Origin of the sequence: Micromonospora sp. MH99 (assembly GCF_021442385.1) — a bacterium.
Classification (GTDB): domain Bacteria; phylum Actinomycetota; class Actinomycetes; order Mycobacteriales; family Micromonosporaceae; genus Micromonospora.
Map to the genome: position 1 here is coordinate 1 of NZ_MUZA01000022.1, position 93,718 is coordinate 93,718.

A 93,718-nucleotide genomic window follows, 5' to 3' on the forward strand; every position below is an offset into this window, starting at 1 on the left:
CCGCGGCCTCGACCACCGCGCCGCCACCCGGCTGCACCACCACGTGGTCGGCCAGCGCCGCGCCGCCGCCCGGCGCGGTCCGTGGGACGGACGCCAGGTCCGGCAGCCGTACGCCCCGCAGCACCTCGCCCGTGCCGCCGTCGTCACCGACCCGGGCGCAGATCGCCGCGTCGTCGGAGCTGGCGAGCCGGGGCGGCACGGGCGGCGGCGCGGTCGGGCCGCTCGGGGCAAGATCGGGCAGCGTGGGCAGGGCGGCGAACCGGCCCAGCGTCATCGGTTCAGACTCCCCCTGCCCGGTGCGGGCCAGCAGCAGCCCGGCCTGCAACTCGGTGATCCCGGCCAGCCCGTCGTCGAGCGCCACCGCGTACTGCCGGCCGCCGCCGGAGTTGCGCACCAGGTAGACCTGACCGATCGTGGCGCCCGGCACGCGGGTGGAGGGTCGGCCCTCGCCGGGCAGCGCCAGCGGGGCCAGATCCACGCCTGCGGGAAGCGCGTTGAGCAGGGCGGGCGCGACCGGCACCGCGCGCGTCCGGGTGGTCGCCAGCGCGGCCAGCACCCGGTTGGGATCGCGGACCAGATACCGGCGCTGGTGCCACACGAGGTGCAGGCCGCCGTCGGGATGGCGCAGCAGCAGCGCGTCGTCGCCCAGCGGCCGACCGCCGTCGGGGTCGGTGCCGATCAGCAGCGCGGAGCGGGGGTCCTCGCCGTCGTCCGTCGAACAGACCGTCCACGCCGAGGTCGCCAGCCGGCCGGGGGCGGGCAGCGAGTCCGGTGCGTCGGCGATGCCCAGGGGCAGGCCGCGCGGCACGTCGTCGATCGAGCGTCGGGAGACCAGCACGGTCTTCGACCGATCCGCGCCGACGATCAGCAACGCCGACGCGTAGTTGAGCACCGGGTGCAGCTTCTGCTCCCGATAGACGAACCGGGCGCCGGACTCCTTCTCCACGATCACCGCGCCGGGGTCGCGCCAGCCCTTGCCACCGCCGGCGAACAGGCCGTAGAGCGCCGAACCCCCGAGCCCGATCGCCGCGACGAGGACGCTGGCCAGGCCCGCGCCCGCCAGCCGCCGAAACGGTGACTGGGCGGGGTCGGTCTCCCGCATCACCAGTGCGGCGACCGCCCGCTGGACGCTGAACTGGTAGGAGTGCAGCTGATCCTGCCGCGACGGCATGAGGTCCCTTCCGCTGGTTCGACCGGGCCACAGGATATGCGCTGCGTCGATGTCCCGTGGACCCTGCGTGGCCGGCCCGGCCCCGACCGGTACCATCCGGGGACGAATCCGGCGGCGAGAGGGCACCCGTGGGCGCGCGTTTCGAGGAGCTGGCCTGGCGGGAGACCCCGATCGGCGCGATCAGCCTGCGGCGGCGCCGCGATCCGGCGCTGCAGGTCGAGGTGTACGAGGTCAAGCTCGACGACGAGTACCTGATGTCCAGCCTCTTCCCCGTCGCCGAGATCGAGCTGGCCCGGCTGGGCCTGGCCGAACTCACCGGCGACGCCCTCGACGTGGTGGTCGGCGGCCTCGGGTTGGGCTACACCGCGTGCACCGCGCTGGCCGACCCGCGGGTGCGTGCACTGCTCGTGGTGGAGGCCATCGAGGACGTCATCGACTGGCACCGGCGAGGGCTGCTGCCGTTCGCGGCCGGTCTCGCCGAGGACCCCCGGACGCGGTTCGCGCGAGCCGACTTCTTCGCCGCGGTGGCCGGCGACGACGGGTTCGACGCCGAGGAACCCGGGCGTCTCTTCGACGCGGTTCTGCTCGACGTCGACCACTCGCCGCGCAACGTCCTGCACCCGAGCCACGCCCCCTTCTACACGCCGGACGGGCTGCGCCGACTCGCCGCGCTGCTGCGCCCGGAGGGCGTCTTCGCGCTGTGGTCGGACGACCCGCCGGACGACGAGTTCATCGCGGCGCTCACGGAGGTGTTCGCGACCGCGCGGGCGCATGTCGTACCGTTCGCCAACCCGCTGACCGGCGGCCAGTCCGCCAACACGGTCTACGTCGCCCACCGCTGAATCCCGCCCGCCGCTCACCGGTCAGCGCGCCTGTCACGGACGACCACCGGTCACGATCACGCTCGCCCGGCGCGGTGTCGCGCAGCGCGTCCACGGCGGGCTGGCGTTTCAGGTCGACGGGATCGGGAAGATCGGCCCCGGGGTCGCCGCATCTCGCGCCGCGGCCGGGTTACTGGAGGTCGCGATGCGTGCCCTGCTCTGGGTCGTCGGTGTGGTCGCCGGCGTGCTGATTCTGCTCGGGCTGCTCCTCGAGGCGGTCCGCTGGCTGATCATCATCGGCCTGATCGCGCTGGTGATCGTGATCATCCTGGGCGTGGTCAAGGGACGGCAGGCCATGCACCACCAGACCCGCCGACGGTGACGCCGGCGCGGCTCAGAACCAGTCCGCGCGCATGTCGAGCGTGGTCCGGTCGAGGCTGTCCAGCAGGTCGAACTGCGGGCCCGTCCGGGGCAGCTCGGCCGTGAAGAAGTAGCGGGCGGCCTGCCGCTTGCCGGCGTGGAAGGCGTCGCCGTCGTTGTGGACCGGCAGCGCCAGCACCTGCTCCAGCCACATCCAGGCGATCACCACGTGCCCGACCGCCTCCAGGTAGACGCTGGCGTTGGCCAGAGCCAGCACCGGGTCACCGCCGGACCAGAGCCGCCGGGTGACCGCGGCGATCCGGTCCACCGCGCCGGCCAGCCGGTCGGCCAGCTCGGCCGCCTCTCCCCCGGCCCGGCGGCCCCGGCTGACGGTGTCGCCGATGGTCTCGGTCAGCAGGAGCAGACCCGCGCCGTCGCGCATGGTCATCTTGCGCCCCAACAGGTCCAGCGCCTGGATGCCGTGGGTGCCCTCGTGGATCGGGTTGAGCCGGTTGTCCCGGTAGTGCTGCTCGATGTCGTGATCGCGCGTGTAGCCGGCGCCGCCGAGCACCTGGATCGCCAGGTCGTTGGCGGCCAGGCACCACTGCGAGGGCCAGCTCTTGGTGATCGGGGTGAGCACGTCCAGCAGCAGGTGCGACCGCTCGCGGTCGGTCTGCTGCGGGGCGGTCTGCTCCTCGTCGAGCAGCCGGGCGCAGTAGAGCACCAGGGCCAGGGCACCCTCGACGTAGCTCTTCTGCGCCAGCAGCATCCGCCGTACGTCCGGGTGGTCGATGATCGGCACCTGCGGGGCCGCCGGGTCCTTCGCGTCGACCGGCCGGCCCTGCGGCCGCTCGCGGGCGTACGCCAGGCTCTTGAGATAGCCGGTGTAGCCCAGCGCCATGGCACCGGCGCCGACACCGATCCGGGCCCCGTTCATCATGTGGAACATCTGGGCGAGCCCCTGGTGCGGCATGCCGACCAGGTGGCCGACGGCGCCGGGGCGACCGGCCGGGGTGTGGCCGCCGTCGCCGAAGCTGAGCAGGGTGTTGGTGGTCCCCCGGAAGCCCATCTTGTGGTTGAGCCCGGCGAGCACCACGTCGTTGCGGTCGCCGAGCGACCCGTCCGGCGCGACGAGCACCTTGGGCACGATGAACAGCGAGATGCCCTTCACCCCGGGTGGCCCGCCGGGAATCCGCGCCAGCACCAGGTGGACAATGTTCTCGGCCAGCTCATGGTCACCGCCGGAGATCCACATCTTGGTGCCGTAGAGCCGGTACGTCCCGTCCGGCTGCGGCTCGGCCCGGGTGGTGATGTCGGCCAGCGAGCTGCCCGCGTGCGGCTCGGACAGGCACATGGTGCCGAAGAACCGGCCTTCCAGCATGGGTCGGACGTACGTGTCGACCTGCTCGGCGCTGCCGTGCGCCAACAACAGCTTCGCGTTGCCCAGGGTCAGCATCGGGTACGCCGAGGTGGCCACGTTGGCCGCCTGGAACCAGGCGAAGCAGGCGGCGGCGACGGCCTGCGGCAGTTGCAGACCGCCGACCGAGGCGTCCAGCCCGGCGGTGAGCAGACCCGTCTCGGCGAAGCTGTCCAACGCGGCGCGCACCTGCGGGATCAGCCGCACCCGCTGCCCGTCGAACGTCGGTTCGGCAAGGTCGGCGGCCCGATTGTGCGGGGCGAACTGCTCGGTGGCCACCCGCTCGGCGAGGTCCAGCGCGTCGTCGAAGGTCTCCCGGGAGTGCTCGGCGTAGCGAGGGCGCTCGACGAGCTGCGACACCCGCAACCAGTCGTGCAGCAGGAAGTCCAGGTCACGGCGGGACAGCAGGGTGGACGGCACGGAACTCCTCGGCGGGCTCGGGTCTGTCGGGCGGGGGCGGCGGCCCGGCGTCGCCCCCGACCCATCCTGACCGATCCGCCGGGAGCACACCACCGCCGCCGGCGGGCGTCATTGTCGTACCCGTCGGCTAGCGTCCCTGCCCGTGACCGCACCCGGAGACGTCGACCCCGAGGTTCTCGACCGGCTACGCCCAATCTGTCGCGGGTTGCCGGAGACCTACGAGGAGCCGGCCTGGGTGGGCACACGTTGGCGGATCCGCCGGCGCACCTTCGCCCACGTGCTCACCGTCGACCCCGACCGTCAGGGGGCGCACGCGCGCGCCGCCACGCTCGGCCGGCCGGCCTGCCTGTTGGTCTTCCGATCACCGCTCGACGAGATCGCCGGTCTCCTGAGCGTCGGGCACCCCTTCTACAAGCCGGACTGGAGCCCGAACGTGCTGGGCATGATCCTGGACGCGGACACCGACTGGGACGAGGTGGGCGAGCTGCTCACCGAGAGCTACCGCGTGCAGGCGCCCAAACGGCTCGCCGCACTTGTCGACGGGCCCGGCTGAACGCGCCCGCCGCCCGCCGTGCCGGCGTGTGGCCGGCAGCGCACCGGCGTCCGCCGTCTCGGCGTTTCGCCGGGGCCGGCACGGGGATACCGCGCCAACGGTGGCGGGTCATCGACGGGAATCGGCGACGCCGCCCGTCGCGTGAGGAGCGGCAGATGTCCAGGCTTGGCACCGAGGAGGACCTTCGGTTGACGCCAGTGCTCGTCGAGGACCGGGTGTGCACAGGTGTGACCACCCTGCGGGGGCGGGTCTTCCTGAGCTACCCGGCGGCGGACCGGCCGGGCGTGCAGGTGGCGGAGGCGCTGCCGGACGGCGGCCGCAACCCGTACCCGGACGCCGCGTGGAACGAGCCGGACCAACCGCCGGACGGAACGTTCGTGCACGTCAACGGGTTGCGGGCGGGCCCGGACGGCCGACTGTGGATCGTCGATTCGGGGTCCGGGCAGCTCGGCGGTGAGCAGGTGCCCGGCGGCGCGCGGCTGATCGCCGTCGACGTGGCCAGCGACCGGGTGGATCGGGTCTACCACCTCGACGACGCGGTGCGCCCGCACAGCTACGTCGACGACGTCCGGTTTCACGGCGACACCGCTTACCTCACCGACGCCGGCATGCCCGGCCTCATCGTGCTGGACCTCGATTCGGGTCGGTGCCGACGGGTGTTGGACGGGCACCCGAGCACGGTGGGCGGGCCCGTGGTCGCCGACGGTCGGGCGCTGCGCGATCCCAGCGGCGCCGAGGTGTGCCTGAACGCCGACCAGCTGGAGGTGTCGCCGGACGGTCGGTGGCTGTACTACCAGCCGGCCTCGGGTGGGATGTCCCGGATCGGCACCCGCTGGCTGGACGACCCGACGCTGTCCGCGGAGGAGTTGGCCCGGCGGGTGGAGCCCTGGTGGGACACGCCCAGCACCGGCGGGACGGCCATCGACGCGCTCGGCACCATCTACGTCAGCGATGTGGAACGACGTCGCGTGCTCGCCCTGGCGCCGGACCGCAGCGTCCGTACGCTCGTCGCCGACCCGCGTCTGGCCTGGGTGGACGCGATGTGGCTCGACGCCGAGGGTCACCTCTGGCTGCCGGCGGCCCAACTGCACCTGACCGCCGGCCTCAATGGCGGGCACGCGGCCGTCGACTATCCGGTCCGGATCTACCGGATGCCTGTCGACGCCGGTCCGCCCCCGATCGACCACGCCTGACGGCGTTATTCCTGAAAAGCGGTCGGTGCGGATCATGTCGTGTCGCCGTCACGGACCTCAACCATCCATTGTGTACGGCAGCTGGTGCGGGCCGGCGACGGACCACCTGCCGGTCGAGACTCCCTACCCGCTGCCGACGCAGATCGCCGCTCGCCTCGGCGCGACCTGCGGTGGGTGGGAGTCCTCGATATCCTGCCTCGCATGCATCGAAGCCGTGTGTACGCCCTGCTGATCGACGCGCCCGAGGCGGAGGCCGCGCGGGCGGCGGAGTTCTGGTCGGCGGCGCTCGGCGTCGACACCCGGACCCATCCGGCCGAGCCGCAGTTCGTCGGCCTGCACGAGGCGTTGCCGGGCCTGGTCACCGCCGTCCAGGCCGTCGACGACGCGCCGCGCTACCACCTCGACATCGAGACCGACGACGTGGCGGCGGAGACCGCTCGACTTGTCGGTCTGGGGGCCACCGAGGTGTCGCAGTGGTTGGAGTGTCGGATTCTGCGGGCACCCGGCGGGCACCTGCTCTGTGTGCTGCCGGTCGAGAGCCCACCCGAGGTGTTCGACGCCCAGTCCCGAACCTGGTCGTGACGCGCCGGGCTGTCGGAGGGCGGCGCTAGGGTTCCGGCCATGGCGGATGTGGTGTTGGTGGCGGGCGCGTGGCTGGGATCGTGGGCGTGGGACGAGGTGGTGCCGGGGCTGCGGGCCGCCGGCCACCAGACCTGTCCCCTGACCCTCTCCGGTCTCGCCGAGAGGCGGGGCGTGCCCGCCGGGCAGCAGACCCACGTGCAGGACATCGTCGGCGAGATCGAGCGACGCGACCTGCGCGACGTGGTGCTGGTCGGGCACAGCTACTCGGGCATCCCGGTCGGTCAGGCCGCCGGGCGGATCGGCGACCGGTTGACCCGGGTGGTCTACGTCGACGCGGAGGTGCCGGTCGACGGCCTGTCGTTCGCGTCCGGCTGGTGGCAGGGTCAGGCGGCGTTCGAGTCGGTGCTCGCCGACAACGGCGGCGACTGGGCGCCACTCGACGTGGCCGAGTTCGACGGTCAGGGGCTCACCGACGAGCAGATCGCGCGACTGGTCAAGGGCTGCACCCCGCACCCGGGTGCCACGCTTACCGAGCCGGCCGTGCTGGCGCGTCCGCTGGGCGAGCTGCCGACGACGTACGTCAAGTGCCTGCTCGACGGGCCGGAGCCCAACGACACCGTGTCCGCGCTGCTGACCAGCGAGCAGTGGCGGCTGGTCACCATGGCGACGGGCCACTGGCCGATGTTCTCGCAGCCCGACGAGCTGGCCCGGTTGCTGGTGGAGCAGATCGGCTGACTCTCCGCATGCGCCGGCCCGGCGGGTCAGGTCACGGCGTCGTCGAGGGTCCTGATGTGGCGCACCGGGGACGCGAGCAGCCACAGCACGGCGAGCATGCCGCCCACTCCGGCGACGACCAGGGTCGGCCGCAGCCCGATGGTGGTGCCCAGCGCGCCGCCGACCAGCGCGCCGAGCGGCCGGATGCCGTAGTTGACGGCGCTGTACGCGCCGGCCCGACGACCGCGCGCGTCGTCGGGTGTGACGGCGGTGAGCAGGGCGTTGAGGTTGACGTCCATCAGCATCACGCCGACGCTGGACACCAGCTCGATGGCCGCCAGCATGGCCACCTTCGCCCAGGTCGGGCCGGCGACCAACGCCGTCAGCGCGAGCGGCGCGGGGAAGACCACCGCGCCGATCATCGCGGTGCGGCCCAGCCCGATGGCCCGCGAGACGCGGGGCGCCAGGGCCGCGCCGGCGAGTCCGCCGAGCGCGCCGATGCCGAACGCGACGCCGATCGCGCCGGCCGACAGGCCGAGTTCACGGTTGGCGTAGAGCACCAGCAGCGCCGTGGCGATGAAGGTGAAGAAGTTGACGGTGCTGGTGCAGCCGAGCGCGGCGCGCAGCACCGGGTGGCGCAGCACCAGCGCGAAGCCCTCGCGGACCAGGCCGAGCGTGGACGTCCGCCGTGGCGGCGGTGGCGGCTCGGTGACCGGGATGCGCCGCAGCAGCAGCGCGGAGGCCAGGAAGGACACCGCGTCGACGAGGATCGCCACCGGCGCGCTGAGCGCCTGGACGAGTCCACCGCCGACGGCCGGGCCGGCGATGAACGAGAGGGACCGGCTCACGCTGAGTTTGCTGTTCGCGTCCACGTACGCCGACCGCGGCACCAGGGCGACGAAGAACGCCTGCTGTCCCAGGGCGAACAGCACCGCCCCGGCGCCGGTGAGCAGCGCCACCAGGTACAGCTGGGTGAGGGTGACCGCCCCGAACAGGTAGGCCGCGGGCAGGCTGAGCAGAACGGCCGCGCGCAGCAGGTCCGCGATGATCAGGAGTCGACGCTTGTGGGTGCGCTGGTCCACCCACGCGCCGAGGAACAGGCCCAGCAGGTTGGGCAGCCAGATCAGCGCGGTGAGGACGCTGACCTGCACGGGCGTCGCGGCGAGCAGGGAGACGGCGATCAGCGGCAGGGCCAGCTCGCTGACCCGGTCGCCGAACGCGGTGATCGTCTGGCCGATCCAGAAGGTGCGGAACCGCCGGTCGCGGCCCAGCGCCGGTGCGGGTGGGGCGTCGAGCGCCGTCATGACGTGGACGAATCGTCGCTGGCCTCGGGCAGCAGGTAGCGCAGCATCCGGACGAGCTGGGCGCCGTCCGGCGTCGTCTCGTCGTCCTTGCGCCGCACGTACGGGGCGAGCAGCTCCTCGATCGCCTCTTCCAGGTGCCGCAGCTCGTCGGGTGTGGCGACGAAGCTGGTGTCGGCCACCCCGGCCAGCCCGCGCCACTCGGCGTCCAGTCGGGGTTCGTCGTGCAGCAGCCACTGCTGGGGCGCGTCGGCGTAGCGGGCGAACATCTCGCCGCGCAGCTGTCGGGCCGCGGCCTCCCCCTCGGCGTCGTCGGGCAGCGTGAAGCGGAAGCCCCGGGCGGCCGCCTGCCACCAGCGCTCCCGCTTGCTGGTGGCGCCGTCGGCGTCGGTGACCAGGCCGAACGTCGCGAGGTGGCGCAGGTGCCAGCTGACCACCGACGGCGTGGCGCCGACGTGCGGCGACAGGCCCGTGGCCGTGGCCGGGCCGTGACGCTGGAGCCGGTCGAGGATGGCCAGCCGGACGGGGTGCGCCAGCGCCCGCAGCGCCTGCGGCTCGGTGATCTCGAAATCCCCGTACGGATTCTTGAGAGACATGTTTCGAAAGTAGTCTCTCAGATCCTGCGGAGCAACCCCCGGAGACCGCCGGCGATGATCGCGCTGACGGTGCCGCCGCTCACATCACCCCCAGCCGGGCCAACGGCTCGACGAGTTCCCGCTCCTCGTAGCTCAGGTGCGACAGCAGGGCGTCGGTCAGCAGGTTCACCGCGGCGCGCAGCTCGGCCAGCCCGTCCAGCGCCCCGACGTACGCGACAAGCGCCTTGTCGACACCCTCCAGCACGTCGTGGATGACGTGGTGCTCCTGCTCCAGCCGGTCGACCACCGGGCGCAGCCGTGGGTCGGCCTGTCGCAGCCGCGGAAAGAGGGCCTGGTCCTCGATGGTGTGGTGGGTGGTGACGATGCGGCAGTAGGACTCGCAGTACGCGCCCAGCGTCCACCGGTTCTGCCGCATGGTCATCGTGTTGATCTGCGAGCGCGCCGCGCCGGCGTCGATCTCGCCCGCGGCGACCTGCTCGATCAGGTCGTGGATCTGGGCCAGCTCGCCGCGCAGGCCATCGTGCACCTGCACCAGGTGCTGGCCGGTGGCCTGCTCGTGTGCGGTGTAGGTGCGCGTCGGGTCGGGCGCGGGCCCGGTGGGGCGGGCGGACTCGTCCCAGACCTGCCGGTCGCTGAGCCGCCGGCCGTCGTCCGGGGTCGGCACCACAGCGAAGGCTCCGGCGGTCACCCGCGCGCGGGTCGGCCGCGCGGAGGGCGCGACGAGCGCCGCCGGCTCCGCGGCCACGACCGGCTCGGCGGGAGTACGCGTCGACGTGGCGCCACTGTCGCGTTCGGCCGCGACCAGTTCGCGCACGGCGGGGGCCACCTCGCCGGCGAACCGGCGCAGGTCGTCGGGGTCGTCGCTGGCGAGGATGAACGTGCCGACGCCGTCGCCCAGCGCCAACTCGACCAGCTCCCGCACCCACTGCTCGGCGGGCCCGTGCAGCGGGCCGCCCCCGGCCGACGAGAAGGTGCCGGAGATGTTCAGCAGCCGGCGGACGTCGCGGGGCGAGCGGCCCGCCTCCTGCGCGGCATCGTCGATGATCTTGTTGCCTCTGGCCAGGTCACCGGGCTGGAGGTAATCCAGTGACGGCAGCCAGCCGTCGGCCCGGCGACCGGTGAGCGCGAGCATGCGCGGCTTGTACGCCCCGAGCCAGATCGGCACCGCGTGGGCCGGGGCCGGGCCGCGCTTGGCCCCGACCACCCGGTGGAACTCGCCGTCGACCCGCACGCCACCGCGCGCCGGAGCGTCCCACATCTGCCGGATGACGTCGATGCCCTCCTCCAGCGCCCGTACGCCCTGCCCGGGGGCCAGCCGCCGGCCGCCCATCGCCTCGATGGCGTCCCAGAACGCCCCCGCGCCGAGACCCAGCGCGACCCGACCCCCGCTGAGCAGGTCGAGGCTGGCGACGCTGCGGGCGAGCACGGCGGGCGGGCGCAGCGGCAGGTTGGTGACGTTCGCCGACAGGTGTACGCGGTCCGTGCGCGCCGCGACGAAGCTCAGCAGCGTCCAGGTGTCCAGAAATCGCGGCTGGTACGGATGGTCCTGGAAGGTGACCAGATCCAGCCCGACCTGCTCGGCCAGGACCGCGAGCCCGACCGTGCGGTCCGGATCGTCGTTGCCGGGCGTGGTGAACGATCCGAAGACCAGGTCGTGGCCGTAGTCGCTCATCGTGCGAGCCTCCCGTCGTCCGCGACGCGTCGGACGATGCGTCGTGGCCTCAACCTTATGCCAGACAGAACATCTGCTGCCAACAAGGTTTGTGATCCTGCGCTATTGTCGGGGCATGACGGGTGCCAGCGATCGGCCGGACCGGCCCGATCCCCTCGACGACGATCTGGGCTGGATGCTGGGAATCGTGTTCCGGGGCTACATCCGGGCAGCCGAGCACACCCTTACCGATTTCCCCGGCGGCCCGCGCGGTTATCAGGTGCTCACCGCCGCGGCCACCGGGCCGGCCCGCAACCAGGGCGCAATCGCCGAGGAGCTGGGCATCGACCGGACGGTGCTGACGTACCTGATCGACGACCTCGAACGCCCGGGGTTCGTCGCCCGGCGGGCGGACCCGGCCGACCGGCGCAGCCGGCTGGTGGACGTCACCGACGCCGGGCGGGCGGCGTGGGAGCAGCGCCGCGAGGCGCTGCGGCAGGTCGAGGCGCACCTGCTGGGGGCGCTCACGCCCACCGAGTCGGCGACCCTGCGCGCGCTGCTACAACGGGTCGCCTGCTCGACGCAGGCGATCGACCCGCTGCGCGACCTCTGCCAGGCGGTCGCCGAGGTACGGCCCGAGCCCACCGCGCCGACGCCGAGCCGGCCGGACGCACCGCCCGAGCGCGGTCGATCGCGCGCTGCCCGAGCACGCGGCGACGCCTGACCGGGCCGTGATTCGCGCCGGTCGCGACGGCGCGGGCCCGCCGGCCCTCCCCGACCATCGTGCGTCGAGGAGTGCCGGCGGGCCCACCGTGTCGCGGCAGCGTCGCCGGGGGCGACGGGTCAGCGCACGTGCACGAACACCGGGTTCGAGTAGAACCACAGGTCGTCCCACGGGCTCTCCAGCCCGTCGGCGAGCGGCTCGGCCTCGTCGGTGCTGGTGCCGCGCACCCGCGCGTAGGTGTCGGCCTCGACGTTGCGCAGGGTGTGCCGGATGACGTAGTCCGCACCCTGGCGACGCCAGTCGCGCGGGCCGAACCGGGCCACCACCTTCGTGGTGGGGTTGGTGTCGGCGTCAAGGTTGGCGCTCGGCCCGGTGATCTGGCCGACGATCAGGTCGACCCGACGGACCTCGGGACGGTCCCCGTTGCCGTTCACACCGTCCAGCGGGCGGAACGTGATCTCGATCTCGACATCGGTACGGCTGCGGCGGCTGACCGTGATGGTCTCGCCGACCTCCGCCGTCTGCCCCTGGGACCTGGCGGTCACGTCGAGGCTGCGGATCAGGTCACCCGTGGTCACCCAGATCCGGCCGTTGCGCAGGCCGTCCATGATGTCGCCGTAGTCCTGACGGGCGTACACGTAGGTCTTGCTGTACTCGCCCGGCCAGAAGTCCGAGCCGCCGCGCGTCCAGTGCACGTGCGAGTCCGACGTCGCGGTGATCCACCAGCGCCGGCCCTCACCGAGCAGCGAGTCCCAGAGCCCGCCGACCCGCGCGGTCATCTGGTCGAAGCCACCGTAGGTGGGGTGGTTGCCGTACCCGCCCCGCGCCCCGCCGTTGAGCGGGCCGGCCTGGTGACCGGGTGCGCCCTCGAAGCCGATGTAGACGTCGGGCGCGGCGTTGTTGCCGTTGCGGAACTCCCGCGGGGTGTCCTGACCGTAGACACCGAGGCCCGGCGCCGAACGGGACGCGTGGTGGGCGATCACCAGCGGCTTGTGCGGCATGCCCCGGGCAACCTTGAGGAACTCCACCATCTTGGCCTCGGTGTCGCGGGCCGGGTCGGTGGGGAACGCGTCGTACTTGGCGAACCGGCTCTCCAGCTCGAAGAGCTGCTTCGCCTCGTCGTCGTGGCGCGGGATCATCAGCGTGTGGTGATCCAGCGAGGGCGCGTCGAACTCCATGCCCCAGAACTGGAGCACCTCGGGGACCAGCTTGCGCGAGCGCAACAGGTCGGGGTACGCCTGCTCGATGTTCACCTTGGAGTGCGTCGGTCCACCGTGGTCGGTGCACATCGCCCAGGTCAGGCCGAAGTTCTTGGCCATGATCGCGTTGGTGACGATCGGGTAGACCGCGTCCGCGCCCTTGTGGAAGACGATCGGGCTCTTCGTCGTGTCGAACTCGCCGCTGTACTCGGAGTGCACGTGGTGGTCACCCGCGCGCCAGGACCGGCTCTTGGCGTTGCCCCGGTCGCTCGTGTCGTCGCCGGGACGGCGCTCCTCGTCGGCCCACGCCGCGCCCGCGCCCACCAGCGGGCTGGCGGCGGCCAGCGTCGCGCCGACACCCGCGTACTTGACCAGCTTGCGCCGCGACAACTGCGCGCGCTCGACCTCTTCGGCTTGCTTGTCTCTCACGTGAGAGCCTCTCCTCGATCAAGCGAATGCTCTTTCGATCAAGAAGCCTTGAAGAGGTTGGTGAACACCCGCCGTACGGCGGACGGGTGGACGATGAACACCCTGGCCGAGCCCGTTGAAGGGCGCGGCCGGGTGCGGCAGCGGGTCACGCGCCGACAGCGGGGCGTACGCAGCAGCGGGGCGCGGGTCAGATCCGGGCGCGTGGCAGCCAGCCCAGGAAGCGGAGTCGTGCTCGGGGCAGGGGCAGCGTCGGCAGATCCTGGGCGGCGGCCACGAGGCACGACCCGAGGTAGACGGCGAGCGCGGCACGCGCCCCGCCGAACTCGGCGAGCAGTTGACTCTGCTTGGTGGCGCAGGGCCATTCGCGGCCACATCCGGTGCAGGTCCAGCTCGGCGGACTGGGCAGGTGCTCGGGCAGCTTGGACCGTCGGTACCGGCCGACCACACTGTTGTCCGCACGTACGTCGCGTCGCCGGGGCTCGGGGCCCCCGTTGCGTCGCGCGGGTGGGCGGGGGGCGGGCAGATAGCGCCGGACGGTGCCCAGGAGCGCCCCGACGCGGACCAGGGCGTCCGGCCCCACCTGGTGGGCCAGCAGCGCCGTGAGCAGGTAGTGCCCCAACAGGTCGAAGGAGTCACGATTGAGCCGCAGGTCGCGGCACAGGTCGACGAACTCGGGCGTGGCCAGCGGCACCCGGTCGTCGAGCGCGCGGCGCAGCACCGTCCGCAGCGCGACGCCGAGGCTCGCCAGCGCGTCTCCCTCACCCAGTCCGAGGCTGTCCTCGTCGGCCACCCGCGCCAGCGCTTCGCCCACCGCCAGCCGAACGACGCGGTCCGGATCGTTACTGTCCAACGCCTCACCTCCGCCTGCTGGCCGGATCTCCGGCAGTGGTCCGGACGCCGCGACGTCCGGAGATCATGAACAAGATTTCGCTGTGGCCGCCGGAGCGACTAGGACAGCAGGCGCAGGATCACCTCGCGCCATAGCCGAAAAACGAAGTCGACTCGCCAAAACGTCGGATCACCAGCGGTACATTGTCGACTGCCGTATGGTGGAATTCCCATCAATGGATATGTGAGTTGTTGGGATTCCTTAACGTTCGGCCCACCTCGACAACGCTCGACCGGTCGCCACCCGTTCCTCCTTCAACACCCGATGTCCACTGGGATCCTCCTCTGATCACCCGATCGCCGGTGACCCCGAGGAGACCGCGCCACCGCCGAACCACCGGTCAGCAACGTGCCGACCATCGGCCCGTGCGCCCAGACACGTCCTGACCACACCGCCGGCCCTGGTCCTCACCCGGCGGTTCCCTCCCGGACGGAGACAGCGGATGACGTCACCAGTGCAGACCCGAGGATTCGACAGCCGCGACCCGGCGGCCATCCACCGATTCCTGGCCAGCACGTACACCCCGGACCTGCGGATCCGGGCCGGCGAGGCCGGATACCACCTCGTGCACCGGCGCGTGGACGCCGGGCCGTTCGCCCTCGCCAGGACCGGGCAGAGCGCTCATCTCGACGTCCAGGTGGGCGACATGGACGGGCTGGTCGTCTGCCGCACCCGCACGGCAATGGTCAGCCGCGCCTGCGGGGGTTCGGCCCACCGGTTCGGCCCCGGCGACGCCTTTCTGGTCACCCGTCCCGGTCAGCCGCTGCACCTGCGGTGGGAACCCGGCGAGGTGGAACTCTGCGTCCTGGACCTCGGTGTGTTGACACAGGTGGCGACCGCCGCCACGGCCCGAAGACCCGGCCAGATCCGCTTCACCGACCTCGGCGGCGTCACCGCGCCGCTCGCCCGGCAGTGGCACCGAACCACCAGTTACGTCATCGACGTCGTGGCGGGCATCCCGAGCGGCAGCGCCCAGCCGTTGGTGATCGGCAACGCCGCGCGGATGCTCGCCGCGGCGGCGCTCGCGATCTTCCCCAACACGGCGTTCACGGACGAGACCACCGAGGACCGCCGCGACGCCAGCACCGCCACCCTGCGCCGCGCCGTCGCCTTCATGGAGGAGAACGCCGACCGGGACATCAGCGCCGCCGACATCGCCGGCGCCGCCGCCGTCTCGCAGCGCGCGGTGCAACTCGCCTTCCGCCGCCATCTCGGCACCACCCCGATGGCGTACCTGCGCCGGATCCGGCTCGACCGGGCCCACCACGACCTGGTCCGGGCCGACCCCCGCCGGGAGACCGTGTCGGCCATCGCGAGTCGCTGGGGGTTCGCCAACCACAGCAGGTTCACCGCCCGGTACCACGCCAGCTACGGCGTGCCGCCCCGCGAGACGCTCCGCGCCTGAGGCGGCCCCTGGCGCCACAGTTGCCGCACGACGAGTTGATCGCGCTGCGTCGCCGGGCCGGCCCACCCTCGCGAGCTGTCCCGCCGAGATGACCACGATCTGCGTTCCGGACACCAACCAGAACGGCGACCGTTCAGCGCAGGGCCCGGGCGAGGCGGCGAACGGCCTCGTCCATCAGCTCGGGCGCCGCGGCGGCGTAGGTGAGGCGCAGGTGCGGCGCCGAGGGTTCGGCGGCGTACCAGGGACGACCCGGAAAGACGATGACGCCCTCGGCGGCAGCGGCGGCGGCCAGCGCCACGTCGTCGGCGCCGCCGCGCAGGCGGACCCAGAGGTGCAGACCACCGCGCGGGATCGACTGCGGACACAGGTCGGGAAGGTGCCGCCGCAGCGCGGCGACCAACGCCGCCCGCCGGGTCCCGAGCGCCGTGGCCAGAGCCCGTCGGTGCCGCGGCCACGCCGGGGAGGTGAGGAACTCCAGCGCCGCCTGTTGCAGGGGGCCGGCGACGTAGAAGTCGTCGAGCAGCCGGGCCGCGCGCAGCCGGGCGCCGGCTGGTCCGCGTGCGCCGATCGCCGCGACGCGCAACCCGGGCGCTGTGGACTTGGTCAACGAGCGCAGGTAGATGACGTGCCCGTCGGGGTCGTCGGCGGCCAGCGGCGGTGGGGCCGGACCGTCGATGGTGAGGTCGCGGGCGTAGTCGTCCTCGATCAGGAACGCTCCGGCGTCGCGTACCGCGTCGGCGACCTGCGCCCGGCGGTGAGCCGCCAGTGTCGCGCCGTGCGGGTTGGCGTGCAGCGGCTGGCAGTAGAAGAGCCGCGCGCCGGTGCGGGCGAACGCGGCGGCGAGGTGGTCGGGACGGACCCCGTCGGCGTCCGCCGGCACGGGCACCACCCGGAGTCCGGCGGCCCGGGCCACGGCCAGCGCGCCCAGATAGGTCGGGGACTCGACGAGCACGGCGTCGCCGGGGGCGGTGAGCGCCCGCAACGCCGACGACAGCGCGGCCTGCCCACCGGGGCAGATCACCATGTCCTCGGCCCGCAGCCCGGACCCGGCCTCACGGGCGAACCAGGCGCGCAGGTCCTCGCGCCCCTCGACCGGTCCACGCTGCCAGGTCGCGGGCTGGCGGGCGGCGCGGGTGAGGGCGGCACCCAACGCGGCGGCGGGTTGAAGTTCCGAGTCCAGATAGCCGCCGGACAACGCAATCGCGCCGGCGCGCGGTAGCGCCAGCAGCGCCTGCATCTCGTCCTCACCGGACGGGCGGGGGCCGAGTGCGACGGTCTGCCAGGACAGGTCGGGCACGCGTCGCTCGTCCGGCGGGGCGGCCACGAAGGTGCCCCTGCCGGGCCGCGCCTCGATGAGCCCGTCGGCCACCAACCGCCGGATCGCCTCGGCGACGGTGACCGGAGAGGCCTGGTGTCGGGCGGTCAGCTCGCGTACGGAGGGCAGGCGGGCGCCGGGGCCGGCGGCAGCCGCCAGCCCGCGTAGATCTTGGATAACGCGATCGGCTGCGTTACCGTTCTCCATGAGAGACAACAGTAGCGCTACTGTCGCCGGCGCGGTAACAGCGGGCCGGGCCGGCGGCCTCACCCTCGGCGCGCTGGGTGTGCTCGGGTTCAGCCTCTCGCTGCCCGCGACCCGCGTCGCCGTCCAGCAGAACCTCGACCCCTGGTTCGTCGCGTTCGGCCGGGCGGTCGGCGCGGGGCTGCTGGCCTGGGCGTACCTGCGTCTCACCGGCGCACCCCGGCCCTCGCGCGGTCAGTGGCGGCGGCTGGCGGTGGTCGCCCTCGGCGTCGTCGTGGGCTTTCCGTTGTTCACCTCGCTGGCGCTTCGCACCCAGACCTCCGCGCACGGCGCGGTAGTCATCGCCGCGCTGCCCGCGATGACGGCCGTGTTCGCGGTGCTGCGTGCCGGTGAACGCCCGCCGCCGCTGTTCTGGGTCGCCAGCATCGGCGGCCTGCTGGCGGTGCTGGCCTTTCTCGGCGCCGGTGGCGAGGTGACCGGCACGCTCGCCCTGCCCGACCTGTTCCTGCTCACCGCGGTCGTGCTCTGCGGCCTGGGTTACGCCGAGGGTGGCGCGCTCGCCCGCGAGCTGGGTGGCGCGCGGACGATCTGCTGGGCGTTGCTGCTCGCGCTGCCCGTCACCGTGCCCGTCACTCTCGTCGCCGCTGTGGCCGACCGGCCGCACGCCGACGCCCTCGGCTGGTCGGCGTTCGGCTACCTCACAGTCGTCTCGATGTTTCTGGGCTTCTTCGCCTGGTACGCGGGTCTGGCCCGGGGCGGCATCGCGCAGGTCGGTCAGGTCCAGCTCGCGCAGCCGGTGCTCACGCTGGGGTGGTCGGCACTCCTGCTCGGCGAGAGCGTCACCCCCGCCTCGGTAGCGGCGGCGGTGGTGGTGCTGGTGTGCGTCGTCTTGGTCCAACGCACCCGGCGATCGGAGCTCGCCGCACGACGGGCACGACCGGGCCCGGTCTAGCCCTGGTCGCGCTCGCGGGCGGCCTGCACCTCGGGCACCGAGGCCTCCAGGAGGTCCGCGAGGCCGCGCAACTGATCGGCGACCCGGGCGCCGAGCGGGGTCAGCGAGTATTCGACGCGCGGCGGGATCGCGGTGAGCACCTCGCGGGTGAGCATGCCGTCGCGTTCAAGAGTCTGCAGGGTCTGGGAGAGCATCCGCTCGCTGACCCCGTCGATGCGCCGCCGCAGCGCGTTGAACCGGTAACTGCCCTCACCGAGCGCGAGGAGGGCGAGCGAGGCCCATTTCGAGGTGACGCTCTCGAAGGCGGCGCGGGACGTGCAGCCGCGCGCGAAGACATCGCTGACGAGTTCCTGGGTAGGCCCCGCCGGGTCCCGGGCCGGCATGCCGCTCATCTCACCAGCTTACCCGACGCTTACCCGAGAGCTTGTGCTATAGATTCGTAAGTGCTTACGTTTCGTCACCGTCTATCGGAGGTCCCCATGCCCACGTATGCCGTCACCGGCGCCACCGGCCGGCTGGGCCGCCTGGTGATCGAGCACCTGCTCGGCGCCGGCGTGCCCGCCACCGAGATCGCCGCGATCGTCCGCAACCCGCAGAAGGCCGCCGACCTGGCCGGGCGCGGGGTCGAGATCCGCCGGGCCGACTACGACGACCCGTCGACGCTGCCCGGCGCCGTGGCCGGCGCGCGCCGCCTGCTGCTCATCTCCGGCAACGCCCCCGGGCAGCGGACCGCCCAGCACACCGCGGTCATCGAGGCCGCCAAACTCGCCGGGGTCGGGCGCGTGGTCTACACCAGCATCCTGAAGGCCGACACGACCACGAACCCGCTCGCGCCGGAGCACAAGGCCACCGAGGAGGTCCTGGCCGCATCGGGCCTGCCGTACACCGTGCTGCGCAACGGCTGGTACACCGAGAACTACACCGACCAGCTGCCGCAGTACCTGCAGAGCGGCACCATCCTCGGCGCCACCGGTGGCAGCAAGGTCTCCGCCGCGACCCGGGCCGACTACGCGGCCGCCGCCGTGGCGGCGCTGACCCGGGACGAGGAGGGCAACGCCGTCTACGAGCTGGGCGGCACCGCGTTCACCTTCGACGAGCTCGCCGACGCCGTCACCGAGGTGACCGGCACCACCGTCGTGCACCGCGACCTGTCGGCCGCCGAGCTGGCGTCGGCGCTGGAGAACGTCGGGCTCGACGCCGGCACCGCCGGCTTCGTCGCCGCCCTCGACCACTCGATCGCCATCGGCGAGCTGGCCACCGACAGCGACGACCTCAGCCGGTTGATCGGCCGGCCGAGCACCCCGCTGCGCGACGCCATCCGGGCCGCGCGGGCCTGAGGGGACCCGGATCCGCGGGCGGGCGACGGGCGTACGGCCCCGTCGCCCGCCCGGCGCACGGCCGGCGAAGCGGGACCGGTCGGGGCCACCTCGGGACCGCCCCACCTTCCTTGATCTTGGCTAGGGTGGTGACATGCCTCCGCGCCGCCCCCACGACGACCGGAGGGGGGCCCACACGACGGCTCCTACGCGCGCCGACCGATCGGCAGCCGAATGAGCGGCTCGCCGGCGCCGGCGCAGCGACGCCCACCGTCCACACCAGGACGTGCCCGGCCCGCGCTGACCGATGTCTGCGCGCGGGTCGCCCGGTCCCGGCCCTTCGAGATCGGCATCGTCGTCGTCATCCTCGCCAACGGGATCGTCCTCGGGCTGGAGACGTACGACGGTCTGGTCCCCGCGACCCCGGCGCTGCACGCCCTGGAGGCGATCTTCCGCGCGGTCTTCGTCGTCGAGATCGGCATCCGGCTGGCGGCCTACGGGCGACGTCCGCAGGACTTCTTCCGGTACGGCTGGAACGTCTTCGACTTCGTCGTGATCGCGGCCATCTTCGTTCCGGGCCTGCACGGCGACTCGGCGCTGCTGCGCGTGGTGCGGGTCGCCCGGATGGTCCGGCTGGTGCGGTTCTCGCCGGGCCTGCGGACCATCGTGTCCGCGCTGTGGCGCAGCCTGCCCGGCGTCGGCGGGTTCCTCGCCCTGGCCGTGGTGACGCTCTACGTGTACGGGATGGCCGGCTGGCTGATCTTCGGCGACAGGTACCCGGACGAGTACGGCGACATCGGCCGCTCGCTGCTGACGTTGTTCGTGCTGCTCTCGCTGGAGACACTGCCGGACCTCATCGAGCAGGGCCTGGCCATCTCGCCGTGGACGCTGCTCTACTACGTCAGCTACGTGGTGATCACCGTCAACCTGCTGCTCAACATCCTCATCGCGGTCATCGTCAACTCGATGGAGGAGGCCCGCCGCCTGGAGATGACCGAGCGGTTGGCCCCCGGCTACGACGAGGACGGCGACGGCGTACCCGACGAGGTGGACCGCATCGCGCTCACCCAGCGGCTGGACGACCTGCGGGCGGTCATCGCCGAGTTGGAACGGGAGTTGCGGATCGACCGGGAGGACGCGCACGGCCGACCGCACCGGGAGGACGTCCGCTCCAAACGGTGATCCGACGTTGACACTCGGTGGCAACGGGATCGGCTAGTCTCGATGCTCGTCCCAGGGGCCGACTGAAGGGGCATCTCCATGACGGCCAGCGTCGACAATGTCCAGTCCCGCACCGACGTCCTGACCACACTCGGCACCGTGATCGACGACGTGATCCGCCCACGGGCGGAGGCCGTCGACCGGGACGGCGCCTTCCCCCGCGAGGGCGTCGACGCCCTCGCCGCGGCGGGCCTGCTCGGCCTGGCCTGCTCGCCCGAGGTCGGTGGCGGCGGCCAGGGCATGCGCGCTGTCGCCGACGTCATCGAACGGCTGGCCGCCGAGTGCGGGTCCACCGCGATGGTGGTGCTGATGCACTACGCGGCGACCGCCGTCATCGAGGCGCACGGCCCGCACGAGGTGCGCACAGCCATCGCCGACGGGCGTCACCTGACCACGTTGGCGTTCTCCGAGTTCGGTTCCCGCAGCCACTTCTGGTCGCCCACCGGCTCGGCGACGGCGTCCGGCGACGACGCGGTGCGACTCGACGCCCGCAAGAGTTGGGTCACCTCGGCGGGCGAGGCCGAGAGCTACGTCTGGTCGAGTCTCCCGCTGGCGTCGGGGGCCGGGCCGATGACGCTGTGGCTCGTGCCCGCCGACAGCGCCGGGCTCCGCGTCGCCGGTGACTTCGACGGGCTGGGCCTTCGCGGCAACGGCTCCCGGCCGATGACGGCCGAGGGCGTGGTGGTCCCCGCCGACGCGATGCTGGGCACCGACGGCACCGGCCTGGACACCGCGCTCGGCGCCGTACTCCCCTGGTTCCTGGTGCTCAACTCGGCGTTCTGTCTCGGCCTCGCCGACAGCGCGGTCGCCGAGGCGGCCCGGCACCTCACCGGCACCACGCTCACGCACACCGGCGCGGCGCTTCGGGACGCGCCCGTGGCCCGACGCGACTTCGCCCAGTTGAAGATCCGCACGGACGCCCTGCGCGCCTTCCTCGGTGACACCCTCACCGCGGTGGAGACCGGCCGCGACGACGCGACGCTGCGCGTGTTGCAGGTCAAGGCCCTGGCGGGCGAGACGGTCGCGGACGTCACCGACGGCGCGATGCGGCTCTGCGGTGGCAGCGCCTTTCGCAAGGAGCTGGGCCTGGAGCGCCGGTTCCGCGACTCGCGGGCCGCCCGGGTGATGGCACCGACCACTGACGCTCTGCACGACTTCGTGGGCCGCGTCGCCACCGGCCTGCCGCTGCTCGACGAGGCCAACCGCTGATGGCGGCGCCGTCGGTACTGATGGGCGCGGTCGCGTACGACCCCAAGGTCGTCACCATCTGGGAGGGCTTTCGCGGCTGGTTGCGCGATCACGGCCTGGATTTCGACTTCGTTCTCTACTCGCACTACGAGCGACAGGTCGAGGACCTCGTCGCCGGCCGCATCGACGCGGCCTGGAACTCCCCGCTCGCGTGGCTGCGCGCCGAGCGGTTGGCAACGGCCCGGGGCGGCTCCGTGCAGGCGCTCACGATGCGCGACACCGACCGGGACCTCACCTCGGTCGTGGTGGTGCGCGCCGATTCGCCGGTACACCGGGTCGAGGATCTCCCCGGGAGGGTGGTGGCCACCGGCGCGGTGGACAGTCCGCAGGCCACGCTGATCCCGCTCGGTCACCTCGCCGCGGCCGGAGTCCGTGTCGACGTGCGCCGGTTCGACGTCGGCGTCGGGCTGCACGGTGACCACGTCGGAGGCGAACGTGACGCCGCCCGCGCCCTCGCGGCCGGGGAGGTCGACGCCGCCTGCATGATCGACGCCAACCACCTGATGTTCGTCCAGGAGGGCACGCTGCCATCCGAGGGCACCCGGATCGTCGCGCAGACCGGTCGGTACGACCACTGCAACATGACGGTGCGCGAGCCGGCGTCCGACGGGGTCCAGCTCTTCGGCACCCTGCTGCGCGGCATGTCGTACGCCGATCCGCAGGTCCGCCCGCTGCTGGACCTGGAGGGCCTTACGGCCTGGCAGGACGGCCGTACGACGGGGTACGACGCCCTCGCCGAGGCGGTCGACGCGAGTGGGTTCTACGCCGCCGACGGGCGGGTGACCGCCGCGGACTACCGGCCGTGACCGCCGACGTCGAGATCGACCTGGGCGGCCTCGGCTTCGGCAGTGGCGCGCACCTGTTGGTGCAGCGCGCCCTGGCCGGGTTGCCGCCCGGTGCCCGTGTGGCGGTCTCCGGCACCGATGCGGCGTTGGGCGTGCACCTGCCGGCGTGGTGCCGCAACCGGGGTCACCGGGTCGAATGGCCCGATCCGGCGGACCGGAGTCGCCTGGTGGCGGTGGTCGTCCGGGGCGCCGCCGACGACGACCGCTGGTTCGGCGCGGAGCGGGCCGGGCCTGCCCTGCCGTCGGCGCTGAGCAGTCGTCCACCGCCCCGCTGGGGCCTCGGTGCCCGTGGCGCGCTGCTGGAGGCCGGCGGACCCGAGGCCCGCTTCGACCTGGACGACCGCGATCTGGTGTGGGCCGACATCGCCCCCGCGCTGTACGCGCAGGCCGCCGCACGGCAGTGGGACCCGCAGACGGCGGTGCCGTGGGACGACACGTTCGCGCTGCCGCCGGATGTCGAGGCCGCGGTGGTGCAGATCATGACCTACCTGGTCGAGAACGAGCAGGCGGCTCTCGTCGTACCGGCCCGGTTCATCGGTCGCATCCACCCGCACTTTCGGGAGGTGATGCAGTTCCTCGCGGTGCAGGTGGCCGACGAGGCCCGGCACATGGAGGTCTTCAGCCGGCGGGCGCTGCTGCGCGGCGCGGAGTTGGGCACGTCCTCGGCGGGTGGCCGGCAGTCGCTGTTCACACTCGTCGCCGAGTCCGATTTCGCCCTCGCGTCGTTCCTGCTCTCGGTGCTCGGTGAGGGCAGCTTCGTCGACCTGCTGGGGTTCCTGGTGCGGCACGCTCCCGATCCGGTGACCCGCCGGATCTGCTGGTTGGCGATGCAGGACGAGCGCCGGCACGTGGTGTTCGGCATGGCCCACCTGGAGCACCAGGCGACTGTCGACCCACTGCTGCGGGACCGACTCCGTGCCGCGATCCACCGTCGTCACGACGCGTTGGCCGACACCGCGGGCCTGAACGCGGACGTCTTCGACGCGCTGGTGGTGCTCGCGGCGGGCGGGTGGGACCCCGATGACGTGGCCGCCGGCTTCGACCACGTCCGTGCTCTGCAACAGGCGATGGACCAGGGCCGCCAGCGCCGCCTCGTCCGGCTGGGCTTCCGGCCGGACGAGGCGGCCGCGCTCTCCGCCCTGCACACCCGCAACTTCATGTAGACCCCGGCGCACGGCACCGGGCGTACCGTGGAACCGCCATGGACACCGAATCCCGCGCGCTCCGGGCGGATCTCCTGCGGCGACGCGACGAAACCGTTGCGGAGGCCGTCGCGCTGGAGGGCGACCTGCGGAGCCTGTTCGAGGCGTCCCGGTCGTCGAACGCCGACGACGAGCACGACCCCGAGGGCAGCACCATCGCGTTCGAACGGGCACAGCTCAGCGCCGTCCTGGACGCGACACGTCGACGCCTGGCCGAACTGGACGAGGCGGTGAGCCGCGTCGACGACGGCAGCTACGGCATCTGCGAACGATGCCGGCGCCCGATTCCCGCCGAGCGGCTCGCCGCCCGCCCGTCGGCGCGTACCTGCGTGGCCTGCGCCAGCCGACGGTGACGGCGCCCACGGGCCCGGGGGCCGGCGGACGCCGCCGCCACGGGGACGTCAGCTGGCGCAGCAGCCGCCGGCCTGGCCCTCGACGGGCGCGGTGTCGACGGCGACGAGGCTGAGCAGCCCGCCGGAGACGCCGGTGGCCAGCCCGCGTCGGGCCGGCTCGACGACCGGCGTCGGGCCGCAGCAGCTGTCGCCGCTGACCGAGTCGGCGGCGTTGCTGTTGCACACGCCGGTCTCGGGCAGGTCGAGCTGGACGTCCCGGGCGGCGGCCCAGTCTCCGGCCAGGGCGGCGACTACCGAGCGGACCTGCTCATAGCCGGTGGCCATGAGGAACGTCGGCGCCCGACCGTAGGACTTCATGCCGACGGCGTGGTAGCCGACCTCCGGGTGGGTGAGCTCGTCGATGCCGTGCGGAGGCACGGTGCCGCAGGAGTGCTCGTTCGGGTCGATCAGTGGGGCGAGCGCGCGGGTCGCGCCCAGCACCGGGTCGAGGTCCAGCCGCAGTTCGGCGGTGATCGAGTGGTCCGGGCGGAACCCGGTGGCCGCGACGACACGGTCCACGAGCACCGACTCCTCGCCGCCGTCGGCGTGCCGGACGACCACCCGGACGCGTCCGTCGGCAGGTGTGAGGGCGTGCACCCAGAAGCCGGTGAGCAGCCGGACCCGGCCCGCGTCGACGTGCTGCCGCAGCCGTGCGCCGAGAGCGCCACGCGCCGGTAGGGCGTCGGCGTCCCCGCCACCGTACGTGCGCGCGGGCGAGGTGGTGCGGATCGCCCAGGTCACCTCGGTGCCGGGCTCGGTGGCGGCCAGTTCCGCCAGGGACAGCAGGGTGTTCGCGGCGGAGTGACCGGCGCCCACGACGAGCGTGTGCCGGCCGGCGAAGCGGTCCCGGTCGGCGCCGAGCACGTCGGGCAGGGCGTGTTCGAGGTACGCGGCGGCGTCGGCCTCCCCCCGGGCGGGCAGGCCGGACGCGCCGAGGACGTTCGGGGTGTCCCAGGTGCCGGAGGCGTCGAGCACGGCGCGGGCCAGCAGCTCCTCTCCGTCGGCGAGGCGGACCAGGAACGGCGTGGTGTCGCGGCCGGCAGTGCGCAGCCGATCGAGGCCGAGGCGGCTGATCGCCTGCACCCGGGCGCCGTAGCGGACGTGCGGCTTGAGCTGGGGCAGCTCCGCGAGCGGCTGGAGGTACGCGCGGACCATCTCGGCGCCGGTCGGCAGGGCCTCCGGGTCGGGGGCGATCCAGCCGGCGTCGTCGAGGATCCGGCGCGCGGCCGGGTCGATGTTGTAGCGCCAGGGCGAGAAGACCCGGACGTGACCCCATCGGGCGACGGCGGCGCCGGGGGTGTCGCCGGCTTCCAGGACGACGAAGGGCAGGCCGCGTTCGTGCAGGTGGGCGGCGGCGGCGAGGCCGGTCGGGCCGGCGCCGACGACCACGACGGGAAGGCTGTCCAGAGCGTTCATCGGGTGACTCCTTGTCAGGTGATGGTGGGGCTGCGGCGTTCCAGCAGGACCACGTCGCGCCAGCGGTCGTGGTGGCGGCCGATCCGCTCCCGGACGCCGATGACGCGGAACCCGGCCCGACGGTGCAGGGCCAGGCTGCCGGCGTTCTCCGGGAAGATGCCGGACTGGATGGTCCAGATGCCGGCGGCCTCGGTCGAGGTGATCAGCGCGTCGAGCAACAGCCGGCCGACCCCGCGCCCCTGGGCGGCCGGGTCGACGTAGACGGAGTGCTCGACCACGCCGGCGTAGACCGGGCGGCTCGATGTCGGTGTGACCGCGACCCAGCCGAGGAGGGCGTCACCGTCGTCCACGGCCACGAAGCGGTGCGCGGTCAGCCGGGTGGCGTCGAACGCCGGCCAGGTCGGCGCGGTGGTCTCGAAGCTGGCGTCACCGCCGTCGAGGCCTGCCTGGTAGATCGTCAGGACGCGGTCGGCGTCGCTGGCGGTCATCGGGCGCGTGGTCGGGTCGGCCATCGGCGTGCTCCGTTCCGGCTCGGACGATGAGAGACTGTCTCGACGTCTGTCGAATCAGACAGTTGCACGCTGATTAGATGTCTGTCAACCTAGACGAATGTCGAAACAAGCGGCCGTGGACGGATTGTGCTGTCCGCCCCTGTCCGAACGACGTGTGCCGGCCGAGACCGCCGCCACGCTCGCCCCCGCGTTCAAGGCCCTCGGCGACCCGGTCCGCCTGCAGCTGCTGTCGATGATCGCCTCCGCCGAGGGCGGCGAGATCTGCGTCTGCGACCTGACCCCCGCGTTCGACCTGACCGGCCCGACCATCTCGCACCACCTGAGGACGCTGCGCGAGGCCGGGCTCGTCGACGCCGACCGTCGCGGCACCTGGGTCTACTACCGCGCCCGGCCGGCGATCCTGCACCAACTCGCCGCGCTGCTCACCGTCGTCCCGACCGGGGCAGACCCCGCTCCCGCCGCCCGGTCGGAGTGCTCGTGAGCACCGTCACCCGCCAGAGCGACCCGGCCACGAGCGCCGTCGTCGGTCGCCTCTCCCGGCTCGACCGGTTCCTGCCGGTCTGGATCGGGCTGGCCATGGTCGTCGGGCTGCTGCTCGGCCGTCTGATCCCCGGGCTCGACGACGCGCTGGACGCGGTGGCGGTCGGCGGGATCTCCCTGCCGATCGCGATCGGCCTGCTGGTCATGATGTATCCGGTGCTGGCGAAGGTCCGCTACGACCGGCTCGGCACCGTGACCGGCGACCGCCGCCTGCTGATCTCGTCGCTGGTCCTCAACTGGCTGGTCGGCCCGGCCGTGATGTTCGCCCTGGCCTGGGTGTTCCTGGCCGACCAGCCCGCGTACCGCACCGGTCTGATCATCGTCGGCCTGGCCCGCTGCATCGCCATGGTCATCATCTGGAACGACCTCGCGTGCGGCGACCGCGAGGCCGCGGCGGTCCTGGTCGCGCTCAACTCCGTCTTCCAGGTCGTCGCCTTCGGCCTGCTCGGCTGGTTCTACCTGTCGGTGCTGCCCGGGTGGCTCGGGTTGCAGGGCGCGGAGTTGCGCGTCTCGGCCTGGGAGATCGCCCGCAACGTGCTCATCTTCCTCGGCATCCCACTGCTGGCCGGCTACCTCAGCCGCCGCCTCGGCGAGCGCGCCAGGGGCCGCGAGTGGTACGAGTCCCGCCTCCTGCCCCGCATCGGCCCCGCAGCCCTGTACGGGCTGCTGTTCACCATCGTGGTCCTGTTCGCCCTGCAGGGCGACGCCATCATCGGCCGGCCGTTCGACGTCGCCCGCATCGCCCTGCCGCTGCTGGTGTACTTCGCGCTGATGTGGGCCGGCTCGTACGCCCTCGGCCGGGCGCTCCGCCTCGGCTACCCGCGCACGACCACCCTCGCGTTCACCGCTGCCGGCAACAACTTCGAACTCGCCATCGCCGTCGCGATCGGCACCTTCGGCGTGGCCTCCGGTCAGGCGCTCGCCGGGGTCGTCGGACCGCTGATCGAGGTGCCCGTGCTGGTCGGCCTCGTCCACGTCTCGCTCTGGGCTCGCCGCCGCTTCTTCACCCCACCCCTTGACCGAGAGGCGTCCCGATGAGCGACAAACCGAGCGTCCTGTTCGTCTGCGTCCACAACGCCGGTCGCTCCCAGATGGCCGCCGGCTGGCTGCGCCACCTCGCCGGCGACGCCGTCGAGGTCCGCTCGGCCGGCTCCGCCCCGGCCGAGACGATCAACCCCGCCGCCGTCCAGGCCATGCGCGAGGTCGGCATCGACATCACCGACCAGACCCCCACCCTCCTGGAGTACGCCACCGCGGAGTCCTCCGACGTCATCGTGACGATGGGCTGCGGCGACGCCTGCCCGGTCTTTCCGGGCCGGCGCTACGAGGACTGGAAGCTCGACGACCCGGCCGGCAAGGGCGTCGACGCCGTCCGCCCGATCCGCGACGACATCCGGGTCCGGGTGGAGCGACTCGTCGCCGAGCTGACCGCCCCCGCCTGAGCACGGACGAGGCCGACACGCGGCACGGCGGGCCAGTGCCACGACGCGACCCACCGACGGCTTCCGGCGTCCACATAGATGTGATGTATCGCCTCAGCGGCACCGGTGCGACCTCGGGCAGCCGACGTCGATCATCGCGGTGAACATCTAATCTTCATCGTGCCCCGCCGATGTTCGCGGCACCACCCGGCTCCGGCCGGGGCGGTGCCGCGCGAACCGGTCCGCAGCGCGGCGGAGCAGGTCGACCGGCTTGCGGGAGGGTCGGCAAGCAGCGCCGGTGCAACCCGACACCCGTCGCAACCCCGACGCGTCCGTTCGTCCGACGGGCCGGGCGGACGCCCGGACGGACGAGGAACGGACGCGGTCACCGGAGGCCGCCCACGAGCATAAAACATTAGATCTATATCGCCACAGGTCGATCGATGTCGTTGACGCACCCGATCGAGCCTCCGTATACTCCAAATGATCATCAGATCTTTAGCCTAGTCGGGCGAGGAGCGCATGCCGCAGATCACTGGCGTCACCGTCGAGGACGTCCGCTTCCCCACCTCGCTGACCGCTGACGGGTCCGACGCCATGAACAAGGACGGCGACTACTCGGCGGCCTACGTCATCCTGCACACCGACGGCGTCGACAGCGCCGGCGTGCCGCTGGCCGGTCACGGCCTCACCTTCACCATCGGCCGGGGCAACGACATCGTCGTCGCGGCGGCGGTGCACCAGGCCCACCGCCTGGTGGGCATGGACGTGACGACGATGGCCGCCGACATGGGGGCCGTCTACCGCCTGCTCACCTCCGACTCCCAGCTGCGTTGGCTCGGGCCGGAGAAGGGCGTCATCCACCTGTCGTTGGCGGCAGTGCTGAACGCGGCCTGGGATCTGGCCGCGCGATTCGCGGACAAACCGCTGTGGCGGCTGCTCACCGACATGTCCCCCGAGCAACTCGTCGACATCGCCGACCTGCGCTACCTGTCCGACGCGCTGACCCGGGACGAGGCGCTGGCCATCCTGCGCGCCAAGCAGGGCACGAAGGCCGACCGCCTGGCCGAGCTGGGGCGCACCGGCTACCCGGCCTACACCACCTCGGCGGGATGGCTCGGCTACGGCGACGACAAGCTGCGCCGGCTGTGCCAGGAGGCAGTCGACTCCGGCTACGGGTACGTCAAGCTCAAGGTCGGCGCCGACCTCGAGGACGACATCCGGCGGTGCCGGATCGCCCGGGAGATCCTCGGCCCGCACCGCAACCTGATGATCGACGCCAACCAGGTGTGGGACGTCGACCAGGCCATCGAGTGGGTCAAGGCACTCGCCCAGTTCTCCCCACTGTGGATCGAGGAGCCGACCAGCCCGGACGACATCCTGGGCCACGCGGCCGTCCGCCGTGCCGTCGCACCCGTCGGCGTCGCCACCGGCGAGCACTGCCACAACCGGGTGATGTTCAAGCAGCTGTTCCAGGCCGAGGCCATCGACTTCTGCCAGTTGGACACCGGCCGGCTGGCCAGCATCAACGAGATCGTCGCCGTGCTGCTGCTCGCCGCGAAGTTCGACGTCCCGGTGTGCCCGCACGCCGGCGGCGTCGGGCTCTGCGAGATGGTGCAACACGTGTCGGTGCTCGACTACGTCGCGATCTCGGGGGATCTCACCGGCCGGGTGACCGAGTTCGTCGACCACCTGCACGAGCACTTCACCGACCCGTGTGTCGTCCGGGACACCGGTTGGGGCAGCGGTTACGTTCTGCCCAGCACGCCCGGCTACTCCACCCGGATGCACCCCGAGTCGATCGCGCGGTACCGGTTCCCCGACGGCCTCTACTGGGCCACGGCAGACCCGGCTACGGTGTCATCTCCGGAGCCGTACGTCATCGCGGGTGGGACGGCCACCCCCGCCGGCCGCTAGGAGGTGTCATGTCCCGCACCGACGAAGTGGTGAACGGCATCAAGCGGATGATCCTCGAAGGGACGTTCAAGCCCGGGGATCGGCTGCCCATCGAGAAGGATCTCGCCGAGTCCCTCGGCGTCTCGCGGGGATCGCTGCGCGAGGGGATGTCGGCGCTGTCGATCCTCGGCATCGTCAACATCCGCCAGGGCGACGGCACGTACGTCACCAACCTCGACGCGCCGCAGCTGCTCGCCCCGATGGGCTTCGTCGTCGACTTCCAGGGCCAGGGCGACGGGCGGCACATCCACACCGTCCGCCGCCTGCTGGAGTGCGAGGCCGCCCGGTTGGCGGCGACCAGGATCACCGACGAGGCCCTCGCCCAGGCCGGGGAACTGCTCGACGAGGCGGCCCGGATCGCCGGTCGGTCGCCGCAGGACCACGAGCGGATCATGGAAATCGACATCGCGTTCCACCGGATCATCGCCGCGCACGCCGACAATCCGGTGCTCATCGGCCTGATCGAGGCGTTCGCCGGGCGCACCCTCCGCGGGCGACTCTGGCGGAGCCTGCACGAGGAGGGCGCGGACCGGCGTACCCACGACGAGCACGTGGCGATCCTGAAGGCCCTGCGGGCGCGCGACCCGGAGCGGGCCCGCACCCGGATGGCCAACCACCTGATCGGTGTGGAGGAATCGCTACAGGGGTTGCCCGACGAGAGCGAGACGGGCGTCGACGCGCAGGCGCAGTGATCGCCCGCCCGCTCCGCGCGCCAAGGGAACCGGTGCCGGTCCCCCGCGCCCGGTCACGGGCGGGCGACCGCCGTCACCGCTCGTCCCGCTCCGCGCCGGTGCTGCCGGTCATCGCCGCGACCAGGTCGTCGGTGGTGACCTCGTCGGCACGCAGTCGGGCCGCCCGTCGGCCCAGGCGCAGCACCTCCACCCGGTCGGCGATCTCGAGCACCTGTGGCATGTTGTGGCTGACCAGCACCACGGACATGCCAGCGTCACGGGCCCGGCGGACGACGTCGAGCACCCGCCCGGTCTGCACGACGCCCAGCGCCGCGGTCGGCTCGTCGAGGATGACCACGTTCGTCGCCCAGATGATCGCCCGCGCCACCGCCACGCACTGCCGCTGCCCACCGGACAGCATCGCGATCGGCGTGGTGACCCGCGGAATCCGCACGCCCAACTCGGCGAGCGCCGCGGCGGCACCCTGCCGCATGGCGCGCTTGTCGAGCAGCCCCAGCCGGCCCAGCGGCCCCGAGCGCAGGATCTCCCGCCCGAGGTAGAGGTTGGCGGCGACGCTGAGATCGTCGGCGACCGCGAGATCCTGGTAGACGGTCTCCACCCCCGCGCGCCGGGCGTCCACCGGCGTCGCGAAGTGGACGGGACGACCACCCACCCGGATCTCACCCTCGTCGGGAGGGTGCACACCGGACAGCGTCTTGATCAGCGTGCTCTTTCCGGCGCCGTTGTCGCCGATGAGGGCGACGACCTCGCCCTTGCCGACGGTGAAGTCCGCGCCGCGCAGCGCCTCGACGTGGCCGAACCGCTTGACGATGCCACGGGCTTCGAGGACCGGCGGTTCGCCGGCGGCCGGCTGGTCGGTCCCGACGGTGGTGGTTGGGGCGGCGTCCATCACTGCACCGGAGGGTTGGCGCAGCTGGGCTCGAGCACCGCCTTGATCTCCGCCGAGTCGATGTTCTTCTTGGTGACGAACGTGACGCCGGTGTCCGCCGACGCCAGCGGCGCCTTGTCCCGAAGGTGCTTGACCATCTTGTCGACGCCGAAGTAGCCCATCTTGAACGGGTTCTGCACGACCAGCGCCGAGATCTGGCCGTTGCGCAGTCCGGCGATCTCGTCGGGAGCGGCGTCCCACCCGATGATGACCACCTTGCCGGACTTACCGGCCGCCTGGATGGCCTGCGCGGCGCCGAGGACGCTCGGCTCGTTGGCCGCGAAGATGCCGGCGAGGTTGGGGTTGGCGGTGAGGATGTTCTCGGTCACCCGCCGCGCCTCGTTGACGTCACTGCGGCTGGGCTGCTGCCCGACCAGCTTGAGGTTGGGGAACTGCGCGAGGCCGGCCTTGAAGCCGTCGACCCGCTCGGTGTTGGTCTGCGAGCCGGGTTGGAACTCCACGAGCGCCACGTCGTGGTTGCCGGGGCCCAGTTCGGTGGCGAGCAGCTTGGCCGCCTCGACGGCCGACGCCTTGTTGTCGGTGGCGAAGAGCGGCACGCCCGACGGCTGCGGGCTGGTCCCCGAGTCGATCATCGCGACCGGAATGTCGGCGCCGAGCGCCTGGTCGGTGGCCGGCGCCAACGCGCGGGAGTCGGTGGCCGCGTAGACGATGCCGTCGACCTTCTTGGTGACGAAGTTCTGGATCAGGTTGACCTGACCCTCGACGTCCGTCTCGGTGGTCACCCCGTCCCACTGGACCGTGACGTCACCGGCGCGCTGCGCGGCGCACTCGGCACCCGCCTTCACCGTGTTCCAGTAGTCGGCCCCGACAGCCTTCGGCACGACGGCGAGCTTCAGCGGCCCGGCCGCGTCCTTGGTCGCGCCGTCGCCTCCGTCGCGGACCTCGACTCCGCCGCAGGCGCTGAGCAGAGCGGTCGCCGCGGCGACGGCGACGATGACCTGTGCGCGCAGAAGACGCCCTCGTGGCCGTCGGCTGGTGGTGGTGTGTGACATGGTGTGCGTCCTTCCTCTGTCGAACTCCGGGAACGGCATGTCAGCCCCGTGACTCCAGCCGCCGACGGCGATACTGGTCGAAGTAGACGGCGGCCCAGATGATCAGGCCGACGATCACCTGCTGGTAGTGGATGCTGATGTCGAGCAGGACGGCGCCGTTGCGGACCAGGGCGATGAGGAAGGCGCCGATGATGGTCCCGACGATCCGGCCCTGCCCCCCGAACAGGCTGGCGCCGCCGATGACCGCGGCCGCGATGACGTCGAGTTCCAACGAGATGCCGTAGTTCGGCTGGCCGGAGTTGACCCTCGAGGCGGCGATCATGCCGCCCAGACCGACCAGCACACCCGCCAGGACGTACACGTAGGTCAGGTGGCGGCCCACCCCGATGCCCGAGCGACGGGCGGCCTCCAGGTTGGATCCCATGGCGTAGGTGTACTGCCCGAAGCGGGTCTGCGAGAGCAGGAACGCGACCCCTACGGCGACCACCGCGGTGATCACCACGGCGAACGGGATACCGATGATCTCGCCGTTGCCGAGCAGCTGGAACGACCGGGGCAGACCGTAGACGCCGACCGCGCCGGTCATGATGAACACCAGGCCACGGCCGACCGACATCGTCCCCAGCGTCGCGATGAACGGGGGTATCCGGGCGACGGTCACCAGCAGGCCGTTGAGCAGCCCGGCCAGGGCACCGACACCGATCGCGACAGCCGTCGCCGCCAGGAGCGGGAAACCCAGGTCACGGACGACCATCGCTCCCGCCACGCCGGCGAGCGCGGCGACCGACCCGACCGACAGGTCGATGCCCCGGGTGATGATGACCATCGTCTGCGCGGTGGCGATGATGGCGATCACCGCGGTCTGCGCGCCGATGTTGAAAAGGTTGTCGGCCGTCAGGAAGTAGGGACTGGCGAAGCTCAACGCGATGAACAGGACGACGAGCGCGGTGGCCGCCGTGAACTCACTGAGCGCGTGGGAGATGCGCTCCCGCAACCAGTCGTTGAGCGCGCCGCCCTGGGGCTCCGCGGTCGCCTCGGCCGCACTCATCGCAGGCCCCGGCTCTCGTCCACTGTGTCACCGGCTCGACTCACGTCCCCGCCGGTGATCGACGCATTCCTTTCCAACCGGACCTCCCCAGGACGTCACACACGGGCCACTCCCCGCAGCACCTGCGCGATAGATCGGATGTTTCCTGCGATCAGGCGTTACCTTGCCATGGTCACGCTCATGTTGCCAAGGTCTTACCGCCATGTTGTGGCATCGTTATGGACGTTTCGCGCACCATACGTCGGACCAAAAAAGCGTTGCCTGCGAAGGGCTGCGGCACAGGTCCTGCCGACCACCGTCGCATCAGGCCACTGTTAGCGATAACGCCTGACCGCCGCCGGGTGAGCGTCATCGCCGCAGAGTCGCGCTGCCCGACCACCGCTCACCTTGAGCATGTTATCGATAACATGCTATGTTCCGCCAAGGAGTCGAGGGCACGTCCCTCCCACTCGGAGTTGCCGACACCTCGAAGGGCATCGGGTCCCGCGACCCGGTCGACGGTCGGTGACCTGTCCGAGCCACACCTGTTCGGCGTACGCCGTGTTCCCGCGTCCGCACGCGGTCGTTCCGTCATGACGTCCGTCCGCAGGCATCGCCGTCGGCGACCTGTCGCACCGTCCCGGGCTCGCCCGCATCCGCCCCGCGCGTTTCCCACGGGCGGCCCACCACCGGTCTGGCAGCGACCCCTCGACTCCGGCCGCCACCACCTCGAAAGGCAGGACCATGGACAAGATCCCCGACGAACGCGCACCGCGACCCCGGTTCCGGGGCCGTCGGGTGCTGATGCCACTCGCGGCCACCCTCGCGGCGGTCGCCGCGACGGTGGCGGTGACCTCGGCCGCCAACGCCGGCACGACTCTGGGCGCTTCGGCGGCCGAGAAGGGCCGTTACTACGGCGCGGCGGTGCCCGCCTTCAAGCTGTCCGACAGCCAGTTCGCCACCATCGTGAACCGGGAGTTCAACCAGCTCACTCCCGAGAACGAGATGAAGTGGGACGCCACCGAGCCGCAGCAGGGCCGGTTCAGCTACAGCGGCGGGGACCAGATCGTCGCCCACGCCCAGTCGCACGGCATGATCGTCCGCGGTCACACGCTGCTGTGGTACCAGCAGCAGCCGGGTTGGGCGCAGAGCCTGTCCGGCACCGCGCTGCGCAACGCCGCGATCAACCACGTCACCCAGGTCGCCACCCACTACCGGGGCAAGATCTACGCCTGGGACGTGGTGAACGAGGCGTTCGCCGACGGCGGCAGCGGCGGGCGACGGGACTCCAACCTGCAACGCACCGGCAACGACTGGATCGAGGCGGCCTTCCGCGCCGCCCGCGCCGCCGACCCGGGCGCGAAGCTCTGCTACAACGACTACAACACCGACGGCATCAACGCGAAGTCCACCGGCATCTACAACATGGTGCGCGACTTCAAGTCCCGCGGCGTACCGATCGACTGCGTCGGCTTCCAGTCCCACCTGGGCACCTCGGTGCCCAGTGACTACCAGGCCAACCTCCAGCGCTTCGCCGACCTCGGCGTCGACGTGCAGATCACCGAGCTGGACATCACCCAGGGCTCCAACCAGGCCAACGCCTACGCCCAGGTGACGCGGGCATGCCTGGCCATTTCCCGCTGCACGGGCATCACCGTGTGGGGTGTCCGGGACAGCGACTCGTGGCGCGGCAACGACAACCCACTGCTGTTCGACCGCTCGGGCAACAAGAAGGCGGCGTACACGTCCGTCCTCAACGCCCTGAACTCCGGAACGCCCATTCCGACCACTCCGCCGCCCACCACTCCGCCGCCGACCACGCCGCCGCCCACGACCCCGCCGCCCACCACTCCGCCGCCGACCGGTGACGGATGCTCGGCCTCGGTGTCGCTGAACTCCTGGAACGGCGGCTTCGTCGCCACCGTCAAGGTCACCGCCGGATCGTCGGCGCTGCGGGGTTGGACGGTCCGGGTCACGCTGCCCTCGGGCACCGCCGTCACCAACACCTGGAGCGCGCAGGCCAGCGGCTCGTCGGGCACTGTGGACTTCCGCAACGTCGACTACAACGGCCAGGTCGGCGCGGGAGCCAGCACCGAGTTCGGCTTCCAGGGCACTGGCGCCAGCCCGTCCGGCACCCCCACCTGCACCGCGAGCTGATCCGTCCTCGCTCAGCTCACCACCCCCGGCACCCCCGGGGCGTCGCGGACCTGCCGCGCGCCCCGGGGGTGCCGTCCGTTCCGGCCATCGATCATGTCGACGTCGTCGTCCACCTGGTATTGACACCCGTCCAGGGCGGCACCATGCTCTGCTAAATCAGTTTAGCGGCGGCCCGCTCCGGTCCTTCCTCTCGTCGGTACGGCGCCTGCGGGCGGGTGCGCCGTCGGGAAGGGAGTCACATGAGACTGCGCAGAGGGCTGATACCACTCTTCGCCACCCTCGTTCTGACCGCCGCCTCGGGCACGGCGTACGGAAGCCCGAGCGGCGGTCCGGGTGGCGGGGACGCCATCCGCAGCATCACCCCGATCACGACCGTCCAGACGTACGGCCAGAAGGTCTCCGCGGTGGCGATCGAGTACGGCGCGACGGTCAACCCCCGCACCCTCGACAACTCCACTTTCACGGTCGCCGACACGATCTACAACTTCCGCTTCAATCCGATCGAGGACCTGCCGAAGCTCGCCGACCGGACCGTCACGCACACCTACACCAACGACGTGCCGTCCACCCGGGGCGACCATCGGTCGGCCCCCGGCAGGTACGTCATCGTCGAGCTGGACCCGGACGACCCGGGCGGGTGGACGGTCATCGTCTCCAAGTGCCCGACGTTCCTGTGCACCGTGAAGGTCAACCCCGACCTGCCGACCCGTGTGGTCCAACGCCGTGACGTGCACGGCCAGCCCGGTCGCGGGGCCGGCAAGGGGCCGGTGCTCGCCCGGGCGACGCCGCGCGAGTCCCGTCCGGTCACCGAGAAGCCGGTCAACCAACTGGTCGACGAGTTCACCTACGGCTCCTTCCTCAGCGGCGGAATGGTGCTGCCGTACCACTACCACCTGCCGAGGAACTACCAGCCGGGCCGCCGGTACCCGCTGATGGTCGTCCTGCCCGGTCACGGCATGGGCTGGGACGGCGACAACCTCGGCGTCCAGCTCGCCGCCGACATCCCGGCGACCGCGTGGCTGCAACCCAGCTGGACGGGCAGCACCGAGGACGTGATCGTCCTGGCGCCGCAGCACCAGCGGGTGGGTGGGGCCGCCGAGGCCGACCTGCTGGTCAAGCTGCTCGACACGTTCGTCCGCGACGTCGCCGTGGACACCCGCCGGGTGTACGCGACAACTGTGTCGTACGGCTCTCAACTGCTGTGGGAGGCGTTCGCCAAGCGGCCGGACCTGTTCGCCGGCGGTCTGGTGACCGGCGGGTTCCCGTTCAGCGCCACGCAGGCGACCGCCATCGCCGCGGCCGAGGTGCCGCTCTGGATCACCCACGGCGAGCACGACCACCTGCTCAACGTCACCGGCGCGCGGAACTCCTCGGCGCTGCTGCGACAGGCGTACGTGGCCCGGGGCAAGAGCCCGGAGCAGGCGGAAGCGCTGGTGCGCTACACCGAGTACGCCGACGCGGCGTTCTCGTTGCCGGACTACCACGCGGCGTTCGGTCCGACCTACTCCGACAGCGGCATCCTGCGCTGGCTGCTCGGCCAGAGCAAGCCGGCCACGGCGGGCGACTGATCGCCGCGACGCACGGAGTGCGTGCTCCCCGGCCGGCGACCCGCCGCCGGGGAGCACGCGGTGTCGCCATCCTGCTCGGCTGAACCCGGGCTCACACCCGAGCCCGCTGGGCCACCCTGGCGACCAGCGCCTCCGCGACGTCACGCACCTTGCGGTTGGTGTCCTGGGAGATCTTCGACAGCAACGCGAACGCCTCGTCCGGCGTGCACCGCCGCTCCCCCATGATGATCCCCTTGGCCTGCTCGATCACCGCGCGACTGCGCATCGCCTCCCGCAACTGCTCCGCGAGGGTGGCGGCGCTGTCGTACAGGTGGGCGTTGGCCAGCGCCACCGCCGCGTACGCGGCGAAGTGTTCCGCGACCGCGATCGCCGGTGGATCGAAGGCGTGCGCCGTGCCGCCGTAGACGTTGAGCGCCCCCACCACCGACTCCTGGATCGGCAGCCCGATCGACAACGAGCTGCCCACGCCGACGTCATGCGCCCGCTGCGCCCACTGCGGCCAGCGCTGCTCGACGGCCATGTCCGGCAGGGAGATGGTGCCGCCGCTGGCCGAGGCGTCCAGGCACGGGCCCCGATTCTGCTCGTACTGCCGCTCGTCCAGCTCGCGGGCCAGATCGCCGGTGGACGCGGCGGTCCAACCCCTGCGACCCCGGACCAGGGTGACCGAGACCTCCGTGGCGCCGGGGACACTCCGGTTGGCCAGCGTGGCCACCCGGAGCAGCATGTCGTCGAGGCTGATCTCGTCGAGTCTGATCCGGCTCAACTCGGCAAGCGCCTGCGCGGGGTCCACCGTCGGCTCGGTCATCGCCGATGTCCGTGTCGGCCGGCACCTGCCGGCAGGTGGGAGTCGCGCACAGTCGGTCACCCCGTCGGATAGTGGCAGCATCTCGCTGCCGTCGACGTCCTGCCTACCCCCTGCGGCGCCGACTCACACCGGGGCCTGCCGGCTCAGCCGTCGAGGCAGGAGCGGACGGCAGCGGTGAGCCGGTTGGCGCGCTCGTCGCCCGCGCCGTACATCTGGTTGACCACGTAACCGAAGCCCACCTCGTGGCGCGCGTCGGCGAAGGCGAGGTTTCCGCCGGCGCCGTCGTGGCCGAAGCTGCGCTCCCCCAGCAGCGGCCGCGCCGGCGGTGAGTGCAGGAGGAAGCCGCTGCCCCAGCGCTGGCCGGTGTCGGGCGGGCCGTGTCGCTGCTGACCCCGGGAGTGGACGACCACGGCGTCGTCCACCGACGCCCCGGTGAGCAGGGGGCCATCCCCGAGGTCGGACACGCAGGCCGCGTAGACCCGCGCCAGACCGTCCGCGGTGCTCACCGCGCCCGCACCCGGGACCCCGGCGGCCTGGATGGCGGGGTCGTTGAAGCTGACCAGACCGTCGGCGTCGGCGGGGAAGGCGAACGCGCCACCCATGGTGATGCCCCGCTCGGCGACCGGGTCGACGAAGGGATCGGCGTCCGGCGGTGGCGCCAGATTCCAGGCGACGGTGTCGCGCTCGCTGGCGGGGAGCCCGAGCCAGGTCCGCAGTCCCAGCGGCCGGGCGAGGGTGTCGTGGAAGTACGCGCCGGGCAACTGGCCGGTGACCCGGTGGATGACCTCGCCGATGAGCCAGCCGTAGGTCATCGAGTGGTAGCTGTGCGCGGTGCCCGGCTGCCACAGCGGCGTCTGCGCCTCGATCGCCGCGATGACCGGATCCCAGGCGAGCACCTCGTCGAGGGCCAGGGGTCGGTCCAGCGCCGGCAGACCGGCCTGGTGCGTGAGCAGCGAGCGTACGGGGATGTCCGCCTTGCCGTGCTGGCCGAACTCGGGCCAGTAGCGCGTCACGGGCGCGTCGAGGTCCAGCCGCCCCTGCTGCACCAGCAGGTACGCGCAGATCGCCAGGAGCCCCTTGGTGCAGGAGAAGACGACGGCCGGTGTGTGCGCCGTCCAGGGCGCTCCGGTGCGGGCGTCGGCCAGCCCGCCGTACAGGTCGACGACCTTGCGGCCCCGCACGTAGAGGGTGACCGCGGCGCCGACCTCGCCCCGGGAGGTGAAGTTGTCGCGGAACGTGTCGGCGACGCGCCCGTAGCGGTCGTCGACGTCGCCGTGGATCTGCGGCTGCGTGGCCACTGCCTATCCCTTCAGTGAGCCCTGGATCAGGGCCTTGATGAACTGTCGCTGGAAGATCAGGAACACGATGAGGGTAGGGGTGAGGATCAGCAGCGAACCAGCGCACAGCAGCACCAGGTCGGTGCCCCACTGGCCCTGGAACGCGCCGAGCGCCCCGGCCATCGTGCGTTTGGTGGCGTCGTCGACGAGGACGATCGCGAGCAGGAACTGGTTCCACGTCCACAGGAACATCAGGATCGTCAGCGACGCGATGGCCGGGCGGGCCAGCGGCACCTGGACCCGCCAGAACAGCTGCCAGGTGCTGCTGCCGTCCACCCGGGCGGCCTCGGACAGCTCGACCGGCACGTTGGTGAAGTGGGCACGCATCCAGAACACCGCGAACGGCATGTAGAGGCCGATCAGCGGCAGGATGATGGCCCACCGGGTGTTGAGCAGCCCGAAGTCCTGCATCTGGTAGTAGAGCGGGGTGACCACGGCCTCGAACGGCAGGGTGAGGCCGAGCAGCAGCAGGCCGAAGACGAGCCGGCCGCCGGGCACCCGCAGTTGACCGAGCCCGAAGCCGGCCATGGTGGCGATGAGCACCGACACGGGTACGACGCCGGCCACGATGAGCAGGCTGGAGCGCAGCAGCGCGCCCATGTTGGCGGCGGTGAACGCGTCGGCGAAGTTGCCCCACTGCGGGTCGGACGGCCAGGCCAGCCCGTCGGGCACGGTGCCGCGCGGTTGCAGGGCGGCCGAGAGCATGCTCACGAACGGCAGCAGGGTGACGAGGATCAGGGCGATCAGGAAGACCCGCCCGGTCACCTGCTCACGTCGGCTCAGGTTCACGGTTTCTCCCCCCGGGTCAGTCGCTGGATCGGCAGCACGAACGCCAGCACGAGCAGCATGAGCACGACGGCGAGCGCCGAGGCCAGTCCGACCTGACGCTGCGAGAAGGCGAGGCGGTAGATCTCCAGACCCGGAACTGTGGTCTGCAGACCCGGGCCTCCGCTGGTGGAGATGTAGACGATGTCGAAGCTCGCCAGAGCGGCGATGATCGTGACGGTGAGGCAGACCCCGATCTCCTGGCGCAGGCTGGGCAGGGTGACCGCGAGGAACTCGCGGACCGGCCCCGCGCCGTCCAGCCGGGCGGCCTCGTAGAGCGCCGGATCGATCTTGCTCATGCCGGTGACCAGCAGGATCGTGCAGAGACCGAGCAGTACCCAGGCGCCGATCACCCCGACAGCGGGCAGCGCCGTGTCGAAGTCGCCGAGCCACGCGCGGGCGAGGCCACCCAGCCCGAGCGCGCGCAACACCTGGTTGACCAGCCCGTTGGTCGACAGCAGCCAACTCCACGCGATGCCGGCCGCGACGAGTGGGATGACCTGCGGCAGGAACAGGATCGTCCGGACGACGGTCCCGAACGCGCCGGTGGTGATCCGGCGGACCATGCTCGCCACCAGCAGCCCGAGCGCGACCGGGATGAGGCTGAAGAAGACGATCAGGATGATCGCGTTGGAGATGATCTTCAAAAGGTCGCTGTCGGTGAACACCGTGACGTAGTTGTCCAGGCCCGCCCAGCGGGCGACGCCGATTCCGTTCCAGTCGTAGAACGAGTACTGGACGGTCAGGGCGAGAGGGCGCAGGACGAAGACCGCGTACATGAGCAGGGCGGGCAGGACGTACAACCAGCCGGTCCCGGCCGCGCGGGCCCACCGGCGTCGGTGGGCCCGCGTGGACGTGGAACGGGCGGGACGGCCCGTGGACGACACCTGGTCGTCCCGCCCGGTTGGTGCGCTGCCGAGGGCAGACGTCATCGGGACAGTTCCTTCGCGTACTCGGCCTGGACCGCCTTCACGTATCCCTCGGGCGTCTGCTGGCCGGCGACCAGCTTCTGCATCTCCGGCGTGATGGCGGCGGCGAAGATGCCACCTGTCGCGTTGGCGGTGAAGTCCACCGCGCCGTTCTCGGCCCCGAGCTGCTGCGCCGCCTTGAGGGTCTCGGCCAGCACCGTATTCGGGGCCGCGGCCGGCACCGGGAGGTCGCTCGGACCACCCGGGCTGGAACCGCCGACAGTCACGGCGATCTCCCGCGCCTTGGCGTTTGTGTGGACCCAGTTCAGGAAGTACGCGGCGGTGTCCGGGTTCTTGGCCTTCGCCGAGACGCCGAAGGTGTTGGGGGCGGACATCGCAACGTGCTTGCCACCGGCGGTCTCGGCGGGGAACAGGAAGAAGCCCACATTGCCGGGCATCGCCTTGTCGAGGTTGGCCGACTCCCAGTCGCCGTTGAACATGAACAGACCGTTGCCCTTCTGGAACTGCCCCACCATGCCCGCGTAGTCCAGGGCGTTGGCGTCCTTCGGGAAGTAGCCGGCCTGGGCCCACTTCTGGATGGTCTGGGTGGCCTTCAACGCGGCCGGGGTGTCGAAGGTGGCCCCCGGCTTCTGGAAGATCCAGTCGGCGACCTGGGCCGGGTCGCCGAACTGGTTCTGCAGCGCCTGGTGCGGGAAGTTGATGCCCGCGGTGTTCTTGTTGAACTGCATGATCGGCTGGACCCCGCCGGCCTTCGCCTTCGCCAGCAGCTGTTCGAACTCGGCGACGGTGGCCGGCGGCTGGGTCATGCCGACCTGGCTGGCCAGCTTCTTGTTGTAGAAGACACCGGTGACGCTGTAGCCGAGCCCCATGCCGTAGAGCGAGCCGGTGCCCCGGGTGTTGTCGCCGACGCGCAGCTGCATGAGCTGCGAGGCCGGGAACTTGTCCCAGCCGTACGCGCTGACGTACGGGTCGAGGTTCTCGAGCAGGTCGTCCTTCACCAGGTCGACCATCGTGGGGAGCCGGATGATGTCCGGCGCGTTGTCCGAGGCCATGACGCGCGGCGCGTTCTCCACGATCACGGTGAACTGGTCCTCGCGGATGGCGAACGTGACGTTCGGGTGCTGCTTGGTGAACTCGTCGGCGAGCGCCTTGGCCAGCGGGAAGCCGGTCTCCGCGTACATCTCCAGCTTGACCGGCGCGGTGCCCAGGTCGGTCTTGACGGCGGCGTCGGGCCCGGCGGTCGACGACCGGTCAGCGCCCGGAGCGCTGCACGCCGTCGCGGCGAGCCCGATCACCAGCAGCGGCGCGAGGACGAGCGCTCTGCGTCGTGGAATTTTCGTCAGCAATTCTTCCATTTTATGACTCCTAGATTCCTCCGCGCGTCCCGCGACCCAGGGCCGCGCGACGGCTCCACCGGACCACCGTGATCGGGTGGACCGCCCCTACAGGTACGTCGTGGCGGGTCGCCCGGCCCCGGCAGACGTCGGCCACAGTTGACCCTCGGCACGGCGGCCGACGTCGTCTCCAGACGCGCCAAAAGTGGTCGCTAAACTGATTTAGCAGAGCATGCGCGTGACACGGGAGGCTGTCAAGGACAACCTGGCAACGGTCCGGAAACATCGACGTCACACCACGCTCGACCCGACCGGGGCCAGCCTCCGCGCGCCGACGCATCATGATGGGCAGGAGCGGGGCCCGTGGCACCGCGCCTGATTCGGAGGACTGATGGGCCGCAACAGAGCAACCCTGGCCGACGTCGCGCGGCGAGCCGGGCTGTCCAAGACCGCCGCGTCGATGGTGCTCAACGGCCGGGAGGGCACGCGGCTCTCGGCCGAGGCACACCAGCGCGTGTTCGCCGCCGCCGAGGAACTGGGCTACCGACCCAACCTCGCGGCGCGCAGCCTGCGTACCCGCAAGACCGCGACCATCGCGTTCGTCTCCGACATCGTCGCCACCACCCGCTTCGCCGGCGGCCTCATCCGCGGTGCGCTCGACGCGGCCCGCGAGCGTGACCACGTGCTGCTGATCACCGAGACGCAGGGTGACGCCACGTTCGAGCAGTACGCCATCGAGGCGATGCTCGACCGACAGGTCGACGGAGTGATCTACGCCGCCATGGCCACCCGGCGGCTGACGGTGCCCCCGGCCATCCTCGGCGGCCCGGTGGTGCTGCTCAACGCCACCAGCGCCGACGGGCTGCCCTGCGTCCTTCCCGACGACGACCGGGCCGGCCGCTCCGTCGCCACCGCCCTGTTGGAGCACGGCCACCGCGACGCCATCGCGCTGATCGGCCGCAACCGGCTCAAGGAGGACGACCCGGAGGTCTCCCTCGCCGCCCGGGCCCGCCTGCGGGGCATCCAGCAGGCGCTGGGCGACGCGGGCGTGAGCCTCCTCGCGGAGTGCTTCTGCACCGAGTGGTTGCCCGAGCACGGCTACGCCGCCATGCGCGGGCTCCTGAGCAGGCCGTCGCGACCCAGCGCGGTCATCTGCATGAACGACCGGCTGGCCTTCGGCGCCTACCAGGCGCTCGGCGAGGCGGGCCTGAGCGTCCCGGACGACATCTCGGTGATCTCGTTCGACGACGACCCGATCGCCGCCTGGCTGCGTCCCAGCCTGGCCACCACGGCGCTGCCCCACGAGCAGATGGGGCGGCGCGCGGTCGAGCTGCTCCTCGACGGCGGCGCCGCCGAGCCGTCACTCGTCGCGATGCCGCTGCGCCGACGCCGGTCCCTCGCGCCCCCCGCCGGCTGAGCCGGGCCGCCGAAGAGCGCGACGGGGGGCGACCCCTCGTCAGCTAAACCGGTTTAGTGCTAGTTTTCCGGCCATGCTTCGTCTAGCCGACCACTGGGTGTGGGACAGCTGGTACGCGCGGGACGACAACGGCCTCTGGCACGTGTTCTTCCTGCGCGCGTCCCGCGCCCTGCACGACCCGCACCGCCGCCACCGCCGTGCCTCGATCGGCCACGCCGTCTCGACGGACCTGCGCACGTGGCGTCTGGTCGCCGACGCCCTGGTCCCCGCCGACGCGCCGGCCTGGGACGACCTCGCGACCTGGACCGGGTGCACGGTCCGCGGCCCGGACGGGCGGTGGTACCTGTACTACACCGGGGTCTCCCGCGCCGAGGACGGTCTCGTCCAACGGATCGGTCTGGCCGTCTCGGACGACCTGATCACCTGGCACCGGCACGGGTCCGGGCCCGTCGTGCAGGCCGACCCGACGTGGTACGAGCTGCTCGACACCGACCTGTGGTACGAGCAGGCGTGGCGCGACCCTTGGGTGTTTCCCGACCCGGACGGCGACGGCTGGCACATGCTCATCACGGCGCGCGCCAACACGGGAGCGACGGACACGCGCGGCGTCGTCGGCCACGCCACCTCCCCCGACCTGCTCACCTGGACCGTCCGACCGCCGCTGTCGACCCCGGCGGGGTTCGGTCACCTGGAGGTGCCCCAGGTCGCGGTCGTCGACGGGCAGCCTCTGCTGCTGTTCTCCACCGACGCGACAGCCGGCGCCCGGCGCGACGACCACCGGATCTGGGTGGCGACCGGGCAGAGCGTCCGCGGCCCGTGGGACGTCGCGGCCGCCCGGCCGGTCACCCACCCGCACCTGTACGCGCCCCGACTGGTCCCCGGACCGGCCGACGACTGGTCGCTCATCGGCTTCCTCGACCACGTCGACGGGTCATTCGTCGGTGAACTCACCGACCCCGTTCCGGTGCGCTACGACGCGTCGACCGGGCTGACGATCCAGCCGGCGAGGACGGCAGCCGCGACCTGACCCGGTCGCCGACTGACGAGCCGGCGACCGAGGGCAGGACCGCGACGACACAGGTCCGGGCCGGGGTGACTGCGCCCCGGCCCGGACCTGTCGATACCACCGTCAGCGCTGGGTCCACCGTTGGTTGGCGGCCCCGGTGCAGGTCCAGAGAAGCACCGTGGTGCCGTTGGCGGTCCCGTTGTTGTTGACGTCGAGGCACAGGCCGGACTGCGCCCCGCTGATCGTGCCGTTCGAGTTCAGGGTCCACCGCTGGTTGGCCCCGCCGTTGCAGTCCCAGATCTGGGCCTTGCTGCCCGCCGTGGCGTTGGTCGGCGCGTCCAGGCACTTGCCGAGCGCCTGGAGGGTCTGGCCGTTGAGGGTCCAGCGCTGGTTGGCTGCCCCGTTGCAGTCCCAGATCACCGGCTGGGTCCCGTTGGTGGTGTTGCTCTGCGGGACGTCCAGGCAGCGGCCCGAGGCGACGCTGGCCAGCGCGAAGGAGGTGGTCGCGGGCGGCGGCGTGGTCGGCGGCGGGGTGCTGGTGCCGCCACCGCTGACCCGGTACACCACAGTGCCGTGCGCCGGGACGCTGGCCGAGATGCTGCCCGTGCTGGTGGTGGTGGCGTTGCTCCAGGCCTCCACCAGGGTGAAGGAGCTGCCGGACTTGCCGACTGCGGCGGCGGTGGTGGAGATCGTCGTCGTCGAGCCGCCCTGGTTGAGCAGGGCGACGGCGACGTCACCGTTGGCGAGCCGCTTGGCGAGCACGCGGCGGGTGCCGTCGAACGAGACCTGGCTGGCCTGCAACCCGAGGGAGTCCTGGTTGATGGCGATCAGGTTGCCGTTCTTGAGGATGGTCTGCGTCGCGGAGTTCATGTTGCGCACGTCGTTGCCGGCGATCAGCGGCGACGCCATGACGGCCCACATCGCGAAGTGGCTGCGCATCTCGGTGTCGTTCATGCCGCCCCGGCCGACCTCCATCATGTCCGGGTCGGTGAACGAACCCGGCCGCGCGTACGGCGCCAGGGGGACGTTGACGTTGATGATGTTCTGGATGCCCATCGGGTAGCCGTTGGTCTGCCCGGTGTCCCACGCGTTGGTGATGTCCTCGGTGGTCCGCCAGATGTTCGCCACGTCGCCCCAGTTGCGCTGCGGACCGGTCTTGGCGTGGATGCTGTTGGGGTTGATGCTGTAGAGGATCGGCCGGCCGGTCGCGGCCAGCGCGTCACGCATCTTCGCGAAGGTGGTGACCTGCTCGCTGATGCTGCCGTTCGGGGAGCACCAGTCGTACTTGAGGTAGTCGACCCCCCAGGCGGCGAACTGCCGGGCGTCCTGCGCCTCGTGGCCCTGGCTGCCGGTCGCGCCCGGGTAGCTGTTGAAGTACTGGGCGCAGGTCTTGTCGACCGGCACCTGGTAGAGGCCGAACTTCAGCCCCCGGGCGTGCAGGTAGTCGCCGAGCGCCTTCATCCCGCTCGGAAAGCGGGTCGGGTCGCCCTGGAGGTTGCCCGAGCTGTCGCGGTTCGGGTTGAACCAGCAGTCGTCGACCACGACGTACTGGTAGCCGAGATCGCGCATGCCGTTGCTGACCATCGCGTCGGCCGTCTGGCGGATCAGCCCCTCGTTGATGTTGCAACCGAACGAGTTCCAGCTGTTCCACCCCATCGGGGGTGTCCGGGCGACGCCATTCTCCAACGCCTGGGCTCCCGGGGCACGGAGGCCGACGAGGGCGGCGGCCACGAGCAGCCCGGCCGCGGCTGCCCGCCCCCAGTGACGGGCTCGGACGATTCGCTTCATACGGGAGCATCCTTTCGTGATGCCGTCCACCAGGGACAGCCGCCCGGATGAGGCGGGCATCATGATGTCTACGAGCCCACTGTTAGCGTTAACAGCAGACGCCGGTCATATTACGGAGCCGTTTCGTCGAATTCAACTACTTCCATGTGTCGACGTACTCCCCGCACGTGAACCGGGGCGGCCCCCGGTCGCGTGGACCGGAGACCGCCCCGTGCGGTGAGCCGTCAACCGGCCACCGCGCGCCGACACCGTCGCGTCGACGCGACGGTGTCGCGGTCGCCGAGCGCCATCGCTAGAACTGCGCGAAGAACCGCCACACCTCACCCTTGGTCCAGGTCGTGATGCCGCTCTCGGCGTACGTGCCGTCCACCGGCCCCGGCATGTGGCCGTTGTCGAACGCCGCCCACTGCACCGGATATCCGGCCCGGCATCCGGAGTAGGCGGTGGTGACGTGCGTGCGGCTGCCCGAGGCCGGCTCCCGCGGGCTCTGCGCCGTGCAGCCGTTGTTGCGCACGAACGTGTCCCGCAACGACCGCCCCGAGGAGATGTTGAGCACCGAGTCGGTGATGCCGTGCAGACCGAAGTACGCGATGGGCTGGGTGCCGCCGCTGCACCCGCTGAGCTGGGCCCCGCTGAACACCGCCACCGCCCGGAACACGTTCGCCCGCGCACACGCCAGCGCGTAGCTCATGCCACCGCCGTAGCTGAAGCCGAGCGCGAAACGCTGCGCCGTGTTGACGCAGAGGTCGCCTTCGATCAGCCGGATCATGTCGTCGACGAAGGTGATGTCCTCGCCACCGGAGTTGGCCCAGCCGTTGCCGAGGCCCTGCGGCGCGACGAGGATCGCGGTGTTGTTCGACTGCTCCTGCTGGCCGTAGTAGGACCACGGCGTCCCACTCGTGCCACCCGAGTTGACCTCGGCCGCAGTGCCGCCCCGCCAGTGGAACGCGAAGATCAACCGGTAGCGGGTGCTGCTGGTGTAGTTGGCGGGAATCCGCAGGATGAAGCTGCGGCTCTTGCCGTTGCTCTGGATCGTGTGGGTGCCGTTGGCCAGCGTGGGACTCTTGCCGCAGCCTCCACCGGTCCCGGTGTCACCCGACACCTTGGCCAGCTGCCACTGCTGGTTGGCGCCGTTGAGGTCGGCGTACTGGGCGACGTTGGCGCCGTCGGCGGTCGAGGCGCCCAGGACCTCCACGGCCCTGCCGCTCTGCCGACCGATCAGGCGCACGAACTGAGCGTCGGAGTCGGCCAGCCGGAACTGCTGGTTGGCCGCGTTGTTGTCGGTCCACTGCACGATCGCCGCCCCGTCGGCGGTCGACGCGCCGCTGACGTCGAGGACCTTGCCCGAGAGCCGTGACTTCAGCCGGTAGAAGCCGCCACCGGAATCCACGAACTGCCACTGCTGGTTGCTGCCGTTGTTACGCGTCCACTGGGTGATCCGCGCGCCGTCGTTGGTGGCCTGGCCGTACACGTCCAACGCCTTGCCGCTGTTGCGGTTGACCAGGACGTACCAGGCGTTGGTGTCCACCGTCGCCGCCGCCGCGGGCGCCGCGCTCACCCCGACGAGGGTGCCGGCGGCGAGCAGGGTCGCCGCCACGGCGGCCAGGCCCGACCGCCAGCGGCGCCGCGGTGGGGCGGCGGAATGACGCGCACCGTTGGTTTCCATCAATTCACTCCCATGCCGGGGTACGCCCGCGGGGCGGGCGTGACCTGTTTCGGGTTAGCGTTAACACTTCTGCTGGTCGATGACCGGCAGCAATGGCGGGCCCCGATCTGCGGCGGCCCGCCGCCGGGGCGCCCCGGCCGGGGTGCGGCCGGCCGGGGCGATCCGGATGTCAGCTACGCACCTGCCACTGCTGGTTGGTGCCGCCGTTGCACGCCCAGAGGATGAGCTTCGTGCCGTTCGCCGTGGCGGCGCCGTTGGCGTCCAGGCACAGACCCGACTGCACGCCGGTGATCGTGCCGTTGGCGTTGATGTTCCACTGCTGGTTGGCCTGGCCGTTGCAGTCCCAGATCACCACTGTGGTGCCGTTGGCGGTGCCCTGACCCGAGGCGTCCAGGCACTTGGTGCCGTACACCATGAGCTGCCGGCTCGCCGTGTGGGTCCACCGCTGGTTGGCGGCGCCGCTGATGCAGTCCCAGAGCTGGGCCTGCGTCCCGTTGGTGGTGCTGGAATTGCCGATCTCGGCGCAGCGCCCGGACTGGACGCCGACGAGCTGGACATTCTGCGGGTTGGTGTTGCCGCCGCTCTGCACGCCGGCAGAGTTGATCACCGTCTGCGCGCCGGACGGCCAACTGCCGTTCGAGACCGTGACGTTGCCGTTGACGACGTTGCCGCGGTCGCCGTTGGTCACGTTCGTGCTGCCGTTGGTCGACCAGTTGTTGGTGACCGTGAAGTTGCCCATGTTCTCGGCGTAGTAGTAGTTGGCGGTGGCCCAGGTGCCGGTGGAGGAGAACACGTTGTTGCGGGCGGTGTAGTAGCGCGAGCCCTCGTCGAAGTAGAGCCCGAACCAGCCGTTGGTCCGCAGGCAGTAGTTCTCGTTGATGGTTCCGCCCTGGTTCGCCGACAGCGTGTAGATGCACCCGCCGTCGGTCATCTGCTGCATCACGTCGTGGATGTAGTTGCCGATCACCTGGTTGTTGGCGGCGGTGGTGGCCGTCGAGTAGCGGGGCTGGTAGTTGTAGAGACCCCGGTTGGCGTAGTGGTTGCTGCCGCCGGCGTCGTTGGCGCCCCAGCCGTACCCGACCGAGAGGCCGGTGTACGGCATGTTGTAGACCTCGTTGTGCGAGACCAGCGCGGTGTTCACGTAGGTGGTCAGGATCGAGACCACGCCGCGGTACTCCAGACCGAGGTCGTGCACCCGGTTGTTGCTGATCGTGATGTTCCGGTTGACCATCCGCTGGTCGCTGGGGTGGTGGGCGTCGGCACGCACGCCGCCGACCACGATGCCGCCGGCCGAGTTGCGGGCGATCTCGGAGCGCGTGACCGTGATGTTGCTGGCTCCCAGGCCGACGCCGCTGGCGTGGGCGTTGGCGTCGTTGCCGATACCGATCGCCGTCTGCCCCAGGTTGACGAACTGCGAGTCGCTGAAGGCGATGGTGTTGGCTGCCGAGACCTGCACGGCGGCCGGCATCTGTGCCCAGCTCGGGCGGGTGGCCTCGAACAGCGGGCAGCCCTCCTGGCAGGAGGTCAGGGCGTCGGACGGACGGGCCCAGGTGCCGACGATGTGCGCGCCGGTCTGCTGGTCGGCGAACCCGTTGCTGCTGCTCGGGCCGAGCCAGCTGGTGCCGGTGAAGGTGATCCCGCTGAACGAGATGTGGTGCGCGGGCGCGTCGTACGTGCCGCCCACGTTGACCAGGGACTGCAGTTGCGGCAGCTCCACGCTCACCGAGCTCATGCTCTGCCCGGCCAGCGGGATGTAGTTGAGCTGGCCGCTGCCGGGGTTGAGATACCACTCGCCCGGTGAGTCGAGGAACTCGTACGCGTTGGCCAGGTAGAACGGTCCGGCCCGGTGCGGGCGGGACAGGGTGTCGAAGCCGAACGTGTTGTTGTTCCAGGCCGGCTGCTGCATGGTCAGGAAGTTGCCGCTGATGCTCTGCACCGGCGAGTACCGGTCGGTGAACGAGCCGACGCTCTCCACCTCGACCCGGTTCTGGTTGCCGAGGTTGTTCAGGTAGCTCAGCGCGCTGTTGCTGAACCGCATGCCGCTCGTGGTGTAGGTGAAGTCGGCGCGGTTCACGGCCGTACGCGCCCGGGTGGCGACGGCGCCGTTGACGTAGAGCTGGCGGCTGTCGAGCCCGGCCGGGACGCTGGCCCGCCAGATGTTCTTTCCGGAGTCGACGAGCGACCACCCGGTGACCGCCCGGGCGCCGCTGATCGTCGGGCGGGCCGAGGCGGCGGCCCGCCAGATCACCTGGTAGCCGTTGGTGCCGGAGTCGGCGGCGGTCAGCCGCATCGGCGAGGTGAGCCGGTACACGCCGTCGGCCAGTTCCACGACGATGTCGCCGGACATCGAGCTGTTGAGCGTGCGTACCGCGGCCTGCGCGCCGGCCAGTGAGCACGGCTGGCTGGCGGAGCAGGTGCTGCCGCTGCCGGACGGGGACGCGTAGAGGGTGGTGGTCGCCGCGGAGGCCGGTGTGGCCGAGGCGGTCACGGCGACCAGGGCGGTTAGCGCTAACACCATGGACGTGCCGACGCCGGTCAGGCGACGACCTTCCGTAGGTGGTGCAGGCCGTCGACGGCGAGGCGGTCCTGTGAGGGGGCCAGGGGCCGCCAGATCGACGCCGCGGTGGCGATTGTCGCGTTGTCGGCCGTGAACGACTCGATGCAGACCGCGCCCTGGTAACCCGTGCCCCGCAGGACGGAGAAGAAACGGGGCCAGTCGAAGTGGTCCGCGCCGGGTGCGCCGCGGTCGGTGCCGCTGACCTGGACGTGCTTGATGTGCGGGCCCGCCAGCGCCAGGGCCGCGTAGGGGTCGGCCTCCTCGATGTTCATGTGGTACGTGTCGATCATGATTCCGACGCTCGGGGGCAGGCCGTCGATCGCCTCGATCGTCTGCTCGACGGTGTTGACCACGCTCGTCTCGTAGCGGTTCAGCGCCTCGACGCCGATGGTCACGCCGCACTCGCCGGCCCGGTCGGCGACGGGCGCGAGGGCCCGCCGGAAGTCGGCGTAGCAGGCCGCGCGGGCCGCCGCCGACATCCGCCAGGTGCGGCCGACCGACGCGTACACCGGGCCGCCGACACACGGGGCACCGACGGCCGCCGCGCTCGCCACACACCCCATGAGGTACGCGACCGTCGACTCGACGACGGCCGGCGTCGCATCCACCAGGTCCCGCCCGGGCGGGGTCACCGCGCAGACCCCGGCCGCGACGAGGCCGTGCGCGGCCAGCAGGTCCCGCGTACGGACCGGATCCCAGTCGCCGGGCTGCTCGATCGGCAGTTCGACCGCGTCGAACCCGAAGGAGGCGATCCGCGGGATCAACCGGGCGAGGGCCTCGTCGTCGACCGGCGAGGCCCACACCCAGGGGTTGACGCCAATGGCGTACACCGCAACCTACTTCCAGCGCTGCGGGTAGCCGGGCAGGTCACGGCAGCCGCACATCGCGTAGTGCAGCGGCGGCATGCTCGCGTCGAGGTACTGGTCCAGGTTCTCCTGGGTGACCGTGGGCTGCGGCAGCTTCCACGGGTTGGAGACCTGGGTTCCGTCGAGGATGTTCAGCGCGGCGATGATCGGCGTCCGCCACTGGTACGTCGGGTAGGTCGGCGCGATGGCGGTCAGCTTCTTGTCCTTCCACAGCTTCAGGAAGTCGAGCTGGTCCTCGCCGTTCATCGGCGGTACGGGCTTGCCGGCGTCCTGGAACGCTTCGACCGCCGCCACGGCTACCGCTCCGGCGTCCATCCAGACGCCGTCGATCGTGCCGTACCGCTGGATGTAGTCGTTGACGATCTTCTTGGTCTTGGCCGGGTCGCCGTCGGTGAACTCCACGCCGACGACGTCGACCTTCGCCTTGTCCAGCGCGATCTTCGCGGCGGACCAGCGGGTCTCCAGCACGTCGACGCCGGGCAGGATGCGCAGGGCCAGCAGCTTTCCGCCGGGCTTCATCTTCTGGCTGACGAACTCCGCGCCCACGTGGCCGAAGCCGTAGCCGCCCACCGGGTTGATGAAGGTCACCGGGCAGGTGGTGTTGACCCCCCGGTCGAAGACGACCACCGGAAGGCCGGCCTGGCAGGCGGCCTCGACGGCCGGGGTGAGCGTGGCGGTGGTGTTCGGCGAGACGATGAGGGCGTCGCACTTCTTGCCGAGCAGGTCGTTGATGTCGGCGATCTGCTTCTGGTCCTTGCCCTCGGCGTCGACGTGCACGAACTCGCTGATCCGGCTCCGCTGCGCCTCGACCTCGGCCTGCATGGTCTTGAACCCGACCTGCCGCCAGGGGTTGTTCAGCGCCGCGTTGGAGAAGCAGATCTTGTGCTTGCCGGGCTTCTTGAACTTGGCGGTGTCCACCATCTTCGGGTTGAGCACCTGCTCCCACGGCTTGTCGGCCGGGCCGGTGGGGGCGGCGTCGAGCAGGGCCAACTCGTTGTCGTAGTCGGCCTGCACGAAGAACTTGGACTGCTCCCCGGTGCCCGAACCGGCCGCCGCGGAGGCGGTGCCCGACGGTGACGCCGTCGGCTCGTCGGTGGCGCATCCCGCGAGCACCAGGAGGCTCGCCGCGGCCAGGGCGGTCATGGATCGTCTCATCGAATCACCTTTATCTGGAGGAGGAGGAACGCAGGGACGAGACCGCCACGGCGAGCAGGATGATCACGCCCTGGACGGTCGATCTGAGGGCACCGGAGACGCCGGTGAAGTTCATCAGCGCGAAGAGCGTCTCGAGGGTCAGGGCACCGAGCATCGCCCCGACGACCGAGCCACGGCCCCCACCGAGGGCGACCCCGCCGAGCACGACCGCGGTGATCGCCCCGAACTCCAGCCCGACGCCGGCCTGGAACGACACACCGCTGTACCCGCCCAGAAGGATCGCCGCGACCGCCGCCGCGAGGCCGCTGAGCATGAACGCGATCGTCTTGGTGCGCGCGACCCGCACGCCGCTCAGCTCCGCGGTGCGCGGATTGTCCCCGACCGCGACCAGCGTGCGACCGAAGTCGGAGCGCGTCAGCACGACGGCGATCGCCGCGACGACCACCAGGACGAGCAGCGCGTACGGAATGCGGCCCAGCAGCGGCACGTCCTCGATGGCCCGTCGGCCGAAGCGGCGGAACTCCTCGGAGAGCCCGCCCTTCGGAGCGCCGTCGGACCACAGGTACACGGCGCCGACGAGGATCAGGAACATGCCGAGGGTCGTGATGAAGGACGGCACCCGCAGCACCGTCGTGACCAGACCGTTGACCAGCCCGACGAGCGCGCCGCCGACGAGCAGCAGCGCGACCACCGGCCAGGTGTGCGACGGATCGCTGTCGATGAGCCGGGCGGCGACGACGACCTGCGCCGTGACCAGGGAGCCGACGGAGAGGTCGAACTCCCCGCAGACGATCACGAAGTACTGACCGGCGGCGAGCAGGATGATCGGCGCGGAGCGCCCGAGGAACGACATCAGCGACGACGGCGCGAGGAAGTCGGGCTGGACGAACGCCACGAGGATCAGCAGCACCACCAGGAGCGCGACGATCGGCGCGATCCCGTCGGTGCGGATCCGCAGCGGCAGCGGACGACGTTCGGCGACCCGCATGGTCAGGACCCCGCCTTTCGCATGGCCCGTCGGGCGTAGACGGCGACCGCGGCGATGATGATCACGCCGCGGATCACCTGCTTGAAGAACGCGTCAACCTCGAGCTGGTTGAACACCGCGTCGATGCTGGCGAGCAGCAGCACGCCCCCGACCGTGCCGAGCACTCCCCCGCGCCCACCCGCGAGGGCGGTGCCGCCGAGGACCACCGCGGCGATCGACTCCAGGTCGTAGAGCCCCTCGGTGCCCACCCGGGGGGCGCCGGAGCCGAGTCGACTGGCCAGATAGACGCCGGCCAGGCCGGCGCAGAGGGAACACAACACGTGGGCGGTGATGAGGACCCGGTCGTTGCGGACGCCGGAGAGCCGGGCGACCTCCGGGTCGCCGCCGACCGCTACCAGGTGGTGACCGAAGCGGGTACGCGACAGGGCGAACCAGGCCGCCGCGGTCACCGCGAGCAGCAGCAGGAAGGACACCGGGACCGGCCCGATCCGCTGGTACCCGAGAGTCCGCACGAGAGCCGGCGCACTCTCGCCGGCCGGACCGTCGTAACCGTTGTCGAGGTAGCCCTTGAGCAGCAACCCGACGCCGAGGGTCGCAATGAACGCGTTGATCCGCAGTTTGGTGACGAGCACGCCGTTGAGCAGCCCGATCGCGGCGCTGACCGCGAGCGCCAGCCCGATCGCCGGGAGCAACGCGCCGTCGCTGCCGTTCATCGCCTCGGCCGCCACGAGGGTGCTCAGGCTGATCACGTACGCCACGGAGAGGTCGAGCGAACCGCCGAGAATGACCAGGGTCTGCCCGACGGCGACGAGCCCGAGGCCGGCGGCGACGTGCAGCAGACTCACCGTCGTCGACTGGTTGAAGAGCTGGCCGCCGTCGAGCATGACGACCAGCCAGCCGATGACCAGGGTGAGGGCCAGGGCCACGAACACGCCCGGCACGGCATGCCGGGCCGGACGAAGCGACAGGGCGGTCACGGAGCTTTCTCCATTCGCGACTGCGGGGCTCGCAAACCCGGCTCACTCCTCGCGCTCATCGGGGCTGTCTCCATTCGCGACTGCGGGGCCTGCAGGACCGGCTCATTTCTCGCGCTCACGCGGCGGCCTCCCGGACGGCGCCGACCGCGAGGGCGACGACGTCCTCCTCGGTCGCGCCGGCCGGCAGCTCGCCCGCGATCCGGCCGTCGCGCAGGACGACTATCCGGTCGCTCATGCCGAGCAGCTCCGGCAGCTCGGACGAGATCATCAGAACCGCCGCGCCGTCGGTCGCGAGGCGGCGGACGAGATCGTGGATGGCCGACTTCGCGCCCACGTCGATGCCCCGGGTCGGCTCGTCGAAGAGCAGGATCCGTGGTGTCAGCGCGAGCCATCGGGCCAGGACGACCTTCTGCTGGTTGCCGCCGGAGAGGAAGCGGATCTCCTGGTCGTCGCCGGCGGCACGGACCTCCACGGCGTCGAGCAGCTCACGCACCCGTGCGGTGCGGGCGGCGCGACCGGACCGTGCCGCGAACACGGCCCGGCTGGCGAGCAGAGCATTGTCCAGCACCGACTGCCGGGCCACGATGCCCTCACCCTTGCGGTCCTCGGTGACGTACGCGATGCCCGCCCGCATCGCGGCACGCGGCGAGCGCAGCCGCACCGGCTCGCCGTCGAGCTCGACGTCACCGGTCGTGAACGGGGCCACCCCGAAGAGCGCACGGGCCAGCGCCGATCGTCCCGAACCCTGCAGGCCGCCGACGCCGAGCACCTCGCCGGCGCGCAACTCGAGGTCCACCCCCCGCAGCTTCCGGTTGCCCCCGCCGCGGACGGTGAGTCGCACCGGCCCACGGTCGGCGGGGTCGGCCCGCTGCGGGTAGTAGTTGGACAGCTCACGGCCGACCATGTGCCGCACCAGCTCGTCCGTGTTGGTCCGCGCGGTGTCCACGGTCGTCACCCGGCGGCCGTCCTTGAGAACCGTGATCCGGCTGGACAGGTCGAAGACCTCGGTCAGCCGGTGCGAGACGTAGAGAAGGCCGATGCCGCGTTCCTGCAGCCGGCGGACCAGCCCGTAGAGCAGCTCGACCTCCTGGTCTGCCAGCGCGGCGGTCGGCTCGTCCATGATGAGCAGCCGCGCGTCCAGAGCGAGCGCCTTGGCGATCTCGACGACCTGCTGCTGAGCGACGCCGAGCTGCCCCACCCGGGAGTCGGCCGGCAGCGCGGTCTCCCCGATCGAGGCGAGCAGGCGCCGGGTGCGGTCCAGCATCTCGCGGCGGTCGACCAGCCCGCGGCGGACCGGTTCGTGACCCAGGTAGACGTTCTCCGCGACAGTGCGCTCGGGCAGGAGGTTGAACTCCTGGTGGATGATGCCGACGCCGGCCCGCTGCGCGTCGCGGGGGCCGTGGAACACGCGCGGTTGACCGGCGAACTCGACGGTGCCCTCGTCCGGGGAGTATCCACCCGAGACGATCTTCATAAGCGTCGACTTTCCGGCGCCGTTCTCACCGACGACCGCGTGGACCTCGCCCGGTGCCACGTCGAGGTCGACGCCGTCGAGGACGCGCACCCCGAGAAACGACTTGCCGATGCCCCGCAGGGCCAGCAGCGGCGCCGGTTGTGGATCTGCCATCCCGATAGCCCTTACAGATAGTAGTCATCGATGAGATCCGTACACCGGCCGGTAGGCCGTTCGATGCGCTGAGCGACGCACTTTCGCAGGTCTCAGCGGAACTTGCGTTTTTATGGTGCAAACATTTCCTTGACATCGAGGAAACATCACACGTATGAAGATAGATGTTTGGATGCGGGTCCGCAATCCTCGATCTGCGGCGACTGGCAGGCCCGGCACTCGATCGGCGCGAGTGTTGGCTCGGGCACGTCAGGCCCGAGCACCCCTACTGGGGAGTAACATCCGACGCTCGACGTTACATTGACACCCATCGATCAATAGCTCATCCTGACCTCGCAGACCATGGACGAGATCACAGCCCACGTCACGCTGTGTGACGTCCTGCGGGGCTGACTGCCGTTTCGGCGGACGGCACGACGACCGCGACCAGCACACCCGTGGCCCACGCGCGCCCAGGCACAACCTGGCGCGTGCCGGACCCGTGCTCGCAATCGGAGTTGCCCGCCCAGACCTAGGAGACGGCATGCGTCGCCCCACAATCCTCATCGGAATGATCGTCGGCCTGTTACTGGCGCTCGGCCTGGCCCCGCCGGCGTCGGCCGCCCCGGCCTTCCGCGCCCTGTTGTTCACCAAGACCGTCGGCTACCGGCACGACTCGATCCCCGCCGGAATCTCGATGTTCCAGCAGCAGGCGGCCGCGAACAACTTCGAGCTGGTGCAGACCGAGGACGCGAGCGTCTTCACGCCCGCCAACCTCGCCACCTTCGACGTCGTCATCATGTTCCAGACCTCCGGCATGGTCTGGACCTCGGCCTCGCAGCGCCAGGCCATCGAGGGCTACCTCGCCAGCGGCAAGGGCATCGTGGGCGTGCACAACGCCACCGACATGGGCATCGAGTCCGAGTACCCGTGGTGGGACCAGACCATCAACGGCGGCGCTCACATGCCCGAGCACTCCCCCGGCGTGCTCGCCGGCACGGCCATCGTCGCCGACAAGCAGCACCCGTCGACGGTCGGCCTGCCGGACCGCTGGAGCCGCAGCGAGGAGTGGTACAACTTCGACTCCAACCCGCGGGGCAACGTGCATGTCCTGGTGACCGCCGACGAGCGCACGTACAACCCGGGCTCGCGGGCGATGGGCCCGGACCACCCGATTTCGTGGTGCCGCAACGCCGGCGGCGGCCGGGTGTGGGCCACCGCGATGGGCCACGCGATCGAGTCGTACAGCGAGACGAACTTCCGCAACCACGTCCTCGGTGGCGTCAAGTGGGCGGCCGGCAACCAGCCCGGGGACTGCGGCGGCACCGTCTGGAGCAACTTCGAGAAGCGCACCCTGGACGACAACACCGCCGACCCGATGGCGCTGGCAGTGCTGCCGGACGGCCGCGTGCTCTACGTCCAGCGGGGCGGCCAGGTCAAGATCTTCAAGCCGAGCACCAACAGCACCGTCACGGCCGCCACGCTGAGCGTCTACACCGGCGGTGAGGACGGCCTCACCGGCGTCGCGATAGACCCGGCCTTCGCCAGCAACGGATACGTGTACGTCTACCACTCGCCGGCGAGCAGCACTACCGACGTCAACCGGGTGTCCCGCTACACGCTCACCGGTGACACCCTGAACCTGTCCACCGAGGCACGGATCATCGACATCCCCGCGTACCGGGACCGGACCTTCGCCGAGCCCGGGCACACCGGCGGCTACATCGAGTTCGGCCCGGACGGCAACCTCTACATCGGCACCGGCGACGACACGCCGCCCAACCTCGACCCGAACTGGCAGGGGTACGCCCCGCTGGACTGGCGGTCAGGCAAGTCCAACCTGGACGCCGCCCGCTCCGCCGGCAACACCAACGACCTGCGTGGCAAGCTGCTGCGCATCAAGCCGTCGGCCACCGGTGGCTACACCATCCCGACGGGCAACCTCTACCCCCAGGGCACCGCGCAGACCCGGCCCGAGGTCTACGCCATGGGCTTCCGCAACCCGTTCCGCTTCTCGATCGACCCCGCCACCGGCTGGGTCTACCTGGCCGACTACGGCCCCGACCGCAACCCGCCGACGACCAACCGGGGCCCCGAGGGGCTCGTCGAACTCAACGTGATCAAGGCAGCCGGCAACTACGGCTGGCCCTTCTGTCACGGCAACAACCAGCCGTACGCGCCGTTCAACCCGGACACCGGCGTCGTCGGGGCGAAGTTCAACTGCAACGCCCCGGTCAACAACTCGCCCAACAACACCGGCCTGGTCAACCTCAAGCCGATCGTCGCGCCCAACATCTGGTACGGCTACCCCGCGTCGACGACCTTCCCGGAGCTGGGCTCCGGCGGGTCGGCGCCGATGGGTGGGCCGGTCTACCGCTACAACGCGGCGAACCCCTCGGCGACGAAGTTCCCGGCCTACTACGACGGCGTGCACTTCTTCTACGAGTGGTCGCGCAACTTCATCAAGGAAACGCACTTCGACTCGTCGACGGCTGTCACCCGGACCAACTCGTTCATGCCCGGCGGCAACTTCAACAAGCCGATGGACATGGAGTTCGGCCCGGACGGCTCGCTGTACCTGCTGGAGTGGGGTTCCAACTTCGGCGGCGGCAACAACGACTCCGGGCTCTACCGCATCGACTACATCCAGGGTGGCCGTTCACCGATCGCGAAGGCCGTCGGCACGCCCACCAGCGGCAGCGCCCCGCTGACCGTCCAGTTCAGCAGCGCCGGCACGGCGGACCCGGACGCCGGCAACACCCTCAGCTACCAGTGGACCTTCGGTGACGGCGGCACGTCCACGGCGGCCAACCCGGCACACACCTACACCACCAACGGCAACTACACGGCGCAGTTGAAGGTCACCGACAACACCGGCAAGACCGGCTTCGCCAACGTGCAGATCACCGTCGGCAACACCGCCCCGGTGGTCACCATCAACGTGCCGCCCAACGGGGGCATGCTGAACTTCGGCGACAAGGTCTCGTACACGGTCAGTGTCTCCGACCCCGGCGGCGCGGCCATCGACTGCACCAAGGTGTTCGTCAACCCGGCTCTGGGACACGACGACCACGCGCACGAGACCACCGAGTACCCGGGCTGCTCGGGCACCATCTCCACCGACCTGCTCGGTGGGCACCCCGAAGGGGCGAACCTGTACTACGTGCTCAACGCCCGCTACACCGACGACGGTGGCTCGGGTGGCGCGGCGCCGCTGACCGGCTACGCGACGGCGATCCTGCAGCCCAAGCACAAGCAGGCCGAGTACTTCAGCAGCCAGTCCGGCGTCCGGGTCGTCGACCAGAGCGCCGCGGAGAGCGGCAAGCGCGTCGGTGACATCTCCAACAACGACTGGGTGGCGTTCAACCCGATGAGCCTGTCGGGCATCAGCAACGTCAGCTACCGGCTGTCGTCACCGAGCGGTGGGGGTTCCATCGAGCTGCGGGCCGACTCGCCGACCGGCACCCTCCTGGCCACCACGACGGTGCCCAGCACCGGCGGCTGGGACAACTACCAGTCCACGCCGGCGGTCAGCGTCGCGGCCCTGTCCGGGACGCACACCCTCTACATGGTGTTCAAGGGCAGCTCGTCCAACTGGTTCGACCTCGACGCGTTCACCTTCGGCGGCAACGGCGTAGGGGTCCCCGGCACCGACGGCGGAGGGATCGCCGGCCGCACCTGGACCCTCACGGCGCAGCACAGCGGCAAGCTGATGGACGTCAGCGGCAACTCCACCGCCGACGGCGCCCAGCTGGTGCAGTGGGCGGCCACCGGCGGCAACAACCAGAAGTGGCAGGCGGTGGACGCCGGTGGCGGCGCCGTCTACCTCAAGGCGGTGCACAGCGGCAAGTGCCTCGACGTCACCGGCGGGTCCACCGCACAGGGCGCCTTCCTGCAACACAGCACCTGCACCAACGCCAACCAGCAGAAGTTCACCGTGACGGCGACCGGCACCGCCGGGATCTACACGGTCAAGAGCGCGCTGAGCGGGCTCTGCCTGGACGTCAACGGCGCCTCGACTGCCGACGGGGCCCGGCTGCTGCAGTGGGGCTGCCACAGCGCCACCAACCAGCAGTGGCGGTTCAGCGCGGTCTAGCGACCGGACGGTAGCTCCGACAGGACGCCGGCCACCCGATCGGAGGATCGGGTGGCCGGCGCACCGCGTTCACGGGTGTGTCGTCACCCGCCGAGCAGCTCGGCGTCGCGCAGCGCCGCCCAGAGCTGCTCCGGCACGTCCGCGTCGGACCGGCGCAGGGTCTCGGTCACCTGGGCCGCGTCGCGCACGCCGACCACTGTCGAGACCACCGCCGGATGCCGGCGGACGAACGCCAACGCCGCCTGCGGGAGGGTGACGCCGTACGCCTGACAGACCGCCGCGATCCGCCGCGCCCGCTCGATCAGCTCCGGCGGCGCCTGCTGATAGTTGTAGACCGCGTCGGCCGGCGGCTGATCGCGGGCCAGCAGCCCCGAGTTGTAGACCCCGGCGATCACCACGCCGACCCCACGGGCCTGCGCGGCGGGTAGCAGGTCGTCGAGCGCGCCCTGTTCGAGAAGGGTGTAGCGGCCGGCGCACATGACCACGTCGATGTCGGTCTCCTGGACGAACCGGGCCAGCATCGCCGACTGGTTCATGCCGGCCCCGATCGCGCCGATGACGCCCTGGTCGCGCAGCTCCACCAGCGCGGGTACCGCCTCGGTGGCCGCCTGCTCCCAGTGCTCGTCCGGGTCGTGCAGGTACACCACGTCGACGCGGTCCAGGCCGGTGCGCTCCAGGCTGGCCTCCAACGACCGGCGTACGCCGTCGCGGCTGAAGTCCCAGACCCGCCGCAGGTCGGCCGGCACGTCGAAGCCCTCCGAGTCGCGCTCCCCCGCGGTCTCCGGCGAGGGTACGAGCAGCCGCCCGACCTTCGTCGACACCACGTACTCGTCGCGCGGCCGGGACCGCAGCGCGGCGCCCAGCCGCCGTTCGGACAGGCCGAGGCCGTAGTGCGGCGCCGTGTCGAAGTACCGGATGCCGGCGGCCCAGGCGGCGTCGACAGCCGCGGCGAATTCGTCGTCGGACGTCCCCCGGTACAGGTTGCCACCCTGCGCCGCGCCGAAGCCCAGCTCGGTGAGGCGGACCGCCGGGCGGCGGGGCAGCACTCGGGCCGTCATGACGCCTCCAGCCGGTACGCACGGTGCGCGGTCTCGCGCCAGATCGCCGCCTGCTCCTCGTCACCGAGTGGTGCCACCAGGTCGGCGAGTACGGCGACCCAGCGGGTGTAGGAGCTGGCGAGCAGGCACACCGGCCAGTCCGAACCGAACATGAGCCGTTGCGGGCCGAACACGTCGAGCGCATGGTCGACGGCGGGCCGCAGGTCGTCGGCCGTCCAGGACGATCCGTCCACCTCGGTCACCAGGCCGGAGAGCTTCGCCGTGACGTTCGGCTCGGCGGCGAGCGCCCGCAGGTTGGCCGGCCAGTCGCCGAGGCCCCCCGCGCCGAGCGCCGGTTTGGCGAGGTGATCCAGGACGAACGACACCTCTGGCAGGTCGCGGACGAGCCGGGTGGCCGCGGGCAGTTGGTGGTCGCGGACCAGCAGGTCGTAGGCGAGGCCGGCCGCGCCGACCGCCGCGATGCCCCGCCGGACGTCGCGTCGGTCGAGGTACGCCGGGTCGGGTTCGGACTGGACCAGGTGCCGGATGCCCACCAACCGCTCGCCGCCGCGTACCGAGCGGAGCCGGTCGAGGCGCTCGTCGATGTCGTCGGCGGTGAGGTTCACCCAGCCGACGACCCCGCTGATGAGCGGGTCGTCGGCCGCGATGCCCAGCAGGTGCTCCGTCTCCGCCACGGAGGCGATGGACTGCACGACGACGGTCTCGGTGACGCCCGCGGCGCGTGCCGCCGGGGCGAGATCCGCCGGGGTGAAGTCGTTGTCGATTGCCGCCATCGTGTCCGGGTCGATCCACGGTTGCGGGTGACGGGCACGGACCCAGAGGTGGTGGTGGGCGTCGACGATGCCGGGGCGCCCGGCCGGCGAGGGATGCGTCATCGGCCCAACCAGCCGCCGTCGACGGGCAGGACCGTGCCGTGCACGTAGTCCGAGGCCGCGGCGGCCAGGAACACGGTGGCGCCGGCCAGGTCGTCGGCGCGTCCCCACCGGCCGGCCGGGATCCGGCCCACGATCGCGTCGTTGCGCGCGGGGTCGTCGCGGAGCGCCTGGGTGTTGTCGGTGGCGATGTACCCGGGCGCGATCGCGTTGACGTTCACCCCTCTGCCCGCCCACTCGTTGGACAGGGCCTTGGTCAGCCCGGCGAGGCCGGACTTCGCCGCGGTGTAGCTCGCGACGTTGATGCCGCCCTGGAAGCTCAGCAGCGAGGCGGTAAAAATGATCTTTCCGCGGCCACTGTCGACCATCCGCCGACCGATCTCCCGGCTCAACACGAACTGGCTGGACAGGTTCACCTGCACCACCCGGTCCCACATCTCGTCGGGGTGCTCGGCCGCCGGCGCCCGGGCGATCGTGCCGCCGTTGTTCACGAGGATGTCCACCGGCGCCACCGCCGCGGCCTCCTCGGCCAACCGGTACACCGCGGCCCGGTCACCCAGGTCCGTGCGGATGCCGGTGAACTGGCGACCCGCCGCCTCGACCCGCCGCTGCACCTCACTGCCCGCGGACTCCATCTGCGCCGACACCCCGATGATGTCCGCGCCGGCCACCGCCAGGGCCTCCGCCATCGCCAGGCCGATCCCCCGCCGTGCGCCGGTCACCAGCGCGGTACGTCCGGTCAGGTCGAACAGGGCGCTCATCGGCCCTCCTCCCGCCAGTCGAGCAGCACCTTCATGACGCCGCCGCCACCCTCCAGAGCCGTGAACGCGTCCGTGACACCGGCCACGGGCAGCACCCGGGAGATCAGCTCCCGGGCCGGGATGACACCGGCCGCGACCAGCCGGATCGCCTCCACCACGTCCTCGCGCTGGTACAACCGCGCGCCCAGCAACTCCAGCTCCCGCCAGAAGAACCGGTGCAGGTTGACCGGACGCGGCTGCGGGTGGATCGCCACCATCACCAGCCGACCCCGGGTGGTCAGCACATCCACGGCCGTGCCGACCCCGGCGGCGGAACCGGACACCTCGAACGCGACATCCGCGCCCGCGCCTCCGGTCCGCTCGTTCACGAGCGCCACCACATCGGTCGGCCCCGGGTCCACGGCCTCGATCCCGATCCCCGACGCGACTCCGCGCCGGAAGCCGTCCGGTTCCACGAGCAGGACCTCGGCCCCGCGCGCCCGGGCGACGGCCGCGATGAGGACGCCCACCGGACCGCCGCCGACGACCACCACGTGCTCTCCGGACGTCACCTTCGCCCGTCCGACGTCGTGCACCGCCACCGCGACCGGCTCGACCAGCGCCGCGTGGTCCAGCGGCAGATCGTCGGGGAGCGCAAGCACCAACTCGGCCGGCACCGTCCACGACGACTGCATCGCGCCGGGCGAGTCGATGCCGAGGAAGTCCATCGCGTGGCAGATGTGCGAATTGCCGCGACGGCACGCCGGGCACCGCCCGCAGGCGCGGGTCGGCATCACGGTGACGGGCTGCCCGACGGTCAGCCCGGTGACGCCGTCGCCCAGCGCGGCGACCCGGCCCGACATCTCGTGGCCGATCACCGCCGACGCGCCCACCCGGGCGTCCATGTCGCCGTGGAAGATGTGCAGGTCCGTGCCGCAGATCCCGGTGTACGCCACCGCGATCCGCACCTGGCCGGGGCCCGGCGGTTCTGGGGCACGGTCCTCGATTCCGAGATCACGCGCACCCCGGTAGACAACTGCCTTCACTGCTGCTCCGTCTCAACGTCGTTGGTTCGTACGGGTGCGTACGCCAGGGGCGGCGAGATCCGCATCCGTTGTGTCGGCGCCATCGACACGGTAATCATCCGACCAATCCTGGTCCAGAGGCGGCTTGGGGTCGGGCGGTCTCAATGCCGCAGGGGCGCCACGTCGTTCTGGGACGGGACGGCATCGGCGAGCAGGGCATCGACCCGGACAGCCGGAACCGTGGGCATGTGCTCGGCCACCGCCAGCAGGCGCTTACCGGCCCGTTCCGGTCGGACGTTCGGGCTGCCGGCGGTCGGGTCGCCGGCCCGCTCCGCGGCCGCGGCGATAGCCACCTCGTCGACCCGGATGCCCAGTCCCGGTGTGTCACCGAGAATGAACGCGCCGTCCTCGACGTGCAGGTCGAGGCCGATGCCCGCGGGTGGCCGCAGATCCTGTAGTTCGCTGACCAGGTGGTTCGGCACCGAGGTGGCGGCGTGCAGCAGCCCGACCGGGATGTTGCCGATGGGGCTGACGGGCAGGTCGTGGGCATGCGCCAGGGCCGCCACCCGCAGGAAGTGGGTGACACCCCAGACGGCCGCCATCTGGACGATGTCCACCGCGCCCGCCCCGATCAGCGGACGGTACTGCTCCAGCCCGGTGAGGTTCTCGCCGGTGGCGATCGACGCCCGGACGCCCCGGCCGACGGCCGCCAGGCCCTCGGCGTCCCAGCGGCGGACCGGCTCCTCGATCCAGATCAGATCGAGGGTGCGTTCCAGCTCGGCCACATGCCGCACGGCCTGCTTACGCGACCACGCCTCGTTGACGTCGAGCATCAGACCGGGTCGCCGGCCGTGGCCCGCCTCGGTCAGCACCTCCCGCACCAGGGTGAGCCGGTGCCGGTCCCGCTCGATGTCGAGGCCACCCTTTAGCTTCGCGGCGCGCAGGCCGTACCCGGCGTAGACCTCGTACTCCGCGACCAGCTCGTCGTCGGTCAGACCGATGTCGAGGCCGGAGGCGTAGGCGGGGACGCGTCGGTCCCGCCCGCCGAGCAGCCGCCAGAGCGGCTCACCGGCGAGCTGCGCCTTGATGTCCCACAGGGCCGTGTCCAGTGCGCCGATCGTCCCGAACACCAGCCCGCCGTGACCGGCCTTGAAGGTGTGCCGGAGCATCCGGTCGTACAGGCTGGTCACCGCGCGGGGATCCTCCCCCTCGATGGCCGGGAAGATCCTCTCGATCTCCACGTGCGGGCCCAGGCCGACGCCGCTGATCCCCGCGTCGGTCTCGACGATGGTGATCGGCAGCGTCGTGACGCCGTCGGGAAACACGCCGTTGGCGTCGCCGACCGGCCGGCCCCACTCCTGGACCGTCGTCAGGGTTCGATACCCGGTGATACGCATGTCAGCCTTTCGTGGAACCAGCGGCGACGCCGTCGGCGATCTGGCGCTGAAGGAACAGGTAGACCGCCAGGACGGGGATCGCCGCGATGAGCACCCCGGAGGCGAACGTCGGAATGTCCTCGGAGTACTGCCCCCGCAGCGAGGTCACCCCGACCATGAGGGTCCGGTGGTCGGCCGACGGCATCAGCAGCAGCGAGATGAGCACGTCGTTCCAGCAGAACAGCGTGTTGAGGATGCCCACGGACAGCAGCGCCGGAGCGCCCAGCGGCAGCATGATCCGCCGGTACACGCCGTACACGGTGTTGCCGTCGATCCGGGCCGCGTCGACGATCTCCGCCGGGATGGTCTTGTAGTAGCTGGTCATCAAAAAGACCGTGAAGGGCAGGAACTGCGCGACGTACGCGAGGATCAGCCCCGGGTACGTGTCGACCAGTCCGCTGTCCGCCATGACCCGGGCCAGCGGCACCATGATCACCTGGAAGGGGATGAAGAGCGCCGCGAGGCAGCCGATGAACAGCGCCGTCGAGCCCCGGAAGCGCAGTTGGCTCAGCGCGAAGCCGGCCATCGACCCGAACAGCAGCAGCAGGAACACCGAGCAGCCCACCACCAGGATCGAGTTCGCGGTGTACCGGCCCATGCCGATGCTTGTCCACGCCGTGCTGATGTTCTCGAAGCGCAGCGAGTCGGCAAGCGAGAACCGGTCGAGAATGTACTCCCGGCGGGTCTTCATGGCGACGTTCGCAGTGAACAACAGGGGATAGATCGTCGCTACCGCGAGGAGCCCCATCGGGATCACGAGCAACCATCTGCCCAGTCGGACGCGGGACATCAGTCCTCCCTCCCCGCTCGTCGGAGCAGCTTGAGCTGCAACAGCCCGACGACGAGCATGATGACGAACAGGACAGTGGACGCGGCCGACGCGAGCGCCGGCCGGTTCATCTGCCCCTGCTGGATCCAGATGTAGTACTCCGGCAGGTACGTCGAGCCCTCCGGGCCGCCACTGGTCATGACGTAGAGCAGGCCGAACATGGACGTCAGCATCCCGATCATCGTGGTCACGAAGACGAACTGGATGGTGCGGGAGAGGCTGGGAATGATCACGTGCCAGATGACCTGGGCCAGGGACGCGCCGTCCACCCGGGCGGCGTCCAGCAGCGCGGCGTCCAGGGTCGCGAAGCCCGCGAGGAAGACGACCAGAGCCATTCCGAAGGTCGCCCACACGTGCACCCCGACGACCGCGAACATCGCGACGTCCGGATCACCGAGCCAGTCCACCGGCCCGATGCCCACGGAGGACAGGACAACGTTGACAGGACCGTCAAACGAGAGCAGCAGGTTGAAGATCGCGCCGACGATGACCGGCGACAGCACGGCCGGGAAGAAGTAGACGCTGCGGTAGAACCGGTGCCCCGGTACGCGCAGGTAGATGAACGTGGCGAGCAGACCCGGGATGGCCACCGCCACCGGCAGGAGCAGCACCAGCAGCCCCACGTTGCGCAGCGCCTGTTGGAACAGCGGATCGTGCAGCAGGTCGACGTAGTTGGCGAAACCGACCATCGCGCCGTCGCGGTCACCGTCGCCCGTGAAGGAGAAGTTGACGCCGAGCAGCAGCGGCCACAGCCGCAGCAGCACGAGGATCAGGACTGCCGGGGCGACCAGCACGAAGGGTGCCAGTTGCTCGGCACGGCGGCCGCCGGCGGCACGCCGGGAAACGGCGCGGTCGCGCGGCGGCGGTGCGGAGGGCGGGACCCCGCCGGCCCGCCCGGCCGAAGCCGAGCGGACCGACGGGAGCGACTTACCGATCGTCACGAGATCAGCCCGCCGTGTCCGAGGCTGCCATCTGCTTCACGACCTCGTCGACGCTCGTCGAGCCGCTGAGCAACTGCTGCGAGAGGCGGCCCATCAGGTCGAGCGACTTCGAGGAGAGCGCCACGTGTGGCGCCGGCTTGCCGGTCTTGAGCGCGCCGACGATCGTGGTGACGGCCGGCCCGCTCGCCGACACGTCGATCGTGGTGTCGGCGGTGATCGCGCCGGCGTTGGCGTAGAACGCCTTCAGGGCGTCGGTGGAGGTCAGCGAGCGCACCAGGTCGGCGGCCACCTTCGGGTCCTTGGTCCACTTGGCGACCGCGTAACCGATACCACCGTCGTACGGCAGGCTCGGGGTGGCGCCACTGGTCACCGTCGGGGCCGTCATGACGCCGAGCTTCTCGGGCGTGACGAACTCGTTGAAGTCCTTCCAGTGCCCGATGTCCGACATCAGCCCGATGATGTGGGCGGCCTTACCGGACTGGAAGACGGCGAAGGCGTCGTTGAACATCGCTGTGGAGTTGGCCCCGTCGTTGTTCAGCTTCGCGGTGCCGGTCTCCTTCCACAGCTCGAAGAGCCGCTTCACGTTTGGCGAGTTCCAGTCGCGCTTGCCGGCGATCCAGTTGTCGTACTCCTGCGGGGTCAGGACGCCCGATGCCATGGCCGACAGGAAGAACTGGATGCCGTAGCCCTCCTTGTTGCCGAGGGCGAAGCACTTGGCGCCTGTCGCCTTGGTGATGGTGCCGCAGTTGGCGATGAACTCGGCCCACGTCGTGGCCGGCTTCGCCGGGTCGAGGCCGGCCTTCTCGTAGAGCGCCTTGTTGTAGTAGATCGGGTGGCCCTGCAGGGTCACCGGAGCGGCGTAGGTCTTGCCGCCCTTGGCGAACGCCTCCCAGCCGGCGAGCCGCTGCCGGTCCTCGCCGACGTACTCGTCGAGCGGCTGGAGCGAGTCCACCCGGTCGCGGATCTGGCCGCCACCGTTGAACAGGATGACGTCCGGCCCCTTGCCCGACTGGATGGCCGCACCCAGCAGCGTGTAGTACTGATCGAACGGCTGGGCCACGAACTCGACCTCGACGTCCTTGTGCTTCTTGGCGAAGTCGGCCTTGGCCTTCTCCACGTACTGCGCGGAGCTGGCCTCGCCGGACTTCCAGTCCCAGACGACCAGCTTCTTGTCCGAACCTCCGGACGATGAACCCGAACCTGTCGCGCTTCCACAGCCTGTCAGGGCAAGCCCTGCAACGAGGACCGCGGACCACACTGCTCGTTGCTTCATCGTTGCTCACCTTCATATGGGGAGTGGCCGAGGGTCCGGCCGTCGATGCAAGATTGACGAGAACGTAACTCGTATGACGTGTGACGTCAACGGTTGGCCGTACACTGGTGCGGACTCGTGGGCCCGCTCCCGCGGCTACGCGGAGGTGAACGTGACGACATCGAACCAGTCGGCCGTCAATGGCGCGGCGGCATCGACCTGGCCCCGCCGCCCGGCCAATCTGGCTCAGGCGATCACCGCCGAGCTGGTGACCCGGATCGTCCAGGGAGTTCACCCGTCGGGCACGCCGCTGCCCCCCGAGCCGGTGCTCTGCGAGACCTTCTCCGTGAGCCGGACGGTCATCCGGGAAGCGGTGAAGATCTTGCAGGAGAAGGGGCTCGTGCAGGTCCGCCAGGGCAGCGGAACGCTTGTCACCCCACCCTCGGCGTGGGACATGCTCGACGAGCTCGTCCTCGCGGCGACCATCGCCGAGGACGACACCCTGGCGATCCTCGACGACCTGGTGGTCACCCGACGGGTGCTGGAGTCCGACATGGCCAACGTCGCCGCGCGGCTCGCCGACGAGGAGACCGTCGACCGGCTGCGGGCCCTAGTGGACCGGATGGACGAGCTGGTGGACGACCACGTCACCTACCAGGAGCACGACCGCGCCTTTCACGACACGGTCATGCAGGCGTCGGGCAACCGGATCGCCCGGGGTGTCGTCCGGTCCCTGGAGAGCCAGGTCGTCAACACCGCGCGCTACATGGGCCAGCCGGAGCGGGCCATGTGCGTGGCATCGAACCAGGGGCACCGGCGCATCTACGAGCGCATCGCCGCCCACGACCCCGACGGGGCCGCGCAGGCGATGTTCACGCACATCACCGAGGCGTGGCTCGTCCGGCGCAGCGGGCCGGGCAGCCCGACGCGGCTGCAGCGCTGACGACCCGTCGCGGCGGCGCTGACGAGCCGGTCGCCGGGCGTTGGCGACCCGGTCCGACCGGCCCGCGACGGCGGCGCGGAAATCCAGATTCGTCCATCGCTTGAGAATGTTAGCGATAACAGACTACCCTCGGGCCGCAGAGGCGAAGGGCACGCTTCACCGCTCCACTCGATCCGCCGAGGTCGATGGAGTCGCGCATGACCAACGCCCGCTGGTGGGTGTCCGGGCCTCCCGCAGGGACGTTGACCACCGCCGTTGACAACGGCGGGCCGCCGCGCGCGGGAGCCATGGTGGACCCCCGATTCCTCCTGCCGTTCTCGCGGCACGGCCACCACCGAGGTCCCCAAGCGACCCGCGACGACACGCGGCACCCGCCAGCGAGAACGGCGAACCGTGCCCCGCCGTCGTGACCCACCCTGGAGGTACCGATGCACCCCACACCGCCACCACGGACGAAGAACCGGCTCCGGCGCGGCGTCGCCCTGCTCGTGAGCCTGCTGCTCATCCCGGCGCTGGCGCCGGCCACGGCCGCCCACGCGGACAACCCCATCGTCCAGCACATCTACACCGCCGACCCCGCCCCCCTGGTGTACAACGGGCGGGTCTACCTCTACACCGGCCACGACGAGGACGGCTCCACGTACTTCACCATGAAGGACTGGCGGGTGTGGTCGTCGGCCGACATGGTCAACTGGACCGACCACGGCTCGCCCCTGAGCGTGAGCACCTTCAGCTGGGCGAGCGCCAACGCGTGGGCCGGCCAGGTCGTCGCGCGCAACGGCAAGTTCTACTGGTACGTGCCGGTGACCGCCCGGGCGACCAACTCGATGGCCATCGGCGTCGCGGTCTCGGACAGCCCGACCGGGCCGTTCCGGGACGCCATCGGCCGTCCGCTGGTGGGCAACGGCGAGATCGATCCCACGGTCTTCATCGACGACGACGGCCAGGCGTACCTGTACTGGGGTAACCCGAACCTGTGGTACGTCCGGCTGAACGCGGACATGATCTCCTACAGCGGCAGCGCCACCAAGATCCCGCTCACCACCGCCGGGTTCGGCACCCGGACGGGGAACACGAGCCGGCCGACCCTCTACGAAGAGGGCCCGTGGGTCTACAAGCGCAACGGCATCTACTACAACGTGTTCGCGGCGGAGTGCTGCTCCGAGTTCATCGGTTACTCGACCGCGACCGGCCCGACCGGCCCCTGGACCTATCGCGGGACGGTCATGCCCCGCCAGGGCGCGAGCTTCACCAACCACCCCGGAGTCATCGACTTCAACGGCGGCTCGTACTTCTTCTACCACAACGGAGCGTTGCCCGGTGGCGGTGGTTACACCCGTTCGGTGGCCGTGGAGAAGTTCACCTACAACACCAACGGCACCATCCCGACGATCAACATGACCACGACGGGCGCCCCCCAGATCGGCACCCTGAACCCGTACGTGCGGCAGGAGGCCGAGACCATCGCCTGGGGCTCCGGCATCGAGACCGAGCCGGCCGGCGAGGGTGGGATGAACGTCGGGTTCATCGAGAACGGGGACTACATCAAGGTCAAGGGCGTGGGCTTCGGTACGGGCGCGACGTCGTTCTCCGCCCGCGTCGCCTCGGCCACGTCCGGTGGCACCATCGAACTGCGCCTCGGTAGCCCCACCGGCACCCGGGTGGGCAGCTGCGCGGTGCCGGGCACCGGCGGGTGGCAGACCTGGCAGACCGTCTCCTGCCCGGTCAGCGGCGCCACCGGGACCCAGGACCTGTACCTGCGCTTCACCGGCGGCAGCGGCAACCTGTTCAACATCAACTGGTGGCAGTTCCAGGCCAGCGGCACCACGACGCCCAGCCCGACCCCCACGCCGACGCCGACGCCCACTGCGACCCCCACCCCGACGCCCACTCCGACGCCCACTCCGACCCTCACCCCGACACCGACGGTCCCGGCCGGGGAGTCCTGCGCGGTGACCAACACCGTGGTCAACACGTGGCAGGGCGGATTCGAAGGACGGCTGACGGTCACCAACTCCGGGGACTCGTCGCTCAACGGGTGGCGGGTCACCTTCACCCTCCCCAGTGGGCAGACGGTGTCCCAGGCCTGGAACGGCACCGTCACCCAGACGGGCAACCAGGTGACCGTCGCGAACGCCGCCTACAACGGGCAGCTCGCGCCGGGAACGTCCACCACCGCGGGCTACCTCAGCACGAGCGCCACCACGAGTCCTCCGACCATCACCCCGACCTGCTCGCCCGCCTGAGGGTCACCCACCCCCAAGAACACCCCCACCCTGTCCCCACCCCGCCCGCCGCCGACGTTGATCATGAATGTGGTGCCCCTGATACGCCGATAGGGGTGCAGCACATTCCTGGTCGACGGGGTGGGGAGGGGGTGGGGTGGGGGTCCTAGAAGTCGTCGTCGAAGGCCACCGTCCCGGTCACCCCCACCTGGTACGCCGACACCCGCCGCTCGAAGAAGTTGGACAGCTCCTGGACGTCCTGCAACTCCATAAAGGCGAAGGGGTTGGCCGACCCGTAGTGCGGGGCGATACCGAGCTGGACGAGACGACGGTCGGCGACGTGCTGGAGATACTCCCGCATGTCCGCCAGGGTCAGACCGGGCACGCCCTGACCCACCAGGTCCTCGGCGAACTGGACCTCACACTCGACGGCCTCGGTGAGCATCTGGCGGACCTGGTCGGCGAGGTCGTCATCGAACAGGTCGGGCTCCTCGGCCCGCACGGTGTCCACCACGTCGAATGCGAACGCCATGTGCATCGACTCGTCGCGGAAGACCCAGTTCGTGCCGGAGGCCAGGCCGTGCAGCAGGCCGCGGGAGCGCAGGAAATAGACGTACGCGAACGCGCCGTAGAAGAACAATCCCTCGATGCAGGCGGCGAAGCAGATGAGGTTGAGCAGGAACGCGCGCCGGTCGTCCCGGGTCCGCAGCTCGCGCAACTCCCCCAACGAGTCGATCCAGCGGAAGCAGAACTCGGCCTTGCGGCGGATCGAGGGGATGTTCTCGATGGCGGCGAAGGCGGCGAACCGCTCGGTCTCGTCGGGCACGTACGTGTCGAGCAGGTTGAGGTAGAACTGGACGTGCACGGCCTCCTCGAACAGCTGCCGCGACAGGTAGAGGCGGCCTTCCGGACTGTTGACGTGCTGGTACAGGTTGAGCACGAGGTTGTTGGCGACGATCGTGTCGCCGGTGGCGAAGAACGCGACGAGCCGGCTGACCAGGTGCCGCTCGGCCGGCGACAGCCGGTCCAGGTCGGTGAGGTCGGCGTGCAGGTCGACCTCCTCGACAGTCCAGGTGTTGCGGATGGCGGCGCGGAACCGGTCGAAGAAGTGCGGGTAGCGCATCGGGCGCAGAGTGAGATCCATCCCGGGGTCGAGCAGCATGTGCGTGGTCCTCGTGTCGGCGGTGGTGTCGGCGATCGGGTCGGCGAGGGTCACTGGCACGCCTCGCACGACTCGGGGTTCTCCAGCGAGCAGGCGAGCGCCTCCGCGTCGACGGCAACTGGTGCGACAGCGCTGACGGTGGCCTGCTGGATGCGCGTGGCGGGGCGGGAGCGCAGGTAGTAGGTGGTCTTGAGCCCGGCCTTCCAGGCGTACAGGTACATCGAGGAGAGCTTGCCGATGGTGGGCGAGGCCAGGAACAGGTTCAGCGACTGGGACTGGTCGATGAACGGGGCGCGGGCGGCGGCCAGGTCGATCAACGCCCGCTGCGGCAGCTCCCACGCGGTGCGGAACAGCTCCCGCACGTCGGCCGGGAGTTCCGCGAGGTCCTGCACCGAACCCTCCGCGCGCCGGATCGCCGAGCGGATGTGCTCGGTCCACAGACCACGTGCCTTCAGCTCGCGGACCAGGGCCGTGTTGACCTGAAGGAACTCCCCGGACAGGGTCTCGCGCTTGAACAGGTTGGACACCTGCGGCTCGACGCACTCGTAACAACCGGCGATCGAGGCGATCGTCGCGGTCGGGGCGACCGCCACCAGCAGCGAGTTGCGCAGCCCGTACTCAGCGACCCGCTGGCGCAGCGCGGCCCACCGCGCGGTCTGCGTACCCTCGACGCCCCACAGGTCGGGCTGGAGCTGGCCCCGCGCGGCCCGGGTCTGCGCGTACGCCGGATGGGCGCCGACCTCGCGCGCCAGGTCGGCGGAGGTCTCCAGCGCGGTCAGGTACAGCTCCTCGCTGATCCGGGTGGACAGCTCCCGCGCGGCCGGCGAGTCGAACGGCAGCCGCAGCGCGAAGAACACGTCCTGCAGGCCCATCAGCCCGAGCCCCACCGGCCGCCACCGGGGGTTGCTCGCCGCCGCCTGCGGTGTCGGGTAGTAGTTGATGTCGATGACCCGGTCGAGGAACGTCACCGCCGTCCGGACGGTGGCGCGCAGTCGCTCCCAGTCGATGCCGTTCTCGGTCAGGTGCGCGGCGACGTTCACCGAGCCCAGGTTGCACACGGCTGTCTCGGCGTCGCTGGACACCTCGATGATCTCGGTGCACAGGTTGGACAGGTGCACCACGTTGCCCGACTCGGCCGTCTGGTTGCACAGCCGGTTAGCCGCGTCCTTGAAGGTCATCCAGCCGTTGCCGGTCTGCGCCAGGGTGCGCATCATCTTCCCGTACAGCTCCCGCGCCGGCACCTGCCGCACGTAGCGGCCCTGCGCCTCGGCCGCCCGGTACGCGGCGTCGAACCGCTCCCCCCACAGGTCGGGCAGCTCGGGAACCTCGTTCGGGTCGAACAGCGACCACACCTCGTCGGCCTCGACACGGCGCATGAACTCGTCCGGGATCCAGTTGGCGAGGTTCAGGTTGTGCGTACGCCGGGCGTCCTCGCCGGTGTTGTCCCGCAGGTGCAGGAACTCCTCGACGTCCGGGTGCCACGGCTCCAGGTAGACGCAGGCCGCGCCCTTGCGCCGGCCACCCTGGTTGACCGCGGCGACGCTCGCGTCGAGCGTGCGCAGCCACGGCACGATCCCGTTGGACTGCCCGTTCGTGCCGCGGATCAGCGCGCCCCGGGACCGGACCCGGGAGTACGCGATGCCGATGCCACCGGCGAACTTGGACAGGCTCGCGACCTGGGCGTAACGCTGGTAGATCGAGTCCAGCTCGTCGCGCGGCGAGTCGACGAGGTAGCACGAGGACATCTGCGTGTGCCGGGTGCCGGAGTTGAACAGCGTCGGTGAGCTGGGCAGATAGGCCAGGCTGGACATCAGCCGGTAGAAGTCCACGGCCTCGTCCGGCGTACGGGACAGACCACAGGCCACCCGCAGCAGCCAGTACTGCGGGGTCTCCAGCACCAGCCGGCTGGTGGGGTGGCGCAGCAGGTACCTGTCGTAGACCGTGCGCAGGCCGAAGTACTCGAACCTCCGGTCGCCGTCCGGGTCGATGGCGTCGTCGAACGTTCCCGCGTGCGCGGCGACGAAGGCGGCGGTCTCATCCCCGATCAGCCCCTGCGCGTGGCCGGTCCGGATGGCCGCGCTGAACGAGGTGACGCCCTGTCGGCGTACCTCCCGGTCGATGTGGCCGGCCAGCAGCCGGGCGGCGAGGCGCGAGTACTGCGGCTCCGTACCGATCATCTCGGCCGCGGTCTGGATGGTCAGCCGGTCCCGCTCGGCCGTCGTCGCGCCGTCGTACAGGCCGCTGACCGTGCGGGTCGCCACCCGCAGCGGGTCGACGTCGGGCAGGTCGTCGGCCCAGCGCTCGACCTCGGCGACGAGCGTGCGCACGTCCACCGCCTCGGGGGCGCCGTCGCGTTCGCGGACCTGCGTCGGCGTACCCCGGCGGGCCGTGCCGCCGCCGGTCGCGGCTACCTCGGTAACTGTCACCACTCACTCCTCGCGAGCTTGAGACCTGACGGCCCTCGGCACGGGGAGACCGACACCAGCGGACGCCACGCCTCAGCGGGCGCGGATCCGAAAGGCGTCGGCCGTCCCACGCGGCCTCGGACCACCGCCCACCCGGATGCGGGTACGCGGCGCGCTGGCAGGTCTTCGGACTCGCGGGCACGACCGGTGTTCACCCGGTCCCCTACTGGCCGTCGCTTCCCAGGCCAGGTGGCGGCCCAGTGCTGATGACGGCTGTCGTTCCCACTCACCGCTGCGGGGCAGTCCCGGAATTCCACCGGGTTCCCTCTTGCCTCGGCCACCCTGGGATGAGTGGCCGAACCAGCTACGGTCGACACCATATATAGGGGCGACTGGGTTTGTCACACCCCACATGTCGGGTCCGGGCGTGTCGCGGTCGTCGGTGACGGCCCTCGTCGATCCGGTCGGCGCCGACGGACGCGCGAGCATCGGGCGGCGTCGCATTCGGACCTCGCCGCCGGCTTGACCGAGGAGAACCGGCACCGATACGGTCGACCCACTATCTGCGGCGACGCGAGGGAAGCCGGTGAGAATCCGGCGCGGTCGCGCCACTGTGAGCGGTCCCCGACTACGGGGGCCGCGAGCCAGGACGCTCGGTCGTCCGCAGCCTTGCGATGGGGACGCGTCATCCCCGAGGAGGTTCGTGCACGCATGTCCAGTTCCACGTCCAGCCAGCCGCTGGTGCACCCCGCTGCCCCGACCCGTCTCCTGTGGACGGTCCTGGCCACCGTCGCCGTGCTCAGCCTGCTGGCCTATCTCGTCGCCTTCGACCAGGGTGCGGTCTCGCGCAGCGGGATGTACCTGCACGAGCTGATGCACGACGGCCGGCACCTGCTCGGTGTCCCGTGCCACTGAGCGGCACCGGCACCCCACCCACGTTCGTCACGGTTCTCCTGCGCGGGCTGCTCGCCGGCCTGGTGGCCGGCCTGCTCGCCGGAACGTTCGCGTACGTCGTCGGCGAACCCCACGTCGAGGCGGCCATCGCCATCGAGGAGGCGGCGACACACGCCGACCCCGCCACCGGTGGGCACCAGCACGACGAGGACGCCCTGGTCAGCAGGAACGGCCAGCGCGGCGGGCTGTTCCTGGCCACCGCCCTCTTCGGCGCCGCGATGGGTGGCCTGCTGGCCACCGCGTGCGTCCTGCTGAACCGGCGGCGGCGCACGGTGGACGACGGGTGGTCCGGGCTGCTGCTGGCCGGCGGCGCGCTGCTCGGGGCGGTGATCGTGCCGTTCGTCAAGTACCCGCCGAACCCTCCGGCGGTCGGCGACCCGGCCACCATCGACCAGCGCACGGTCACCTACCTGCTGCTGGTGGTCCTCGGCCTGGTCGCGGTCTGGTCCGGTTCGCTGGGTTACCGGGCGGTCGGCGAGCAGGCACCGGTGTGGCTGCGCGCCGCGGCGGCGGTCGGCGGTTTCCTGCTGGTCACCGGCGTGGCCTACCTGGTGCTGCCGTCGTTCCAGGAGGTCCCGGGCGACTTTCCCGCAACGCTGCTGTGGAGCTTCCGGCTCGCCTCCCTCGGCACCCAGGTGGTGCTGTGGACCGGGATCGGCCTGCTCTTCGCCGCACTGATGCACCGGCAGCGCGCGGTCACCGACGCACGACTGGCCGGGTGAACGCCACCAGCCTGCGGCTGGTCGCCCACGGTCACACCGCCGCCCTGCGGCGGGCCCGGTTCGGCGGGGACGACGCACTGGACGAGGGCGGCCGCAACGCCGCCCTCGCCCTGTCCCCCGGTGTGCTGGGTCGGCGGGCGCCGTCGGACGACACCGACGCCTGCCTGTCCAGCCCCGCGGCGGCGGCCGTCCAGACCGCGTACGCCCTCGGCCTCGTGCCCACCGTGGAGACGGCGCTGGCCGACTGCGACTACGGCGACTGGACCGGCCGGTCGCTGCAGGAGGTCGCCGTCGCGCAGCCCGACGCGTTGCGCGAGTGGCTGTCCACCCCGGACGCCGCGCCGCACGGGGGCGAATCCGTCGCCGCCGTGCACGAGCGCGTCGGCCGGTGGCTGGACGGACAGCGCGGCCTCGGCCGACGGGTCACGGCCGTCACCCACCCGCTCGTGATCCGGGTCGCGGTCGTGCACGCCCTGGGACTGCCGCTGGTGACGTACCGGCAGGTGGACGTCGAGCCGTTGGCGATCGTCCGGCTCACCGGCCAGGGCCAACGGTGGCGGCTCCGCCTGGGCACGCCCGGGCACCCGTGAGCGGGTGACGAGGGTCGACCACGGCCCCTGTAGAGCTGCCCCAGATGTGGGGCGGCACCGACGGACCCGGGCCCGACGGGATCGGATCGTTGGTCACTGCCCGGCGCCGGCACTGACCGTCAGCGCCGGCGTCGCCGGAGGATCGTGGCCATCGGCGGCGCATGGACGCCGGCGGGCGGCACGGCGCCGGCGCCCGGCACGGCGGCGGCGGGCGGCGGGCGGCGGGCGGACAACGGCATTGACGTCCAGCGGGAGGCAATGCCGGGCGCTGGGTTGCAACAGGGCGTCAGAGCCGGACAGCGGTGGGGTCTGGGCGACCGGCAGGCGCATAGGCCGGTGAGCGACATACCGCAGAGGTATAAATATGACTCTGAGGTATGTGCCTCACGGGCGACAGTGCCTCACCGGCCGCGCGGAGCGACAAGCCACGAAAGGCCGTCAGCCGAGCGGGCGGACCCGGAACGGGTGTCGGGCGGGCCGTGGAGCACGGCCCGCCCGACTGGTGTCGTTCCCTGCTTACTTCGGGGCGGTGACCGTGAACGGTCGGGACACCGCCGTCTTCGACGTGACGCCGGACAGCGTCACGCTTGTCACGCCCGGCTGCGCCGAATCCGGAACGGTGACGATCGCGCCGGAGACCACGCCGTCGCCGTTCGCACGCACCGTGCCGACCACACGACCCTCGCCGACCCGAACCGTGATCGCCTCGTTCGGCGCGAACCCGGAACCGTCGACCGTGATCGACGTACCGCGTGGTCCGGACGTCGTGGGCAGCGACACCCGCGGCTCGTAGGCCGGGCCCGCCGGGCGCGCGGTCACCTGGACGGTGGTCGTCGCCGGCGTACCCGAGGAGGCGCCGGTGGCGCTGACGGCGTACCGGCCCGGTGCCGTGTCCCCCGACGTCGCGACGGAGGCGCGGACCGTGCCCGTCGCGGACGCCGAGACCGTCACGCTCCGCGTCGTGCCGGCGGCCAGAACCACAGTCACCCGCTCGCCGGCGGCGAACCCGCTGCCGTCGACCGTGACCGTGTCACCGGCGGTGACCTGCTGCGTGCCGGACACCGCGAGCGTCGGCTGCGCTCCGGCACGCCGGACGGTCACGGTGAAGGTGGCCGTGCTGCTCGACAGCGTGTCCCACGCCGTGACGTGCACCGTGTAGGTGCCCTCCCGCACGTAGGTGTGCTGGCCGCTCAGCGCGCCGTCCGCGCCGACCGTGACGTCGTCCGGGACCGTGCCGTCGCCCCACTGGACGCGGGCGCGGTAGCCGGCCGCGCCCGGGACACCGCCGGTCACCGACCCGAGGTTCGCCGCGAGGACCTTGCCGGCGTCGACGCTCTGGTCGGCGGGGGTGGCGGTCGCCAGCGCGGCGGCCGGCGTGCCGTCGTCGGCGACGGCGAACACGTGGATCCGGCCCGCCGAGCGGGGATCGCCGGTCTGCGTCGGCAGGGTCACCGAGACCAGCGTCCTACCCTCCGGGATCTGGTACGGCGTGGTGGCGAACAGGAACGGCTGCGCGCCGTCGCGGCTCGTGCCACTGAGCCGGTACGCGGATTTCGCGACGACGATGTTGCCGTACGACGGGGTGCCGTTAGCGTTGCCGCCCAGCGTCCAGTCACTGAACTGGATCGGGATGCTGGCGGTGCTGCCGTCGCTGAACGTCGCCGTGCCGGTGGTGCTCTGGTTGCCCTGCGTGCCGGCGCCGATGAACGAGATGTTCCGGGCGTCGGACGGCAGGTGCAGAGCGATCGTCGCGCCGTTGCCGGTGGCGTTGTCCGGTTGCCCGGCCGGGACCTGCGGCAGGGTGAAGCCCAGCGCCGTGCCCGGCACCTGCTTTCGCTGCCCCTGCGTCACGCCGGCTGCGGCCAGGGCGGCCCGCGAGTACGCCCACGACTTCGCGTCGCAGTCCGCCGCGAGGGTGCCCTCGTCGCCGACGCACACGGTGTCGAACGCCGCGGTGAGACCGTTCTTCGGCGCGTACGCGACGTCGACGCCGACCGTCACCGAGCCCTGGCCGGTGCCGTCGGTGACGGTGACGTTCGCCTGGTGGTAGCCGGGCGTGGCGTAGGTGTGTTCGCCGCTGACGCGGTACACGGCCCGCGAACTCAGCGTCAGGGTGCCCGCGGTGGCCGGCGAGCCGTCACCCCAGTCGATCGTCGCGCGGTAGTCCTCGGCGACGCCGCCGGTGACGGTGGCCAGCGCCACCGTCGCGGGTGCGCCCGAGAGCGCGTGCGCGCCGTCGGTGGCGGTCACCGTGATGTCGCCGCCGGCCAGGTCGAGGTCACCGCCGGCGAGCAGCTCGATCTCGGCGAGGGTCGGCTGCGCGGCGCCGACGGTCTTCGTCACGACGAGGCGGAACTGGGAGTACCGCCCCGGCTTGTCGATCTGGAACGGCCGGGTCTGGTTGCGCCAGCGGAACACCTCGCCCGCACGGGAGTCCAGGGTGCTCCAGGTGAGGCCGTCGGTGGAGCCCTGCAGCCGCCAGTCCGCCGCGTCACCGGCGCCCGCGCCGGAGGTGATCGTGTAGTACGTCGGCTTCTGGCGGCCGGCACGGGAGGCCCAACTGATCTGCGGCGTGCCCGACGACGCGGTCAGCTGCGTGGTCGACGAGTCGTCGAACAGCTTCGACGCGTCCTGACCGCCACTGGAGGTGGCGGTGCCCAGACCGGGGCCGGTGACGTCCTGCAACGGCTGCGGCGCCGCGTCACCCTTCGTCAACGACGGCGGGCCGTCGTTGCGGCCGGTGCCCCAGGACGATGGGTTCGGTCCCATCTGGAAGTCGATCGTGGCGCCCCGGGCGAGCGCGGACACCTCGACGGACACGCCGCGCTGCTTCTTGCCGTTGACCGTGACGCTCTGCACGTACACGTTGCGGGTGCTGTTGTTCGCGGCGTTGACCACGATGTCGCCGGTCGGACGGTGGACCGTCATCCTGGTGAACTGCGGCGAGCCGATGGCCCAGTGGGTCGAGCCCGCCTGCAGGGGGTAGACGCCCAGCGAGCTGAGGACGTACCAGGCCGACATCTCGCCGTTGTCCTCGTCGCCCAGGTAGCCCTGGCCGATCTCGCTGCCGACGTAGAGGCGCTGCATGATCTCGCGCACGGTCGCCTGCGTCTTCGCCGGTGCGCCGGCGATGTCGTACAGGTACGGGATGTGGTGCGACGGCTGGTTGCTCATGCCGAGCTGACCGAGGCGCACCGCGCGGGCCTCGAGCATCTCGTGGATGATCCCGCCGTAGCCGCCGGGGCGGTCGGCGTTCTCCGGGGTGGCGAAGAAGGTGTCCAGCTTGTCGCGCAGGGCCTTCTGCCCGCCGTACAGGTTGATCAGGCCCTGCGGGTCCTGCTGCGCGGTGAACGCGAAGTTCCACCCGTTGGTCTCGGTGTAGACGCCACCCCAGTCCAGCGGGTCACCGGCGAGGAACCTGCCGGAGGCGTCGCGGCCCTGGAAGAGCTTGGTCTTCTCATCGAAGAGGTGGACGTAGTTGCGGGCCCGCTCCAGGAAGTACCGCGACTCCTCCTTGAGCTGGTCGCGCCGCGACCTGGGCGTGGCCGGGTCCTTCGCCAGGGCGGCGGCCATGTTGCCGATGCCGTAGTCGTTGATGTAGCCCTCCAGCGCCCACGACACCGACTCCCCCGTGGAGGTGGGCGTGTAGCCGAGGAACAGCGAGGTCTCGATGCCCTTGCGGCCGACCGCGCCGCGCCCGGACGCGACCGTCGCGTCCTTGACTGCCGCGTCGTACGCCGCGAGCGGGTCGGGCAGCTTGACCCTGGTGAGGTACGCCTGCGCGAGAGCCACGTTCGCGCTGGTGCCGGTCATCAGGTCGGCGTAGCCGGGCGAGGACCAGCGGGCGATCCAGCCGCCGTCGCGGTAGTGCTGGACGAAACCGTCGGAGATCCTGGCGGCGACGTCCGGGTAGAGCAGCGAGTAGGCGGGCCACACGGTGCGGTAGGTGTCCCAGAAGCCGTTGTTGACGTAGATCTGGCCGTCGACGATCTTCGCGCCGGTCCGGGTGGCGGTCGACGTGCCGGTCGGCGCGGACACCGGGCTGGCGTACTGCCAGTGGGGTGCGGCAGCGGTGCCGGTGTTCTCCGACTGGGAGTTCGGGTACAGGTTCAGCCGGTACAGGTTCGAGTACATGGTGACCAGCTGCGTCTCGGTCGCGCCCCGCAGCTCGACCCGGCCGAGGCGGTCCTTCCACGCCGCGGTGGCGGCGTCGCGGATCGCATCGAAGCTCCGGCCGGTCACCTCCAGGTCGAGGTTGCGGCGGGCCTGGTCGACCGAGAGGAACGAGGTGGCGATCCGCATCGTCACCTGGCGCTCGGTGGAGACGTCGAAGGTGGCGGACGTCGCGGTGGACGCCGTCGGCGCACGGTCGAAGGTGCCGGAGACGAACATGCGGCTGCGCCCGGCGGACAGGCCGCTGCCGTTGTCGACCCAGCCGGTGAAGGTGCCGTCGGCGCCGATGGTGAACGTGCCCTTGGCGAAGACGAGGCTTCCGGTAGCCGGGCCGGCGCCGAAGGTGAACCGCATGATGCCGGCGTGGTCGGTGGGTGACATCTCCGCCACCAGACCGCTCTGCGTCGTGACCCGGTAGAGGTCCGGCTGTGCCGTCTCGTCGTCGTGCCGGAAGGCGAGCGCCCGGCTGGCGGGTGACCCGGTGAGAGGACCGTCGCCGGCCACCGGCATCACCGACATCTGGTTGCGGTCACCCATCCACGGGCTCGGCTCGTGGGAGATCGCGAGGCCCTGCAACGTGGGCAGGTTGGCCGCGTTGTTGGCGCGGTGGTACTCGTACTCCCAGGAGTCGGAGGTCGCGTCGGTCACCGGGGTGAAGAAGTTGAAACCGTTCGGCACGGCGGTGATCGGCAGGTTGTTGCCGCGTGAGAACCCGCCAGTCGAGTTGGTCCCGCGCCGGGTGTCGACGTAGTTGGTCAGCCGGGAGCCGTCGATCGCCGCCGGCGTGCCGGTCAGCTCGACGTCGTCGAGCCAGCCCTGGAACCGGGTCTCCCCGGTGGCCTGCGGGTTGTCGTAGGCAAGGAGGATGCGGTCGATCGTCTTGCCCCGGGCGACGGCGCCGATGTCGGCGCGCACCTGGTTCCACTGGTCGGCGTAGAGCACCTTCGACACGCCCTGGCCGGCCGGCGTCAGCGCGTAGCCGTGCTGGTCGACCGCCGAGCGTCCACTCAGGTAGCTGCCGTCGGTGAAGTGCAGGTCGAGAGCCGCGTAGGTGGACGGGTACCGCGCGTCCTGGCCGGTGAACTCGGGGAAGATCCGGTAGGACAGGCGGGTGTTCGGCCCGACCGGGATGTCGACGTCGAACAGCCGGTTCGTCGCGTACGAGCGGCCGTCGGCCTCGGCCCCGCCGGAGTAGCGCAGCGCGGCCAGCCCGGTGAAGCCGACGCCCGGCTTCGTCGTGTAGCCGCCGACCGGCCCGGGGCCGACGCCGGTGACCATGGGCGCGGCGGGCGGGCGGACGTCCGAGCCGTCGCTGATGTCCCAGCTGGCGAGCTGGGACAGGGAGGCACCGGAGTTCGCGGAGATGGACAGCCGGTACCAGCCGTACGCGGTCGTGTTGGAGACGCGGTACGTGTTGGTGGCGAACCGCTTGGCGAAGCGCTGCTGCGTCTGCCGGTCCAGGTCCGTCCAGGTGTTGCCGTCGGTGGACCCCTGGAGGGTGAAGTCGCGGGGGTCACGGGTCGGTTCGTCGTCCGCCGAGGTCAGCGCGTACCGCGCCACGACCGCCGGCTTCGCCAGCCGGTACGTGATCCAGCCGGTCGGTTCGAACGCCAGCCACTTGGTCGACGGGTTCCCGTCGGCGAGGTTGGCGGCGATCTCGTTCGGTGGGTTCTGGGCGCTCGCGGTCACGGCGTCGACCTGGCCGAGCAGGCTGCCGGGCAGGTTCGCGCTGCTCGATCCGCTCAGGTTGCCCTGCACGGGCCGGCCCGAGGAGTCGACCTCGACGGTGCTGGTGGCGGGTTGCGGGTCGGCCGACTCGAACGAGGAGCTGAAGGAGCCCGGTGGGGCGGTGCTGGGCGCGGCGTTGGCCAGGGGCGCGGCGACGACCAGCCCCAGCGGCAGCAGGGCGGCGGTGGTCGCGGCGGCCAGCCGGAGGGAAACGGTGCGCGCACGGGGGCGATACGGCATGGGAGCGGGGCCTTTCGACTCGATCCGGTCGAGTACGTCGTACGGCTGGGCGAAGGAGACGGTGGCTGCTGCGGTCGACAGTGGAGGGACGGGTCGGGCCTGACATCGTTGTCATCGGACGTGCGTGACAAGCGAGGGCAGACCCGGTGGATGTTGGGCAGATGTTTCCGGGCGGCCACGGCCCTGTCAATGGGTTGACCGAAAGGGAACACGCCGACCGGGGCGTCCGGGCTGGACAGCACCGATGCGCGGCGCTCAGCGACCGCCCGCGGCCAGCTCGGCCAGCATCCCCTCGCAGCTGCGGACGACCACCTCCGCGCCCCGGCGCTGGGCCAGCGGGAGCAGAGGATCCTCGGCCCGGTCCCGCCACCGCCACTGGGCGTCGGCGGCGACCTCCCAGAGCCGCTGCACGGTCGCCTCGTGCTCCACGCCCAGGCGCGCGGCCAGGCCAACCCCGTCGCCGCCCACCAGGCGCTGCGCCTCGGCCGCCAGCTCCGCGTCGAAACCCAGGCGGGCGTTGCGCAGCGCCACCAGCAGGCGCAACTCCCGGAACTCGTGCGCGCCCGCCAGGATCTGCTCGATGGCGGCGACCAGCTCGTCGGCCCCGCGCACCGGCTCGGCCCGCACCAGGGCCTCCACCGCCGCCAGCGCCGAACGTGCCTTGAGGGTGTCGCGCCGATCGACGAAACAGCGGGTCATCGACTCCCGCAGCTCGGTGAGCCCACTGCGCCGGATCAGCTCGGCCGACAACGTCACCCGGGTGTCGAACCCGCCCCGCACCAGGGTCGTCGCGAGCCGGATCCCGAAGAGCCCGAACCGATCCAGCAGACCGGCGCGCACCTCCGGGTCCAGGTGCACCGGAAGCTCGCCACGGACGAAACGGTCGGCGGAGAGCAGGTGGGCCTCCAACTCGGCGCGGGACGCCCCGGCCAGCGTCGCGAGCGCGGCGAAGTCGGCCTCGCTGAGCATCCGGCCCGCGAGGCCGATCGCGCCGCTGCACGCCACCACGTTCACGGCCAACGCGCCCACCCGGGGATCCCGATGGTGCCGTCGGGCCAGCTGGCGGGCGGTGAGCAGCCCGTCGATCCGGCCGCCGCCCACCTCGTCCGCCCGGGACAACACCATGATCACATTTACCGGGGCGGCCTGCCCGACCACACTGTCGCGAGCGGACTCCAACACCCGCAGGTCACTGTCGCGACCGTCGCGGCTCAGGAACAGCACCGCGTCCGAGTCCCGCAGCACACGGTCCAGCACCGGCGCGTGGCCCTGCTCGTCGACCGCCGCGAGCGCCGGGGTGTCGATGAACGTCACCTGCCGCAACGCCCGCGTCGGCCACCGCACCACGATGTCGCGCACCTCCCCGACCCGCCAACCCAGATCCACCCGCATCCCGGTCGCCGACTTGACCACAGTCAGCTCCTGGGGAGGCTGGCCCACCGGATAGGCGGTGGCGTGCGGCGAAGGGCCGTCCTCGTACCAGGTGAAGACGCCGTCCGCGCCCTCGACCGGCGCGACCTCCTCCCCCATCAACGCGTTCAGCACCGTCGACTTGCCGGCACGCCAGGGGCCGGCCACCGCGATCCGCAGCGGCTGCTCCAACCGCGCCACCTGGTGCCGCAACCGCGCGACGGCCCGCGCGTCGTGCTGGTAGACGTCCATGGCCTGGTGCAGCAGCCCCCACGCCGCCTCGTCCAACCGCACCCCGACCGTCACGCGCGGGGCTCCAACAGCACCGGAGTGGACCGGGCACCGGTCAACTGCTGGGACTGCTCGTAGAGCGCCGCCAGGCGGGTCATCTTCAACCGGATCTCCCGCTGCCGCTGGTCGCGCAGGGCGACATCGGTGTCGGCCTCCTGCTTCGCGCTGCGGAACGACTGCACGATGGCCTCCTGCAACTCCTCGGTCAGCCCCGTGAAGTGATCGCGCAGCATCCGCTGCACCTGGCGGGTGGCGTCCCGGCAGTCCCGGACGATCCGGACGAAGAACTCGTCGACATGCCGCTGGATGGCCGTCTTGACTGTCGCCTGCCGGCGGCGCAGCAGCTGCTTGCCCTCGTCACGAATGCTCTTGCCGCCGAAGAGCGCGCCGATGCCGACCGAGACCGGGTTGATCATCGGCATTCCGGCCAGGGTCGTCGCGAGGCCGAACATCAGCATGCCGCCGTACGAGCCCTTCATGCCCGTGAACAACTTCTGGCCGGTGGTGAACCGGTCGATCCTCGGCCGCTCCAGGTCCGGCAGCCGGTCGCCGAGATCCGCCGGCATCGTCATCGACCAGGGCGGCAGCACGTCGTAGCCGTACCTGTTGAAGTTGGCGGCCACCCGACGGGCGATCCAGTCACAACGCTGGATCAGCCACTCGTGGTTGGCCTCCGCGGCCTCGACGAGGCTGCGCTCCAGCCAGTCGGCGAAGGTGTCCCAGGCGACGAGGGGGTCCGCCGTGTCGAACGCCTCGTCCACGGCACGCAGGATCTGGCGGGTGCGGTCGCGCAGGTCGTACTCGATGTCGGAGAGCAGATCCGCCATCTCGTCGGCGAGCGTGTTCTGCCAACGGGTGGAGCAGCGGCGCAGCTCGTCGACCTCCCGCTGGGCGGCGTGCAGCCGGGAGATCGGCCCGGACTGCTCCTCGGCCTCCTGTGTCGCCAGTTCGGCGCGCAGCGGCGCGGCCAGTTGCTCCACCACCGTACGGGCCACCGCCTGCACCGACGCCCGCGCCAGGTGGTCGGCCTTGCCGGTCAGGTCCCGCTGCAGGCGGGCGATCAGCGCCGGAAAACCGGACTCGGCGTTGAGGTCGCGGTCGTCGGTCGCCGCAGCGCGCAGCCGCAGGGTCGCCGACACCGGGATCAGCGGCGCCGCGACGCCGGCGTCGGCGAGGTGCTGCCGGTTGCGCTCGGCCACCGCGCGCCAGTCCGCCACGAGATCGGTCTTGCTCTGCACCACCACCACGTTCGGCTGCGACCGCGTCACGTGCAGCAGCATGTCCAGCTCGGCGACCGAGAGTTCCCGGGTCGAGTCCGAGACCAGCAGCACGGCGTCGGCGCGGGTGGAGGCGGCGACCTCCGCGGCCCCACCGAGCGCAGCCGCCTGGTCGGTGCCCGGAGTGTCCACCAACACCAGTCCGGCGGCGAGCAACGCGCGGGGCAGGCCGATCTCGACGTACGCCGGACCGCCGCCCGGCCGCCGTCCGACCGTGCCGGACACCCCGGCCGCGACCTGGTCGAGCGCCAGGGGGGTCCGCTCGACGAGCGTCGCGGCCGAGGTGCCGGCGGCGGGCCGTCCCGACACCTGCGGCGCCTGGACGACGGCCGCGGAGGCGGCCTCGGCGTGCTGCACCACTGTGGGCAGGACCGTGGTGCGACCGTCACCGACCGGGCACGCCGGCGCGTTGATGATCGCGTTGATGAGCTGACTCTTGCCCTGGTTCGGCTCGCCGACGACCAGGACCCGCAGCTTCGGGTCCAGCAGTTGGGCACGCTTGTTGCGGACCGTCTGGAGCAGGTCGCCGCGACCGTGTGTGTTGCACGTCCGGGCGATCTCGTCCAGTACGTCCAACCAGATCCCCGCCATCACCGCACCAAGTGTGCGGATTTCGGCTCAATTATCAAGAGGAACCGGAAGGGAAACCGGAGAGAGCCGGGCCGCCCGAGGCGACCCGGCCTCCCGCTTCCGACGGGAATTCCCGTCAGAGCAGACCGCCGGTGATGCCGAGCAACCCGTGGTCCGACGAGGCGGGCCCCCCGTCGTGCAGGTCGCCGGTCACACCGTCGGTGACCCCTCCGGTCACGTCACCGACAGTGCCGGTGACCCCGGGGAGGAGACTGTCCACGTGGTGCGTGACACCGCCCACCACGGACGGGACGTCCACCGGCGGCACCACGCCGCCGACGGCGCCGTGCCCGAGGCCCAGACCACCCAGGGTGTCGTGGACGCCCAGGGAGCCGACGATGCCGTCGACCTGGCCGTGCACGCCGGAGAGGGCACCGCCGGTCACGTCGCCGCCGAGCACCGGGTCGGTGACGCCGAGTACACCGGTCGGGTCCCCGACGGTGCCGGTCACGCCGCCCAGCACCGGGTCGGCGATGCCGTCGACCGGGTGCACCACGTCCGCGTCGAGGGTGTGCGCGACGTCGGCCACACCGGTCAGGTCGGTGTCGAGGCCGCTCGGGCCGATGCCCAGGCCGACACCCGGAAGCACGGTCACCCCGGCGGCCACGGTCGTCGGGTCCACGGCGATGGCGCCGAGCACACCGGCCTTGACGTCCACGCCGGCCGGCGAACTGGTGACGCTGATCTGCTGCGCCACGCTCTGCAGCTGGCCGACCACATCGGTGGCGTCGGTCACCAGCGGGTCGAACCCGAGCTGCCCGACGGCCGGCACCAGCGGCGCGAGGCCCTGCCCCGGCGCGTAGTCGACCACGAGCGGCACCACGTCCTGCACGTCGGCGGCCGTGATGTCACTGAGCCCCGCGGCGTGCAGCGCGCCCTCCGGGTCGAGGTCGAAGGCCGACCGCGCGTCGGGGTTGGTCAGCAGGTCGAGCACGAAGTCGTGGAGGGTCTGTTGCGAGTCCATGTGCCGGTTCTCCTCGGATTGGCGTCGGCGACCGTCGTTCGTCGACAGTGACGTTATTGCGGGGGCCGATCCCGGACATCGGGGCTCGGCCCGCATCCGATCCCGCCGCGTTAGGGCCTTGATCGGCTCCACCGTTAGGGGGACTGGGGGAAAGCGTCTCGGGCAGATTAGGGTCCCGACCAGGGAGCGATCTCTGGTACGAACGTAGGAGCCCGCGGGTTTCGCCGGGGGTGGGTCGCCGGGCAGCGCCGGCGCCATCGCCACCAGAGGGCCGACTCGCGGAAAGAGAAGAGACGGATGCCGTACGTCCTGGGGATCGACATCGGAAGCACCAACACCGCCGCCGCCGTCGCACGGCGCGACGGCCGGACCTGGACGCGCCCGGAGGCTGTTCCGCTCAACGCCGGCTCCCCCCTCGTACCGTCGGTGCTGCACCTGGCCGAGGACGGCGCCCTGCACATCGGCGGGCCCGCCACCGACGACGGCAGCCGCACCACCAGGGACTTCGTCCGCCGCATCGGCGACGACGTGCCCCTGCTGCTCGGCGGCGAGCCGTGCGCGCCGCAGACGCTCACCGCGGAACTGGCGGCGTGGGTGGTGGAGCAGGTGCAGGCCGCCGAGGGCGGTCCGGCCGCGGCGGTCGTGCTCAGCCACCCGGCGGCCTGGCGGCCGTACCGGCGGGAGCTGCTGCACCGGGCGCTCACCGACCTCGGTCTGCGCGGCGTCACGCTGCTGCCCCGCACCGTCACGGTCGCCGAGAGCCACGCGGCCCGCGGGTTCGACGGCACCACGGCCGCCGTCTACGCGTTGGGGGGCGCCAGTTTCGAGGCGGCCCTCGTGCGGCGCACCCCGCGCGGCACCTACGAGAGCTTCGGCACCCCGCAGGGTCTCGACCCGATCGGCGGCGCCGACTTCGACGAACTGCTGGCCAGCCACGTCCGCACCGTGCTGTCACGGGAGCTGGCCGCCACCGGCCGTCGGGAGCACCAGGCCGCCCTGCGCGGGCTGCCGGCCGAGTGCGACCGGGTCAAGCGGGCGCTGACCGTCGAGCTGGCCGCCGACGTGGTGTTGAGCCTGCCGACCGGCCCGGCACGGATACCGGTGACCCGCGCGCAGTTCGAGGCGATGATCCGCCCGACCGTGCAGGCCACGGTGGACCTCCTGCTGCGCACCGTGCAGGGCGCCGGCCTGACGCCGACGCAGCTCGACGGCGTCCTGCTGGCCGGCGGCTCGGCCCGCATCCCGCTGGTCACCGAGCTGATCACGGCGGCGCTTCCGGTCCCGGTCGAGGTGGAGCCGGACGCGCAGCTCACCGCCGCCACCGGGGCGGCGAGCGCGGCCTGCCAGGTGGTGTCACCCCGCCCCCGGCACCCCCCTGCGGTCCGCGACCCGGCGCCGGTCGCCAGCTCCGGCCGGGCCGCCATCCCGGCCCTGCGCCGGCCGCGGAACCACGCCACCGATCCGGGCGAGCCGCCACCGCGCCCTCCGGTCCGGATCCTCCCCCTCGACCTGCCGAAGGCGTCCCGTCTGGCACTGACGCTCAGCCGGGGACGCGAAGGATGACCACAATGATCATGAATGACGTCGTCGAGTCCCGACTGGTGCTCGGCAGAGCGCCCAAGGCCCTGCTGGACCGGGTCGCCGACGATCCGACCGGCCCGCTCCTGGTCGGCCTGGCCGGCCCCGCCGGCCACGGCAAGACCGCGCTGCTCGCCGAGCTGACGCGCATCGGGCGACGGGCCGGGCTCACCGTACGCACGGGCGTACCGGAGCCGGCCGATCCCGTCGACCCGGCCGAGCTGCTGCTGGTCGACGACGCGCACCTGCTCGACGACGAGCGGGTCGGCGTGCTGCTGGATCTGGTCGCCACCCGACGGCACCGACTGGTCGTCGCCCACCGGCCCTGGCCCCGGTCGGTGGCCCTCTCCGAGCTGACCGACGCGCTGCGCCGTGAAGGGCAGGCCGTGCTGCTCGGCCCGTACGGGCGGGAGCAGACCGCGGCCCACCTCGCCGCCGCGGCGCCCGAGCTGGCGCACCGTGGCGACCTGGTCGACTACGTGCACACGCAGACCGGTGGCGTCCCCCGCGATGTCGAGCGGCTGACCCGTGGCCTGCGCGCGGTCCCGGCCCTGAGCAGCGCCCCGACCGAACCGCCCCGGTCCGTCGTCCTCGAGTTCGCCCCGGAGCTGGAGATCCAGCCCACCGCCGTACGACGGCTGCTGCTCGCGGTCGCGGCCGGCGTACCGCTGCCGGTGACCATGCTCGGCCCGCTGCTCGACCAGGAGCCGGAGGCGGTCGACGAGCTGATCGCCACGACCCGGGCCGCCGGGCTGATCGGCGCCGACGGCCGGCTCACGCCGATCGTCCGGCGGGCCGTCACCACACTCAGCCCGGCCACCGAACGCAGCGCGGTCTGGCGTCGCCTCACCGAGTTGCAGCTCGCCCGGGGCGGCCCGGTGCTGCCGCTGGTGCGCTCGCTGCTCGCGGTGGGCGTGCTCGGCGACTGTCCGGCCCCGACGCTTGCCGCGGCGGCGCAGGAGGCGCTTGCCGACGAGCCGGCCTTCGCCGCCGATCTGTTCGCCGCCGCCACCGCGGCCGGACACCCGACGAGCGCCCGGCAGGCGCTCGCCGCCGCGCTCGCCGGCAACCTCGACGACGCGCTGCGCCTGGCGGACCGGCTGCTGGCCGCAGCCGATCCGACGGACCGCGCCGAGGCTGCCGTAGTGGCCGCCACCGCTCTGGCGCACCGCGGCCACACCGGCCGCAGCGTCGAGCTGTACCGGTGGTCGGGCACCGCATCGTCGCTGGCGTACGCCACCGTCGGCGGGCTCGCCACCGGCGACCTGACCGCAGCCGGGCCGCCGGTGGACGAGTCGGCAGGCGAACCGCCCACACTGCACGCCAGCGCCGCCCGGCTGATGGCCCAGGGCGTCCGCGAGAGCGTCACCGGCACACCGAGCGCCGCGCTCTCCGCGCTCGTGCAGGCCGCCGCGCTGCTGGAGCCGGACGGCCGGGCGGCGCTCCTGCCGGACAGTCCCGCCGCGCTGGCCGCCCTGACCGCCGTGCACTCGGGCGAGCTGGACATCGCCGAGCAGGTGCTGCACCGGGCGCAGGCCGCCGGGGTCGGCGGTCCGCTGATGGCCCGCCGGCACCGGCTGTTGCAGGCCTGGATCCTGATGGTCCGGGGCCAGACACTCGCCGCCGCCGAACGCCTCGCCACGGTGACCGCCGACGAACGGCCGTTGGAGTCCCGTGACCTGCTCTTCGCCGCCGCGCTGCGGATGGGCATCGGTCGGCGCACCAGCGACCTCGGCGCGCTCAAGCGAGGGTGGGGGCAGGCCCTGGAGGCGGTGGTCCGCCATCCCGTCGACCTGTTCACGCTGCTGCCACTTGGCGAACTGGCCATCGCGGGCGCACGGCTGGGCGACGCGGCCCGGTTGGCACCGTATCTGCGGGAGGGTCGCGCGCTGCTCGACCGGCTCGGCGCTCCGACACTGTGGAGCGTCCCGCTGCACTGGAGCGGGTTGCACGCGGCCATCCTGAGCGGCGAGCCGACGGCCGCCGACGACCACGTCGCCGCCCTGCTGGCCGCCGCCGACCACAGCCGCTACGCCGCAGTTGTCGCCGCGGCCGCCGAGAGCTGGGTGGAGGTGCTGCGGGGCGTGGTCGACCCGGTGCGGGTGGAGGCCGCCGCCCGTGGCCTGCACGACACCGGACTGTGCTGGGACGGCGCGCGCCTCGCCGGGCAGGCCGCGATCCGCACCTCGGACCGGCGGGCGATGACCACCCTGCTGGAATGCGCCCGCGTGCTCCAGGGCCGGCCGGCCTCCGCCACCGGTGGGCCGCGACCGACCGCCGGCGAGAGCGCCACCCCGGCGGCCGACGCCATCGCCGCCCCCACCCAGCAGGGGCTCAGCGACCGGGAGTACGAGGTGGCCGAGCTGGTGCTGGCCGGGCTGACCTACCGGGAGATCGGTGATCGGCTCTTCATCTCGGCGAAGACCGTGGAGCACCACGTGGCCCGCATGCGCAACCGGCTGAACTGCGCGAACCGTGCCGAGCTGCTGGCCCTGCTGCGGACCGTCGTCGCCGACCGGGCCAGCGACGCCGCCGGGCAGCCCTGGCCGCAGCGGTCGGCGCGATGAGCCGGACGTGCCACGGGTCACCGCGAACCGGGCGGAGCGCGACGTGACGCACACCCCCGAACGGCGACTGCGGGTCCGGTTCGTCGCCGCGGCGGCGGTGCTGCTCGCGCTCTGGTCGTACGCGGCCTACCTGACCGGTGAGGACGCGGTCGACCTGCTGCGGGTGCGGACCCTGGCCGACACCCTGGGCCAACCCATCGACCGGCTGATCCTCAGCCTGCAGACCGAGCGCCGGGTGACCGCCGAGGCGCTGGCCGGGTCGGCGCCGGCGCGGACCGCGCTGGCCGGGGCGCGCGAGGTGACCGACCGGGCGACGGCGGACGTCCGGGCGTTTCCGGCCGGCCGCGATCTGCGCCTGCTCAGCGCCGGGGCGGTGCGTGATCGGGCCGAGGCGCTCGTGCGGCGGTTGAACGGGCTCGGCGCCGTCCGGTCCCAGGTGGACGCCGGGTACCTCGACCGCACCAAGGCGACCGACGGGTACGACCAGCTCGTCGACGCCGCCTTCGACGTGTACGGACCGGAGTGGGGCGCGTACGAGAGCAGGTTGGCGATCGAGACCCGCGCGGTGATCGCGCTGGCCCGCGCCCGCGAGCTGCTCGCCCGGGAGGACACCCTGATCAGCGCGGCCGTCCTGAGCGGTCGGATCACCGCCGAGGAGCGGCGCCGGCTGGTCGAGCTGGTGACCACCCAGCGGTACGCCCGCGTCGAGGCGGCGGCCGGCCTGCCGGCCGGCGGCCGGGGCGCGCACCAGCATCTCGCGGCGGCCCCGGAGTTCGCGGGCCTGCTCGCGGTGGAGGACGCGCTGCTGCGGACGGACCGGGCCGACGCGCTGCGCGGGATCAGCGCGGCGGACTGGCGGACGACGCGCGCGGCGCTCTGCACGAGCTGGTGACGACCACCGCCCGCGGGAGCGTCGAACGGGCCGCGCCTGGGGCGGCGGTGATCGTCGGGCGGACCGGCGCGGTGGTGGGGCTCGGGCTGATCGCCGTGCTGGGGGTGCTGCT

Annotated in this window: 72 protein-coding genes, 2 pseudogenes and 2 riboswitches; of the genes and pseudogenes, 33 read left to right on the forward strand and 41 right to left on the reverse strand. The window is 71.6% G+C overall.

Going from position 1 to position 93,718, the window contains the following annotated elements; translation table 11 throughout:
* Nucleotides 1-1,171: type VII secretion protein EccB (gene eccB, locus B0E54_RS14150; protein ID WP_234583912.1), on the reverse strand; the 1,171-nt coding region annotated here is incomplete at its 3' end.
* 128 nt (nucleotides 1,172-1,299) lie between these two features.
* On the opposite strand from eccB, the gene B0E54_RS14155 reads away from it, so the two are divergent.
* Both B0E54_RS14155 and B0E54_RS14160 read left to right on the forward strand, forming a co-directional pair.
* Nucleotides 1,300-2,013 carry a spermidine synthase gene (locus B0E54_RS14155; protein WP_234583913.1) on the forward strand — a complete coding sequence of 238 codons (714 nt, stop codon included), beginning with the start codon at nucleotides 1,300-1,302 and terminating at the stop codon, nucleotides 2,011-2,013.
* 184 nt (nucleotides 2,014-2,197) lie between these two features.
* A complete protein-coding gene (locus B0E54_RS14160; protein ID WP_234583914.1) occupies nucleotides 2,198-2,374 on the forward strand; it encodes a hypothetical protein in 177 nt (58 codons plus the stop codon).
* A gap of 12 nt (nucleotides 2,375-2,386) precedes the next feature.
* Here the strand turns inward: B0E54_RS14160 and B0E54_RS14165 are convergent, their stop codons facing one another.
* Nucleotides 2,387-4,189: an acyl-CoA dehydrogenase gene (locus tag B0E54_RS14165; protein WP_234583916.1), complete on the reverse strand. Its 1,803-nt coding sequence runs from the start codon at nucleotides 4,187-4,189 to the stop codon at nucleotides 2,387-2,389.
* Nucleotides 4,190-4,331: 142 nt separating this feature from the next.
* Here B0E54_RS14165 and B0E54_RS14170 point away from each other — a divergent pair, with 142 nt between their 5' ends.
* The 4 genes from B0E54_RS14170 to B0E54_RS14185 all read left to right on the forward strand — a co-directional run bounded on the left by B0E54_RS14170 (nucleotide 4,332) and on the right by B0E54_RS14185 (nucleotide 7,252).
* On the forward strand, nucleotides 4,332-4,742 hold the full coding sequence (locus B0E54_RS14170) for an MmcQ/YjbR family DNA-binding protein (protein ID WP_234583917.1): 411 nt from the start codon (nucleotides 4,332-4,334) through the stop codon (nucleotides 4,740-4,742).
* A 155-nt stretch (nucleotides 4,743-4,897) separates the two neighbouring features.
* Nucleotides 4,898-5,935 carry a major royal jelly family protein gene (locus B0E54_RS14175; RefSeq protein WP_234583918.1) on the forward strand — a complete coding sequence of 346 codons (1,038 nt, stop codon included), beginning with the start codon at nucleotides 4,898-4,900 and terminating at the stop codon, nucleotides 5,933-5,935.
* Between the two features lie 201 nt (nucleotides 5,936-6,136).
* A complete protein-coding gene (locus tag B0E54_RS14180; RefSeq protein WP_234583919.1) occupies nucleotides 6,137-6,517 on the forward strand; it encodes a VOC family protein in 381 nt (126 codons plus the stop codon).
* A gap of 39 nt (nucleotides 6,518-6,556) precedes the next feature.
* Nucleotides 6,557-7,252: an alpha/beta fold hydrolase gene (locus tag B0E54_RS14185; RefSeq protein ID WP_234583920.1), complete on the forward strand. Its 696-nt coding sequence runs from the start codon at nucleotides 6,557-6,559 to the stop codon at nucleotides 7,250-7,252.
* A 26-nt stretch (nucleotides 7,253-7,278) separates the two neighbouring features.
* On the opposite strand, the gene B0E54_RS14190 is transcribed toward B0E54_RS14185, so the two are convergent.
* The 3 genes from B0E54_RS14190 to B0E54_RS14200 all read right to left on the reverse strand — a co-directional run bounded on the left by B0E54_RS14190 (nucleotide 7,279) and on the right by B0E54_RS14200 (nucleotide 10,800).
* Nucleotides 7,279-8,535 carry an MFS transporter gene (locus B0E54_RS14190; protein WP_234583921.1) on the reverse strand — a complete coding sequence of 419 codons (1,257 nt, stop codon included), beginning with the start codon at nucleotides 8,533-8,535 and terminating at the stop codon, nucleotides 7,279-7,281.
* The gene (locus tag B0E54_RS14195) at nucleotides 8,532-9,128 is read right to left on the reverse strand and encodes a helix-turn-helix transcriptional regulator (protein ID WP_234583922.1); all 597 of its coding nucleotides are present in this window, start codon (nucleotides 9,126-9,128) and stop codon (nucleotides 8,532-8,534) included. Before B0E54_RS14195 ends, B0E54_RS14190 begins: the two co-directional genes overlap by 4 nt.
* Nucleotides 9,129-9,207: 79 nt before the next feature.
* Nucleotides 9,208-10,800, reverse strand: coding sequence for an LLM class flavin-dependent oxidoreductase (locus tag B0E54_RS14200; protein ID WP_234583923.1), 1,593 nt, complete (start codon nucleotides 10,798-10,800; stop codon nucleotides 9,208-9,210).
* Nucleotides 10,801-10,915: 115 nt separating this feature from the next.
* Here B0E54_RS14200 and B0E54_RS14205 point away from each other — a divergent pair, with 115 nt between their 5' ends.
* The gene (locus B0E54_RS14205; protein WP_234583924.1) at nucleotides 10,916-11,503 is read left to right on the forward strand and encodes a MarR family winged helix-turn-helix transcriptional regulator; all 588 of its coding nucleotides are present in this window, start codon (nucleotides 10,916-10,918) and stop codon (nucleotides 11,501-11,503) included.
* Between the two features lie 119 nt (nucleotides 11,504-11,622).
* Here the strand turns inward: B0E54_RS14205 and B0E54_RS14210 are convergent, their stop codons facing one another.
* Together B0E54_RS14210 and B0E54_RS14215 are read right to left on the reverse strand one after the other, a co-directional pair.
* Nucleotides 11,623-13,131 (reverse strand): phosphoesterase, encoded by a 1,509-nt coding sequence (locus B0E54_RS14210; protein WP_234583925.1) that lies wholly within the window; start codon nucleotides 13,129-13,131, stop codon nucleotides 11,623-11,625.
* Nucleotides 13,132-13,318: 187 nt separating this feature from the next.
* Nucleotides 13,319-13,981, reverse strand: a complete 663-nt coding sequence (locus tag B0E54_RS14215) for a hypothetical protein (RefSeq protein WP_234583927.1) — start codon at nucleotides 13,979-13,981, stop codon at nucleotides 13,319-13,321.
* Between the two features lie 481 nt (nucleotides 13,982-14,462).
* Between B0E54_RS14215 and B0E54_RS14220 the strand changes: the two genes are divergently transcribed.
* Entirely contained in the window at nucleotides 14,463-15,425 is a 963-nt protein-coding gene (locus tag B0E54_RS14220; protein ID WP_234583929.1) for an AraC family transcriptional regulator, read from the forward strand.
* 133 nt (nucleotides 15,426-15,558) lie between these two features.
* Here the strand turns inward: B0E54_RS14220 and B0E54_RS14225 are convergent, their stop codons facing one another.
* Nucleotides 15,559-16,947, reverse strand: coding sequence for a PLP-dependent aminotransferase family protein (locus B0E54_RS14225; protein ID WP_234583930.1), 1,389 nt, complete (start codon nucleotides 16,945-16,947; stop codon nucleotides 15,559-15,561).
* Between B0E54_RS14225 and B0E54_RS14230 the strand changes: the two genes are divergently transcribed.
* Nucleotides 16,946-17,896: a DMT family transporter gene (locus B0E54_RS14230; RefSeq protein WP_234583931.1), complete on the forward strand. Its 951-nt coding sequence runs from the start codon at nucleotides 16,946-16,948 to the stop codon at nucleotides 17,894-17,896. The genes B0E54_RS14225 and B0E54_RS14230 overlap by 2 nt on opposite strands.
* Here B0E54_RS14230 and B0E54_RS14235 read toward each other — a convergent pair.
* The gene (locus B0E54_RS14235; RefSeq protein WP_234583933.1) at nucleotides 17,893-18,288 is read right to left on the reverse strand and encodes a helix-turn-helix domain-containing protein; all 396 of its coding nucleotides are present in this window, start codon (nucleotides 18,286-18,288) and stop codon (nucleotides 17,893-17,895) included. The two genes, B0E54_RS14230 and B0E54_RS14235, sit on opposite strands and share 4 nt — an antisense overlap.
* An 87-nt stretch (nucleotides 18,289-18,375) precedes the next feature.
* On the opposite strand from B0E54_RS14235, the gene B0E54_RS14240 reads away from it, so the two are divergent.
* The 6 genes from B0E54_RS14240 (at nucleotide 18,376) to B0E54_RS14265 (ending at nucleotide 24,081) form a co-directional block, all read left to right on the forward strand.
* On the forward strand, nucleotides 18,376-19,233 hold the full coding sequence (locus tag B0E54_RS14240; RefSeq protein ID WP_234583934.1) for an SDR family oxidoreductase: 858 nt from the start codon (nucleotides 18,376-18,378) through the stop codon (nucleotides 19,231-19,233).
* Nucleotides 19,234-19,446: 213 nt separating this feature from the next.
* Complete coding sequence (locus B0E54_RS14245) at nucleotides 19,447-20,394, forward strand: ion transporter (protein WP_234583935.1); 948 nt, start codon at nucleotides 19,447-19,449, stop codon at nucleotides 20,392-20,394.
* Nucleotides 20,395-20,472: 78 nt separating this feature from the next.
* Nucleotides 20,473-21,642 (forward strand): acyl-CoA dehydrogenase family protein, encoded by a 1,170-nt coding sequence (locus B0E54_RS14250; protein WP_234583937.1) that lies wholly within the window; start codon nucleotides 20,473-20,475, stop codon nucleotides 21,640-21,642.
* Nucleotides 21,642-22,487: a phosphate/phosphite/phosphonate ABC transporter substrate-binding protein gene (locus B0E54_RS14255; protein ID WP_234583939.1), complete on the forward strand. Its 846-nt coding sequence runs from the start codon at nucleotides 21,642-21,644 to the stop codon at nucleotides 22,485-22,487. The genes B0E54_RS14250 and B0E54_RS14255 overlap by 1 nt, the downstream gene beginning before the upstream one ends.
* Nucleotides 22,484-23,689, forward strand: coding sequence for a ferritin-like domain-containing protein (locus tag B0E54_RS14260; protein WP_234583940.1), 1,206 nt, complete (start codon nucleotides 22,484-22,486; stop codon nucleotides 23,687-23,689). The genes B0E54_RS14255 and B0E54_RS14260 overlap by 4 nt, the downstream gene beginning before the upstream one ends.
* Before the next feature lie 38 nt (nucleotides 23,690-23,727).
* Complete coding sequence (locus B0E54_RS14265) at nucleotides 23,728-24,081, forward strand: TraR/DksA C4-type zinc finger protein (RefSeq protein WP_234583941.1); 354 nt, start codon at nucleotides 23,728-23,730, stop codon at nucleotides 24,079-24,081.
* 48 nt (nucleotides 24,082-24,129) lie between these two features.
* Here the strand turns inward: B0E54_RS14265 and B0E54_RS14270 are convergent, their stop codons facing one another.
* Complete coding sequence (locus tag B0E54_RS14270; RefSeq protein WP_234583943.1) at nucleotides 24,130-25,536, reverse strand: FAD-dependent oxidoreductase; 1,407 nt, start codon at nucleotides 25,534-25,536, stop codon at nucleotides 24,130-24,132.
* A 14-nt stretch (nucleotides 25,537-25,550) separates the two neighbouring features.
* Entirely contained in the window at nucleotides 25,551-26,048 is a 498-nt protein-coding gene (locus B0E54_RS14275) for a GNAT family N-acetyltransferase (RefSeq protein WP_234583944.1), read from the reverse strand.
* 97 nt (nucleotides 26,049-26,145) lie between these two features.
* Between B0E54_RS14275 and B0E54_RS14280 the strand changes: the two genes are divergently transcribed.
* The 5 genes from B0E54_RS14280 (at nucleotide 26,146) to B0E54_RS14300 (ending at nucleotide 30,657) form a co-directional block, all read left to right on the forward strand.
* Nucleotides 26,146-26,529 carry a helix-turn-helix transcriptional regulator gene (locus B0E54_RS14280; protein WP_234583956.1) on the forward strand — a complete coding sequence of 128 codons (384 nt, stop codon included), beginning with the start codon at nucleotides 26,146-26,148 and terminating at the stop codon, nucleotides 26,527-26,529.
* Entirely contained in the window at nucleotides 26,526-27,626 is a 1,101-nt protein-coding gene (gene arsB, locus B0E54_RS14285; protein ID WP_308195360.1) for an ACR3 family arsenite efflux transporter, read from the forward strand. Before B0E54_RS14280 ends, arsB begins: the two co-directional genes overlap by 4 nt.
* On the forward strand, nucleotides 27,623-28,030 hold the full coding sequence (locus B0E54_RS14290; RefSeq protein WP_234583958.1) for an arsenate reductase ArsC: 408 nt from the start codon (nucleotides 27,623-27,625) through the stop codon (nucleotides 28,028-28,030). Before arsB ends, B0E54_RS14290 begins: the two co-directional genes overlap by 4 nt.
* Before the next feature lie 501 nt (nucleotides 28,031-28,531).
* Entirely contained in the window at nucleotides 28,532-29,926 is a 1,395-nt protein-coding gene (locus tag B0E54_RS14295; RefSeq protein WP_234583959.1) for an enolase C-terminal domain-like protein, read from the forward strand.
* A gap of 8 nt (nucleotides 29,927-29,934) precedes the next feature.
* Nucleotides 29,935-30,657: a FadR/GntR family transcriptional regulator gene (locus B0E54_RS14300; RefSeq protein WP_234583961.1), complete on the forward strand. Its 723-nt coding sequence runs from the start codon at nucleotides 29,935-29,937 to the stop codon at nucleotides 30,655-30,657.
* A 73-nt stretch (nucleotides 30,658-30,730) separates the two neighbouring features.
* Here the strand turns inward: B0E54_RS14300 and B0E54_RS14305 are convergent, their stop codons facing one another.
* The 3 genes from B0E54_RS14305 to B0E54_RS14315 are packed head-to-tail and all read right to left on the reverse strand — an operon-like array spanning nucleotide 30,731 to nucleotide 33,646.
* Nucleotides 30,731-31,546 (reverse strand): ATP-binding cassette domain-containing protein, encoded by an 816-nt coding sequence (locus tag B0E54_RS14305; protein WP_234583967.1) that lies wholly within the window; start codon nucleotides 31,544-31,546, stop codon nucleotides 30,731-30,733.
* Entirely contained in the window at nucleotides 31,546-32,598 is a 1,053-nt protein-coding gene (locus B0E54_RS14310) for an ABC transporter substrate-binding protein (RefSeq protein ID WP_234583968.1), read from the reverse strand. The genes B0E54_RS14305 and B0E54_RS14310 overlap by 1 nt, the downstream gene beginning before the upstream one ends.
* Before the next feature lie 40 nt (nucleotides 32,599-32,638).
* Complete coding sequence (locus B0E54_RS14315) at nucleotides 32,639-33,646, reverse strand: ABC transporter permease (RefSeq protein ID WP_234583969.1); 1,008 nt, start codon at nucleotides 33,644-33,646, stop codon at nucleotides 32,639-32,641.
* A 723-nt stretch (nucleotides 33,647-34,369) separates the two neighbouring features.
* Between B0E54_RS14315 and B0E54_RS14320 the strand changes: the two genes are divergently transcribed.
* Both B0E54_RS14320 and B0E54_RS14325 read left to right on the forward strand, forming a co-directional pair.
* Nucleotides 34,370-35,782, forward strand: coding sequence for an endo-1,4-beta-xylanase (locus tag B0E54_RS14320; protein ID WP_234583970.1), 1,413 nt, complete (start codon nucleotides 34,370-34,372; stop codon nucleotides 35,780-35,782).
* A gap of 239 nt (nucleotides 35,783-36,021) precedes the next feature.
* Nucleotides 36,022-37,350, forward strand: a complete 1,329-nt coding sequence (locus B0E54_RS14325; RefSeq protein ID WP_234583971.1) for a hypothetical protein — start codon at nucleotides 36,022-36,024, stop codon at nucleotides 37,348-37,350.
* Nucleotides 37,351-37,441: 91 nt separating this feature from the next.
* On the opposite strand, the gene B0E54_RS14330 is transcribed toward B0E54_RS14325, so the two are convergent.
* The 5 genes from B0E54_RS14330 to B0E54_RS14350 all read right to left on the reverse strand — a co-directional run bounded on the left by B0E54_RS14330 (nucleotide 37,442) and on the right by B0E54_RS14350 (nucleotide 42,601).
* The gene (locus B0E54_RS14330; protein WP_234583972.1) at nucleotides 37,442-38,155 is read right to left on the reverse strand and encodes a GAF and ANTAR domain-containing protein; all 714 of its coding nucleotides are present in this window, start codon (nucleotides 38,153-38,155) and stop codon (nucleotides 37,442-37,444) included.
* Between the two features lie 143 nt (nucleotides 38,156-38,298).
* Nucleotides 38,299-39,453 carry a serine hydrolase domain-containing protein gene (locus B0E54_RS14335; RefSeq protein ID WP_234583973.1) on the reverse strand — a complete coding sequence of 385 codons (1,155 nt, stop codon included), beginning with the start codon at nucleotides 39,451-39,453 and terminating at the stop codon, nucleotides 38,299-38,301.
* 3 nt (nucleotides 39,454-39,456) lie between these two features.
* Complete coding sequence (locus B0E54_RS14340; protein ID WP_234583974.1) at nucleotides 39,457-40,281, reverse strand: carbohydrate ABC transporter permease; 825 nt, start codon at nucleotides 40,279-40,281, stop codon at nucleotides 39,457-39,459.
* Nucleotides 40,278-41,249, reverse strand: a complete 972-nt coding sequence (locus tag B0E54_RS14345) for a carbohydrate ABC transporter permease (RefSeq protein WP_234583976.1) — start codon at nucleotides 41,247-41,249, stop codon at nucleotides 40,278-40,280. Before B0E54_RS14345 ends, B0E54_RS14340 begins: the two co-directional genes overlap by 4 nt.
* The gene (locus B0E54_RS14350; RefSeq protein ID WP_234583978.1) at nucleotides 41,246-42,601 is read right to left on the reverse strand and encodes an ABC transporter substrate-binding protein; all 1,356 of its coding nucleotides are present in this window, start codon (nucleotides 42,599-42,601) and stop codon (nucleotides 41,246-41,248) included. Before B0E54_RS14350 ends, B0E54_RS14345 begins: the two co-directional genes overlap by 4 nt.
* A gap of 370 nt (nucleotides 42,602-42,971) precedes the next feature.
* Here B0E54_RS14350 and B0E54_RS14355 point away from each other — a divergent pair, with 370 nt between their 5' ends.
* Both B0E54_RS14355 and B0E54_RS14360 read left to right on the forward strand, forming a co-directional pair.
* Entirely contained in the window at nucleotides 42,972-43,997 is a 1,026-nt protein-coding gene (locus B0E54_RS14355) for a LacI family DNA-binding transcriptional regulator (RefSeq protein WP_234583979.1), read from the forward strand.
* A 61-nt stretch (nucleotides 43,998-44,058) separates the two neighbouring features.
* Nucleotides 44,059-45,024: pseudogene (locus B0E54_RS14360) on the forward strand (family 43 glycosylhydrolase); the annotation flags it as partial.
* Nucleotides 45,025-45,126: 102 nt separating this feature from the next.
* On the opposite strand, the gene B0E54_RS14365 reads toward B0E54_RS14360, so the two are convergent.
* The 8 genes and pseudogenes from B0E54_RS14365 to B0E54_RS14405 all read right to left on the reverse strand — a co-directional run bounded on the left by B0E54_RS14365 (nucleotide 45,127) and on the right by B0E54_RS14405 (nucleotide 56,627).
* Entirely contained in the window at nucleotides 45,127-46,791 is a 1,665-nt protein-coding gene (locus B0E54_RS14365) for a ricin-type beta-trefoil lectin domain protein (RefSeq protein ID WP_234583982.1), read from the reverse strand.
* A gap of 295 nt (nucleotides 46,792-47,086) precedes the next feature.
* Nucleotides 47,087-48,457: pseudogene (locus B0E54_RS32790) on the reverse strand (RICIN domain-containing protein); the annotation flags it as partial.
* Nucleotides 48,458-48,626: 169 nt separating this feature from the next.
* Nucleotides 48,627-50,975, reverse strand: coding sequence for an RICIN domain-containing protein (locus B0E54_RS14380; RefSeq protein WP_374109270.1), 2,349 nt, complete (start codon nucleotides 50,973-50,975; stop codon nucleotides 48,627-48,629).
* 17 nt (nucleotides 50,976-50,992) lie between these two features.
* Nucleotides 50,993-51,844: a sugar phosphate isomerase/epimerase gene (locus B0E54_RS14385; protein ID WP_234583984.1), complete on the reverse strand. Its 852-nt coding sequence runs from the start codon at nucleotides 51,842-51,844 to the stop codon at nucleotides 50,993-50,995.
* A 6-nt stretch (nucleotides 51,845-51,850) separates the two neighbouring features.
* Nucleotides 51,851-53,035 (reverse strand): substrate-binding domain-containing protein, encoded by a 1,185-nt coding sequence (locus B0E54_RS14390; RefSeq protein ID WP_234583989.1) that lies wholly within the window; start codon nucleotides 53,033-53,035, stop codon nucleotides 51,851-51,853.
* A gap of 10 nt (nucleotides 53,036-53,045) precedes the next feature.
* Nucleotides 53,046-54,023 (reverse strand): ABC transporter permease, encoded by a 978-nt coding sequence (locus tag B0E54_RS14395; protein ID WP_234583996.1) that lies wholly within the window; start codon nucleotides 54,021-54,023, stop codon nucleotides 53,046-53,048.
* A gap of 2 nt (nucleotides 54,024-54,025) precedes the next feature.
* Entirely contained in the window at nucleotides 54,026-55,000 is a 975-nt protein-coding gene (locus B0E54_RS14400) for an ABC transporter permease (protein WP_234583998.1), read from the reverse strand.
* 115 nt (nucleotides 55,001-55,115) lie between these two features.
* Complete coding sequence (locus B0E54_RS14405; RefSeq protein ID WP_234584000.1) at nucleotides 55,116-56,627, reverse strand: sugar ABC transporter ATP-binding protein; 1,512 nt, start codon at nucleotides 56,625-56,627, stop codon at nucleotides 55,116-55,118.
* A 523-nt stretch (nucleotides 56,628-57,150) separates the two neighbouring features.
* Between B0E54_RS14405 and B0E54_RS14410 the strand changes: the two genes are divergently transcribed.
* Nucleotides 57,151-60,702 (forward strand): ThuA domain-containing protein, encoded by a 3,552-nt coding sequence (locus tag B0E54_RS14410; protein ID WP_234584003.1) that lies wholly within the window; start codon nucleotides 57,151-57,153, stop codon nucleotides 60,700-60,702.
* Between the two features lie 83 nt (nucleotides 60,703-60,785).
* On the opposite strand, the gene B0E54_RS14415 is transcribed toward B0E54_RS14410, so the two are convergent.
* The 8 genes from B0E54_RS14415 to B0E54_RS14450 form a co-directional block, all read right to left on the reverse strand.
* Nucleotides 60,786-61,760, reverse strand: a complete 975-nt coding sequence (locus B0E54_RS14415) for an aldo/keto reductase (protein ID WP_234584004.1) — start codon at nucleotides 61,758-61,760, stop codon at nucleotides 60,786-60,788.
* Nucleotides 61,757-62,635, reverse strand: coding sequence for an amidohydrolase (locus B0E54_RS14420; RefSeq protein WP_234584007.1), 879 nt, complete (start codon nucleotides 62,633-62,635; stop codon nucleotides 61,757-61,759). The genes B0E54_RS14415 and B0E54_RS14420 overlap by 4 nt, the downstream gene beginning before the upstream one ends.
* On the reverse strand, nucleotides 62,632-63,393 hold the full coding sequence (locus B0E54_RS14425; RefSeq protein ID WP_234584009.1) for an SDR family NAD(P)-dependent oxidoreductase: 762 nt from the start codon (nucleotides 63,391-63,393) through the stop codon (nucleotides 62,632-62,634). Before B0E54_RS14425 ends, B0E54_RS14420 begins: the two co-directional genes overlap by 4 nt.
* Complete coding sequence (locus B0E54_RS14430) at nucleotides 63,390-64,418, reverse strand: zinc-binding dehydrogenase (protein WP_234584012.1); 1,029 nt, start codon at nucleotides 64,416-64,418, stop codon at nucleotides 63,390-63,392. The genes B0E54_RS14425 and B0E54_RS14430 overlap by 4 nt, the downstream gene beginning before the upstream one ends.
* Before the next feature lie 140 nt (nucleotides 64,419-64,558).
* Entirely contained in the window at nucleotides 64,559-65,794 is a 1,236-nt protein-coding gene (locus B0E54_RS14435; protein ID WP_234584013.1) for a mandelate racemase/muconate lactonizing enzyme family protein, read from the reverse strand.
* Nucleotide 65,795: 1 nt separating this feature from the next.
* Entirely contained in the window at nucleotides 65,796-66,623 is an 828-nt protein-coding gene (locus B0E54_RS14440) for a carbohydrate ABC transporter permease (protein WP_234584014.1), read from the reverse strand.
* On the reverse strand, nucleotides 66,623-67,603 hold the full coding sequence (locus B0E54_RS14445; protein ID WP_234584015.1) for a carbohydrate ABC transporter permease: 981 nt from the start codon (nucleotides 67,601-67,603) through the stop codon (nucleotides 66,623-66,625). The genes B0E54_RS14440 and B0E54_RS14445 overlap by 1 nt, the downstream gene beginning before the upstream one ends.
* A 4-nt stretch (nucleotides 67,604-67,607) precedes the next feature.
* The gene (locus B0E54_RS14450) at nucleotides 67,608-68,876 is read right to left on the reverse strand and encodes an ABC transporter substrate-binding protein (protein ID WP_234584016.1); all 1,269 of its coding nucleotides are present in this window, start codon (nucleotides 68,874-68,876) and stop codon (nucleotides 67,608-67,610) included.
* Nucleotides 68,877-69,027: 151 nt separating this feature from the next.
* Here B0E54_RS14450 and B0E54_RS14455 point away from each other — a divergent pair, with 151 nt between their 5' ends.
* Nucleotides 69,028-69,798, forward strand: coding sequence for a FadR/GntR family transcriptional regulator (locus B0E54_RS14455; protein ID WP_234584017.1), 771 nt, complete (start codon nucleotides 69,028-69,030; stop codon nucleotides 69,796-69,798).
* A gap of 428 nt (nucleotides 69,799-70,226) precedes the next feature.
* The gene (locus B0E54_RS14460) at nucleotides 70,227-72,044 is read left to right on the forward strand and encodes a family 43 glycosylhydrolase (RefSeq protein ID WP_234584021.1); all 1,818 of its coding nucleotides are present in this window, start codon (nucleotides 70,227-70,229) and stop codon (nucleotides 72,042-72,044) included.
* A 145-nt stretch (nucleotides 72,045-72,189) separates the two neighbouring features.
* Here B0E54_RS14460 and B0E54_RS14465 read toward each other — a convergent pair whose 3' ends face one another.
* Both B0E54_RS14465 and B0E54_RS14470 read right to left on the reverse strand, forming a co-directional pair.
* A complete protein-coding gene (locus tag B0E54_RS14465) occupies nucleotides 72,190-73,185 on the reverse strand; it encodes a ribonucleotide-diphosphate reductase subunit beta (RefSeq protein WP_234584036.1) in 996 nt (331 codons plus the stop codon).
* A 50-nt stretch (nucleotides 73,186-73,235) separates the two neighbouring features.
* Nucleotides 73,236-75,614, reverse strand: a complete 2,379-nt coding sequence (locus B0E54_RS14470) for a ribonucleoside-diphosphate reductase subunit alpha (RefSeq protein WP_374109271.1) — start codon at nucleotides 75,612-75,614, stop codon at nucleotides 73,236-73,238.
* Between the two features lie 135 nt (nucleotides 75,615-75,749).
* Nucleotides 75,750-75,970: riboswitch (cobalamin riboswitch) on the reverse strand.
* Nucleotides 75,971-76,168: 198 nt separating this feature from the next.
* A riboswitch (cobalamin riboswitch) is annotated at nucleotides 76,169-76,243 on the forward strand.
* A gap of 58 nt (nucleotides 76,244-76,301) precedes the next feature.
* Here B0E54_RS14470 and B0E54_RS14475 point away from each other — a divergent pair.
* The 3 genes from B0E54_RS14475 to B0E54_RS14485 are packed head-to-tail and all read left to right on the forward strand — an operon-like array spanning nucleotide 76,302 to nucleotide 77,856.
* Nucleotides 76,302-76,505, forward strand: a complete 204-nt coding sequence (locus B0E54_RS14475; protein ID WP_234584025.1) for a CbtB domain-containing protein — start codon at nucleotides 76,302-76,304, stop codon at nucleotides 76,503-76,505.
* Nucleotides 76,496-77,266 (forward strand): CbtA family protein, encoded by a 771-nt coding sequence (locus B0E54_RS14480; protein ID WP_234584026.1) that lies wholly within the window; start codon nucleotides 76,496-76,498, stop codon nucleotides 77,264-77,266. The genes B0E54_RS14475 and B0E54_RS14480 overlap by 10 nt, the downstream gene beginning before the upstream one ends.
* A complete protein-coding gene (locus tag B0E54_RS14485) occupies nucleotides 77,263-77,856 on the forward strand; it encodes a histidine phosphatase family protein (RefSeq protein WP_234584027.1) in 594 nt (197 codons plus the stop codon). The genes B0E54_RS14480 and B0E54_RS14485 overlap by 4 nt, the downstream gene beginning before the upstream one ends.
* A gap of 516 nt (nucleotides 77,857-78,372) precedes the next feature.
* Here the strand turns inward: B0E54_RS14485 and B0E54_RS14490 are convergent.
* The 4 genes from B0E54_RS14490 to B0E54_RS14505 form a co-directional block, all read right to left on the reverse strand.
* A complete protein-coding gene (locus B0E54_RS14490; RefSeq protein ID WP_234584028.1) occupies nucleotides 78,373-83,997 on the reverse strand; it encodes a GH92 family glycosyl hydrolase in 5,625 nt (1,874 codons plus the stop codon).
* A 255-nt stretch (nucleotides 83,998-84,252) separates the two neighbouring features.
* A complete protein-coding gene (locus B0E54_RS14495; RefSeq protein ID WP_234584029.1) occupies nucleotides 84,253-85,713 on the reverse strand; it encodes a hypothetical protein in 1,461 nt (486 codons plus the stop codon).
* Entirely contained in the window at nucleotides 85,710-87,566 is a 1,857-nt protein-coding gene (locus B0E54_RS14500) for a dynamin family protein (RefSeq protein WP_234584030.1), read from the reverse strand. The genes B0E54_RS14495 and B0E54_RS14500 overlap by 4 nt, the downstream gene beginning before the upstream one ends.
* A 115-nt stretch (nucleotides 87,567-87,681) precedes the next feature.
* Entirely contained in the window at nucleotides 87,682-88,569 is an 888-nt protein-coding gene (locus B0E54_RS14505) for an IniB N-terminal domain-containing protein (protein WP_234584031.1), read from the reverse strand.
* 297 nt (nucleotides 88,570-88,866) lie between these two features.
* On the opposite strand from B0E54_RS14505, the gene B0E54_RS14510 reads away from it, so the two are divergent.
* Genes B0E54_RS14510 through B0E54_RS14520 form a run of 3 tightly spaced genes read left to right on the forward strand, consistent with a single transcriptional unit; the run spans nucleotide 88,867 to nucleotide 93,606 of the window.
* The gene (locus B0E54_RS14510; RefSeq protein ID WP_234584032.1) at nucleotides 88,867-90,132 is read left to right on the forward strand and encodes an Hsp70 family protein; all 1,266 of its coding nucleotides are present in this window, start codon (nucleotides 88,867-88,869) and stop codon (nucleotides 90,130-90,132) included.
* A 5-nt stretch (nucleotides 90,133-90,137) separates the two neighbouring features.
* Complete coding sequence (locus B0E54_RS14515; protein WP_234584033.1) at nucleotides 90,138-92,714, forward strand: LuxR family transcriptional regulator; 2,577 nt, start codon at nucleotides 90,138-90,140, stop codon at nucleotides 92,712-92,714.
* 7 nt (nucleotides 92,715-92,721) lie between these two features.
* Nucleotides 92,722-93,606: a nitrate- and nitrite sensing domain-containing protein gene (locus B0E54_RS14520; RefSeq protein ID WP_234584034.1), complete on the forward strand. Its 885-nt coding sequence runs from the start codon at nucleotides 92,722-92,724 to the stop codon at nucleotides 93,604-93,606.
* Nucleotides 93,607-93,718 lie beyond the last annotated feature (112 nt).

What these genes read in the sequence shown, in the direction of transcription:
- B0E54_RS14235 (WP_234583933.1), bottom strand. Translation starts at nt 18,288, where the DNA reads ATGAGCGGCATGCCGGCCCGGGACCCGGCGGGGCCTACCCAGGAACTC.
- B0E54_RS14280 (WP_234583956.1), top strand. Translation starts at nt 26,146, where the DNA reads ATGTCGAAACAAGCGGCCGTGGACGGATTGTGCTGTCCGCCCCTGTCC.
- B0E54_RS14180 (WP_234583919.1), top strand. Translation starts at nt 6,137, where the DNA reads ATGCATCGAAGCCGTGTGTACGCCCTGCTGATCGACGCGCCCGAGGCG.
- B0E54_RS14395 (WP_234583996.1), bottom strand. Translation starts at nt 54,023, where the DNA reads ATGCGGGTCGCCGAACGTCGTCCGCTGCCGCTGCGGATCCGCACCGAC.
- B0E54_RS14435 (WP_234584013.1), bottom strand. Translation starts at nt 65,794, where the DNA reads ATGCGTATCACCGGGTATCGAACCCTGACGACGGTCCAGGAGTGGGGC.
- B0E54_RS14160 (WP_234583914.1), top strand. Translation starts at nt 2,198, where the DNA reads ATGCGTGCCCTGCTCTGGGTCGTCGGTGTGGTCGCCGGCGTGCTGATT.
- B0E54_RS14240 (WP_234583934.1), top strand. Translation starts at nt 18,376, where the DNA reads ATGCCCACGTATGCCGTCACCGGCGCCACCGGCCGGCTGGGCCGCCTG.
- B0E54_RS14410 (WP_234584003.1), top strand. Translation starts at nt 57,151, where the DNA reads ATGCGTCGCCCCACAATCCTCATCGGAATGATCGTCGGCCTGTTACTG.
- B0E54_RS14175 (WP_234583918.1), top strand. Translation starts at nt 4,898, where the DNA reads ATGTCCAGGCTTGGCACCGAGGAGGACCTTCGGTTGACGCCAGTGCTC.
- B0E54_RS14500 (WP_234584030.1), bottom strand. Translation starts at nt 87,566, where the DNA reads ATGGCGGGGATCTGGTTGGACGTACTGGACGAGATCGCCCGGACGTGC.
- B0E54_RS14355 (WP_234583979.1), top strand. Translation starts at nt 42,972, where the DNA reads ATGGGCCGCAACAGAGCAACCCTGGCCGACGTCGCGCGGCGAGCCGGG.
- B0E54_RS14330 (WP_234583972.1), bottom strand. Translation starts at nt 38,155, where the DNA reads ATGACCGAGCCGACGGTGGACCCCGCGCAGGCGCTTGCCGAGTTGAGC.
- B0E54_RS14350 (WP_234583978.1), bottom strand. Translation starts at nt 42,601, where the DNA reads ATGGAAGAATTGCTGACGAAAATTCCACGACGCAGAGCGCTCGTCCTC.
- B0E54_RS14390 (WP_234583989.1), bottom strand. Translation starts at nt 53,035, where the DNA reads ATGAGACGATCCATGACCGCCCTGGCCGCGGCGAGCCTCCTGGTGCTC.
- B0E54_RS14425 (WP_234584009.1), bottom strand. Translation starts at nt 63,393, where the DNA reads ATGAGCGCCCTGTTCGACCTGACCGGACGTACCGCGCTGGTGACCGGC.
- B0E54_RS14450 (WP_234584016.1), bottom strand. Translation starts at nt 68,876, where the DNA reads ATGAAGCAACGAGCAGTGTGGTCCGCGGTCCTCGTTGCAGGGCTTGCC.
- B0E54_RS14290 (WP_234583958.1), top strand. Translation starts at nt 27,623, where the DNA reads ATGAGCGACAAACCGAGCGTCCTGTTCGTCTGCGTCCACAACGCCGGT.
- B0E54_RS14220 (WP_234583929.1), top strand. Translation starts at nt 14,463, where the DNA reads ATGACGTCACCAGTGCAGACCCGAGGATTCGACAGCCGCGACCCGGCG.
- B0E54_RS14460 (WP_234584021.1), top strand. Translation starts at nt 70,227, where the DNA reads ATGCACCCCACACCGCCACCACGGACGAAGAACCGGCTCCGGCGCGGC.
- B0E54_RS14225 (WP_234583930.1), bottom strand. Translation starts at nt 16,947, where the DNA reads ATGGAGAACGGTAACGCAGCCGATCGCGTTATCCAAGATCTACGCGGG.
- B0E54_RS14255 (WP_234583939.1), top strand. Translation starts at nt 21,642, where the DNA reads ATGGCGGCGCCGTCGGTACTGATGGGCGCGGTCGCGTACGACCCCAAG.
- B0E54_RS14415 (WP_234584004.1), bottom strand. Translation starts at nt 61,760, where the DNA reads ATGACGGCCCGAGTGCTGCCCCGCCGCCCGGCGGTCCGCCTCACCGAG.
- B0E54_RS14195 (WP_234583922.1), bottom strand. Translation starts at nt 9,128, where the DNA reads ATGTCTCTCAAGAATCCGTACGGGGATTTCGAGATCACCGAGCCGCAG.
- B0E54_RS14300 (WP_234583961.1), top strand. Translation starts at nt 29,935, where the DNA reads ATGTCCCGCACCGACGAAGTGGTGAACGGCATCAAGCGGATGATCCTC.
- B0E54_RS14205 (WP_234583924.1), top strand. Translation starts at nt 10,916, where the DNA reads ATGACGGGTGCCAGCGATCGGCCGGACCGGCCCGATCCCCTCGACGAC.
- B0E54_RS14185 (WP_234583920.1), top strand. Translation starts at nt 6,557, where the DNA reads ATGGCGGATGTGGTGTTGGTGGCGGGCGCGTGGCTGGGATCGTGGGCG.
- B0E54_RS14200 (WP_234583923.1), bottom strand. Translation starts at nt 10,800, where the DNA reads ATGAGCGACTACGGCCACGACCTGGTCTTCGGATCGTTCACCACGCCC.
- B0E54_RS14380 (WP_374109270.1), bottom strand. Translation starts at nt 50,975, where the DNA reads ATGGTGTTAGCGCTAACCGCCCTGGTCGCCGTGACCGCCTCGGCCACA.
- B0E54_RS14315 (WP_234583969.1), bottom strand. Translation starts at nt 33,646, where the DNA reads ATGAGTGCGGCCGAGGCGACCGCGGAGCCCCAGGGCGGCGCGCTCAAC.
- B0E54_RS14475 (WP_234584025.1), top strand. Translation starts at nt 76,302, where the DNA reads ATGTCCAGTTCCACGTCCAGCCAGCCGCTGGTGCACCCCGCTGCCCCG.
- B0E54_RS14515 (WP_234584033.1), top strand. Translation starts at nt 90,138, where the DNA reads ATGATCATGAATGACGTCGTCGAGTCCCGACTGGTGCTCGGCAGAGCG.
- B0E54_RS14265 (WP_234583941.1), top strand. Translation starts at nt 23,728, where the DNA reads ATGGACACCGAATCCCGCGCGCTCCGGGCGGATCTCCTGCGGCGACGC.
- B0E54_RS14345 (WP_234583976.1), bottom strand. Translation starts at nt 41,249, where the DNA reads ATGACGTCTGCCCTCGGCAGCGCACCAACCGGGCGGGACGACCAGGTG.
- B0E54_RS14505 (WP_234584031.1), bottom strand. Translation starts at nt 88,569, where the DNA reads ATGGACTCGCAACAGACCCTCCACGACTTCGTGCTCGACCTGCTGACC.
- B0E54_RS14420 (WP_234584007.1), bottom strand. Translation starts at nt 62,635, where the DNA reads ATGACGCATCCCTCGCCGGCCGGGCGCCCCGGCATCGTCGACGCCCAC.
- B0E54_RS14440 (WP_234584014.1), bottom strand. Translation starts at nt 66,623, where the DNA reads ATGTCCCGCGTCCGACTGGGCAGATGGTTGCTCGTGATCCCGATGGGG.
- B0E54_RS14320 (WP_234583970.1), top strand. Translation starts at nt 34,370, where the DNA reads ATGGACAAGATCCCCGACGAACGCGCACCGCGACCCCGGTTCCGGGGC.
- B0E54_RS14190 (WP_234583921.1), bottom strand. Translation starts at nt 8,535, where the DNA reads ATGACGGCGCTCGACGCCCCACCCGCACCGGCGCTGGGCCGCGACCGG.
- B0E54_RS14230 (WP_234583931.1), top strand. Translation starts at nt 16,946, where the DNA reads ATGAGAGACAACAGTAGCGCTACTGTCGCCGGCGCGGTAACAGCGGGC.
- B0E54_RS14275 (WP_234583944.1), bottom strand. Translation starts at nt 26,048, where the DNA reads ATGGCCGACCCGACCACGCGCCCGATGACCGCCAGCGACGCCGACCGC.
- B0E54_RS14465 (WP_234584036.1), bottom strand. Translation starts at nt 73,185, where the DNA reads ATGCTGCTCGACCCCGGGATGGATCTCACTCTGCGCCCGATGCGCTAC.
- B0E54_RS14245 (WP_234583935.1), top strand. Translation starts at nt 19,447, where the DNA reads ATGAGCGGCTCGCCGGCGCCGGCGCAGCGACGCCCACCGTCCACACCA.
- B0E54_RS14325 (WP_234583971.1), top strand. Translation starts at nt 36,022, where the DNA reads ATGAGACTGCGCAGAGGGCTGATACCACTCTTCGCCACCCTCGTTCTG.
- B0E54_RS14365 (WP_234583982.1), bottom strand. Translation starts at nt 46,791, where the DNA reads ATGAAGCGAATCGTCCGAGCCCGTCACTGGGGGCGGGCAGCCGCGGCC.
- B0E54_RS14295 (WP_234583959.1), top strand. Translation starts at nt 28,532, where the DNA reads ATGCCGCAGATCACTGGCGTCACCGTCGAGGACGTCCGCTTCCCCACC.
- B0E54_RS14510 (WP_234584032.1), top strand. Translation starts at nt 88,867, where the DNA reads ATGCCGTACGTCCTGGGGATCGACATCGGAAGCACCAACACCGCCGCC.
- B0E54_RS14490 (WP_234584028.1), bottom strand. Translation starts at nt 83,997, where the DNA reads ATGCCGTATCGCCCCCGTGCGCGCACCGTTTCCCTCCGGCTGGCCGCC.
- B0E54_RS14405 (WP_234584000.1), bottom strand. Translation starts at nt 56,627, where the DNA reads ATGGCAGATCCACAACCGGCGCCGCTGCTGGCCCTGCGGGGCATCGGC.
- B0E54_RS14310 (WP_234583968.1), bottom strand. Translation starts at nt 32,598, where the DNA reads ATGTCACACACCACCACCAGCCGACGGCCACGAGGGCGTCTTCTGCGC.
- B0E54_RS14270 (WP_234583943.1), bottom strand. Translation starts at nt 25,536, where the DNA reads ATGAACGCTCTGGACAGCCTTCCCGTCGTGGTCGTCGGCGCCGGCCCG.
- B0E54_RS14250 (WP_234583937.1), top strand. Translation starts at nt 20,473, where the DNA reads ATGACGGCCAGCGTCGACAATGTCCAGTCCCGCACCGACGTCCTGACC.
- B0E54_RS14305 (WP_234583967.1), bottom strand. Translation starts at nt 31,546, where the DNA reads ATGGACGCCGCCCCAACCACCACCGTCGGGACCGACCAGCCGGCCGCC.